Raw genomic sequence first — 115,343 nt, 5'->3', positions numbered from 1 at the left:
CCTGCGGTTCACCAACTGGAAGTAGGCGCCGTCCGAGTGGCCGAGGTCGACCTCGGCGTAGGCGATCGTGGAGGTGCCCTGGTTGTTGAGGATCACGACGCGTCCGGTGCCCTCGACGTACTGGAGATCGCGGCTGTAGGCGGCCGGGGAGGTCGTCTGGTACTCCTTCCACGTGCTGTCGCTGCGCCCGCTGTCGTTCACCCAGACGTTGCCGCTGCCCGCGGCGTTGTAGACCAGGCGGCCGCCGGGCAGCCTGACGAGCACCGGACTGCCGCCCGTCGCGAGGGCGTGCGAGCCGGCGTCGAGCGGCAGGGTGGTGACGCCGGTGCCCGTGGCGGGGCCGGCGTAGAACCTCAGGGGGTCGTCGGCGAGCACGTACTTGGTGTTGACGCCCCCGCCCCAGTACTCGAAGGTCAGCAGCCACTTGCCGTCGGTCGTCCGGACGACGTTCGCCATGCCCGGGCGCCCGCCGCCGATCTCGGTCTTGCCGCCGCCCATGTCCTGGGCGAGTCCCGCGACGTCCACGACGGGATCGCTCCACCGCGCCGCGCGCCCGTCCCAGGTCCGGTGGGCGAGGATCTGGCCGTGCGAGTCCGTGGCGGTGTCGTTGGCGGGGTCGAGTGTCGGCACACCGGTGGCCGCGTCGAACCCGGTGTAGTCGTTCTCGTCGGAGTAGTAGCAGACGAGTCTGCCCTTGTGGACCATCAGGTAAGGCTCCCAGACGGGGTCCACCTGCCGGCTCGTGTTGGCCGCGGCGACGTTCTGGCCCACCGCACCCGCGCTGCCTCCCTGCCAGCCGCCGGTGGCGACGACGTTCTCGACCTTCCACGTCGCGCCGTCGTCGGTGCTGGAGTACAGGGCGATGGCCAGGTCCTTGCGGTCGCCGTCGTTGGTCGGCGTCCAGTTCGGGTCGGCCGCCTTGCGCTCCTTGTAGTAGGCGTCGTCGCCCGACACGACGCTCGCGAGCAGCAGCGTGCCCTGCTTCAGGTTCCCGACGTCCTGCGGAAGGACGTACAGGTACGGGTTCGTCCAGTTGCTCGTGTACTTCGCGTACGTGACGTCGCCGGACAGATACGCCGGAGCCCTGACCTCCGAGAGCGGCTGCCAGGTCGTCCCGTGGTCGTCGCTCTTGTAGACCGGGAGGGTCTGCCGGTCGGCGCTGCCCGTCGCCGTCACGACCGTCGACTTCTCGAAGGACGCCACCAGACGCCCGCCCGGCAGCTCCGCCGACTTCGGGTAGACGGCGCAGTTGCCCCGCCCCTTCAGGCACGGCTCGCTGCCGAGCTGGTAGAGGATCCCGCCCGTCGGGTTGTACGCCTGCGCGCCCGTCATGGGGATCGCCAGCATCGCGGACGCCGCGACGACGGTTCCGAGCACTCGGGTCGTTCTTCTTCTCTGCACAGCCCCTCCTAGGGGGACGTCCGCGGTGAGGTCCGCGGGGGTCGGGTCAGGCGACGAGGACGCGTACGTCCCAGGGGCCGAGGTCCAGGTCGGCGCCCTCGGGGACCGCAGTGCCGGTCAGGACGTCGCAGAGGGCCAGCGGGGCGCGGACGCCCGTGGGCTCCCAGCTCCAGTTGTGGACGATGTGCACGCGGCGTCCGTCGGGTGCGGTGGCGGTCGTCGCGGTGACGGAGGCCGGCAGGTCCCGCCAGGCGTGACGCGGCGCAGGCGTCAGCCACTCGGCCAGCGCCCGACCGAGGTCGCGCCCGGGCGCGGTGCCGACGTACGTGACCCGGCCGGCGCCGTGCCGACGGCTGGTGACCGCGGGCCAGCGCCCGAAGTGCGGATGGTCGTAGGTGACGAGCACCTCGGCGGTCGGTGACGGTCAGGGCGTCCGCCCAGCGGGTCGCCGTCGCGCCCTCGGGCACGGCGAGCGGGCTCCCGGCTGCCGATCGCACGGGTATCTCCCCGACGAGATTGCTGAACTCGTCGTATCGGACGCCCGCGACGTCGGTCAGCCGGCCGGGGGCCGCTTCGTGCCGGGCCCGGGCCTCGTGGTCGGCGTAGCCGGTGCGCGGGCCGAGGACGAGATGGCCGCCGGCCTCGGCGTACGCCGCGAACCAGTCGAGCGTCGAGTCGGCCGCCAGGTACAACGCCGGTACCACGAGCACCGGATGCCGACGGACGGCCTGTCCGGGCGTCAGCCCCTCCCGCTCGCCGCGCGGGTCGTGCAACTGGCGGGCATGCACGATGCGTACCTGACGGCCCGCCTCGAACGCGCCGCGGTAGAAGGGGTCGAAGAAGCGGTGGTAGGCGGCCGGGTCCGGTTCGCCGTCCGGCTTGGCCAGCGGCGGGTACTTCTGCATCAGCCACTTGCTCGGCGTCGAGTACACCATGGTGATGTCCGCGTCCGGTTCGAGCCCGGCGACCAGCGGACCCGCCGCCTCGAACTCCGCGCCCAGAACGGCGAGTTCACCATAGGTGCGGCCGGGCTGCCCGGTGTGGGGGAGAACGCCGCCCCAGTAGGTCTCGGCGCCGAAGTGCAAGGTGTTCCAGTGCCAGTACTCGATCATGCGGGCGCCGCGGGCGACGAGCGCCCAGGCCGCCTGCCGCCACTGGCCGTCGTAGGCGGGCCGGTTGTCCCAGGGGAACCCGATGGAACCGGCGTCGGTCTCGGTCACCAGGAACGGCTCCTGGCGGGAGGAGAACATCCAGTCGGCGGTCTGGTACAGGGCCCACACCCCGGTGGTCTTCCACTTCTGTTCGTGGTCGTCCGGGGCCGGGTCCGGAAGCAGAAGGCCGTCCTGCATGTCGTAGTACGGATTGCCGGTGGCGATGTCGAGGCGATCGGTCAGTTCGTCGTCCTCCACCGCCGGGCGGGTGTAGGAGATGCAGGTGGTGACGAACTGCCCGGGGTGGGCGTACTCGCGGACGAGGTCGGCCTGCCAGCCGATGAACTCGGTGACCTGGCGCGCCTGGAACGCCCGCCAGGCGACGTCGTACTGGGGCTGGGCGTTGCCGTCCGGCGTCCACAGGTCGGCCCATGTCGACAGCCGGTGCGACCAGTAGACCAGCCCCCATTCGCGGTTGAGGGTCTCGACGTCGCCGTACGTCTCGCGCAGGTGGTCCACGAAGCGCTGGAAGACGCCGTGGTTGTGGAAGAGCTCCAGGCCCGGCTCGTTGTCGACCTGGAAGCCGATGACCGCGGGGTGGCCGGCGTACCGGGCGACGATCTTGCGGATCACCCGCTCGGCGTGGAACCGGAAGCCGGGGTGGGTGAAGTCGACCTCCTGACGTGCCCCCCAGCCGATACGCTCACCGGTGCGCCGCTCGCCCGTGATCTCCGGGTACTGCCGGACCAGCCACGGCGGCACCGCGTACGTCGGAGTGCCGAGGACGACGGAGATGCCGCGCTCGTGGGCGCCGTCCAGCACCGGCTGGAGCCAGTCGAGGTCGAACCGCCCGTTCTCCGGCTCCCAGGTCGACCACACCGACTCGCCGACCCTGATCACGGTGACCCGCGCGTCCGCCATCAGATCGAGGTCGGTCTTGAGGCGTTCGCCGGGGCGTTCGTCGCCGTAGGGGGGCCGGTACTCGTGGTAGTACGCGGCGCCGAAGAGGACGCGGGCAGGCAGAGCCGCCATGAAGGAAACCTCCGGAGGGAAACCAGGGAAGAGGAAGCAAGGAGCAGGGGATGCAGGGAGCAGGACAGGCGCGGCACACAAGGGGCAAGGAGGAAGCGGTTACTGCTTGACGCCACCGGCGGCCAGGCCGCTCTGCCAGTACCGCTGGAGGAGCAGGAAGGCGACGACGAGCGGGACGATCGAGAGCAGCGAGCCGGTCACCACCAGCGCCAGCATGTCGCTGCTGGCGCCGGCCCCGCCGTTCTGCGCCTGCGCGGCCCAGGAGGAGAGACCGACCGTGATCGGGTACAGATCCGGGTCGTTGAGCATGATCAGCGGCAGGAAGTAGTTGTTCCAGGTCGCCACCAGGGTGAACAGCAGCACCGTCACCAGGCCGGGGCCCAGCAGCCGCAGGGCGATCCGGAAGAAGATCCGGGCCTCGCCCGCCCCGTCGATGCGGGCGGCCTCCAGGACGCTGTCCGGGACGGCGTCCTGCGCGTAGATCCGCATGAGGTAGAGGCCGAAGGGGTTGACCAGGGAGGGCAGGACGACCGCCCAGGGGGTGTTGACCAGACCCGCCCTGGCGAAGAGCAGATAGGTCGGGATCGCCAGTGCGGTGGTCGGGACCATGACGGCGCCGAGCACCAGGTTGAAGGCGGTCCGGTCGCCGCGGAAACGGAACTTCGCGAAACCGTACCCGCCGGCGGCCGCGAGCAGCGCGGCGCCGACCGCGCTGACGCCCGCGTACAGCACCGTGTTGACCAGCCAGCGCACGAAGACCCCGTCGTCCTGGGCGAAGGTCGCCTTGACGTTCGTCAGCAGTTGCGGGGTGTGCGAGAACCACAGGCCGAAACTGTTGAAGAGGTCCTGGGTGCTCTTGGTCGAGGCGATCAGCAGCCAGAGGAGGGGGAGAAGGAAGTAGGCCAGGGCGGCCAGCATGGCGATCGTCAACGGGGTGCTGTGCCGGGCCGCGCGCCGACGCCGTCCCGGGGGAGTGGCGGGGGCCGGCCGCGTCGGCTCGGCGACCGTGGCCGTGGGGGTCGTGGTCGTGGTCGTCACGAGGTCCTCCTGCGGTTCGCGGTGAGCAGGACGGCGTAGGAGGCGATCACGATGACGAGGCCGAGCAGGAAGGACACCGTCGCCGCGTAGTTGACCTGCTGGCCCGTGAAGGCGAGCGTGTAGGCGTAGAGGTTGGCGGTGTAGGAGCTGCTGATCACGTCCGGGGCGATGTTCATCAGCAGCTTCGGCTCGTTGAACAGCTGGAAGCTTCCGATCACCGAGAACAGCAGGGTGAGCATCAGCGCCGGGCGCAGGGCCGGCAGCTTGATCGACCAGGCGATGCGCCAGGCCCCGGCCCCGTCCACCGCGGCCGCCTCGTACAGCTCCTCGGGGACGGTGCGCAGCGCGGCGTACAGGATGATCATGTTGTACCCGACGAACTCCCAGGTCACGATGTTCGCCAGGCTGCCGAGCATCCACCCGTCGCTGAGGAAGTCCGGTACGGGCAGGCTCAGTTCGCGGCCGAGCTGCGCGAAGGGGCCGAAGTCCGGCCCGTAGAGATAGCCCCACATGAGCGCGGCGACCACGCTCGGGACGGCGTACGGGACGAAGACGCCCAGCCGGATGACGCGGGCCAGCCGGAGCAGCCCGCTGTCGAGGGCCAGGGCGAACGCCAGCGCCAGCAACAGCATCACGGGGACCTGGACCACGAAGAACAGCGCGACGCGTCCGACGCCGTGCAGGAACTGCGGATCGCTCAGGGCCTGGGCGTAGTTGTCGAGCCCGACGAAAGCCGTGCCGCCGATGAGGCGTTCCCGGAACAGGCTGAGATAGGCGGCGTAGCCGAGCGGGGCGAGGAAGAGCAGCAGGAACAGCACCATGAACGGGGCGACGAACAGCGGCCCGGCCGCCCGTTGACGGCGCACCTCAACTCCCCTTGACGGTGAAGCCCTGGTTCTTGGCGTACGAGGTGAGCCGCGACTGCCAGCTGCCCAGCGCGCGGACGGTGTCGGTCCGGTCGGCCAGGGACTTGCCGACGGTCTCGGTCCAGTCGGTCGCCGCCTGGTCGAGGAACGGGGGCCACTGGAAAGAGGAGTTGACCGTGGAGCTGATGTCGGCGAAGACCTGGTTGACCTTCTGGCCGCCGTAGAAGGACGGGGCGTCCGACACGAACTCGGTGTCCTTCAACAGGGCGTCGGTCGCCGGGAAGAAGAACTGCTCGGTGGCGAACATCTTCGCACTGGCGGGGTCGGTGTTGAGGAACTGCGCGAACACCGCTGCCGCGACGGGGTTCTTCGTCGAGCGGATCACCGCGGTCGTCGAGCCGCCCCAGTTGCCCGAGCTGGGCTCGGCCGCGTCCCACTGCGGCAGCGGGGCCGCCCGCCACTTGCCCGCCGTGGCCTTCGCGGAGCCGGAGAGGAAGACCGGACCCCAGGCGGCGGTGATCCAGGTGGCGTACTTGCCCTTGTTGAGCGCCGCGTACCAGGAGTCGGTGAAGTCGGGCTCGACGCCGATGACGCCTTCCTTCGCGAGCCCGCCCCAGTACGCGCCGAGCTTCCGTGAGACGGCGTCGTCGACGCTGATGGCGATGTCGCTCTTGCCGGACGTCACATACGGCTTGGCGCCCGCCTGCCACAGCAGGCCGTGCCAGGCGGCGACCTGGTTGGCCGCGAGGTTCGTGAGAAGGACGTCGGGGTCGGCCTTGTGCAGCTTGCGGGCCGCGGCGGCGAACTCGTCCCAGGTTCCCGGCACGTCGATACCGTGCCGGTCGAAGATGTCCTGCCGGTACAGCATGCCCATCGGTCCGGTGTCCTGGGGTATCGCCCATATCTCACCGTCACTGCCGCTGATTTGGCTCCAGGTCCAGTCCACGAAGGTGGACTTGAGCGCGGTGGCGCCGTAAGGCCGCAGGTCCAGCAGGCTGTTGGTGATGGTGAACGTCGGAATCGCCTGGTACTCGATCTGCACCAGGTCCGGCGCGCCGCTGCCGGCCTTCAGCGCCGTGCGCAGCTTGGTGTACTGCGGTGTGCCCTGGCCGGCGTTGACCACCTTGACCTTGACGGCCGGGTACCGCTTCTCGAAGAGGGCGACCTCCTTGTCGATGTTCGGGACCCAGGTCCAGAACGTCAGCTCGGTCGGCGTCTTCATCGCCTTGTCGATGTCGGCCCGGGCGACCGGCTTGCCGGAGCCGGCGGAGTCGGCGGAGTCACTCCCGCCGCAGGCGGTGAGGGCGGCGCCGAGCGACAGGGCGCCCGTCGTGCCGAGGAAGAGCCGGCGGCTCATCGGAGAGGGGCCGGACATGGAGGTGGACGTGTTCTGGGGCATGGTGAACTCCCGCCGGAGGCGATGGTCACGGCACGCCTGGCGAGGGCGTGCGCAGGCATGGCGGAGGAAGACGTGCTGAGGAAAGGCGTGGCCGCGACGACCGGGGCTGACACAGCGAGGCGGTCGAGGCTCAGGAGGGGAGGGGAGGGGAGACGGTGGCTGCCGAGCCCGGAGACCCGGCTCGGGGTCCGCCGCGATCGGCGGCGGCCCGGTGCGGCTCCGGCAGGGGGCCGGTGGCGAAGGGCGCGGACCGTACGGCGGCTCGGCTTCGGGTCACGCGCGGGGCCATGAGGGTGGTCGGCCTTGGGTCGGGTCGTGCTCGGTCGGGTCGTGCTGCTCAGCGCGGTGTCGGGTGGCCTCCGTTCGCCGGCGGCGGAGCGGGTGCGGCTGCGCGCGAAGGAGCGGTCGCGCGCCGTCCGCGACCCGGGGTCGTCCGGTGCGGCGGGGGCGCGGTCGAGGAACGGACGACGAGGTCGACCGGTGGGTCGCTCGCCGGCAACGGGTCCGCTTCCGGGTTCTCGATGGTGTGCACCAGGCGCTTGAGCCCTTCCTGCGCCACGGCGTCGAAGGGCTGCGGCACGGTGGTCAGCGGAGGGGTCACATAGGCGGCGACCGGAACGTCGTCGAAGCCGACGACGCTGACGTCCCGGGGCACCCGTCGCCCCGCCTCCGTCAGCGCGCGGATCAGACCGATCGCCATGTCGTCGTTGGCGGCGAACACGGCGGTGACGGCGGTGTCCGCGGCCAGCTCCCGTCCGGCGGCGTATCCGGACGCTGCCGACCAGTCGCCCTCGACGACCGGCGGCACGTCCCTGCCGTGGGCGGCCAGCGTGGTCCGCCAGCCCTCCAGCCGGTCCCGTGCGGCGTACCAGCGCTGCGGTCCGGCGAGGTGATGGACCGTCAGGTGACCGAGTTCCAGCAGGTGTTCGGTGGCCGCGCGGGCCATCAGGTCGGCGCCGTCGCCCGCGGTCAGCACCGTGGGCGCGGCGACCGGGGAGGGTGCGCCGAGGACGAGGACCGGCACGCCGACGCGGAGGGCGTCCGCGCCGTCGGCTCCCCGTTCGTCGATCGGCTCGGAGATGACGATGCCGTCCACGCCCTGGTCGAGGAGCGAGTCCACGGCGCCGGTGATGCCCGCCGGGTCACCCTCCATCGTGTTGACCACCCGGAGCGCGTATCCCGTGTCCCGCAGGGCCCGTTCGACTCCCATGAGCAGGGAGGCGGGGCCGTACAGGGCGGTGCCCAGGGTCACCACGCCGATCGAGCGGGTCCGCCCGGAGGCCAGTGCCCGGGCGGCGTTGTTGCGCCGGTAACCGAGCTCTTCGGCGGCTTCGAGGACGCGTCGGCGCACTTCGGCGGAGACATACTGCTCGTCGTTGAAAACCCGGGAAACCGTCTTCTGCGAGACGCCGGCCAGGCGGGCCACGTCCACGCTGCGCGGCGCCGCGGAACTGCCGCCCCGCCCTGATCCTCGCGTCATGGTCTCTCCCGAGTGGCCGCACGTACGAACGATGATGCCAGACATCGTCCGCCTGACTGCGCAGTCATGTCTGCGCTGTCATGTCTACGCAGTCATAAGACGGCCGTCAAGGGTCGGGAACGCATCTGTCACACACGACGGGGCGTCGGCGCGTTCACGATCAGCCCGCGGGCAGCCACTTCTCCAGGGCGCCGATCAGGCGGTCGAGGGAGGGCGCGTCGGTGGAGCGGTCCGTCATGACCGTCCGCCCGTCGAACTGAAGCGTGTACTGGAACTTGTCGGCCGACCCCATGTCGATCGCGAACGCGGGGACCTCCGCGAGCGCCGGATCTCCGAGCAGCGTCCGCAGCGTCGTGAACTGAGCCGCCGTCGTGCGGCGCACCGCGGTCTCGCCGCCGTCGGTGGTCCGGACGGTGCCGTCGCCCCGCAGGACCACCTGCCGGTTCACCCCGGCGAAGCCACCGCTGACCGTCATGGTCACCAGCTTCTGGTCCGGGCCGGTCACGGGCACCGGCGACGGGCTCGCCTGCCCGGGAACCGACCCGGAGGGAGAGGCGGAGGCACCGGAGGTGGAGGCGCCGGAGGCGGCGGGGGTGGGCGAAGAAGGCGAGGGGGTGTCGGAGACGGTCACGGAGACGACGGTCTCGCCCGTGGGCTCCGCCGCCTTCCCGTCGTCCCCGGAAGAGCAGCCGGCCAGCGCCAGCGCCACGGCCGTGCACATGATCGCCGAACTCCGAGTGAGCACCGTTCCCTCCTTGTGTGCCTTGTGTGCCTCGTGCGGCTTGCGCCCGCGCGTCAGGGCCGCGTGTGTCATGTTCCTGAGCATGGCGTCCTGAGTACCCGTCATGTCAGAGTGCCATGCCGCTCGTCACCGCGCGCCGGAAGCACGCCCGGCGTGGGCGCGCAGTCGGCCTTCGGCGGGCGATGGCCCACGGCGCCCCCCGCCCCCTCCCGCCGGAGAGTGAGGCTCGTGCGGCGGCCCGCCGCACCCCCGTTTCCTGCCCGACCGCGCGGTCTCGCTTGCGGCCGGGCGGGGGAGCGGGCAGGGTTCCGTGGCGTGGCCACCCTGCTGATCGTCCATCACACTCCCTCGCCCAACTGCCAGGCGCTGTTCGAAGCGGTCGTCTCCGGCGCGACGGCGCCGGAGATCGAGGGCGTCCGCGTCGAACGCCGGGCCGCCCTCGCCGCGACGGCCTCCGACGTCCTGGCCGCGGACGCCTACCTGCTGGGCACGCCGGCCAACCTCGGCTACATGTCCGGCGCGCTGAAGCACTTTTTCGACCAGGTGTACTACCCGTGCCTCGACACCACGCGGGGCCGGCCCTTCGGCTACTACGTGCACGGCGGCAACGACGTCACCGGCGCGGTGCGCGGCATCGAAACCGTCACCACCGGCCTGGGCTGGCGGCGCGCGGCCGAGCCGGTGACCGTCACCGGGGAGCCCGACAAGGCGGACGTGGCGGCCTGCTGGGAACTGGGCGCCACGGTCGCGGCCGGCCTGATGGACTGACGGACCGGGGCGCCGTACGTCAGTGTCCGCCCCGCCCGGGCAGGCAGGACCCGTCGACCGTACGCCCGACCACCTCCGCGGTCGCGTGACCGCTGCTGTCGACGCTCCCGTTGACGCAGACCCTGCCCTCGCCGCCCCCTACGCGCATGTCGTGCAGGGGGACCAGGAAGTCGCCCTGCACCTCGATCTGCCGCGCCTCCAGGCCGAGCGCCTCGGCGGCGGCCGCCCGCAGAGCGTCCGGGGTGGTTCCCTCGGCCGCCGCGAGTTCCTGGAGCGCCGCCGCCAGTGCCGCCGCCCGGGGCTGGGCCTGCTGCCGTTGTGCGGCGGTGAGGGGCTGGGCCTGACGGTAGGCGTGGTTCTCGGCGACCCGCTGGTCCCAGCCGTAGGTGATGCACGGGGACGGCGACGCCAGGGTGTCCTCGGGTGGTGGGCAGAAGCCCTTCGCCTCTCCGGAGGCGGAGGGCGGGGAGGTCACCGGACCGGACGCCCCGGGGTCGCTGGACGGGTCGGCGCATCCGGCCGTGAGGACAAGGGCGAGCAGGGCGAGCAGGGCGGGGACGCCGAGCCGCCGCCGTGGCCGTATCCGTGTCATGTCTCGATCATGGCAGGCGGGTAGGACGCGCGGAGAACGGCGCGAGGCGGCCGGGCACGGGTGTCCGCGAGCGGCTCGGTTCCAGCGCTCAGTTCCAGAGCGGGTACGTCACCACCCGGCCGAACTGCTCCGGCCTGTCCCCGAGGTAGGTGAGGGTGATCCGGCTGTAGTGCTGTACCTGCGGGTTCTTCTTCCACGGCTGCGGCCGGTCCAGCTTCACGACTACGGCGTACGGGTGGAAGGCGCCCGCCGCGCAGTACGGATCGCAGTCGTTGACGACGTTGACCCCGGTGGCCCGTGCGGAGTTCGCACCCCAGCTGTCCCAGTGCAGCGAGACCAGTCGGCTGTTGCCGTCGCCGCACGCGAGGATGAAGTCGCCGGGCCGCACCTTGGCGTGCCAGAGGCAGTCGACCAGGACCGGCGTGGTGGCCTGCCGTACGGCTGCCGCGCGCGCCGAGGGCGGCGACGCGGCGGGTACGGCCGAGGCCGATCCGACGGCCGCCGTGAGGCCCAGCGCCGCACAGAGCATGACCGCTGTTCTCGTCGTGTGTCGCATGTCCGCTCCCGACCGACCGGACCGGGAGCCGTCTGTGTCCGCGCCCGGATGAACTTCTCTACCGACGCTACGACGGCGAGCGGAAGGGGACCACTCGAACGGCGCAGAGCCCCGCCGCCGGGCGACGATCGGGCACGCCGAGCCGCGCATCCGCCGGCGACCGAGCGCCCCGGGTCCCGCCGCCCGCCGGCGACGACCGAACGGCGCGGATTCGCGCCGCCGGGCGACCACCGAGCGCGCCGACCCGCGCCGCCCGGGAACGACCGAGCGCCCAGAGCCCTGCCCCTGCCGGCGACGACCGAGCGCGCCGAGCCCGCCGCCCGGCGACGATCGAACGGTGCAGGTCCGCACCATCCGTCGGCGACCGAGCGCGCCGGGTCCCGCCGCCCGCCGGCGACGACCGAACGGCGCGGATTCGCGTCGCCGGGCGACGGTCGGGCCGGACGCCCCAGGCCGTGTCCAGAGCCCCGCCCGGCTCACGACGCCCGGCACCCCTCCGGGAAGGGACTCGAGCCGCGTCGTCGGGGCCCCGCGCATCGGTACGAGTACGAGGGCGACCCTTCGCCTTCCCATCGCTACACACCGGTGGCCGTGAGCCCCGGCCACCGGCAGACGGTGCTCCCTTGCGACACGGCCCGGCGGAGGTCCCGAGGAGCTGCGAACAGGCCCCGAAGAAGCTGCGAGGGGCCGGAAGAGAGCCGCGCGTGGGATCAGGGGAGGCCTGGGAAAGCCTAGGAGACGTCGGCCCGCGCCACCTGGCTCCCCTCCGCCCCGCCGACCTCGGCCTCGGCCGGGCCGTCCGTCACGACCACGACGATCTCGTCCGTGCGGCTCCAGACCCGTCTGTCGGCCTTGGCGGGATTGAGTACGACCTCGTGATCCTCGGGTGTCGCGGCGGGGTCGTGACAGCGGTAGCCGATCGCGCATTCGCCCCGGTCGCGCGCCGCCGCCACGACGGTGGCGAAGGACGCGGGACGGTCGGCGGGCACATAGTGAGGCGCCGGACGCAGTCGCAGCGCGCTGCCGCCGGCGGCGAACAGTTCCTCGAACACCGCGGCCAGGTGTCCGTTCTGCGAGACCTGGGCCATGAGCAGGCCCGTCAGCTGCCCGCCGACGATCGCCTCGGAGCCCGGTCCGAGCGGAGCCAGAGCGCGGTTGCGCTCGTCGGCGAGTTCCGCGACCACCGGCACGGTGCGCCCTGTCTCGTGCGCCAGGGACCGCAGGATCAGCAGGACGACGAGGGTGCGGTGGTCCGGTCGGCCGGCGTGGTCCCCGGTGTCCGGCCCGAGCACCATGATCCGGTCGTAGGAGCCCGGGTCGAGACCGCGCAGCGACGAGGGGTCGGTCGGATCGGCGGTCGAGAAGGTCACGACGAGCCCTTCGGCCGACGCGGGGCCTCTGCGCGGTTCCGGCACCGGCGGCGTCGGTGGCGCCTGCTCCGCCGGATCGGTGACGACGTGCAGGACCGAGCCCGGCCGCGCGCGGCGGCGCAACTGGTCGACCAGGTGCGGCGCGCGACGGTTCCAGCCCAGCAGCAGGAAACGCGACGGGTCGCCCGCGCCCTTCCCGCGCTCATCGGCGGGCGCCGACGGTTCCACGAGGTCGCGGCAGTCCTTCCACCGTGGGGTGTCCTCGTCCGGTGCCACGACCAGGACGCGGTCCCCCGGCGCGACGACGGTCTCCGGGGGCGGGTTGAGCAGCGCGGTGCCGTCGGCGCGCACCAGCCCGGCGACGGCGGCCGTCGCGCAGTCGAGCAGGGTGTCGCCGAACCGGCGTCCCGCGAGCTCGGGAGCGGCGGTGAGGTAGAACTCGTCGCCCGCGAAATCGAGGAGCTCCCGCAGCACGGCCGTCAGGCCGGGGTGGAGCGCGGAGTGGGCGATCAGTCCCGCCGCCGTCCGGTCGGACTCGAGCACGATGCCCCGCGGACCCGCGGCCAGTGCGGCCGCGGTCCGGTACCGCTCGTCCCGTACGCAGGCGACGACGGGCGGGCCCGCGTGCTCGCCGAGGACGGCGCGCAGGGCCAGCAGGGTCCGTACCGTCTCGGCCTCCCCGGCGGCCTCCGCGGCGGGCAGGACCAGCACCGCCCTGGCCGACACCGGGCTGACCGACCGGAGTGCCTCGGGGTCGGCCGTCGAGCCGCTGCGGCAGATCAGCCGCGTGGTGCCGGTCGGTCCGAGCGCGGCCGCCAGCGCCTCCTCCATCTCCGTCTTGTCCCGGTCGGCGAGAACCACCACCGCACCCCAGCGCTGATCGGTGCGCGCCGCGACCAGCTCGCCGACCACCGTGAACACCTGCTCCGACCAGCCGAGCACCACCGAGTGGCCCGCCTCCACCACGGTGGAACGGCCTCGGCGCAGTTCGGTGAGGCGGTCGGTGAGGCCGCTGGTGATCACGCCGATCAGGGTCGACACGTACAGGAGGGCCATCAGGCCCAGCAGCACGCCCAGCAGCATCCGCAGCGGGGCGCCGGTCACCGCGCCCAGCCGCAGGGTCTCCGCGCTCACCCGCCACACCGCGGTCAGCCGGCCCGACAGCGAACGGGGCGAGGAGGGGTCCGTCCACACCAGCAGCGCACTCGCCGGAACGACGATGCCGAGGCAGGTCACCGCCAGCCATGCGACCAGCCTGCCGGTACTGCGGGCCAGTGTGTTGTCGAACCGGTAGCGCATCCGCACCCGTAACGAAACCGGCCCTCGCCGCTGCCCTTCCACCACGCCCCCTGTCTGCTGCCGCCGATGTCCCGTCGCCCCCTGAACTCGCAGGGTGGTGCCCGGCGTGCCGCGACACGCCGTGAGGGCCCTCGTGTTCACCCTTTCGGGAAAGCGGACCGCTCCTGCGGCTGAAAACGTGCGTCGAGCAGCGCGGATCCCCAGACGGACATGGTCATTTCCAGCCGTTGTTTTGGCATTCCCATGACAAACCTGTGCACCCAGTGCCACGCTGCTGCCGAAGTTCACCATTCCTTCACACCCGCATCATGCGGGGCATCCCCCACCCCCCACCCCCCCCCACCTCCTTGCACCCGCCTGCCGTGCAGCGCTCCGGACCGGCCTCATCCCGTCGGTCCGCCTCACCCCGGTCCCCACCACGGGCCGACCGTCGCACCGAAGGAGAACCCGTTGCCCCGGCGACACCACCCCACCCCCCGGCGCAGACGCGCCACCGCCCTCGCGCTGACGACCATCGGGACCCTGCTCGTCCTGGGAGCCCCGGCCGGTACCGCAGGCGCGGCGCCCGCCGGCCCCGGCCCCGGCCCCGGCACCGCCAGGATCACCGCCACGCCTCGCGCCGGTGCGGCGGCGACACCCCTGTCTCCCGCCCGTCGCGCCTCGCTGATCAAGAGCGCGCAGTCCGCCGCCGGGGCCACGGCCCGGCGACTGGCTCTCGGCGCGCAGGAGAAGCTCGTCGTCAGGGACGTCGTCCAGGACGCCGACGGCACCACGCACACACGCTACGAGCGCACCTACGCCGGACTGCCCGTCCTCGGCGGCGACCTGGTCGTCCACCTCGGGAAGGGCCGGACCACCGTGTCCAAGGCGAGCGGCGCGGCGCTGAAGCTGCCGTCCCTCGACCCGAAGCTCTCCGCGGCCGACGCCACCGGCAAGGCCCTCGCGGCCGCGAAGAGCGCGGACACCACCGGCACCGAGACCGGGAGCGCGCCCCGTCTCGTCGTCTGGTCCGGCGCCGGCAAGCCCGTCCTGGCCTGGGAGACGGTCGTCGAAGGCGTCCAGCAGGACGGCACTCCCAGCGAACTCCAGGTGGTCACCGACGCGACCACGGGCAAGCAGATCCTCGCCGCCGAGAAGGTGCACACCGGAACCGGCACCGGTCAGTACGTCGGCACGGTCCCCGTCGGCAGCACGCCGTCGGGATCGACGTACCAGCTCACCGACGGCGACCGCGCCGGGCACAAGACCTACGACCTGAACCAGGGCACCTCCGGAACCGGCACGCTCTTCACGGACGACAACGATGTCTGGGGCAGCGGCCTGCCCTCCGACCGCCAGACCGCCGGTGTCGACGTGGCCTACGGCGCCGCCGCGACCTGGGACTACTACAAGGACGTCCACGGCCGCAACGGCATACGCGACGACGGCGCCGCCGCCTACAGCCGGGCCCACTACGGCAACAGTTACGTCAACGCCTTCTGGCAGGACAGCTGCTTCTGCATGACCTACGGCGACGGCTCGGGCAACACGCACCCCCTGACCTCCCTCGACGTGGCCGCCCACGAGATGAGCCACGGTGTCACCGCCGCCACCGCCAACCTCACCTACTCGGGGGAGTCCGGCGGTCTGAACGAGGCGACCTCCGACATCTTCGCCGCCGCTGTCGAGTTCCACTCGAACCTCGCCGCCGACCCCGGCGACTACCTCGTCGGCGAGAAGATCGACATCAACGGCAACGGCACCCCGCTGCGGTACATGGACAAGCCCTCCAGGGACGGCTCCTCCCGCGACAGCTGGAGCTCCGGCCTGGGCAGCATCGACGTCCACTACTCCTCGGGCCCGGCGAACCACTTCTTCTACCTGCTCTCCGAGGGCAGCGGCGCCAGGACCGTCAACGGCGTCGCCTACGACAGCCCGACCTCCGACGGTCGGGCCGTCACCGGCATCGGCATCGAGAACGCCGCCGCGATCTGGTACCGCGCGCTGACGACGTACATGACCTCGTCGACGAACTACGCGGGCGCCCGCACCGCCACCCTCCAGGCGTCGGCCGACCTGTTCGGCGCGTACAGCCCCACCTACCTCGCCGTCGCCGACGCCTGGGCCGGCATCAACGTCGGCAGCCGGATAGCCCTCGGCGTCAACGTCGCCCCGATCGCCGACCAGACCAGCGGCGTCGGCCAGGCCGTCAGTCTTCAGGTGGACGCCTACACCACCAACTCCGGTGCGGGCCTGACGTACCAGGCCACCGGCCTGCCCGACGGTCTGACCCTCAGCGAGAGCGGCCTGATCTCCGGGACGCCGACCACCCCCGGCACCAGCGAAGTCGCCGTCGAGGTCACCGACGGCACGGGAGCGTCCGTCACGGACACGTTCACCTGGCGGATCGCGTACATCTACGCCACCGCCACCCGCGTCGACATCCCCGACAACGGCGTCGCGGTGGAGTCCCCGATCAGCATCGCGGGCCGCGACGGCAACGCGTCCGCCACCACCTCCGTCCACGTCGACATCGTCCACACCTACCGCGGTGACCTGACGGTCGACCTCGTCGGTCCCGACGGCACCGTCTACTCGCTCCTCAACCGCACCGGCGGCTCCGCCGACAACGTCGACCAGACCTTCACCGTCGACGCGTCGGCCCAGCCCCTCACCGGCACCTGGAAGCTGCGCGTCCAGGACCGGGCGTCGATCGACGTGGGCTACATCCAGAGCTGGCGGCTCACCCCCTGACGGGGTTCGCTCGCTGACCGGTCGGCTCGCTGAACGGGTCACTTCCTGACCGCGGACCGCTCGACACCGCCGCCCGGGTCTCCCACTCCCGGGCGGCGGTGTCCTTCCCGCAGGTGCTGTCAGCGCGGCCGGTCGGCACCCGCCATGCCCCCGGCGGAACCCTCAGGCGGTGCGGCAGAGCACGTTCGGGCCGATGGGCGCCGCGGCGTGGACCACGGGCGCGGGCACGGGCACGGGACGGGCGGTCCGGCCGATGACCGTGGTCCGCGAGCGGTTGCGTGCGAAGACGACGAGGCGCAGCACCGCGAACCGCGCCGCACCGGCGAGTGCGGAGGCGGACAGGTAGACGACCTGCTCGAGCACCGCGCCGGGCGCCGCCACCAACTGCTGCAGGACGAGCATCGCGACGCAGGTCACCGCATACGCGGCCGCCGCGGACCCGGCCGACTGCGCATGCTGGCGCCAGGTCGCGCTCCCGCCCGTGCCGAAGGTGAAGCGGGCGTGCAGCTCGGTGGCGAGGAGCGTGGAGGCCACCGTGATCAGGGCGTTGGCCAGGACCCAGGGGATCGTGGAGGCGAGGGCCGCCACGGCGAAACTGGAGGCGAGCCCTACTCCGCCGCCACAGAGTGCGAAGCGGGCGAAAGCAGCGCAGGCGCCGGGTGTCGCCTGCCGCAGACTCCGCGTTTTCCCCATGATCCGCCCCCTGAGATCGCCCCGTCGCGAAACGCGCACCTCTCGACCCGGCCTGTGAGGCCTCGGCTCGTCGTTTCCTGTTGTGGAAACGCTACGTTGCCTTCACCGACCGGGCAACGAGTTTTTTAATTAAAAGTTGCGTTATCCCAGTTGGTTGCGGTGAAATCGTTGCAATGGCGCGAGTGGTTAACGCAACAACGGTCCTCTGTTCGTTGCAATGGATGAAAAGTGAACGCTTCACGGCAACGTCTGTACGGGCCCAGACCCAAGCGGCCCGTGCGGAAGACCCCGTCGAGGACGGCGTCCGGCGGCTGCGGGCGGTGGTAGCGGTGGTGGTGGCCCGTACTGTCGTCCGATGTGATCACTCGATCGTGAGTTCCTCTGCTCTCGCGGACGGCCTGACCGATGCTCGGAAGAACGGCGCGTGATCGGCGCGCCCGGAAGTCCTGGGTGGGAAGAACGTGACGCGAGAAGCAGGACGGCGTGACGGCCTGGACGAGCAGGCGGTGCTCCTGGTGGCCGGGCTGGCCGATCTGGCGCTGAGCACGCTGGGTTCGGCCGTGGGGACGCTGCGGGGGCTGCTACGCCGCTCGGATGCCGCGGAGCTGGCGACGGAGGCTGAGAACGAGCTGGTGGCGCGTGGACGCCTGGTGCTGGACCGGTACGCCACCGCGCCACCGGCCCACCTGGAGATCCTGGCCCGGCGTGCCCGGGCCCGGAAGGGCGCCGATGACGTGTGACGGGTGGGAGCCGGCCGCGTTCAAGACCCGTATCGACGAGGTGCTGCACCGCTTCGTGGCCGAGGAGGCCGATCGGTTCGCCGCGATCGATCCGCTCCTGACCACGGTGTCCGAGCAGTTGGAGGCGGCGGTCGCGGACGCAAACGGCTGCGAGCGGCGTTCTGTTACTGGGGCTGGCGCGCGGCGGGACAACCCGACAGCGACGCTCTGGTGCGGGCCGCGGCGTCCATGGAGCTGGTGCATGCCGCCGCGGTCGTGCACGACGATCTCATCGACGACAGTCCGCTGCGGCACGGACGCCCCACCGCGCACATCGCCCTGCGGGGTGCCGTGCGGGGCCGTCCGCGCCCGGACGCCGCCGCGAGGTCGCTGGCGATGCTGGTCGGCGATCTGCTCATGACGCTGGCCGGGCAGCTGTTCGCCACCAGCGGTCTGCCCACCGCCTACCTCGCCCGGGCCCGCCCCCTGTGGTCGGTCATGGCGCGCGAGCTGATCGCGGGCGAGTGCCTGGAGATCCTGGCCACGGGAGCCGGGCCGGACATGGCCGCGTCGCTGAAGGTGATCCGTTACAAGACGGCCAAGTACACCGTCGAGCAACCCCTGCTGATCGGCGGCGCCCTGGCCGGGGCAGGCGCACGGCTGCGTGACGGGTACTGCGCGTACGGGCTGCCGCTGGGCGAGGCGTTCCAGCTGCGGGACGACCTGCTCGGCCTGTTCGGGGACCCGGAACGCACCGGCAAGGCCAACGCCGACGACGTGTGCGGCCACCGGCCCACAGCCCTGCTGGCGGAGACCTGGCGCCTGGCCGACGACGACGACCGTGACCGGCTGCGCGCCCTGCTGGGCCGGAGCCGCGCGGAAGCGGACGCCCTGGACGCGGTGCGCGAGGTGATGCGCCGGCTGAGGGCGACCGACCGCATCGAGGACATGATCAGCGCACGCGTCCGGGAAGCCCTCGCCGCTCTCCACGAACTGGACGTCCCCCCGCGCGCCGCGAGCGCGTTGACCGCGCTGGCACAGGGCACGGCGGACCGCCTGTCCTGAACGCCTTCGATCCCGCTCGGCACACAGCCCACGCCTGCCCGGCCGCACCCTCCGCCGGCCGCCGAAAGCCCGAAGAAACGAGGAGCCCGCCATGACCTGCACCGAGGCATCCATGGACGCCCTACGGCACGCCGGCGACGAACTCGCCGACGCCACCGTCGCCGCGCTCTTCGAACGCGGTCAGGTGGGTGCGTTCAACAGCCTGATGCGGTACGTCTCCACCGCCGGGGCCCCCCTCCCGGACGGGCTCCCCGACGTCGCCCGGGACTACCTGGAAGCCACTCGTGTGCCGCCGGCCTGGGTCGACTGGGCGGAGATGGAGAAAGCCCGGCTGTTCTTCATCGACAACAACGTGCACATCTCCACGGCGCTGTCCTTCGCCTCCATGCCCGCCTGCTACGTCGTCCCGCACGTGGCGAAGCTGCTGTCGGCGACCCACGGACTGCAATACCCCTCCAAACGGATGGCGGAGACGGGCCAGTTCACCGTCTACCTGATGCAGCCGGACGCCTTCGAGAGCGGCAGCCGCTTCATTCCCGCCGCCCAGAAGGTGCGTCTGCTGCACGCTTCCATCCGCCACCACCTCCAGCGCGAGAACCGCTGGGACACCGCCGCGCTGGGGACGCCGATCTGCCAGGAGGACATGATCGGCGGGCAGATGTTCTTCTCCCTGCTCGTCCTGGACAGCCTGCACCGCCTCGGCATCCACATGTCGCAGGAGGGCGCCGAAGCCTACTACTACGCCTGGCGCGTGGTCGGCGCCATGCTCGGCGTCGGGCAGGACGACGTCCCCCGGACCCTGGAGGAGGCCCGCGCCTTCCTCGACCTGTACATGATCCGGCACATGGGGCCTTCCCCGGAGGGAGCGCACCTGACCCGGCAGCTCATCGATCTCTACGAGGAGGTCGTGCCCGGCACCTTCTTCGACCCGATCGTCTCCGCCCTCGTCCGCCATCTCATCGGCGACACCTGCGCCGACTGGCTCCACGTGCCGCAGACGCGATGGGACGCCGTCGTCAAGGCGGTGCCCCGTCTTCTCGGCATCCTCGAAACCGTCGAAGACCGTTCCCCGCTCGGCGCCTGGGTCCTGGACCGTCTAGGCCACCTGACCACCGTCCTCGAGCTGTCCTCGCTCACCCGCGGCCGTGTCATGCACTACGCCATCCCCGAACAGCTCAAGAAGGACTACGGCGTCTCCGGCACGGTGACCCGCACCCACCGCTGGATCCCGCCGGCCGCGACGGCTTACTGAGCGACCAACGCTCGAGCGTCCGCGACACGTGCTCAGCGGCCCTGACACGGGACTCGGCGCACGCGGTCCTGATCCGTCGGAACCACGACGCCGGCTCAGGTACCCCGGCCCGGAGTCGCACCCGGCCGAACCGCTCGACGTGGTGATGCCGCGCATCCTGCCCTGGCGGAACCGGACGGGTTCCGCCAAGGCGTGGTCGGAGCGTTACGGCCGTGTGTGCGTCCCGCGTCTCACCTGGTGCGGTGGGCGGGTCAGCGGGTGTAGGTGGTCCGCTGTTCCTTGAGGGAGGCGCAGTTGGAGCCGATCACCTGTACGTAGGTGTTGGCGATGCCGCCGCCCCAGTCGACGCAGTGCCCCTTGCCGATGACGTAGGAGGGTCCTGCGTACGAGGTGTAGCGCCCGTAGTCGTCGTCGCCCTCGTTGGTGTCGGGGACGTAGATCCAGGCGGACATGTCCACGGTGGCGCCGGGGTTGTTGCGGATGGTGACGACGCAGTTGTTGCCGTTGGTGGAGTTGTAGGCGAGGTAGACGGTGCCCAGCGAGCCGACGGCAGCGGAGTTCACGGTCTTGTAGCCGCTCCCGCAGACCTTCTGCGGGGTGGTGTTGGGCGCTGCGGAGGCGGGTGCCGCCAGGGCGGTGGTGGCCCCCACCGCCAGAGCGGCCAGTGCGGCGGCGCCCAGCATGGAGTGAGTGAAGCGCATATTTCCCCCTTGTGTACTTAGGAGTTGGTTGCTCCTGCCTTATGTGACGGGCGGGGCCTTCGGATGGTTGTGCCGGAGTTACTGGTGTTTTCAGTCATAACTGGCGGCACGATTGGCCGAGTTGGGGCGCAACCGAAGGGGCGTGAGCGGCGAGGCCCCTGGTCGCGTCCCGCCGGACTGCTTCCGGGTCCCCGCGTCGGCCCGGCCGGCTCGCGTTGTCCGTTACGGCGTGGCGGTGAAGGAGCGACGACAGGAGCGGGGCCGCACGCATCGGCGGCGTACGAACCGGGCGGAGCGGCGCGTACGAGAAGAGTGACCGCCCGGCGCGGCCCGGCGACGAAGAGGGATCACGCCCGCCGCGGGGAGGGGACGATCCCGCCCGCGAGCTGGGCCAAGGGCGTTCCGCGTGCCCACAGCCGAAGGCGGGGGCCGTCGATCAGGAACGTGTGGGGCTCGCGCGCGGCCCACGCCTCGTCCCGGTGGGTGAAGGTGCCCCGGTGCACGACGAGCCGCAGCGGGGGCCCGGCCCGACCCCGCGACAGAAGCCGCGCCCGGCAGGAACAGGCCGACTCCTCGTCGGGCAGCGGCTCGGCCACGGGCCGGAACGCCACGTCGAGCAGCCGCCCGTGGCCGTCGCGAGCGGCGAGATGGTGGGTGTCGTGGCGAGGAGGCGGCAGCACCCGCCAGCCGTCCCGACGGAGGATCCTGGCCACGGCGAGCACCAGCTCGGGCATGTCCAGCTCCGCCAGTTCCTGGGCGGTGTAGTACCCGCCCCGCCGCCGGGCGGGCCGCCGGGACCGGCGGCGAAGGACGGCGGCGATCGCCAGGAGCGGGGCGAGCGACAGCGCGCAGGCCGGACCGCCGAAGGCGCGGTAGGCCAGCGCGAGCCCCCCGAGCGCGGCGCCCACGACGACGACCGACGCGGCGAGAGCGGGCAGCACCTCGCGCAGCCTCGGTCCGTAGCGGCCCGACGCACGCAGCTCGCGCACGGCTCGTCGGCGCCGGTCCCGCGCCGACTCGCCGGTCCGCCCCCGCTCCCGCTCCCGCCTTCGTGCCATCAGGGCCGGCCCCCCACCCCATACACAACGATGCGTAGGAGGTGGATACCCGGCCGGGTCGGGGATCGCGCCCGGATGCCACTTTTCCGCCACGGCCTTGGCCGAAGAGTGCTCAACGGGCCGTTGTCAGTGGTGGGTGACAAGCTGCTGGTCATGGACGAGGTTGAGTTCTTGCGGGGCCGGGTCTACGGCGCCGATCACGACGACGCGGGACCCCGCCCGGAGCGCGTGTACGTGCAACTCGTGGGCGGCCCGCTGGACGGGCTGCTCCTGGACGTCACGGACCGGTCCCCCCACGAGCTGCGCGAGGTGGCGCTCATCACCGAGATAGGCCGTTACGGACTCGGCGGCCGCGCCCTGTACGGACGACGTGTCGGCGACGACCGCCGTTTCGACTGGCGGGGCGACGCGCCGGGCGCCCCCTGAACCAGCACTGCTCCCGTAGCGGCGCTACTTCAGGTGGGGTCCGTCAGTACTGGCCGGTCCGGAGAGCCGGAACCGCCCGGCGGATCTGGTTCAGCCGCTGGAGGTGCTTGATTCCGCAGGGCGGGAGGGCGGCGGATCGCGCCGGGCGGGGGTGAACGGAACGATGGCTTCCAGGCGGGGAGGGTGATCAAATGTGCGAATGTCCACAAGATCCACACTCTCCGCCCGGATGCCGACCGCCGCGCCCGTGCTCCGACATGGCTGGCACAGGCTGCTGATCGGCCTCTTCCTGCTGGGGCGCGTCGCCCGTGTCCCGGCCGCCATGGACGCCACGACCGGGGCGACTCCTTCGGGCTGGTGGAACGTGGTGTGGGAGGTGCTCGCCCTGGTGCTGGCCGCCTTCGCGGTGAGCGAGTGGGAGATCCTCCAGGCCGCGTCCTGGCGCATGTCCGTGGGGCAGTGGATCTGCATGGTCGTCTTCCATGTAGGTCTGCTCGCGTTCCTGGTCTCCCAGGTGCTCCAACTGCTGTAGGCACCCGCTTTCTTGACGGTGGGTCAGCGGTGATGGGTCCGTTTGTTCGATCGTACGAACATGGCTCCGATGGGGTTACTTCTGTCGCCGCGACTTGATAGGAAACTTTCCTGTCAGTCGCAGTGCAGAGTCACCCCACCCCCCACTCCTCACCTGGAGCCACTGTGGTGCACATATCCCGGCCGGTCGACGGCCCCACTCCCACCTCCCGCCGCCTCTTCCTCGCCCTCACCGGCGCCCTGGCGGCCGCGCCGCTCCTCGACGCCCACCGGGCGAGCGCGGCCACCGCCGCCAAGGGCCTCGACGACCCGGCGAAGAAGGAGATCGCCATGAAGCTGGTGTCGAGCGCCGAGAACTCCTCGCTCGACTGGAAGGCGCAGTACCAGTACATCGAGGACATCGGCGACGGCCGGGGCTACACCGCCGGCATCATCGGCTTCTGCTCCGGAACCGGCGACATGCTCGACCTCGTGGAGCTCTACAGCGACCGCAGGCCCGGCAACGTCCTCGCCAGGTACCTGCCGGCCCTGCGCGAGGTCGACGGCAGCGACTCGCACTCCGGGCTCGACCCGAACTACCCGAAGGACTGGCGCAGGGCCGCCCAGGACACGGCCTTCCAGCAGGCCCAGAACGACGAGCGGGACCGCGTCTACTTCAACCCCGCCGTGCGGCAGGGCAAGACCGACGGGCTGCGCGTCCTCGGCCAGTTCGCCTACTACGACGCCATCGTGATGCACGGCGACGGAACCGACCCCACGAGCTTCCGCAACATCCGCAAGCGGGCGCTGGCGAAGGCGAAGCCGCCGGCCCAGGGCGGCGACGAGACGACGTATCTGAACGCCTTCCTCGACGCCCGGGTCTGGGCCATGAAGCAGGAGGAGGCGCACAGCGACACCAGCCGGGTCGACACCGCCCAGCGCGTCTTCCTGCGCAACGGCAACCTCGACCTCGACCCGCCCCTGGACTGGAAGGTGTACGGCGACAGCTTCCACATCGGCTGACCGCCTCGGCGTGATCCCGGTCGGAGGCGGCGTGCCGGTCCGCGGCCCCACGCCTGACCCGGTACCTCGACATACCGGTGGGTCAGGACGCACAGGGGGAACAGGACGGCGAGGAACCGCCGCTTCCGGCGCGGGAACGCCGTGGTCCAGCGGCCGATCGGCGGCTGGGCTCGGTAGCCCTTGCGGTATCGGCCCAGCCGGCGGCGGGCCGGCCGCCGGGCCCGGCCCGAGCGGTGCACGGAGCGGCCGGCAGGCCGGGCGGCCCGCGGATGACATGGCCGCCGATCGGGGCACGACGGCCCGGTGTGTGGTGCGGCTGGGGCGTAGGAGGTGGGTTCGGGGGTAGTCGGGCCGATATGAACGGGGTAGTGAAGGCGGTCCGGATGGAACCTGTCCCGCCCGACCAGGGTGCTTCCGTCCCTGACGGAGACCCTGCCGAGACCACGGTGGCGCTGGACGGCAAGGACGGTTCCATCGCCCGGGCGCGTCGGCTCACGGGCGAGTTCCTCCGTCGCGTGCAGGGACGGCACGGCCTGGTCGTGTCGGCCCGGGCCCTGGATCTGTCCCAGCTCGTGGTGAGCGAGCTGGTCACGAACGCGCTCAGATACGCGCCCGGACCGGTCCTGCTCCAGCTGCGTATCGCCGGGGCCGCGGTGGAGATCGTCGTCTGGGACAGCGATCCGGTGCTGCCGGAGCCACGGCCGCCGGACCCGACGCGGGTGGGACAGCACGGTCTGGAGATCGTGAGGGCGGTGACCGAGGAATTCGACGTCGCACGGGAGCCGGTCGGCAAACGGGTCGTCGCCCGCCTCGGCCTCTCCGACTGACGCGGACGACGGACACGGGCGACTGGCGCGGACACGCTCCGATCGACGGGGAAGCATCCTGCTCGTGCCCGTGACCCGGCGGCGGCCGGTACGTCGCGGGTGCGCGCACCGGCCGCCACCGGCTGACTCGTGTCAGGGCTGGAGAGGAAGAGTGGCGCAGTTGGACGTGACGGGCCTGCCGTTGAGCCGGTCGGTCAGCCACGAGATCGCGTCGCCCTGGTCGACGAGCAGCGGTGCGAAGTGGTTGATCAGGGAACGGCCGAGACCGGGCAGGACCACCGGCTTGTAGGTGACGTCGGCGCCCTTGGCGCACCACGCGACGGCGAGGGCCCGCGCCTGGGCGTGCGGTACCAGGTCGTCGGCGGTGCCGGTCGCCACCCGCACCGGGGACGCCGGCTCGAGGGCGCCGATGCGCTGGTCGGCCAGGAACGCCTTCAGGGCGGGCTCGGACTGGACGATGTCGCTGAGTGAGCGCCCGTCCGTGGTCCAGGCGGTGCTGTCGGCCGAGTTGTACGAGAGCAGGGCGTCGCCCACGCACATCGTCGACAGGTCCTTGAGCGCGGCGCGGCCGGCCGCGTTCAGGTGCGCTTCGGCGATCGGTACCAGAGCGGGATCGGACTCCAGGAACCCGTTCACCGACCAGCCCAGCGCGCCGGCCAGGTCGCCGCCGTCGATGGCCTTGGTGACGGCGACCAGGTCGGCGGGCGGCGCGCCGGTGTAGGTCCCGGCGAGGGTGACGTCGGGGGCGTACGACGGCTGGAGTTCGGCGGCGGCGGCCGTGGCACCGCCGCCCTGGCTGTAGCCGAACAGCGCCACCCGTGAACCGGCCGTCAGCGACGTGCCGTCGAGGGAACGGGCGGCGCGGACGGCGTCCAGGACGGCGTGGGCCTCGTCGACCCGGTTGACGTAGGTGTGCAGCCGGTCGGTCGCGCCCAGTCCGGTGTAGTCCGTGACCACGACGGCGATGCCCCGGGCGAGGAGACGGTAGATGGCCAGGTCCTCGTAACCGACGGACAGCGTCTGGCCGTTGACGAGGAGGGGGTGTTCGAGGCCGAGGGAGGCGGCGCACTGGTCGCCCTGGCCCATCGTGCCGGGGGCCACGACGACCAGCGGCCGTGGTCCGCTGCCCGTCCATCGGGCCGCCGGTTCGATGTACGCGCCGGTGACCGCCATGGGACGGCCGGCGGAGTCCGTGGACTTGTACATCAGGCGGGTCGCCGTACCGGGCAGCGGTCCGTCGACGCCCGGCAGGCTCAACGCCAGCGGGAGCGGTTCGGAGCGGATCAGGGCACCGTCGGCCGCCGGAAGGGCGGCTGGCGGGTTGTAGAACGTGGGGATGGTGACGCCGCGCGAGACCACGGCGTCCGACTGCGGGGTCGCGTCGGCGGGTACGGCGGTGACGCCGAGGCAGGCGGCAGCGGTGACGGCTGCGGCCAGCAGGCGGGTGGGGGCGGGCATGGCGGACCTCCGGGGAGGGGGGAGGCCGAGCCTTCGTCTGCGGCTCGGGTGGCGGACGGCCCGGTGGGGTGCGGACCGTGACGACCGAGCGGTACGGGATCCCGGTCGTCCACCGTTGTCCCGCACCGCTCTTAGACGAACTGTCAGGACCGTAGCGAGGCCGGGGTTACCTCGGGTAGCGGTCGGCAGGTTACGGTTCAGTAATATGACCGCCCGGTAGCAAGTCCGAAGCCTTCGCCGAGTCGATCAGATGCGGCACATCGAACGCCTGGAATCGGCCCCTTGGCGGCAATGTCCGACAAAACAAGACCCCGGGGTTGCCTGTCGCTAGCGTCCCGAGCCATGAACACCGACCGCACGCGCGGCGCGCACCTCGGCGACCACGACTCCCGCGACGACGCCTTCGTGCCGCCCCAGCCCGGCACCCACCACTCCTCGACGCAGACGGCGACCGCGAGCGGCAGCGCCAGGATCACGCAGAAGAACACCCAGTTGAAGTTCTCGATCCCGGTGATCGGGCCGCTGCTCAGCCTGGCGTACGGCCATCCGCTGATCGCCGGACTCACCGCCGTGGCGGTCGTCGGGGGAGGAGGCGCGGTGGTCGCGGGCGCCCTGCCCGACTCGACGTCCTCGCCCTCGACCGCGCTGGTGCGCGGCTTCGTCATGGAACTGTCGGACAACGAGAAAGCGCCCACCGGCTACGACTTCACCTCCACGCCGCCCGTGGTCGCGGACGCCGGCACGGACGCCCTCTACGTCCAGGGCGGCTTCCTGATGTCCACCAGCGGCAGACTGGCCTCCTGGGGCTCGTCCGAGCCGCCCACGGCGGAGGGCTGCCGGAAGGCCGTCACCGAGAACCCGGAACGGAGGACGGCCGTCTCCGTCGGGTACGCGATGTGCTACCTCGACCGCAACGGCGACCCCGGCTACATCACCGTCACCGCGTCCGGCGCCGACTCCGTCACCGTGGACACCGCCCACCTGGCCTGACCCGAGCGCTGCCAACAGGCCCGTGAAGCCGGTGTGGTTGACTGGGCTCGTGTTGCACGAGTCGGTCTTCCGCACCACGGACCTGCCGGTGAACGACCGGTTCGAGGCGTGGGCGGAGCGCATGGGCCGGACCCACGCGCCCATGCGGCTCAGCAGCGACCGCGTCGCGGACTACCGGGGCAGCCAACGCGTGATCGCGCTGGGCGACGTCGTGCTGTGGCCGGCCACCTTCGACCACCTGGTCTTCCGTCGCACGCCGCAACTCATCCGCCAGTCCGACCCGGAGACGTACCACCTCTCCCTCCTGCTGAAGGGGGAGGGCGCGGCCGACTGGGGCAGACAGCAGGCCGCCTACCGGATGAACGACTTCCACATCAACTCCTCCTCGCGGTCGTGGGAGGTCTTCACCGGCTCCGAGCCCGTCACCGTCCTCGGCGTCGAGGTGCCGCGTGCCCTGGTGGCCGTACCCGGGCGCCGGGCGGACCAGGTGCTCGGCAGCCTCCTGTCCGGCCGGGAGGGGATCGGCGCGCTGCTCTCGCAGTTTCTCCGCCAACTGGTCGCGGACACCTCCTCGTACCAGCCCTCCGACGCGCCCCGGCTGGGCACGGTCGTCGCGGACCTGGTCACGGCCCTCTTCGCGCACACCGTGGACGCCGACCTCCGGCTCCCGCCGGAGACGCGCGAGCGCACCCTCACGCTGCACGTCAAGACCTTCATCCACCGGCACCTGGACGACCCGGACCTGACCCCCGCCGCGATCGCCGCCGCACACCACGTCTCCCGCAGCTACCTCTACCGGCTCTTCCAGGCCGAAGGTCTCACCGTGGCCTCCTACATCCGCGACCAGCGGCTGGAGAACGCCCGCCGTGACCTCGTCGACCCCCGACTGCGCGATCTGCCCATCCGCGCTGTCGCCGCCCGCTGGGGATACCCCCGGGCCGCCGAGTTCACCCGGGCGTTCCGCACCGCCTACGGCCTCCCGCCCAGCGAACTGCGCGAACAGGCGCTGACCGAGGCGTAGGACGTCCGTCGCCGGCAGCGCCGGTGGACGCTCCGCCAAGCAGGTGTGGACCCTGCGCCAACGACACACCACCCGCCCCTCCCGCATCCTGGTGACCACCGCGGCGCACCGCCGCGACACCCGGGGCCGTGCCAGGACGACGGGGGAGTCCTGGCACGGCACGGACACGTCCGGCCGCGCACACCGCTCACGGACGGCCCACGGATGATCGAGTGGTGACGGCCGGGCCACGGGCGTACGGTCTAACGGTGGACCCGACGGCGGACGCCTCCGTCCGCCGAACTCTCCCCAGGGCCCGCTTCCGAGCGGGCGACACGCCATGAGCAGCCTTCCGCAGCCGACCTCAGCGCCCCGGACCACCACCCGACAGGACGGTGGGGGCAACCTGATGGCCCTGCTGGTCATCGCGTCGTGTCAGCTGATGGTGGTCCTGGACATCACCATCGTGAACATCGCGCTGCCGGACATCCAGCGCTCCCTGGACTTCTCCACCACCAGCCTGGCGTGGGTGGTCAACGCCTACACCCTCACCTTCGGCGGCCTGTTGCTGCTCGGCGGCCGGGTCGGCGACATCCTCGGCAGACGGCGGGTGTTCATCTTCGGGGTGCTGCTGTTCGTCCTGGCCTCCCTGCTCGGCGGACTCGCCCAGAACGAGGCCCAACTCCTCGCCGCGCGCGCCCTCCAGGGCGTCGGCGGCGCCATCGCGTCCCCGACCGCCCTCTCCCTGGTCAGCACGACGTTCCCGGAAGGGCCCGAGCGCAACCGGGCGTTCGGGGTCTTCGCCGCGGTCTCGGCGGGCGGCGGCGCCATCGGCCTGCTCGCGGGCGGCATCCTCGTCGAGTACCTGAACTGGCGCTGGGTGCTGTTCGTCAACGTCCCCATCGGACTGCTCATCGCCCTCGCCACGCCCCGCTTCATCAAGGAGTCCGAACGCCACCCCGGCCACTTCGACATCGCCGGCGCGTTGACCTCGACCGTGGGCATGGTGCTGCTGGTGTACGGGTTCATCAGAGCGGCGCAGGAAGGATGGCGGGACACGCTCACGGTGGCCTCGTTCGTCGCGGCCGTCGTCGTCCTCGCGGTGTTCATCCTGGTCGAACGGCGATCGCGGCAGCCGATCACACCGCTGCACATGTTCGCCGACCGCAACAGGGCGGGCACGTACGGCATCATGCTGTGCCTGGCAGCCGCGATCTTCGGCATGTTCTTCTTCCTCACCCTGTTCGTGCAGAACGTGCTCGGCTTCAGCCCGCTCGCGGCCGGGTTCGCCTTCCTGCCGGTCAGCGCGGTCATCGCGGTCGGCGCCGGCCTCGCCTCGCGGTTCCTGCCCACGTACGGCCCCAAGCCCTTCATGGTGGTGGGCGCGCTCCTCGCGGCCGGCGGCCTGTCCTGGCTCACCTTCACCGACGTCGACTCCACGTACGCGGGCAGCGTCCTCGGCCCGATGCTCGTCTTCAGCCTGGGCATGGGCATGGAGTTCGTGTCCCTCACGCTGATGGCGCTCTCCCACGTGTCCCCGCTGGAGACCGGCGCGGCCTCCGGGCTGCTCAACGCCACCCAGCAGGTGGGAGGTTCGCTCGGCCTGTCCATCCTGGTCACGATGTACGGCACGGCCAGCCGCAACGAGGCGGAGAACCAGGTCCCGGCCTTCCTGGCCCAGGCGACCCCCGCCGAACGTCTGCGCTTCCGGCAGACCGGGCAACTCCCCGACCCCTGGGCCGACGAGGTGCTCACCGCCGGCGTCTCGGCCTCCTTCGTGATGGCGGCGATCTTCACGATCCTGGCCGCTCTGATCGCGATCGTGGTGATCCAGGTCCGGCCCTCCGACCTGGAACGCCTCAAGGGCGACACGGCCTCCGGCGGCGGCTGAGCCGCGACCCGCCGTCAGCAGCGGTGCGACTGCGGGGTCTTGGCGACGGCTCCCGCACGACGTCACCGGGTCGGCATGCTCGGCCCCATGGTGCTTCCGCGGCGCCGGTGACTTTCATGGCTCGCGCGGCTCTCATGGCGAGAGGGAAGCGGTCGGCCTCCAGACGGATCCGGACGTCGTCGTCCGGGGCCGTGACGAGGACGAGGGGGCCGTGGCTCGCAGGACAGCCGTCCGGTTAGGGTCCGGACATGGGGCATCGAGACGTGGGAATTCTGCATCCGGGAGCCATGGGTGCACGCGTGGCGGCGCAGGCGGTGGCGGCGGGAGCCGTGGTCCGGTGGCTGCCGCAAGGGCGGTCGGCGGCGAGTAGGGAGCGGGCCGCCGAGTACGGGCTTCTATCCGCCGCGAACATCCGGGAACTGGCCGCGACCTGCGAGATCGTGCTGAGCGTCTGTCCTCCCGCCGCCGCGCTCGACGTCGCCGGTCAGGTGGCGGCGGCGGGTTTTCACGGCGTCTACGTGGACGCGAACGCGGTGAGTCCCGAGCGGATGGCCGACATCAGCGGTGTGTTCGAGGGCGGCGCGGTGACCGTGGTGGACGGGGGGATCACGGGACCGCCCCCGCGCGAGGCGGGGCGGACCCGGCTCTATCTCTCGGGCGACGACACGGCCGTGGCCCAGGTCTTCGCCCTGTTCGACGGCACGGCGCTCACCCCGGTCACCCTGGCGGGGCCCATCGGCCGGGCGTCGGCGCTCAAGCTGGCCTTCGCCGCGTACAACAAGATCTCGTATGCCCTCGCGGCCCAGGCCTGCGCGCTGGCCGACGGGCACGGCGTGCTGGACGACCTGCTCGACCTGGCGCGAAGTCTGCTGCCGGAGACCCCGCTGGCCGGGACGGAACACCTGGCCGGCGCCGGGCCGCGGGCGTGGCGCTGGGAGCCGGAGATGCGCGAGATCGCCCGGGCCTGCCGGGCGGTCGGCGCACCGTCCGGCTTCGCCGAGGCGGCCGCGGAGACGTTCGCCCGGTGGGAAGCGCACAAGGACGATCCGGCCGTGACCGGGGAGCAGTTGATCGCCGATCTCGTCCAGGGGACCCCGTCGTCCACCTCGGGCGACGGGACGGGTTTGCCGTCGCGGTGAGCGGCAACGCGATGTCCATGAGTGAACCGAACAGGAAGACGAATGAACAGTCCGCAGCCGAGCGGGTGACCGCGTCCAAGGCCCGGCGCACCGCTGACAAGGCGACCGCTCCGGCGGCCCGCGCCGCGAAGAGCGCCGCGACGAAGACGGACGACGCCGCATCGGCCACCAAGGCCGGAGTCCAGCGCTCGGCCGAGGTGACGACCGGTGCCGTGCAGAGCGCGGCGCAGAGTGCGTCGCGAGGTGTCGAGGCGGGCCGTCAGGCCATCGTCGCGACGTCGGGCCAGGTCGCCGCGACCGCCAAGACGGCCTGGACGGTCATCGCACACCGGAAGCTGATCGCCGCCGGTGTCGGCGCCGGCCTGTCCGTGCTGACCGCCACGTCGTACGCCGTGGGGCGTCGTTCCGGCCGTGGGCCGCAGGGCCCGCTCACCCGGCTCACCGGCGGTCGGATCTGACCCTTTCCGGTCGCGGTCAGGAGATCGGCCCCCGGCGGGAACCCGTCGGGGGCCGGGTCGTGTCCGGCTCGATCTTCGCTTCCGGGAACGTCTTCGGAGCGGCGAGCGCCGTCCCGTCGTCCACCGCGCCTCCGCTCCCGCGCACGCAGGCGGCGCGCGCTGTCTCCTCCCCGCGTCGGCGGGGCGAGCGCGGCGACGGGGCCGTCCGGCATCGGCCGAGCCGGTCCCATGCCCGTGGTCTCCGGCGCTACTTGATCCGTCCGACATCTTGACCTTGCTCCGAGCCCAGGCTTAGCGTTCCCGCGTCACGTGTGATTGAAACGATTCAAAACGCGAACGATCATCTGGGAGCACTCATGCCGGTACCGGTCGGGCAGGGCGACGGAATGTCACGGCGAGCGGTGCTCGCCGCCGGGGCGACGGCGGGCATCGCGGCCGGGATCGTGGCCGCCCTGGGATCCGGGACAGCCGCCGCGGCGGCGCCGTCCGTCAGCGGGGCGACCGGACCGGCAGCCGACTGGTTCGCCGCTCCCGCCCGTTCGGTGCGGCCCAAGTTCCGCTGGTGGTGGCCGGACGGCCTGGTGAACCCCGACGAGATCGCCCGCGAGGTCGACCAGATCGCGGACGCGGGATTCGGCGGCGCGGAGATCGCCGCCGTCCATCACAGCGTCAAGGACAAGTCGGTACTGGACACCGCGCACCACGGGTGGGGCAGCCGGCCCTGGCGCGACGGTGTCGAGGCCGCGCTGCGCCGGGCCGCGAGACGGGGCCTCACCATCGACCTCACCCTGGGCCCGAGCTGGCCCGTCGCGGTCCCCGGCGTCACCCCGGACGACGAAGCGGCCGCCAAGGAACTCGTCCACGGCCGGGCCTCGTTGAGCGCCGGAGCCACCTTCCAGGGACCGGTGCCGCCGCCCGTGCACGCGCCCGCCGCCGGTGTGACCCGGCAGCGGCTGTTCGCCGTACAGGCTGCCCGCGTCGAACCCGCGTACTCCACCCGCAAGGAGACCGGACTCGACCTCGCCAGCGTCCGCGACCTCACCTCCACCGTCGCCGAGGACGGCACCCTGACCTGGACGGCCCCCGACGCCGGGGAGTGGACGCTGATCTCGTACTGGACGCGCGGCAGCGGTCAGCAGCCCGAGTCCGGACCGCACTCCGCGCCCGCCGCCTACGTCGTCGACCACCTCGACCCGGCGGGCACCGCGGCCGTCACCCGCTACTGGGAGCAGGACCTGCTGACCCCCGGCCTGCGGAGCCTGCTGAAGGCGGCGGGCGGCGCCTTCTTCGAGGACTCCGTGGAACTGGAGACGGACGGCCTGGTCTGGACTCCGTCGTTGCCGGACGCCTTCGCGAAGCACACCGGCCGGCCCCTGCTGCCCCACCTGCCCGCCCTCGTCCTGAGCAACAGCAACCAGGTGTTCGCGTTCGAGGCACAACTGACCCGGCAGATCAGACACGACTTCTGGGAGACCTTCTCGGAACTGTTCAACCGGCACCACGTGCGCGCGCTGCGGGACTGGGCCCACTCCCTCGGCATGACCCTGCGCGCCCAGCCCTACGGACTCCAGACCGACGCCATCGAGTCCGCGGCGATCCTCGACATCCCCGAGGGCGAATCCCTCGGCTTCAAGAACCTCGACGACTTCCGCTGTCTCGCGGGCGGCCGGGACATGGCGGGTCACACGGTGCTGTCCTGCGAGTCGGGCGCCTACAACGGCTCTGCCTACAGCACCACCTGGGACCGATTCCTGCGCACCATGGGCGGCGCCTATGCGGCGGGCGTCAACCAGACCGTCGTCCACGGGTTCTCCTACGCCACCGTGCCCGGCGCGAGCTGGCCCGGCTTCGCGGCCTTCAGCCCCTACAACGGCGGCCCCGGATACGGCGAGTCGTGGGGGCCCCGGCAGCCCAGCTGGCATCACGTGGCGGACATCGCCGCCTACCTCGGCCGGGTGCACGGCGTACTCCAGTCCGGTACCGCCCGCGCCGACGTCGCCGTCTTCCGGCAGACCGGCTACGCCGCCACCGGCATCGGCGCGTCCTGGTTCACCGCGACCGGTGTACCGCTCGGCTGGACCCACCAGTTCCTCAGCGGTCCGCTGCTCGACCTGCCGAACGCCACCGTCTCGGGCGGCCGGCTCGCCCCGGACGGACCGGCCTACAAGGCCCTGTTCGTCGAGGGCGACTTCTTCTACTCCTCCACCCCCACCCTCGCCACGGCCGATGCCCGCCGCCTGCTGACACTGGCCGGGGCGGGGTTGCCGATCGTCCTGCTGGGCGCCTTCGACCAGCCGCTCACCCCCGGCGTCCCCGACGACGGCGAGAACGACCGGCTGCGGGACCTCCTGACCCGGCTGCTCGCTCTGCCCAACGTCACCCGGGTCACCGACAAGGCCGCCGTGGGCGACGCACTCACCGGACTCGGTGTCGTCCCCGACGTACGCCACGCCACAGCCTCCACGCTCCTCAACGCACACCGCGTCACCCGGGACGCCGACTTCTACTACCTCTGCAACGGCAAGCACGCCGAGACGGTCAAACCGCCCGTGGCCGCGATCGACCACCAGGTGACCCTGCGCCACACGCGCCGGACACGCGGCGGGACGACGATCCCCTACCTGCTCGACCCCTGGACGGGCGAGGCCACGCGGATCGCCCGGTACACCGAGGACGACGGCGACGTCACCGTGCGGGTCGCCCTCCAGCCCGGCCAGGTGATGATCGTCGCCCTGGGGCGTCCGGGACTCTTCGGCGACCGGAACGGGGCCAGGCCGCACGTCGTCGACACGGACGCCTCCGAAGCCCTCTTCGACAGGGGTTCGCTGACGATCCGTTCGACCGAGGCGGGCACCCGCACGACACGGCTGTCCTCGGGCCGCACGGTCACCACGGCCATCCCGTCCGTACCCGCCCCGATCACCGCGGGCCGCTGGCAGCTGGACGTCGACGACTGGTACCCCGGTTCCGCCCCCACCCGTACCGACCACGTCCACCGCACGCTGACCCTCGACACGCTGCTGCCCTGGTCGGCGATCCCGGAACTGGCGGACTCGGCGGGTATCGGACGCTACCGGACGACGATCGACCTGCCGTCCGGGTGGACCTCCGCGCACGGCGCCCACCTGGAACTCGGCCAGGTCTCCGACACAGCCCGGGTCACCGTCAACGGCACCGGCGCCCCGGTCGTCGACCGTCTCCACCCGGTCGTCGACGTCGGCCCCCTGCTCCGGCGCGGCCGTAACGTGATCGAGGTGGAGGTGGCCGTCCCGCTCGTCAACCGGCTGCGGGTCGCCCAGCCCGCGGTCTTCGGAGCCGTCGCCCGACAGGACTTCGGTCTCGTGGGCCCGGTACGACTCGTGCCGTACGGGCAGGCCACGGTCGGCTGAGGAGAGGGGGGCCGGAACCCGGCACACCCCGGCGACGCCTTTCGGACGCGTCCGGGTCGCCGATACGACGGCCGGCCCGGCCCCCTCACCGACCTTCGTCGCGACGTTCCGGACCATCGGCCGACTGCGTCCCCCGCGCGCGTCCACCACCGTAAGGACATGGAGCGAACCAAGGGGATCAGCCGGGCCGGGTTCCTGGCCGGGACGGCGGCGGCCGGCGCGGCGGCCGTGCTCGCACCTGCGGGCCGGGCACACGCCACGGAACGAGAGCGCGGACTGCGGCGTCGGGGCGTCGTCTACACGGTGGGGGAGGGCGAGACCCCCGCCACGGGGTGGACGGCCGAGCGGATGCGCGCGGACCTGCGCGCCATCCGCCAGGACCTGCACGCCGACACGGTCGACGTCACCGGCGACGGCGTGGAACGTCTCGCGGCGACCGCGACCGAGGCGGCCGAACGCGGCCTGCACGTATGGCTTCAGCCCACGCTGGGAGACGTCCCGGCGCGGGACATCCTCGAACACCTCGCGGAGACCGGCCGGGTCGCGCAGCGCCTGCGCCGACAGGGCGCGAGCGTGGACCTCAGCGTGGGCTGCGAGTTCTGGCTCTTCGTGCCCGGCATCGTGCCGGGCGGGACGGTGCTGGAACGCGTACGCAACCTCATGAACGGGACCTACGACCCCGTCGTCATGCAACGCCGTCTGGACGCCTTCACGGCCCGTGCCGCAAGCACCGGCCGCTCGGTCTTCGACGGCCGGCTGTCCTACGCCGCCGCACAGGACGACCAGGTCGACTGGTCGCTGTTCGACATCGTCGGCATCGACTACTACTCCTCCTTCCCGCGACCCGCCGACCATGTGAGGGAACTGCGCCGCCACACCCGCCGGGGGAAGCCGCTGGCCATCACCGAGTTCGGCGCCTGCGCCTATGCGGGCGCCCCGGACGCCGGCGGCATGGGCTGGGACGTCGTCGACCACGACAAGGACCCGGAGGAGATCAAGGGCCACCTGGTCCGCAGCGAACGCACCCAGGCGGAGCACCTCACCACACTCCTCGGCGTCTTCGAGGCGATGGGACTGTACGCGGCGATGGCCTTCGAGTTCGTCACCCCGGACGCCCCGCACCGCGCCGACGACCCCCGCTACGACCTGGACATGGCGTCCTACGCCGTCACCAGAACCGTCCGGAACCGCCCCGGTCACCCGGAAGCCGGCTGGCACTGGGAACCGAAACAGGCCTTCCACGCCCTGGCCCGCCACTACGGCCCCCGCGCCGCGCCGCGTTGAGAGGCATGGAACGGCCGGTCGCGGTTACTCCGTCGTCATGGCACGCACATCGACATCCGACCATGACGACGCCGAGCCCGGGACGACCGGTCGGGAGCGGACGGCGGGGCCGGACGAACTGGTGGAACGGCGGGCGCCGGACGGGCCGGGGCAGTTGCCGAAGCACTCCTGGTCGGCCGTGGTCAAAGGCGTACTGCGGGAGTTCCAGGACGACGAACTCACGGACCGGGCCGCGGCACTGACGTACTACGGGGTGCTGTCGCTGTTCCCGGCTCTGCTGGTGCTGGTGTCGCTCCTGGGTGTGGCGGGGCAGTCGGCGACCGACGAGGTCCTCGACAACCTCCGCAAGGTGGCGCCGGGTTCGGCCCGGGACATCATCAGTGACGCGGTGCAGCAACTTCAGGGCCGAGGCGGCGTCGGCTCGGTCATGGCGGTCGTCGGTCTCGTGCTGGCGGTGTGGTCGGCCTCCGGCTACACGGCCGCCTTCATCCGCAGCGCCAACGCGGTGTACGACATGCCCGAGGGGCGGCCGGTGTGGAAGGTGCTGCCGCTGCGCGTGGGGGTGACGGTGGTGCTTCTGGTGCTCGCGGTCGCCAGCGCGCTGATCGTGGTGTTCACCGGAGGTCTGGCCCGGCAGGCCGGCGCCGCGCTGGGCATCGGCGACACGGCGCTGACCGTGTGGTCCATCGCGAAGTGGCCCGTGCTGGTGGTTCTGGTCACGATCATGATCGCTCTGCTGTACTGGGCGACGCCGAACGTCCGGGGCCGCGGACTGCGGTGGATCACGCCCGGGAGCGTGGTGGCCCTGGTGATCTGGCTGGTCGCCTCCGCCGGCTTCGCCTTCTACGTGGCCAGCTTCGGCTCGTACAACAAGACCTACGGGACGCTGGCCGCGGTGATCGTCTTCCTGGTGTGGCTGTGGATCAGCAACATCGCGATCCTGCTCGGCCTGGAGTTCGACGCCGAGCTGGCCCGGCAGCGGGCCGTGGCCGGCGGACTGCCCGAGGACGAGGAGCCCTACGTCCAGCCCCGGGACACCCGGGCCTGGAGCGAGGACGACCGGCGCGGCGTGGAGTGAGCTCGCGTTCAGATCACCGGGAAACCGAAGGAGTACCCCTGCTGCCGCAGCCACGGCAGGACCTCGCGCAGGGCCGCCACGGTCTGTGAGCGGTCCCCGCCCGCGTCGTGGAAGAGGATCGTCGGGCCGTTGGACACCTCGTTCTCGACGGTGGCGACGATGGCGGCGGTGCCCGGCCGCTCGAAGTCCTTGGTGTCGACGTTCCAGCCCAGCGGCCGCATCCCGCGGGACGCGGCGAGATCGCGGCTGTAGGGAGTGAAGGCGCCACCCGGAGCCCGGTAGTACACCGGGCGGACGCCCCCGGAGGCCTCGGTGATCATCCGTTCGGCGTCCAGGATCTGCTGCGACTGGTAGGAGTCCGGCTTGGTGTCCATGGTGGTGTCGTGCGACACCGTGTGGTCGCACAGCCGGTGTCCGTCCGCCACCACGGCCTTGACCAGGTCGGGGTGGGCCTGGGCCTGCGAGCCCACCATGCAGAAGGTCGCCTTCACACCGTTCTCCCGCAGCACCTGCAGGACCTGCGGCGTCCAGTCGGGGTCCGGACCGTCGTCGATGGTGATGTTGACGCCTCGGGCACCGTGGTCCGACGCGTGGGCGATGTCCACCGACACCCGGGCCGGCAGGGAGCCCGCGGCGGAGGGGCTCGCAGAGGCGCCCGCTCCCGCCTTGCCTCCGTCCACCGGGCCGGCCTGCGCGGTCCACACCGAGGTGACGGCGGCCATCGCCGTCACACCCACCGCAGCCGCGATAACCCGGCCGTACCATCCCCGCCCGCCATGCCGCGCCATGTCTGCCCTGTCCGTGTCGTGTCGGAGGATCCCGCCCCTCGGTGGATCCCGTGCAGATGTCAGGACGGGGAAAAGGCACGACAGGATCCGCCTGTTACCGACCACGGACAATTTCGCGGAGGTTCCGGGACGCGAGGGGGGCCGCGCCCGCGCCGCAGGGTGGTCCGGCGACCGTCAACGCGAGGGCCACGCGCCGCCCGTTGCGGTAGCGGTGTGCACGGTCCCGGCCCGACGGCGATGCCCACGGCGTACGCCACGAGCCCTGGGAGCCGTCCCGTCCGGCGGACCTGAGCCGCAAGCGGCGCCCCCGCGCGTCGACGATGTGGCGGCCCCGGTGGTGGACAAGAGGCGGCCGCCAATCCTCCGTCGCCGGGACGGCGGACCCGGCGGCCGACGCCGAGGCGGTGGCGCCCCTGGCCGAGACGGGCGGAGACCGGCGCGGTCCGTGCCGGGAGCAGCAGCGGGAGAACCACGGCTGTAAATGTAAGGGGCATGACAAGGCGGGCTCCGCATCCCACCCGGTTGCGGGCCGGGTCGCATGGCGAACGGCGACCGTGGGCCTGCGCGTTCGCGGCCGGGATGTCCCGGAGGCCGAGGGTGGCGCACGCTCGCGACGTGCCTACCCGCGGCGCCCGGCGGCGGCTCCGGGGAGCCGGGCGCCGGGGCCTGTTCGTGCGGCAGGCGTCACCAGGCGTGCGCGACGTCCACCACGAGGTGGTCGGCCAGATGCTGCACCCGGAACGGCAGGCGCGCGCGTACGCCGAGCCCGAACTGCGTCACCCCCTCGAAGCTCCCGGCGAACCGGGTGTCCCGGAAGGTGCTGTACCCGGCGAGGTTCACGCCCGGCAGCGGCTGCGCCACCCGTCCGGGATAGGTCGAGGCGCCGGTCTCGGGGTCGTAGGAGGGCGCGTTGACCCGCACCTCCAGGATGGCGCCGCCGCCGACGGCGATGGCGCGGCCCGAGCCGTCCTGGTAGAGCCGGTCGACGTACGCGACCGAGAAGCCGAGTTCTGCGGCGCCCGCGCCCGGGACGTCGACGACGAACCGGTCGTAGCAGTCGTGGCGTCCGGTTCTGACGTTCGTCAGCGGCGTCGACGTACCGGCGGAGTACGTCTTGGCCAGGCTGCCCCAGCCGGTGGGACAGGCGACCGCGGCCCGGGTGGCGGTGGCCGGGGAGGCGGTCGCCGGGACCGCGGCCACGCCGAGGGTGGCGGTCAGGAGGGCGGCGGTGGCCCAGACGGTTCTGCTTCGCACCATGATGTCCCCCGAAGGTTGAGTGTCGGACATGAAAGGAGACAGCCCGATTGCCCCGAAGGTTGCGCTGTTTTCCGTATCGATCCGGCGCGATGTGACTCGCGGTCGTGGACGGGAGAGCGCCCCGCCGGGGCGGGGCGGGCGGTCGGCTCGCGGACGGACCGGCCCGGGTGGGGCCGTCAGCTGTTCAGCGCCTGTTCGACGGTGGGGTGGCAGTCGATGAGGGCGTCGAGCCCCACCACGTGCAGCACCCGCTCGACGGGCTTCCGGGCGCCGGCGATGCGCAACCACCCCTGGGCGGCGCTCACCTGTCGGTGGGCGGTGACGAGGACGTTGATGCCGCTGGAGTCCATGAAGGTCACGCTGCTGAGGTCCGCCACGATCCGAGGCGGTGCCGCGCCGTCGGGGGATGTCAGCGCCTGGCTGAGGACGTCCCTGCCGTCGTGGTCGATCTCGCCGCGCACGGTCACGACGAGCACGCCGTCGACCACCGCGGGATGCACGGAAAGCCGGTCCGGCCGGTCTTCCTTCTGGATGTCGGTCACCGTCTCCTCGACTCAGCCTCTGCTTGCCCGGTCGGGCCGGGCGCGGACGATCCATCCCGGTGCTCCGACGGTCTCCGGCCGGCGCGCCCAGCCTTCCCCTGTCGGCCGACGACTTCGTCGGGTGCTGCCCTCCGTCCGCCGCCCGAGACAATACCTCACTACCCCGTGCACGAAAATCTATTGTGACTGAAGTAGACATTGGCCGGTGATGTGGTTATGGTTTCTCTCGTAGCCCAGAGAGACCGAAGGCCCGGCAGACACGAACTGCCGGGGAGCGACAGTGCAGTTGCAGTGCGCAGGACGGTGCGGCGGTGGAGTTCCGAAGCCAGAGCGGTTGCAGGACGGCGACGGGACTGACGGCCGGACCGGGTGGCCCGCAGATCAGGGGGCCGCAAAGAAGGCCGGCGCCGTAGCAGGGCCGGCAGATGGTGAAGCAGTTCCCTGGGGCCCTGGCACCGTACGGTGCCAGGGCCCCACTGCGCTCTCCACACAAAGGGCACAGGCGACAGCAGACGACTTCCGGTGTTGCACAGCCGTCTCGACGACGACTGTCCGCGCGGCGGCCTCGAGACGTCACCGCAGCAGCCCTTTCAGGCTGCCGAGGCGACGCCGACGCCGAGGGCGATGAACAACCAGCCGGTCGTCAGTTCCCAGCGGTGGCGGATCTCAGGGCGGGCGAGGAACGCCCGCAGCCGCGCGGCTACGGCCACCAGAACGAACCAGTAGGCGACACCGATGACGATGTCCAGGGTGCCGAGGAAGAAGATCTGCCGCGATGCCGAGCCGCCGCCGTCCGCGAACTGCGGAATGACGCTGAGGAAGAACAGCGCCGCCTTGGGGTTGAGCACATTGGTGAGAAGGCCCTGGGTGAAGCCGGACCGCCACCGGCCGCGGGCCGGATCGTCCTTCTCCGGCTCGTGCGGACCGGTGCCCTCCTCCGGGTCGACGGCCACGTCCTGCCCGGCCGCCTTCCGTGTGGCGGTCCGCTCACGGGCGGCCCGCCGCGCGCCCAGCACGGCACGGACTCCCAGATGGACGAGGTAGGCCGCGCCCAGCAGCTTGACGGCGTCGTAGACCGCCGGGGAGCGGGCGGCGATCAGCGACAGTCCGACCGCGGCGGCCAGCATGTGCACGCACAGTCCGGTCTGGGCGCCCAGCGCCGCGGCCCGCCCTTTGGCGGGATGCTCGGTGGCCGATCTCACCACCACGAGGAAGTCCGGGCCGGGGACCACATACGCCACCAGCACTACGCCGAGGAAGCCGACGAGATCGACCGACATCCGTTCTCCCTTTCGTAGGCCCCGCGGCCGGGTCGCGGCGCGAGGATCGCTCGTCCAAGAGGCCGGGTGCCCCGGTCCGGCAGGCCACGAGGGCCCGTCTGCTGCCTGCCCACCGCCGGACGACACCCTTTCCGGGAGCGGACCGCCGGATACGGGGCGTCACACCCTGCGGGCCGCGCCCGGACGGCCGAGATCCGGTGAGAGCCATGGGCATCCGGTACCCGCTGACGGACCGGGACAGGCGGACGATGTCGCGGGCGATTCCGGCCGGTCCGGAGGAGCGGGACGATTCGGTGCGCCCGCGGCCAGGCGCCGGAGGGGCCCCGGTCGACCCCGGCCTCGGCCCGCGCGGTCTCCGCCGCCTGCGGTTCGGACCGTCCCGGCCCGCGCCGTCACCAGCCCGTCAGCAACAGGTGGTTGAGCAGCAGGGCCAGGACGGCCTGGGCGGCGAGCCAGGCGCGTGGGCGGGTGAGGGACGCGCAGGCCGGGAGGAGCCACAGGGCGAAGGGGAGCCAGATGCGTTCCGTCTCGGCCTTGCTCATGCCGGACAGGTCCGCGACGAGCAGGGCGAGCAGGGCGGCGGCCACGAGGAGGGCGAGGCGGGCGTCCGCGCCGGAGCGGTACGGGCCGTCCGGTCCGGCGAGCCTCTTCGCCCGGTGCCCCAGGAGCGTCGCGCCGGTCCGCCGCAGGCCCGCCGCCGTCGCCAGGCCCGTCATCAGCACCGTGCAGGCCAGGTTGGCCCACACCCAGTACCCGTAGGGGCGGACACCGCCCGCTCCCTGGTGGTAGCGCGTGACCAGCAGCCGGTACGCCTCCCACCAGTCGAATCCGGCGAGAGTGAACGCCGTCGGCACCACGGCCGCCCCGGCGGCCACCAGGACGAGCAGCTCGGGCCGCTCCCGGACACGCTCGCGGCCGAGCAGCAGCACCGCCGCGCCGATGACGCAGAGGAGGGTGAGGCCGTAGGAGAGGTAGCAGGCCAGGCCGAAGAGCAGGCCCGAGCCCAGCGCCCCGCTCCGGACCCGCCGTCCCGTGACCGCCAGGGCGAGCAGCGCCACGGCCCACGCGGCGACCGCGGCGAAGTACGCGTCGGCGGACGTGCCCATCCACACCGCGGCCGGCGCCAGCACCAGGAAGGGCGCCGCACGCCGTGCGAGCCCCTCGTCGGCCAGCGCCCGCACCGCCACCAGCACCGCCACACAGGCCGTCGCGCCGACGACGACGCACCAGGTCCCGGCCCAGCCCCCGCCGCGCAGCCCGATCCGGTCGAGCAGGACGAAGGTCAGGGTGGCCGCCGGGGGATGACCGGCGACATGCGCGGGCCAGTTGTCGGGGGATTCCAGAAGGATGTGGTGGGTGAAGTCGCGCAGTGTCGCCGGGACATCGTGGAAACGGCCGATGACCTGGAGATACTCATGGCGGGAGGTGAGCCGGCCGGCAACGCCCCGCTGCCAGCCGTCGATCAGGGCGAGCGAGAGGATCCAGGCCGTGGCGGTACCCCAGGCCGCCGCGAGCAGCGCGCGCCAGGGCAGCCGGGCGGCCAGGGCGGGACCGTACCCCACGGTCGCGACCGCCACCACGACGGCCACCGGCGTCCCCGGCCCTCCATGCGGTCCCCAACTGCCGAGGACCGGAGGCCAGTCGACCCGCAGTGTGTGACGGGTGTGCTCGATGTGGTGGCCGACCAGCACGGCCGCCGTCACGAGCAGGACGGCGGCCCCCACCGCGTACAGGTCATGGCGGAGGTCACGACTGATGCGGCCGGAGCGCCGGGCGCGTGGCTCGGCGGGGCGCAGGGTGCTGTTCACACCGGCACGCTAGGCCGGGCGGCGGGCCCGCGAGCCGCGTCCCGGCCGGGACGTCAGCGTTTCGTCATGGGTTGCGCGGCCGGTTCCGGGGGCGCCGCGGCCTACGGTCGGATCATGCGAGACGACTCACGGCTCCCCACCTCTCCGGGCTTCTGGCGCAGTCCGCTGCGCGGCCCCTGGTTCACCTCGGTGCTCGGCCTGGTGCTGCTCGTCGGCATCACGCTGCTGTTCGTGACGGGCCTGGTCTCGTACGCCGCCTACAACCCGGACCTCTCGCCGGTGAACGACAAGACGCCGGACAAGGGGATCCTCGGCTTCTACCTGTTCTCCTGGCCGACCGATCCGCACTGGCTGTACCGGCTGAACCAGGGTGTCCACGTCACCCTCGGCGTCACCCTGATCCCCGTCCTGCTGGCCAAGCTGTGGTCGGTCGTGCCGAAGCTGTTCACGCTGCCGCCGGCCCGCTCGCTCGCCCACGCGCTCGAACGGATCTCCCTGCTGCTGCTGGTCGGCGGTGCGCTGTTCGAGTTCACGACCGGCGTCCTCAACGTCCAGCTCGACTACGTCTTCCCCGGCTCCTTCTACCCCCTGCACTTCTACGGCGCGTGGGTCTTCTTCGCCGCGTTCGTCGCCCACGCCGTACTGAAGGTTCCGGCGGCCGTCCGCAATCTGCGTCGGCTGCGCGAGGAGGGCGAGCCGGGCCCGACGCCCCGGTCCGCGCCGGCGCCCGCGTCCGCGCAGGAACTGGTCTCCCCGCGCCCGGATCCCGCGACCGTCTCCCGGCGCGGCGCGCTGTGGTTCGTCGGGGGCGGCTCGTTGCTGCTGTTCGCCACGACGGCCGGCCAGAGCTTCGACGGGCTGCGCCGCACGGCCCTGCTCGCTCCGCACGGCGGAGCCGACCCGGGCAGCGGCCCGAACGGCTTCCAGATCAACAAGACGGCCGCCTACGCCGGGATCACCGCGGCCCGGACGGACCAGGACGCCTGGCGCCTCGTCGTCACGGGACCCACCGGAACCGTCCGCCTCAGCCGCTCCCGACTCGCTGAACTCCCGCTGCACAGTTCGGCGTTGCCCATCGCCTGCGTCGAGGGCTGGTCGACCTCGGACCAGTGGTGGCGGGGCGTGCGGCTGCGGGACCTGGCCGCGCTCGTCGGCTACGAGGACGACCCGCCGGACGTGTTCGTCGAGTCCCTCCAGCAGCGCGGCGCCTTCCGCCACGCCGCCCTGCGCGCCAACCAGGTCGCCGACCCGCGGTCCCTGCTCGCCCTGTACGTCAACGGCGAGCCCCTGACCCCCGATCACGGCTACCCGGCGCGCGTCATCGTGCCCGCCGCGCCCGGCGTGCTCAACACCAAGTGGGTGGCCCGGATGACGTTCGGAGAGACGCGATGAGGCCACTGCGACGGCCGTTGACCGGCAGTCCCTTCCAGATCCTTCTGCTCGCCTGCTCGTTCGCGCTCGCCGCCTACGCGGGCGTACGTCTCCTCGCCGACGACTGGTTCGGCGTCGCGCTGTGGTGGGTGGGGGCGGCGCTGCTGCACGACCTGGTGCTGCTGCCCCTGTACGCCGTGGCCGACCGGGCTGTCGTACGGGGGCTCGGGGCGAGCGGTCACCGGCGGTGGGCGATGTACGTCCGGGTACCGGCCGCACTCTCCGGGCTGCTGCTGCTCGTGTGGTTCCCGCTGATCAGCGGGATGGTGGAGCTCCGTTACCGGTCGGCCACCGGCCGTTCGGCGGACGGGTTCCTCGCCCACTGGCTGCTGATCACCGCGGTGCTCTTCGGGGCTTCGGCGCTGCTGCTGGCGCTGCGGCTGCGCAGGGCGACGAAGCAGCGGCCGCCCGCCGCCCACTGACCGGCAGTCCGCCAGCCGTCGTGGCCCGCGTACCGCAGCAGGGCCGGGGTGCCGAGCCGGGCCCAGCGGAACGCCCGGCCGGTGCCGCGCGCCTCGGGCAGGCCGACGACCTCGACCTCGGCCCGTTCGTCCACGTCCACCGGCGCGGTCTCGGCGATCAGCAGGCCGCCCGGGACGAGCAGGGCGGCCGCCCGGCGCAACAGGGCGAGCGGGTCACCGCCGATGCCGACATTGCCGTCGATGAGCAGCACGGTCGCCCAGCGCCCCTCGCCCGGCAACGGGTCGAAGACGGACCGCCGCAGCGCCTGTCCGCCCAGTTCCAGGGTGTGGGCGACGGCGGCCTCGCTGACGTCGACGCCCAGCACGGTGCGGCCCCGGGCGGCGAGTTCGGCCACCAGTCGGCCGGGGCCGCATCCCACGTCCAGCACGGCTCCCTCGCACCGGTCCAGGATCGCCAGGTCGGCGGGGTCGGCGCGGGCGCACCACCGCTCCACCTCCAGCGGCAGCAGCCAGCCGTCGGCACGGCGCAGGAACAGCGGGCCCCGGCCGGTGCGCAGGGCGGCGCTGTACGGGTCGGCGGCGGCCCAGTCGCCGGCGACGCCCGCGACCTTCGCGCCCACCGCCGCACGGCCGTCGGCGGGGCCGGCCCCGGTGAGGCCGTACGCGGTGCTCACCGGCTCACCGCCGCCGTGCACCCGGCGAGACGGGCGGCGAAGCGGCTGCGCGGAGCCAGCGCGGCGACGGCCACCGCGTCCGGGGCGGTGTCCACGTCCCGCAGACACGGCAGGTCGCGCACCCGCAGCCCCGCGCCGACGAGCCGCGCCCGCTGCACGGCCCCCGTCGAGGGCGTCGACATGGGCACGCCCCGCAGCAGACCGGGATCGGGGTCGGCGAGCCCGAGGGCCCAGAAGCCGCCGTCCCGCGCCGGTCCGAAGTACGCGTCGCAGCCGTCGAAGTCGACGGTCAGCAGATCCGGCGTCACCTGCGGAGTGTCCATCCCGATGAGGAGGGCCGGGCCGTCGCACCGGGCGAAGGCGGCCGCCAGCCGCTCGTCGAGTCCGCCCGCGCACTGCGGTACGACCTCGAAGCCGGGCGGCAGCCAGGGCCCGGGGGCGCCGTCCAGTACCAGGACGCGGCGGGAGGCGGGCGTGGCGGCCACGGCCCGCAGGGTGTCGGACAGGGCCGCCTCCGCCAGCGCGGCCGCCTCGTACGGGGTGAACGGCGGGGTGAGCCGCGTCTTCACCCGCCCCGGCAGCGGTTCCTTGGCGATGACGAGCAGTGTGGTCACCGTGCGAGCCCTTCGCGCGCCGGAACACTGTCGAGGACGCGGCTCATGTCCCGGACCGCCTGCCAGGTGCCACGCCAGGTGCCCGTCACCTTCGAAGCGCCCGTGCGGGGCAGGTAGGGCACGTCGTGCTCGGTGACGCGCCAGCCCGCGTCGGCCGCGCGCACCACCATCTCCAGCGGATAGCCGCTGCGCCGGTCGGTGAGACCGAGGGCGAGCAGCGGCTCGCGGCGCGCGGCCCGCAGCGGGCCGAGGTCGTGCAGGCGCAGCCCGGTGCGGCGGCGTGTCAGCCGGGCGAGCGCGAGATTGCCGGCCCTGGCGTGCGCGGGCCACGCGCCCCGGCCGCTGGGTCGCCTGCGGCCGAGCACCAGGTCGGCCATGCCGGCGCGGACCTCGTGGACGAACGGCACGAGCAGCGCCGGGTCGAGGGAGGCGTCGCAGTCGCAGAAGCAGACGACGTCGGCGGTGGCCGCGGTCAGTCCGGCGTGGCAGGCGGCGCCGAAGCCCCGGCGGGGCTCGTGGACGACTCTCGCGCCGAGCGCGCGGGCGATCTCCGCCGAGCCGTCGGTGGAGCCGTTGTCGACGACGAGGGCCCGCCAGCCCTGCGGAATTCGGGCGAGTACCCAGGGGAGCGCCCCGGCCTCGTTCAGACAGGGGAGCACGACATCTACTTCTGCTTCCGTGGTCACGGTCTCACCCTACGAACGCGAATCGGGCAAAACGGGCCTTGGCTCCTTACGAAACGCGGACGTCGAGCCGCCCGGGCGCCCGTGGACGCCGCGCGGAGCCGGGCGCGGTGCGAGGCTGGGCGCATGCAGCAGCCGCACGAGTCCCCGCCCCCTCCACCGGCATCGGCCCGGGTCCTCGTCGTGGACGACGACCCGACGGTCTCGGAGGTCGTCGCCGGATACCTGGACCGGGCGGGCTATGTCGTCGACCGGGCCGACGACGGCCCCACCGCGCTGACCCGGGCCGCCGCGCACTGGCCCGACCTGGTGGTGCTGGATCTGATGCTGCCCGGCATGGACGGTCTCGAGGTGTGCCGCCGGATGCGCGGCCAGGGGCCCGTGCCGGTCATCATGCTGACCGCGCGGGGCGACGAGGACGACCGCATCCTCGGCCTCGAGGTCGGCGCCGACGACTATGTCACCAAACCCTTCAGTCCCCGCGAACTCGTACTGCGGGTGGAGTCGGTGCTGCGCCGCAGCCGGCCCGCCACCAGCGCCCGGGTGCTGAGCGCGGCCGGCCTGACGCTCGACCCCGGCGCCCGCCGCGCGACCAAGGACGGCGCCGAACTGGCCCTCACCCTCCGCGAGTTCGACCTGCTCGCGTTCTTCCTGCGGCATCCCGGGCGGGCGTTCGGCCGGGAGGACCTGATGCACGAGGTGTGGGGCTGGGAGTTCGGCGATCTGTCCACCGTGACCGTCCATGTGCGCCGGCTGCGCGGCAAGGTCGAGGACGACCCGGCCCGGCCGCACCTGATCCGGACGGTGTGGGGCGTGGGCTACCGCTTCGAACCCGGCCCTGACCGAGCGGGGGAGTGACCGTGCGCGACACGCTGCTCATCGCCCTGTTCGCCTTTCTCGGCGCCCTGCTCGCCGGACTGCTCGGCGCGGCCGCGCTGTGGCTGCTGCGCCGCCGCTCGCTGACCGCGTCGCTGACTGTGGTGGCCGCCGTCGCCGTGACCGCGATGCTGGCGGGCACGCTGGCCGTGGCGCAGGCGATGTTCCTGTCCGGGCACGACCTGAGCGTGGTGACGACGGTCGTGGCGATGGCCGCGGTGGTCTCGCTGGCCACGGCCCTGGTCCTCGGCCGCTGGGTGGTCGCCCGCAGCCGCGAACTCACCCGCGCCGCCCGTTCCTTCGGTGACGGCGGCGCCTTCACCGCGCCCGTCGGCCCGACCACCGCCGAACTCGACGCGCTGAGCCGTGAGCTGGCGGCGACCAGCGGGAAGCTCGCCGAGTCCCGGGACCGCGAACGCGCGCTCGAGGCGTCCAGGCGTGAACTCGTCGCCTGGATCTCGCACGACCTGCGCACCCCGCTGGCCGGACTGCGCGCGATGTCGGAGGCGCTGGAGGACGGCGTCGCGGCCGACCCCGCCCGCTATCTGCGCCAGATCCGCACCGAGGTGGAGCGGCTCAACGACATGGTGGGCGACCTGTTCGAGCTCTCCCGGATACACGCCGGAGCGCTCGCGCTCTCCACCTCCCGCATGTCCGTGTACGACCTGGTCGGCGACGCCCTCGCCGGCGCCGACCCGCTCGCCCGCGAACACGGCGTACGACTCGTCGGCGGCCGTGTCGAACCCCTCCCGGTCGAGGTGGACGGCAAGGAGATGAGCCGGGTGCTGGGCAATCTGCTCGTCAACGCCATCCGGCGCACGCCCGCCGACGGCACAGTGGCCGTGGCCGCCGAACGCTCGCCCGCCGGGGTCGTCGTCTCCGTCACCGACGGCTGCGGCGGCATCCCCGAGGAGGATCTGCCGCGCGTCTTCGACACCGGGTGGCGCGGCACGCACGCCCGGACGCCCCCGGCCGGCGCGGGACTCGGCCTCGCCATCGTGCGGGGGATTGTGGAGGCCCACCAGGGATGGACCACCGTACGCAACATCCCGGGCGGCTGCCGCTTCGAGGTGACCCTGCCGGCGGCCCCCTGAGGGCCGGCCGGCTTCCGCGCCGGCCGGTCACTTCCCGCTCATTCCCCGCGCAGCCCGGCCCGTGCGAACTCCCGCATCCCCTCAAGGAAACCGACCCGGGGCTTCCAGCCCAGCTCGGCCCGGAGCCGGGCGGAGTCCGCCGTGATGTGGCGGACGTCGCCCAGCCGGTACTCGCCGGTGACGACCGGCCGGGGCCCGCCGTACGCGGCGGCCAGGGCCTGCGCCATCTCGCCCACCGTGTGCGGCTCGCCGCTGCCGGTGTTGTACGCGGTCAGCGTGCCCTGCGCGGAGCCGGCGTCCAGCGCGGCCACGTTGGCGGCGGCCACGTCGCGTACGTGCACGAAGTCCCGCCGCTGCCGCCCGTCCTCGAAGACGCGCGGCGCCTCTCCCCGGGCCAGCGCGGAGCGGAAGAACGAGGCGACGCCGGCGTACGGGGTGTCCCGGGGCATCCGGGGCCCGTAGACGTTGTGGTAGCGCAGCGACACCGCCGTTCCGCCCGTCGACCTGGCCCAGGCGGCGGCCAGGTGCTCCTGGGCGAGCTTGGTCGTGGCGTACACGTTGCGGGGGTCGGCGGGAGCGTCCTCGGCGACGAGCCCGGGGCCGAGAGCCCTGCCGCACGCCGGGCACGGCGGCTCGAACCGCCCTGCGTCCAGGTCGGCGACGGCGCGTGGCCCCGGCCGCACCACCCCGTGCTCCCGGCATGTGTAACGCCCCTCCCCGTACACGACCATCGACCCGGCGAGCACGAGCCGCCGCACGCCGGCCCCCGCCATGGCGGCGAGCAGGACGGCCGTCCCGAGGTCGTTGCGCGAGACGTACTCCGCCGCGTCGCTGACGCCGTCGCCGAGTCCGACCATCGCGGCCTGGTGACAGACGGCGTCGACGCCGGTGAGGGCACGGGCGACCGCCACGCTGTCGCGCACGTCGGCGCCGGGGTCCTGCCGGACGTCGTACACGAGCGGTTCGTGCCCGCGCTCCCGCAGGGCGTCGACGACATGGGACCCGATGAAGCCGGCGCCGCCGGTGACCAGTACACGCATACGGCCACGCTAGGGCCGCGGCCGGGCCGGACCGCCTGACCCGCCCGGCACGTCATCACTCCGTAAGACGCGGAACGCGCGTCGGACCGGCACGAGGCGGACCCGCCGCGAGAGGCTTCCCTGGCCTTCAGCAAGGGAGACCGTCATGGCAGCCTCGCCCTCCTCCGACGAGACGTACCGCTACCCCGACCTCAGCGCCCTGTTCGTCAACTGCACCCTCAAACCGTCCCCGCAGCTCAGCCACACCCAGGGCCTGGTCGACAAGAGCCGGTCGGTCATGGAGGCGCACGGGGTGACCACCGACGAGTTCCGGGCCGTCGACCACGACATCGCCCCCGGCGTCTATCCGGACATGACCGCACACGGCTTCGCCACCGACGCCTGGCCGGAACTCTACGAGCGGGTGACGGCGGCCGACATCCTGGTACTGGCCGGACCGATCTGGCTCGGCGACAACAGCTCCGTGACGAAGAAGGTCGTCGAGCGCCTCTACAGCTGCTCCAGCCTGCTCAACCCGCAGGGGCAGTACGCCTTCTACGGCCGGGTCGGCGGCTGTCTGATCACCGGCAACGAGGACGGCGTGAAGCACTGCGCGATGAACCTGCTCTACAGCCTCCAGCACCTCGGCTACACGATCCCGCCGCAGGCGGACGCGGGCTGGGTCGGTCCGGCGGGCCCCGGGCCCTCGTACCTGGATCCCGGCTCGGGCGGGCCGGAGAACGACTTCACCAATCGCAACACCGCCTTCATGACGTGGAACCTGATGCACCTCGCGGCCCTGCTCAAGCGCAACGGCGGTGTCCCCGCGCACGGCAACCGGCGTGCGGAGTGGGACGCGGGCTGCCGCTCCGACGCGCTCAACCCCGAACACCGCTGACGTCCGACGGGAGCGGCTCACCGGCATCCAGACCCTGCGCAGCACTGCCGGGACCGGCAGTGCGCGGGCCTGTGCCGGTCGCGCATCATGACGCGCGGGGGAGCGGGGGAGTACCACGGAGGGTTCCGGTGCCCGGCGCCGACGCGAGCCCCGGTGGCGATTGCGCCGCCGGCCGGGGATGCCCCCGGCCGGCAGGCGTTCAGGCCGGTCAGAGCTGGCCGGACTCCGCGATGGTGATCTTCGCCGAGGTGGAACCGCTGCGCGAGCCGTAGGACTCGATCTTCTTGACGAGGGCCATGCTGGCCTCGTCGGCGACCTCGCCGAACACCACGTGCTTGCCGTCGAGCCAGCTGGTGACGACCGTGGTGATGAAGAACTGCGAGCCGTTGCTGTTGGGGCCGGCGTTGGCCATCGAGAGCAGGCCCGGCCGGTCGTGCTTGAGGGTGAAGTTCTCGTCGGCGAACTTCTCGCCGTAGATGCTCTTGCCGCCCGTGCCGTTGCCGCGGGTGAAGTCGCCGCCCTGGAGCATGAAGTCGGGGATGACCCGGTGGAAGGAAGAGCCGGCGAAACCGAAGCCCTTCTCGCCGGTGGCCAGCGCGCGGAAGTTCTCGGCCGTCTTGGGGACGACGTCGTCGAACAGGTTGAAGTTGATCCGCCCGGCGGGCTCGTCGTTGATGGTGATGTCGAAGTAGATCTTGAACGTCATGGTTCTATCCTGCCCGGTCTCGCGAGCGCTGCCGAATCGAGGGGGTGGTGTCGGCCCTCACAGTCTCCTGTCGGGGCGGCCGGCGGGGGCGCCGCTCAGTCGACCGGCCAGGTGTGGGCGGGTGCGTTGAGGTGCATGTAGTCGATGTAGAGCTGCGTCATCCGGCGCAGCGCCTCGTGGCGTCCGGCCTGGCCGGAGGCGGTGATGCGATGGAACATCTCCTTCTGCCAGACGGCTCCGTTGTGGCCGGTGACGCACCGCTGCTCGATGATCCCGAGCAGCGGCTCCCGCCAGGCCGCGTCCATCCCGGACAGCTCCAGCCCCCGGTGGGCGAGCGGCAGCAGGCGCCGCAGCACGAGCTCGGCGACCGGCGCCTCGCCCATGCCGGGCCAGTACAGCCGGGCGTCGATGCCGTCCCGTGCCGCCGTGTGCAGATTGTCCTCGGCTGCCCGGAACGACATCCGTGACCACACCGGCCGCTCGTCCTCCACCAGGGCGCGGGTGAGGCCGTAGTAGAAGGCGCCGTTGGCGAGGGTGTCGGCGACCGTCGGGCCGGCCGGCAGACAGCGGTTCTCCACCCGCACGTGCGGCTGGTCGTTGGCGACGGCGTAGACCGGACGGTTCCAGCGGTAGATCGTGCCGTTGTGCAGCGTCAGCTCGCCCAGTTCCGGAACATCTCCTCCGGCCAGCGTCTCGCGCGGATCCTGCTCGTCGCACAACGGCAGCAGCGCGGGGAAGTAGCGCAGATTCTCCTCGAAGAGGTCGAAGACGCTGTTGATCCACCGTTCCCCGAACCACACCCGGGGCCGTACGCCCTGCACCTTGATCTCCTGCGGGCGGGTGTCGGTGGCCTGTTCGAACAGCGGGATCCGGGTCTCGTGCCACAACTCCTTCCCGAACAGGAACGGCGAGTTGGCCGCCAGCGCCACCTGGACGCCGGCCACCGCCTGCGCCGCGTTCCAGTAGGCGGCGAACTCGTCGGGGGAGACCTGGAGATGGAACTGCGTACTGGTGCACGCGGCCTCCGGAGTGATCGTGTCCGCGTAGGTCCGCAGCCGGTCGACACCGTTCATCTCGATGTGCAGGTCCTCGCCCCGCGCGGCGAACACCTGGTCGTTGAGCAACCGGTAGCGGGCGTTCTCCGACAGTGCCGACTCGCCGACGTCCTCCTGCCGCAGCGTGGGGAGAATGCCGATCATGATCAGGTGCGTGCCGACCGACCTGGCACCCCGCTCGGCGTGATTGAGCGCGGCCCGGATCTCGCCCTCCCAGGCGTCGGGACCGCCCTGCGTCAGACGGCGCGGCGGGACGTTGATCTCCAGGTTGAAGCGGCCGAGCTCGGTGGCCCAGGCGGGATCCGCGATCGCGTCGAGCACGTCGCTGTTGCGCATCGCCGGCTCGGCCTCGTCGTCGACCAGGTTCAGCTCGATCTCGAGACCCACCCGGGGCCGCTCGGACTCGAACCGTGACTCGCGCAGCATCTGCGCGAACACATCGAGACACTCCTGCATCTTGATCCGGTACCGGCGGCGGTCCTCGCGGGTGAAGACCAGCGCCGGGACATCACGTCCCATCGGCCCTCCCGGCCTGTCCTGTGTCGGACGCCCTCGTTCTCCAGCGTCCCATCACCGGGCGCCCCTCACCAGGCGGGACGCCGTCGGCACCGGCGTCGTGCGGCGCCGCGGGCCGCGCGCCGACCGCGGCGCGCGCCGCCCCTCCCGAGGCCCCGACCGGTGGGCCGGCCGGCCGTCCCGAAGGCCGCTCGTCCCGTCGTCCGGCGGCCATCGCCCGCCTCCCTGACGGGAGCCCTACTCGACCGGTCCGGTCAGCCGGGCCACCTCCTGCGAGGCGTCCCGGGCTGCCCGCTCGGCCCCGTCCACCGCCTCGGCGGCGGTCCGCAGCCGCTCCTCGGCCTCCGCGCGCTCCTGCTCCGCGCTCCGCAGCTCCTCGCGCGCCTCGCGCAGCCGCTCCTGCGCCGCGGACTCGTCCTCGGCGGCCCGGTCGTGCCGGTCCCGGGCCCGCCTGAGCGACGCCTCGGCGTCGGCCCGTCCGGCGCTCAGGTCACGGAGCCGGCGATCGGCTGCCTCGGCCGAGCGCCGGGCCCGGCCGAGCTGCTGCTGCCGTCGGCGGCGCCGCTCGGCGAGTTCGTCCTTCGTCCGGGACCGCGCCTCCTGCGGCACGGCTGCCGCTCGGGCCGGCCCGCGCGGGGGGACGGCCGCGGCCGCGTCGCCGGACGGGAAGTCGACCGGCGGCGTGAGGGCGCTCTCCAGACGTCCGGTGGCCCACCGTCTCGCCGCGTCCTCGTCCGCCAGCACGGCGCGCAGGGTGGAGCCGACCTCCTGCTGAGCGGCGTCCGACAGCCGGTGCCCGGCCTCACGAGCCAGCTCGGCGGCCTGCCGGGACAGCGCGGAGACGATGTCACGGCGCTGCTCGGACAGCTCCTTGATCCCGTCGGCGTCCAGGGCCCGGTAGGCCTCGCGCAGGGCCCGTCCCAGCTCCAGGAACCGCTCGCCCTCCCGCGGCTGAGCGCGCAGCAGCAGGTTCGCCGCCCAGGCCGCGAGCGTGGGGCGCCGGGCCGCATGGATCCGACGGGCGTCCTCCGCGCGCCCGTCCCGCTTGGCTTCGGCGGCCAGCCGCTCACGTCGGGAGACGAAGTCGGACGGCGGTGTCACGTAGAGCTCGTCGAGCATCCGCTCCACCTCGTCACCCGCGGCGGGGCGAGCCGGTCGTACACCCTTTCGCGCCATGATCATCAGAGTCCACCCGGCCGGGCCGCCGCGCATCCCGACGGCCGGGGGAGCCGGGACAGGGCCGCGTTCCGGCCAAGGTGATCGTCCCTGAGTACCCGTACTCAGGTCCGGGGACGATCACCCCGGCAGAGTGTGGGGTTCATGACACCTCATGGAGGAGCGAACATGAACCGAGCAGGAAAAGCCCTGGTCATGACGGCGCTGGCCGCCGGTGCGCTGACCGGTGCCGGTACGGCGCCCGCCGCCGCGGCCGGGGACCCCTTGCTGCCGCACCCCGGTCCGGACGGTCTGGTCTGGGTGCCGGAGTGGACGGGCGACGGCGGCGTCGCGTCGGGGGGAGCCTGGGAGGGCCTGCCGACCGTCCTCACGGTGGCCTGCGAGGGCGGTGGCGACGTACGGGTGACGATGCGGTCGCAGGGGGCGGAGGTCGCCGCGTTCCCGGTGGACTGTCCGGCGGGAGGCGCCGGGACGGGCTCGGTGGCCATGGCCGCCGGGGTGGTGCGCGCGGGCTCCTTCACCATCGGAGTGGACGCTTCGGCGGACGACATCCGGTGGTCGCTGACGGTGACCCAGCCGGAGTAGCGCAGCGCCACTGCGGAGTACGCCCAACGGCGAGCACTCCCGGAGCGGCACGAGAGTCCACCAGCCGCTCACGGCGACCGTCGGCTCCTCCCGGCCCCTCGCGACCGACCGCCGGCAGGGGTTCGGATCAGGCGGCCGCGGTCGTCGTAGCCGCCGGCCGACCGGCTCTGCGCAGCGCCGCGGTCGATCGCCCCGTCCGCGGCACCCACCGCGGCCGGCCGTCGGTCATGAGCCCATGGCGGGCGCCTCCCACAGGGGAAGACGTGCCTTTCCCGGCCCGGCCGCGGGGCCGTTCCTTCCCTGGTGTCGCACCGGATGCGTCGTCAACCGGGCGGGTTCAGACTGAACGCGTGACTGGCATGTACACCAAGCAGGGGGCGGGGGGTGCGCGCGAAGGCCCTCGCGGGCCTTCGCAGTCGGTGGCGCTCGCGGCCATGATGTTCGCGGTGTCGATGACGTTCATCGACCAGACCATCGTGTCGATCGCCACGCCGGACATCGTCAGAGAACTCGGCCTGTCGGCCTCGGGCATGCAGTGGGTCGTCAACGCCTATCTGCTGGCGTTGGCCGCGTTCTTCGCCCTCGGCGGACGTCTGGCGGACCTGCTCGGCCCGCGGCGCGTCGTCGTGGCGGGCACCCTGGTGTTCGTGGTCTCGTCGGTCCTGTGCGGTTGCGTACCCGCCGGCGACTTCGCGCTGACGTGGCTCATCGTCTTCCGGGCGACCCAGGGGCTCGGCGCGGCCCTGCTCTTCCCCGCGGCGCTGGCGGTGGTGGTGGCCGTCTTCCCGGTGGAGCGGCGCGGCCGCGCGCTGGCCCTGTTCTTCGGTGTCACCGGCGCCCTGACGGCCATCGGACCGCTCCTCGGCGGCTGGCTCACCGGCTGGACCTGGCGGGCGATCTTCTGGGTCAACGTGCCCGTGGCCGTCGTCGCGTTGATCCTGACCGCGCTCGCCCATGTGTCCGATCGTCGCCGTGACGAGCCCCTGGACGTGCGGGGCGCCGTGCTGATCGCGGTCGGCATGGGCGGGAGCGTGCTCGGTTTCCAGCAGGCGTCGGCGTGGGGCTGGGACAGCGTGCTCACCTGGGTCTGCATCGTGGGCGGTCTGGCCGTGCTGTGGCTGTTCTGCCGCTACGAACTGCGCACGGCCCACCCGCTGGTCCGGCTCGCGGTCTTCCGGGACCGCGCCTTCGTGGCCGACGGACTCGTGCTGTTCTTCTCCATGCTCGCGTTCGTCCCGCTGTTCTTCTTCGCCTCCGTCTACGCGCAGGTGTCCCTGAGCGCCTCACCCAACCAGGCGGCCCTGTACCTGCTGTACGTCTTCGCGGGCTTCGCACTCGCCTCGCAGTGGGGTGGGCGGATCCTGGACAAGCGCGGCGCGCGGCCCACCATGAAGATCGGCTGCGTGGTCGGAGCGGTGGGCTTCGCGCTCTGGGCCGGAAAGCTGACCGACCTGTCGATGCACGACCAGTGGCCCTACGCGGCCCTCGCGGGCGCCGGTATCGGCTTCATCCTCCCCCCTGCCTCCACCGACGCCGTGAACCGGGCGATCGACGCCTCTTACGGTGAGGTCACCGGCATCACCCAGACGATCCGCAACTACGCCGCGAGCGTCGGCCTGGCACTCTTCGGCACCCTGCTGACCCACCGCACGACCGAGAATGTCGACGACACGCTTCGCTCGGGTGGAATGCCGTCCGGGACCGCGGAGAGCGCGGCGAGGAACGTCGCCGAGGCGATCACCGGCAGTGCCGACGACCAGCAGCTCAGCGGCGGCTCGGCGGTCGCGCGGACGGTACGGGAGTCGATGCCGCAGATCCGGATGGATTTCGCCGAGGCCAACCAGTGGGTGTTCTACGGGATGGCGATCGCCCTGGGCGTCGGCTACCTGTGTGCGCTGCGGCATCCCGGCGGAACCAGCGGCGTGGAACGGGCGGACGAGCCGTCCGACGACCGCTCGCACGCCCCTGACCGGTCTTCGTGACGACGGCGACGAGCGCCGTGTGACGGACGAGCCGTGAGACGGAGGAGGACGGCAGGAAGCCGGGAAAGCCGGACGGCTTCCCCGGCTTCCGGGTCTCAGCGGCTGCGAACGGCGCTGGTGGTGAAGAATCCCGTGGCCGCGGCGCTGAGCAGGGCACAGACGGCGAGGAGGGCGGTACGTCGCATCGAGGGGCCTTTCCGGTGATGAAGGACGGGTTCTGCACAACGCCGTCCGGCCCCCGGTCGCTTCGCCCCCGGACCGACCCCAACCCGTACGGGTGCGGCCAAGCGTGTGTGCGCACCGGCTCGCCCCGGACACCCGCGCCGCGAGCCGGTGCGCACCGCGCCGCCTCAGCAGGCTCAGACGCTCATGTCCCCACCCGTACCGGCCGCCGGATCAGATAGACCCCCGCCGTCGAGACGAGGAGGGCCATGCACCCGATGAACACCAGCCCGGCACCCTCCAGGCCGAGCGGACCCACCAGTACGCCCACGCCGATCACCGGTACCGAGATGCCCGCGTAGGCCACCACGAAGAGCGTCGAGATCACCGCCGCGCGCCGGTCCCCGGGAGACGCCTCGGCCACCGCGGCCAGCGCCCCGCGGAATGCCAGTCCCTGCCCGACCCCGCCGACGACCGCGCTCAGCACCACCAACGGAAGTAGCTCCCACCACAGGGCGCCCGCGAGCAGCGCCAGCCCGGCCAGGAGCGCGGCGCAGCCCAGCGGCAGCGACCGCCCGACCCCGACCCGGCCGACGACCGACTGTCCGGCGGTCGAGGCGAAGAAGGCCAGCGCCACGACGAGCCCGCTCACGGCGTGGTTGCTCACATCGAGGGACTCGGCCAGGAACGCCGGGCTGACCGACGTGAACACGCCGAACAGCGCGAACCCCACGAACGAGGCGATCGCCGCCGGCCCGAACACCGTCCGCACCTGAGGGGGCAGGGCGGGCCGCCGGGGCCGTACGGTGCTCAGCGGTCTTCTCTGCCGTACGGTCTCCGGCAGCCACGCCACGACGGCTGCGGAACAGGCCACCAGGACGAGATGCACGGCGAACGGCAGGTACAGCGGCCAGTCGGCGTACTGCGCGAGCACCCCGGCGAGCAGCGGACCGCAGCCGAGCCCGCCCATGTTGGCGGCCGTCGCGACGAACGTGGCCCGGGAGCCGCCGCCGGGCGGCGCCAGGTCCATCACGTACGCCGTGGCGGCCCCGGTGAACAGCCCGGCGGACAGACCCGACAGCAACCGCCCCGCGTACAGCCAGCCCAGTCCGGTGGCGGCCAGGAAACACACGGCGCTCGCCGCCGCGCATCCCAGGCCGGCCATCAGTACCGGACGTCTGCCCACGGTGTCCGAGGCGTTGCCCGCCAGCAGCAGCACACCGATGACCCCGAAGGCGTAGACCGCGTACACGACGGTGACCGTCAGCTCCGAGAAGCCGAACTTCTGCCGGTAGAGGCCATAGAGGGGGGTCGGCAGCGTGGTGCCGGCCATGCACACGGCGAAGACGGCTCCGCCGAGCAGACAGGGGAGCCACCCTCGGTGATCACGGTCCATGGCGGCGACAGTAACCCCGTGCGGCGCGCCGCCGGCGCCCGACGTGCCCGACATCCCACGCGTCGTCGCCGGCTCCCCGTTTCCCCCGGGGCCCGGTCCCGGAGCGGCGGAACGCCCCGGGATCCGACTACGGTCAGGAGACGGTCCACTCCCGCAGCCGGCGGGCGATCCCGGCGACGCCGAGCGTCCCGGCGGCGGCCTCGCGCACCAGGGCGACAGCGGCCTTGGGCGGGTAGTGGAGCCCGCGGGAGCCGAGGGCGAGAAAGGCCTCGGTGGCGTGCCAGGCGAAGGCCTCGTTGGAGTGCTCCAGGCACGGCAGCTTCGCCAGGGTCTGGAGCAGGGCACCGGCCTTGAGGTACGAGGAGCCGTAGACGTCGTGGTCCAGGGCACGGGCGTTCACCCGCGCGACCGCGGCGTACAGCGGCCCGTAGTCGTCGACCTGAGGGTCGCCGTCGAGCAGTTCGGCGGCATGCAGCAGAAATGTGACGTCGAGCGGGGGTTCCGGCTGCGTCACGCGGCGTGTCCCCGCTCCTGGTCCTCGAGGTCCCGCAGCGCTTCCCGCTCGGCGGCCCGCTGCTCGGCGCTGGGGTCCGCGTCGCCGGGTTCGGCCGCGAAGGCCGCGCCACTGCGGGCCATCGACTCCCTGAAGCCCTCCAGGAAGCGCCCTTCGACCGCGGTCGCGCGGGCGTAGGCGGCCGAGAGGATGTACTCCTGGAGGCTGACCCCCTCCTGCTTCGCGGCAGCGGCGATGGCGGCGCGCTGCTCGGGGTCGGGGAAACGCAGATTCATCGCTTTGGGCTCCGACATGGCACCCACGGTACCAGTGATACCAGTCGACGGTTCGGCCTCTGTGAAGGCCCGCGTCGGCGACTTCTCGGTGGGCATGGGCATGAGCATGGGCGCGGCGACGCTCGATTCGGCAGACAGGGGAGACCGGCCGGGGGAGCGGACGGGAGAACAGCGGACGTGAGGTTGCGTCAGGCGGGCAGGGGACGCGCTCGCCCGAACCACTCCCTGGTCGCCGCCTTGTTGGAGAGCGCCACGAGCAGGACGCCCAGGGCGGCCCCGGCGCCCCAGGCGAAATGATGGGCGAGGGCCGCGACCGGACCGCCCAGGGTGATCACCCAGCCGACGGCGACCGCCCCCCTGCGCACCGCGCCACCGCCGTTGGCGAACCTCGCGGAGAGGACCAGTGACGTCACGGCGAGCGCCGCGCACGCCGCCGCCGCGAGCAGCAGCATCCCGACGACCAGCATGCCCAGCGCGCCGGACTCGAAGGCGGCGGCGGCCGCGGTCAGTCGCGCCGAAGCTGCGACGCCCGACAGACCCAGGCCGACGAGCAGGACGCGGGCATATCTGGCGGTAACGGGCATTCGAGTCATGGAAGTTCCTTGCGCGCACGGACATCGGTTGCCGGTCGCGTGGGACACGGCCGCCCGGTCGGGCCACCGTAGTCGTCGAGGTCGTCAGGCCGACACCCCTTGTACGAAGGCGACGAAGGCGACGACGGCCCCTCCGCCCTCGGGAGCGCGCCACCCCGGCCGGACGCCCCGCGCCCGATGTGACGGGTCCCCTTGCACTCACGGCCCCTGAGCGGTGAACCTCACCTCGCACGAATTTCCGAAGAACTGTTATCCGTTGCTTGCGCAGAGATCCCCCATATGACGGACAACATCGTTCGGCTCGAGGACAGGGAAGTCTCCATGAGTACACGGCACACGGTGGAGGCGGTGGCGCTCGTCACCGCCGCCCGAGCGGGCGACCAGGCGGCCCAGGACGCGCTCGTCGGCGCGTACCTTCCGCTCGTCTACAACATCGTGGGCCGGGCGTTGAACGGATCGGTGGACGTCGACGACGTCGTGCAGGACACCATGCTGCGCGCCCTCGACTCGCTGGACTCGCTGCGCGATCCCGCGAGTTTCCGCTCCTGGCTGGTGGCCATCGCGATGAACCAGGTGCGGGCGCACTGGAACCGGCAGCAGCCCGTCCACGGTGCCATGGAGGAGGCCGACGACGTCGCCGATCCGGGGGCCGACTTCGTCGATCTGACCATCGTGCAGCTCCAGTTGTCCGGCCAGCGGCAGGAGACCGCGCGGGCGACCCGCTGGCTGGAACCCGAGGACCGCGGGCTGCTGTCCCTGTGGTGGCTGGAGTGCGCCGGCGAACTGACCCGGGCCGAGATCGCCGCGGCCCTGGACCTGACGCCGGAACACACAGCGGTCCGCGTACAGCGGATGAAGGCACAGCTGGAGGCGGCCCGGGTCGTCGTGCGGGCGCTCGACTCCCGGCCGCAGTGCCCGGAACTGCGCGGCGCGCTCGCGGGCTGGGACGGCCGGCCCTCGGCGTTGTGGCGCAAACGCACCGCGCGGCACGCACGCGGCTGCGCGCACTGCTCGGGCCTGTGGAGCGGGCTGATGCCCGCCGAGGGCCTGCTGGCAGGCCTGGCGCTGGTCGCGGCGTCGTCCGCGCTCCTGGCGAGGTGGCACTCCGCCGCCGACACCGTCGCCCTGGTCGGCTCGGCGTCCCCGCTTGCCGGGGACGAGGAGCTGGGCGGCTCCCTCCCGTCGGTGAACCACCGCGGCGCGAAGGACCGTGCCACCTCCCGCACCGACGCCCGTCGCAGGCGCCGCACCCGCCGACGGGCGGTGGGCGGCGCGGTCGTGGCCGCCTGTGTGGCAGGCGGCGGCCTCTACTACTTCGGCACGCAGCCGGACGGCGGGACGGGGGAGAGCACCGCCGTACAGCCCGTGAAGGACGCAGTCGCCTCCGACCGTCCCACGACGGACGGCGCCGGCAGCAGTTCGCCGTCGGCGTCCCCGTCCCCCTCCCCGACGGCGTCGGCGTCGAAGTCGCCGAGCGCGAGCGCCTCGCCGACTCCCCGCACCAGCAGGACCGCGTCCGCCGTCGTCCCGGCGAAGTCGCCCGTGCCGAAGCGGACCGCAGCCGAGACGGCGACCCTGCGGGCGGGTTCGTCCGATCTGGCGACTCAGGTGATCGCCCTGGTCAACAAGGAGCGGGCGACGGCCGGCTGTGGCCCCCTCACGGAGGACGGCCTGCTGCGCGACGCCGCACAGGGCCACTCGGACGACATGGCCGCCCGTGACTTCTTCGACCACACCAACCCCGACGGCGCCGATCCCGGGAAGCGCATCACGGCCGCCGGGTACCGCTGGTCGACGTACGGCGAGAACATAGCCAAGGGGCAGCAGACGGCCTCATCGGTGATGACGTCCTGGATGAACAGCGAAGGCCACCGGGCCAACATCCTGAACTGTTCCTTCAAGAACATCGGCGTGGGAATCCACGACGGCTCCGGCGGCCCGTGGTGGACACAGAACTTCGGCGCCAAGCTCTGACGCGGGCGGCTCTGACGCGCGCGGCGGCCGTCGCGAGACCTGGCCGACGCGGCGCCGAAGTCCCGCCGGGGGAGCGCGGCCGGTGCGGGGAGGCGTGGGCCGGTGTACCGGGCCACGCCCGCGAGGGCGGCCGACGCCTCTCCACCCGGACGGCGGCCCCACGGCCGGCGGGACGGCGCCATGCCGGCGGCGACTCTCCGCCTCGGCGGACGGCGCTGCACCGCGGTGTCTTCTGCGCGCTCGGTGGGACGGTGCCACACCGGCGGCGCACCCTGAGCCTCGGCGGAACGGCCGTCACACCGGCGGCGCACCCTCCGCCTCGGCGTGACGGCGCTGCACCGCGGCGTCCTCTCCGCTCCGGCATCTTCCCCCGGCGGGAGGGCATCTCCGCGGCGAGGGGCTCCTCCCCGGCGGGGGCAGCTTCCCGGCGGGACGAACCGTCCGGCGGGGCGGTGTCGGCGCGACAGGCGGATCAGGTCAGGTGGCCACCCGGGTCCCGCAGACGCCCGGCGTTCGCCGCGTCGGCCAGCATGCGGCGCACCGCGGGCGCGGGCATCCGGACGACCACCGGATCCGGCAGGGTGACCTCCTGCACGGCAGTCCCGCGGCGACCCGAACGCACCCGGTCGTTCACCTGGGCCACCGCGCGCACGTCCAGCGTGAACTGCACCAGCACCGACTCCGCCTTGGGCTTGTGCAGCGGTATCGACCCGGCGGCGTTGGCGGCGGTCGCGGTGGCGCTGCCGGAGCCGTCCACGGTGCCGAGCAGCTGGTTCATCCGGAACTCGTCCGCGTTCAGCACCCCCGCGCCGAGCAGACCGCGCGCCGACCGGCCGTGCTCGTCGGCCCGCTGGCCGTCGGTGCCCGCCGGGCGCGGCGCGTCGAGCCCGCTCTGCGCGACCGTCTCGAAGGTCATCTTGTCGCCCACGCCCAGCACCCGGCCGGCGCGCAGCCGGGCGTGCAGCGAGGCGCGCAGGTCCTGGCCAGTCGCGCCGGTCGCGTGCACCGGTGGCAGGTCCACGCCCGCGGCGGTCAGCAGCGGCAGCGCCGCGATCAGCCACTCGGTGGAGACGGCCTCGCGCAGCAGGTGGTAGGCCGCCTCGCCGCCGGTGCGGAACCGCTCTCCGCCGCCCGCCCGCCGGACCGCGTCGTCGACCGCCTGCTGCACCCTGGGCGTCCCGCGGAAGCCGTTGACCTGGGCCTCCATCGGCAGCCGGACCCCCGAGTCACGCCAGGGACCCAGCCGGTCGGCCTCCGCGTCCTCGGCGGCCACCGCGTGCACACCGACCTGCGGCAGCGGCACCGGGGCCAGGTGTGACAGTGCCCGCAGATCCGCGGCCAGTACCCGGTGGGTCAGGCTGAGGCCCTTCAACGGGGCGAGGGCGACCCGGCGGTTGCCGGAGAACACCTCCAAGGTCGCCTCGATCGGCACGTTCATCCGGGCCGACGGGGCGGAGGCCGCCTCGGCGACGGTCTTCACACCCAACTGGGCACGTCCGACGCCCACGGAGCGGCGTGAGTCGCTCGTGCCGAGCCCGAGGCCCGCGGCGGCGCCGACACTCTTCAACTGGCCCGCGCCCCCGTCGGGTTTGCCCGAACCGGCCACGACCGCCTCGACGCCCCGGCTGTCGCTCTCGTCGTGGGCGGTGGCCCGTTGCGCGGCGGCGGAGGTGATGTACTCCATGTCCCGGCCGTCCGACGCGGTCTCGACATAGCTGCCCGGCCCGGTCCTGCGGATACGGAACAGCGCCCGGTAGGGCCGCTTGCGGCCGTCCAGCAGCTCGACGCCCACCCCGCCGTCCATCGCGCTCGACAACAGGCCCGCCGAACCGTCCCGGTCGAGCACCCGCAGCAGCCGCTGCACGTTGTCGTTACGGTCCGTCAGACGGGTACGCGGCAGCAGGTCGTCCGCGAGGGAGGCGCCGAGGCGGCCCCGGATCCCCTCCAGCAGCGGCACGAAGTCGGGCAGGTCCTCGATCATGCCGAAGCCGAGCGGCAGCGACTCGGCCAGCGCGGGAACCGGGGCGGGAGGCAGCAGCGGCGCGCTCCTGGCCGCACCGCCCGAGGCCGACGTGGCCGCCGGCGTCTCGGGCGCCTTGCCGGCCCGGGTCGTCCCGGCGGGCCGCGAGGACGTGCCGGGGGTGGCGGACTTCCCGGACGTCCCCGTCTGCGTCGTGCCCGAACCGGAGGCCGCGTCCTTGCGCCCCCGCTCGCCCGGTACCTTCAGCCCCGCCGCCCGCAGCTGAGCCTCGGTCAGCCACACCGCGACCGCCGCCGGCACCGTACGGCCGCCGCGGGCCACATAGGGGCCGCCACCCGTCACCGCGACCTCGGCGACCATGCGCACCACCAGATCGCACTGCACCAGATGGAGGGGGCTCTTGCGGGAGGTGTGCGCGTTGCGTTCGACGGTGCCCAGGAGCGTGGACGCCGTCGTGTCGCCGCTGCCCAGGGTCCGGCCGGCCGCCACGCCCTCGGCGAGACGCCACTCGGCGCCGTTCTCCGCGCCCGTCAGCCCGCCCTGCACCGAGACGCTGTTGCTCGTGCCCTCCTGCCCGGTGACCTGGTGCCCACCCAGCACGAAGGTCTCGGTGCCCGCCCCCGTGCCCTGATGGACGACCCGCCCACCGGTCAGCGCGAACCGTGTGCCCACCGCGCCGGTCAGCCCGGCCAGCCGCCGCGCGTGCCGCAGGTTCTGCACCACCCAGCCGGCCGAGACCGCCTGCCGCAGCGCCGCCGTCACCGCCTGCGGGCTGAACCGGTCCTCGATCGCGATGCGCGGCGCGAGGCCCTCCGTCTCCAGCGCCCGGTCCTCGCGCGCCTCCCTGTTGCGGGCGGCGGCGCGCGCCAGCAGCTCGAAGGCCAGGTCGCGCACCGGCTGTGCGTCACCCACGGTCTCCACGAGCGTCCAGTCCCGCACTCCCCGCCTGCCGCCCAGCTGCCGCGACGCCAGAGCGGCCAGGTCACCGATGCCCGCCGCCGCGAACTCCGTCCGGGTGTCACGGTGGCCCGCCCTGCGCGCGGCGGTCGACTCGTCCAGGTGCCGCTTGGCGTCGTCGTCCAGGGTGAACGCGGTCGGGGTGAGCAGACGGACGTCCTGAGCGTCGAGGGGCAGCGTCCCGACCCGCTCGGCGGCGGGCGCGTCCCGGCCCGGCGCGCCGGGGGTGAGCGCGCGGGCCGCCTTGCGCTGCCGGGACGTCATGGTGACGTCGACGTTCAGGCTCAGCGCCCCGCCGAACACGCTCGCGTCCTCCGCCCCGTTGGTGAGAACGTCGGTGCGCAGGGTCGGCCCGGCCAGACCGCGCCGGGTCGTCGTACGGCCCTTCTCGGCACGCGCCGACAGGGTCAGGGCGCCGGGGACCAGCCGGAACTGGCCGAGCGCCATCCCGCCGACCGAGCGCGAACTGGCCCGTCCGCTCTGGAGGTTGCTCGAGACGCCCGCGTGACTGCGGACGAGCCAGTCCTTGGTCTCGCCGAGGTGACCCGTCTCCCGCAGCGAGCCGGTGACCTTCAGCTGCACGTCGTGCGTGTGGAAGCGGGACTTGCGGCGCAACCGCACCCGGACGCCGGTGGACAGCAACTGGTCCTTGTTCACCCGCAGGTTGGTCTCCGACAGTACGGTCACCAGCTCGCGGTAGTTGCGGCGCTGGACCTCGGCCTCCTCCGGGCCGAGATCACGCGGCTGCTCCTCCTCGCCGAAGGCGGGAAGATACCCGGCGAGCCGGGCGTCGGTGGCGAACAGCCGGGTCACGGCCCGCATCATCGGCGCGGTGTCCAGCCGGCTGATCGCCACGCTGGAGCCCATCGCGCCGAACGGCAGGTGCCGCACATCGCGCTCGGCGGCGGCGTCCTCGGCCGTCCGTTCGTCACCCTCCGCCAGGTCGGGCCCGGTCGCGGTGGCCCTTCCCTTGCCCTTCCCCCCGGCGTCCGGCCCGGCACGTTCCGGACGCTTGACGAACGGGCCGGCCGTCACTCCCTCGGGCAGCGGCAGCCCCAGCTCCCGGGCCTCGTCGGCCCGCAGCGAGACCCAGACCCGCATCGTGTGGTGCGCGGTGCGGCCGCCGCCCCGCGCCCTGGTCAGGGGCGAGCTGGGGCCCGTGCCCTCGACGGTGAACAGCACGGTGCCCAGGTAGAGCACCTTCTCGCCGCGGACCTCCGCGCCCTGCCGGCTGGACACGGTCTGCTCGGCCACGCTGAAGCGTGCCTTGCGCGCCCCGGCGACGGGCATGACGGTGCCGCGGACGGCGGCAGCGTTGCCGAGGACACCGAACCCCGCCGCCGGACCGACGCCGAAGGCACCGCCCCGGCCCTTGCCCGCGGTGTCCGTCACCGCGTGCTGGGACTGCTGATGGGTACGCAACTGCGTCGTGCCGGTACTCCATCCGGGGGCCAGTTCGGTGATGGCGGCCCGCATTCGGTAGGTGCCGGTGGTGCTGCCGTCCCTGCTGGTCAGGTCCTCGCCGACGATTCCGTCCCGCAGCAGCCGGGGCAGGTCCTCCAGCACGGTCGCGGTGGCGGTCGCCTCGTACAACCGGGCCCGGCCGGGAGCGCCGGGCCAGGTCAGGGACGGGTGCAGCGCGGAGGCGACGGCGTCGAAGAGCCCGCCGCCGCCCTGGTGCGGAGCGGCCCGGTCCGAGACGGCGAGCGGGGCCATGGAATCGGCCAGGGACACCGCCCGGGCGGTCCCGGGGGCCACCGGACGCGGACGGGGCACCGGCCCGGCGGTCGTGGGCACCAGGTGCTCGGCCGGCACCCGCATGGTGAGGGAGCCCGCACCGTCGGCGCTACGGGGCGAGCGCTCGCCGTCCTTCATGATCCGCACGTTGTAGCGGACCCGGCGCGGTACCTCGACCGAGCCCTTGTCACTGCGCAGCACCCGCGGCTCCGCCGTGTTCCGCTGGGTGCGGGAGTCGCGCGACGACTGGAAGGGCTGGGCATTGAGGGTGGCGGCCCCGCCGGCCCAGACGCCGGGTGCGACCGGGGCCAGCCCGAACCCGGTGAACGCCACGCCCTTCGACGCGGATCCGCTCGTACTCTGCGCCACGGTGGCCGCCGTGTGGTGCTGCACGTCGACCTTGGTGGCCGCGTTCTCGCCGTCGGGGCCCGCGGCGGAGAAGACGCCGGGACGGTCGTCGTCGGCGGGCGAGACGCTCACCGTGACGTCGTAACGGTCCGTACCCCGCACCCCGGTGACGGCGAAGGCCCGGCCGCGCCCGTAGAAGGACTCGGGCCGCCCGGCGAGCTCCGCGGCGATCTCGGCGACGACCCCGTCGCGCCGTCCGACGACATCGGCCAGCGTGGTGGTGACGAACTCGTGGCCGGTGAGGCCACAGGCCGTGGACAGTCCCGCCGCCTCCATGTCCCGGAGATAGGACGGGAGTTCGAGCGCGTCGTCCCCCACCTCCTCGATCGCGGGCGGAATCTGAGGAGGCCTGCGGCGCGTGGTGGACGGGCCGGCCGCGTGGAGCGCGGCGACGGTCGCCGCGTTGCCCGCGGTCTGCTGAAGTCCCAGCAGGGGGTTCGGGCCACTGCCCCGACCGGCCACCCGGGTCGCCCGCGGGAACCGCTCGGGCGCACTGCCTTGACGGTCGTCGCCCGCCTGCCGCTGATGTCGCACGCGCGTCAGCGTATGGAGGCTCCGACCGCAGGACAGGCTGCACGCGAAGTGTTCAACTGCCGTACGCCGAAAGGTCGTCGGACCCCTCGCCAGGCGGGGGTCCACCGCCCCCGGCGGGGTGTCCCTACGGTGCCCGCGCGGCCCGAGGGGTTCCGTACGCCGGGCGTACGCCGGACGCACGGAACCCCTCGGGCCGTCCCTCGCGGTCAGGAGGTGTGGAGGGTGAGCCCGTAGCGGTTGAGGATCTCGTTCACCGGCTGGAACCACGTCTCGCCGCCGCCGCTGCAGTTGCCCCAGCCGCCGGAGGTGACGCCCTGGGCCTGGTCACCGCTGATGAACGAGCCGCCGGAGTCGCCTCCTTCGGCGCAGACGCTCGTCTTCGTCATCTGGTGCACCGCCCCCTGGCTGTAGTTGACGGTCTCGTTCTTCGCCAGGACCGTGCCGCAGTGCCAGTGTGTGGTCGACCCGGAGCGGCAGACGGAGGCGCCCACCGGCGCCTCGGCCGAGCCGCGCACCAGCTGGTCGGAGACCGTGCCCCAGCCGAGCACGACCGGCACCGTCCACCAGCCGCTGCCCACGTTGACCCAGGCGTAGTCGTTGTCGGGGAACGAGGAGCCCTGGAAGTTGCCGATGTACGAGCCGTCCCAGCCCCGGACACCCGCACCGGCCTGGCCGCAGTGACCGGCGGTGACGAACCCGCCGTGGACCGAGAAGCCGATCGAGCAGCGGACGTTGCCCGTGTAGTAGGGGTCGCCGCCGACCGTGCCCGCCGCGAAGGTGCGCGGGGCCGCAGCGACCGTCTCGACGGTCACGGGTCCGGCGGCACGGGCCTGCGCCAGGAACCGCTGGACATCGTTGTCGGAGGTCTTGTCGCGGACGACGGTGACCACCACGGTGTTCGCGGCCGGGTCGACGTGCCAACCACCCACCGCCGAGGGGGCGGGGAGCCGGTCGATGCGTGACTTCGCCGCGTCCAGCACCCGTGCGCTGTGCTCGACGACCCGGACACCGGCTCCCTCGGCGCGCAGCGCCGCACGCGTGGCCTGCGAACTCCGCGAGGTGACGGCCACCGTCAGGCGGCCGCCGACGGCGTCGAACCAGGACCCGGCGTACGCGGTCCCCGCGGTGCGGCGCGCCCTCGGTTCGAGCGCGGTGGCGTCCCGTTCGGCGTCGAGCCGGGCCACCGCCTGCTCCTCGGTGAGCCCGAACTCCCGCCGCATGGCGTCGAGCAGTGCGGTGGAGGCGGGCGCGGCGTCGGCGGCCGACGGGGAGGAGCCGGCCGGGGCGCCGCCCCCGCTCGCCACCGCGGGAACCGTGCCCGCGCCACCGAGCCCGGCCAGCGTCAGGAGCGCGGCCAGACAGACGTGCTTGAACCTTCTGCGTCTCATGGGAGTTGCCCTTCGTCGTTCCAGGAGGTGGGGGTGGAACAGCCGTTGGGTGAGAGCGCTCTCAGATGTGGCGCGGCAGAGCCTAGCCGGGTCTGGTTGTCAGGTCTAGGCCAATGCGGCCCCCGTTTTCGGACCGCCCCCGGCCGATGAGCGGTCCCCGCGGGCACCGACGGCCCTACCCGTGCCCTGTGCAGGGCCGTTGGGGTGGTGGGAGCCGTGTCCGGCTGCGATGGGTGGGGCGTGCGCCGGGGTGACGCGATTGAATCCCACCGGCCTGAGTGTCAAGAGGAGGACAACCGCTATGACCGGCGAGGACATCCTCCTGGGTATCGCCCTGACCGTCGCCCTCGCCACGGGATCGCAGATCCTGGCGAACAAGCTGCGTGTCCCCGCGCTGATCATCCTTCTGCCGGTCGGCTTCGCGGCGGGCGCCCTGACCGACATCATCCATCCGGAACGGCTCGTCGGCCCCGACTTCCCCGCGCTGGTCTCGTTGTCCGTCGCGGTGATCCTCTACGACGCCGGCCTCGGCCTGAACCTGCGCAACCTCACCGGCCGTACCCGCGGAGTCGTCGTGCGGCTGCTGGTCGTCGGCATCCTGGTCACCTTCTTCGCCGTCGCGGGTATCGGGCCCGCCCTGTTCGGCATCCCGCTACGGGTGGCGGCGATGATCGGTGTGATCCTCGTGGTGTCCGGCCCCACCGTCGTCGGCCCCCTGCTCGAATACGTCAGGCCTACGGACAGGTTGCGGCGCATCCTGATCTGGGAAGGGACGCTGACCGACCCGATCGGCGGCATTCTCGGAGCCATCGTCTTCCACGCCGTCGCGACCAGCCATCAGGTCGACATCGGCCGGGGCTACCAGATCGGGCAGTTCCTCCTCAGCATGGGCGTGGGCCTCGCGGGCGGTGCGGTGGCCACCGTCACCCTGTGGCTGGCCCTGCACAAACTGCGGCTCGGTGAGACGCTCGGCACCCTCGCCCAGCTGGCGACGGTGATCCTCGTCTCCGCGCTCTGCGACATCGTCCGCGACGACACCGGCCTCATCGCCGCCATCGTCACCGGACTGGCCATCACCAACCTGCCCGGGATGGACATGCCGGCCCGCAGGCCGTTCCTCGAGACACTCGTCCAAATGATCATCGGCCTGCTGTTCGTCTCGATCTCCTCCGCCGTCACCCCCGCGTCCGTGGTGCCCGTGCTGGTGCCCTCCCTGATCCTGATCGCCGTACTCGTCCTCCTGATCCGGCCGCTCGTGGCATGGGCGGCGTCCAGGGGTTCGGATCTCACCGTCGGCGAATGGGGCTTCATCGGGTGGATGGCACCGCGTGGCATCGTCGCCGCCTCGACCGCGTCGGCCTTCGCCGCCAGCCTGGTGGAGAAGGGACTGCCCGGGGCGTCCAAGATCCTGCCGATCACCTTCCTCGTGATCGTGGGGACGGTCCTGCTCTACGCCCTGACCGCCGCGCCCGTGGCCCGCAAGCTCGGCGTCGTCCGGTCGGCGCGGACGCGCCCCCTCCTCGTCGGCGGGGCCCCGTGGGTGATCGGCCTGGGACAGGCGCTGAAGAGCGCCGGACTCGACGTGCTGATGTGGGCCGGACTCGACGAGGAACGCGAGCGGATCACCGCCGCCGGGATCGAACTGGCCCAGGGCGAGATGCTGGCGACCGCGACCAATCCCCGAGCGCGTCTGGAGGGCGTGACGGCCGTGTTCCTGCTCACCGACGACGACGACTTCAACGCCCTGGCCTCCGTCGTCATCAAGGACAACGTGCAGGGGCCCGTCTACCGGGTGGGACCGCCGCGGGACAGCCACGGAGTGGTCGCCCCCTACACGGGCGGCGACGTTCTCTTCGGCCGCGCACTCGTCCGGCAGCGCCTCGCGGCCCGCTACGAGCGGGGCGACCGCTTCCGCGTACAGCCGGGATCCCGTCCGGTCCCGCCCGACAGCGACATCCTGTTCGTCGTCCGCGCCGACGGCCGGCTGGCCCCGGTCACCGGGACCGAGACGGTCACGCCGCTGCCGGGCGACACCGCCGTGCTGATGGGTTCCGCATGACGTCCTGGGCCGCCCGCTTCCGGCTACGGCAGTACGTCAAGGCCAGCCTGTGGATCGTCCCGCTGCTCGGGCTCGTGCTCGGCGTCGCCCTGGCCGAGGCGGCAGCCTCCGTGGACGGCGCGTCCTGGCTGCCGACGACCTGGGACTACTCCGCGTCGACCGCGACCAGCGTCCTCAGCTCCGTCGTCGGATCGATGATCGCGCTGCTCGGGTTCGTCGTCACCATCGGCGTCCTCGTCATCCAGCAGGCCACCGGCACCCTGTCGCCGCGGTACATGCGGCTCTGGTACCGCGACCGGTTGCAGAAAGCCGTGCTGGGCACGTTCACCGGCACCTTCGCGTTCGCGTACACGCTGCTGCGGAGCATCGAGACGGACTCCGTGCCCAACCTCGGCGTGACCATGGCCGGCGTCGCCGTCTCCGTAAGCCTGCTGCTCCTGCTGATCTACCTCAACCGTTTCACCCACAACCTGCGGCCGGTGGCGATCGCGGACCTCGTGGGACGCTCGGGCGAAAGGGTCGTCGCTCGCGTGTCGGCACAGGTACGGAGCGCCGCGGCGCCCGGCGGGACGCCACCGGCGGCGACCGGCTCGGTGACCCGTATCCGGACGGAACGCGGCGGTGTCATCCAGGCGCTGAACGCCCCCCGTCTGGTCTCGCTCGCCGCCGGGCACGACTGCGTTTTCGTGCTGGCCGCCTCCGTCGGCGACTTCGTGCCGCCCGGCGGCACCGTCGTCGAGGTCCGCGGCGCCGCTTCGCCGCCCGACCCGCGCCGGGTGACCGACCTGCTCGCCCTGGGGGCGGAGCGGACGATCGAGCAGGACCCGGCCTTCGCGCTGCGCATCCTCGTCGACATCGCCATCCGCGCCCTGTCACCCGCGGTCAACGACCCCACCACCGCCGTCCAGGTGCTGAACCACATCGAGGCGTTCCTGCACGCGGTCGGACACGTCGGGACCCGCGGCCACTACGAACTCGCCGACGACCGCGGCCGGCCGCGCCTGGTGCTGGCCGGCCGGCCCTGGGAGAACTACCTGGAACTCGCCGTCACCGAGATCCGGGAGTACGGCGCGACCTCCGTCCAGGTCTGCCGGCGGCTCCGGGCCCTGCTGGAAGGTCTCCTCGCCGGCCTGCCGGACGAGTGCGCGCCCGCGGTCCATGCCCAACTACGGCTCCTGGACGACGCCGTCGAGAGGGAGTTCGCAGACGACCTCCGCCGCGCCGAGGCACGGACGGCCGACTCCCAGGGCATCGGGGGACGGCTCACCCGGGAGGCGGCCCCGGGCGCTCCACGGCCCGGCGAACCCGGCCTGTAGGACCCGGCCACCGCGGGCGCGACCCCGGCCTGCTCCCCCTCAGCCGAGCTTGCGCTGGCGGTCGATGGCCTCGTCCAGGGTCGATGCCGCCATGATGAGGGACAGGTGGGTGAACGCCTGCGGGAAGTTCCCGAGTTGCTCGCCACTCGGGCCGATCTCCTCGGCGAACAGGCCGACATGGTTGGCGTAGGTATGCATCTTCTCGAAGGTGTAGCGCGCCGGCCGGACCCGCCCGGCCCGGGCCAGGGAGTCGACGTAGAGGTAGGTGCAGAGGCTGAAGGTGCCCTCCGAGCCGCGCAGGCCGTCCGGGGACGCGGCCGGGTCGTACCGGTACACGAGGCTGTCCGAGACCAGTTTGCGTTCCATCGCGTCCAGGGTGGAGAGCCAGCCAGGGCTCTTCGCGGCCAGAAAACCCACGCGGGGGATCAGCAGGAGGGAGGCGTCGAGGACGTCCCCGCCGTAGTGCTGCACCAGCGCCTGCTCCGCCTGGCTCCAGCCCTTCTCCATCACCTGTTCGAGGATGGTGTCGCGGGCGTGGCGCCAGCGCGGGATGTCGGCGGGGCGGCTCATCTCGGCGGCCATGCGCATGCCCCGGTCGAAGGCGACCCAGCACATCACCCGGCTGAACGTGAAGTCGTTGCGGCCCCCGCGGGTCTCCCAGACGCCCTCGTCCGGACGGTCCCAGTTGTCGGACAGCCAGTCCAGGGTCCGGGCGAGCCCCTTCCAGCCGTGGTAGCCCAGCTCCACGCCGATGTCCATGCCCTCGGCCATCGCGTAGAGGGCCTCGCCGTAGATGTCGAGCTGAAGCTGGTCGGCGGCCGCGTTGCCGGCCCGGACCGGTCTCGATCCCCGGTAGCCCTCCCAGTGGTCGAGGATCTCCTCCGTCAGGTGCGGGTCCCCGTCGACCCGGTACATGATCTGGAGGCGTTCGCCGGGCAGCTCCGCCCGGTCGTGCATCCGGTCGCCCAGCCACTTGGTGAACGCCGACGCCTCCTCGGTGAACCCGAGGTCGAGCAGCGCCCGCACCGAGAGCGAACCGTCCCTCACCCACGAGTACCGGTAGTCCCAGTTGCGCTCACCGCCGACCTGTTCCGGCAGACCCATGGTGGCGGCGGCGACCGGGGCACCGGTCGGGTGGTAGGTGAGGAGTTTGATCGTGATGGCGGAGCGGTTCACCATCTCGCCCCAGCGCCCGCGGTAGTGGGAGGTGTAGAGCCACTTCTGCCAGAAGTCCACCTCGCGCCACAGCCCCTCGGTCACACCCTCCACCGAGAGCGGCGGCGGCGCCTCACCGTCGGCGTCGCACGTGGTGAAGACGGCGGCAGCCGACTCGCCGCTCGTGAGGGTGACCGCACCCCGCACGTCCTGCCCGTCCCGCGTGAGCGGGAAACTGGCCTGCAGGTGACCGGCGATCCCGGGGGCCCGGAAGACAGCCTCCTGGGGCCGCAGATCGAGCTCGTGGTCCGCCCGGCCGTAGTCGAAGCGCGGCCTGCACTCCAGGACGAACCGCAGCGTGCCGCGCACCACGCGGATCACCCGCGTCAGACTGTGCCGGTCGGTGGGGACACGCCTGGTGTTCGCCGGCATCCAGTCGATGACCTCGCCGACGCCCTCCAGCGACATGAACCTCGTGACCAGCACGCCGGTGTCCGGATAGTAGAGCTGCTTGCACGTCACGTCGGCATGCTCGGGCGTCAGCAGGAAGTGTCCGCCGCGGTCGTGGTCCAGCAGCGCGGCGAAGACACTGGGCGAGTCGAACCTCGGTGAGCAGAACCAGTCCACCACGCCCTGGGAGGACACCAGGGCGGCGGTCTGGAGGTCGCCCACCAGACCGTGGTTGGCGATGGGAGGGTAGCGGTCCATGAGCGTCCAATCCCCAGGATTCCGACGCGTTCCACTATCCGGCAGCCCGTGTCGCGCCGCCTCCGGAGTGGGGCCCGGCGGCCGTGGCAGACACCCGTGGCACCACGAGCCGGCCGCACGGGGGCGCCGGCGGCCGCGCCACCCCGACCCGGGTCGTCACCGGTCGCGACCCGGCGTGGTGCCGCTGCGTCTCGCGGCTCCCGTGCGGCGGCAAGCCGCACGCGCAGACGACGCCGACGCCCCAAGCGGCCGGGGGCGTGAGCGCGAGGAACCCGGATCACCACGCTGTACCGGGGGTACGCCCGACCACCGGTGACGGGCGGTGGCGCCGATACCGTGGTCCGTACCCCCGTACCCTGTTGCGCGTGTCGTCCTCCCGCCTGCAACGTGTCGCCGTCCTTGTGCTCGAGGGTGCCAAGCCGCTCGACGTCGGCATTCCCGCGCAGGTTTTCACGACCCGCGCGAGCATGCCGTACGAGGTGCGGGTGTGCGGCGCGGCGCCCGGTCTGGTGACCGGCGGGGACGGACTGTCGTACCACGTGGCCCATGGCCTGGACGCGCTCGAGTGGGCCGACGTCGTGTTCCTGCCCGGCTACCGCTTCCCTGATCTCGACGACCCGCCGCGGGCGGTCCTCGGCGCTCTGCTGGCCGCCCACGCCCGGGGCGCTCGGCTGGCCGCCATCTCGACGGGGGCCTTCGCGCTCGCGGCGACCGGTCTGCTCGACGGCAGGCGCGCCACGACGCACTGGCACTACACCCGGGCGCTGGCGGCGAAGCACCCGCTCGTCCAGGTCGACGAGAACGTCCTGTTCGTCGACGAGGGCAGCGTACTGACGTCGGCCGGCGCAGCCTCCGGAATCGACCTGTGCCTGCACATCCTGCGCCGCGACCTGGGTGTGGCCGCCTCCAACCACGCGGCCCGGCGCCTGGTCGCGGCCCCGTACCGCAGCGGAGGCCAGGCGCAGTACGTGCCGCGCAGTGTGCCGGAGCCGCTGGGCGAGCGGTTCGCCGCCACCCGCGAGTGGGCGCTGCACCGGCTCCACGAGCCCCTCACCCTCGAGACACTCGCCCGGCACGCCGCCGTCTCGGAACGCACCTTCTCGCGGCGCTTCGTCGAGGACACCGGGTACACACCCATGCAGTGGGTCATGCGTGCCCGTATCGACATGGCCCGCGAGCTGCTCGAACGGTCCGAGCGCGGCGTCGAGCAGATCGCCGGCGACGTCGGACTCGGTACGGGCGCCAATCTGCGGACGCACTTCCAGCAGATCCTCGGCACGACACCCAGCGAATACCGGCGCACCTTCGCGAAGGGCGAGTAGCCGGGACGCCGGGCAGCCGGGGCACGCCCGGACAGGCCGGGCGCGCCGCGTGGCGAGATCCTTTCGAACCATGGCGCGCACGCCCGGGTCACGGAATGGCGCCGCTGCGCGAGGCTGGTGGGCGAACCGAAGGGACATCACTCATGACTCGCATCGCCGTCAACGGATTCGGCCGCATCGGACGCAATGTGCTGCGCGCGCTCCTCCAGCGCGACAGCGACCTCGAGATCGTCGCCGTCAACGACCTCACGGAACCCGCCGCGCTCGCGCGGCTGCTCGCCTTCGACTCGACGGCCGGCCGGCTGGGCCGCCCGGTCGCCGTCGACGGCGACGTCCTCGTCGTCGACGGCCGCCGCATCAAGGTGCTCGCCGAGCGCGAACCGGCGCGGCTGCCGTGGGCCGAGCTCGAGGTCGACATCGTGCTGGAGGCGACCGGCCGGTTCACCTCTGCCAAGGCGGCCCGCGCCCACCTCGACGCGGGCGCGAAGAAGGTACTGGTCAGCGCCCCCTCGGACGGCGCCGACGTCACGCTCGCGTACGGCGTCAACACCGACGCCTACGACCCGGAGCTGCACACGATCGTCTCGAACGCCTCGTGCACGACCAACGCGCTCGCCCCGCTGGCCGCCGTACTCGACGACCTCGCCGGCATCGAGCACGGCTTCATGACGACGGTGCACGCCTACACCCAGGAGCAGAACCTCCAGGACGGTCCGCACCGCGACCCGCGCCGCGCCCGCGCCGCCGGCGTGAACATCGTGCCGACCACCACCGGCGCCGCCAAGGCGATCGGCCTCGTGCTGCCGAACCTCGAGGGCAAGCTGTCCGGCGACTCGATCCGGGTGCCGGTCCCGGTGGGCTCGATCGTCGAGCTCAACACGACCGTCGGCCGCGACGTGACGCGCGAGGACGTGCTGGCGGCGTACCGCACCGCGGCCGAGGGCCCGCTCGCCGGCGTCCTCGAGTACTCGGAGGACGCCCTCGTCTCGTCCGACATCGTCGGCAACCCGGCCTCGTCGATCTTCGACTCGGCTCTCACCCGTGTCGACGGCCGCCACGTCAAGGTGGTCGCCTGGTACGACAACGAGTGGGGCTTCTCCCACCGAGTGATCGACACCCTCGAACTCCTCGCCGCGCGCTGACCGCAGGCACCGTCGCCCGTCGCCCGTCGCCCGTCGCCCGTCGCCCGTCGCGAAGCGTTCCGCGACGGGCGACGGGCGAGCTGCCGGGCGGCTTCCGACGTCATCGGACGTGGTCCGGCTCGGGTGAGGACGTCCGGAGGTCAGAGAGTGCGCGTGGGCGCGCTGCCGATGTTGAGGCCGATACCGCTGTCGAGGCCGGCGGCCAGGGCGAGCCGCATCCTGGCCTCGTGCGCGCTGCCGGGCACGGCGCTCAAGATCACGATCTTGAGGTCGGAATCGCCGTCGGTCAGGACATCGCAGTCCACTTCGACGGGACCGACCTCGGGATGCTCGATCGTCTTGCGGTCCTCCCGGTGGGCGCCCACCGCGCCGCTCGCCCACAGCCGGGCGAACGTCGGACTGCCGGCGGTGAGGTCACGGATCAGCTCGGCCAGCCGGGCGTCCTCGGGGAAGCGACCGGTGGCGCGGCGCAGGTCGGACACGATGGCGAGGTCGGACCGGGCGCTGTTCCGCACGACCACCGGCCAGGAGGCGATGCCCGTGTCGTCGGAGCCGACGGGGAACCTCTCCCGGGCGAAGTTGCGCCGCTCCGGCGGCGTGGTCGACGGATCGCCGACCAGTCCCGCCCACCCGCGGTTCCACCAGATCATCTGCCAGTCCGCGGCGAACACGGCGACCGCGACGTCTCCGAGCCGGTCCAGCACGCGGCGCACGCCCGGCGGGACGTCGTCGGGGATCAGCTCGTCGCGCGGAGGGACCAGCCCGGCCATGCGGTACAGGTGGTCGCGCTCCGGGACGGTCAGTCGCAGGGCGCGCGAAAGGGACGCGACGACCTGGGCCGAAGGAGCCGTGGCCCGCCCCTGCTCCAGACGCACCACGTAGTCGACCGAAACACCGGCGCGTTCGGCGAGTTCCTCGCGACGCAGCCCGACCGCGCGACGGGTCCGGCCCGACGGGAGCCCCACGTTCGACGGGGACAAGCGCTCCCGCCAGGCGCGGATCGTCGCCCCCAGACCAGTTCCCGCGTTCGTCGCCATGGCATCCAGTTTGCCCCACTCCCTCGCCGACCGTGATCGTGGTACTGCCGTTCCTACGGTCGAAGCGTCCCTGGCCCGGCCTCTCCGAGGCGGGGACGATCACCGCATGACCATCACCTTCATCACCGGAGCCAACAAGGGCCTCGGCCACGAGACCGCCCGCCGCCTCGTCGAGCTCGGTCACACCGTGATCGTGGGAGCCCGTGACCCGGAACGGGGCGCGGCGGCCGCGGCCGCCCTGGGCGCGCGATTCGTCCGTATCGACGTCACCGACGACGCCTCCGTCGCCTCCGCGGCAGCTGACATCGCCGCACACGAAGGTGTGCTCGATGTCCTGGTCAACAACGCCGGCGTGCACGGTCCGCACGGCGACCCCGGCGACCTGACCGGCGCGGACGCGCTGAGCGTCTTCGATGTCAACCTCTTCGGCGTGGTCCGGACGACCCATGCCTTCCTTCCGCTGCTGCGCCGGTCGACCGACCCGGTCGTCATCAACGTCAGCAGCGGCATGGGATCGCTCGCCCTCACCCACGACCCCGCACGGCCGGAGTCCTCCGTCGTCGCACCTCTGTACACCGCCTCGAAGGCGGCCCTCACCATGTTGACCACCCAGTACGCCAAGGGGCTCGAGGACATCCGCGTCAACGCCGCCGATCCCGGCTACACCGCCACCGATCTCAACGGCCACAGCGGCCCGCAGTCCGTCACCGAGGGCACCGACGCGATCGTCCGTCTGGCGACCGAGGGACCCGGCGCCGGCTCCGGACGTTTCATCGACCGCAGCGGCCCGATCGACTGGTCCTGAGACCGACGTGGACGGCCGTGCGCAACGGCGCACGGCCACCAGGCGGCGGCCATGGGGTCGTCCCGGACGACAGGACAGGAGTGGCCCGTCGGCGGTGCGGGCCATGCCCTGAGCGAACGACACGCCGGGGCGCAGTGCGCTCCGGCTGTGGCGTCGGCGCTCGCCGCCGACGACGACGCGGAGCTGTGACCGCTCACGTGTAGGCCGCCGCGCGCGGGCGTAGGAGTCGGGGGGCAAGGAGCCGGGGTCAAGCAGTCGCGGGCCGGGGAGGGTTGCGGGGCGCCCTCGGCGTGCTGTCACCCAAGGTGTCCGATCCCGTACAGTCCGCACGGCGTCCGTGCTCCGTCGCGGCCCGGCATCGCCATCGACCAGGAGAAGAATCATGGAACCCGAAGCCGGTCACGGCTCGCTCCCGCTCGGTCCCGGAACAGGGCGGCCGGTCCCCGAGGTCGAGCCCGCGCTCGTGGAGCGATGGCGCGCCGAGGGCGGCGAGCTGGTCGAGTTGCTGTCCCGGGTGCGTGAACGGAGGGGCGGCGTCGCCGCGTTCCGCCTCGGGCCGTCGCCCACCGTGCTCGTCACCGACCCGTCGGCGGTCCAGCACGTACTCGCCCGGTACCCCGAGCGGTACGTCAAGCGCTCCCACCGCGCCCGCCTGCTGATCGGCGACGGGGTCCTGGCCGCCACCGGTACGGCGTGGAAGAGCCAACGCCGGCTGCTGCAGTCCCAGTTCACCGGTACCGGGATGCGCCGCTACGAGCAGCGGATCACCGCGGCCGCCCGCACCACCGCCGAGCGCTGGGCCGGATACGCCCGCACGGGGCAGAGCCTCGACGTCGGGCGGGAGATGCGCCGCTTCGCCCTGGACGCCATCTGGCGCTCCCTCACCGGGCACCCCCTCGACGACGGGACGGAGCGCGAACTGAACTCCGTGGCAGTCGTGGCGACCGCCCTTCCGACGCTGCCCGCCGATGCCTCCGACGCCAGGGGCGCCGTGGCCGCCGATCTCGCCCGGATCGACGCGGTCGCCGGGCACGCCATCGAGGCCGCCCGGAACGGCAGGGCGGGTCCGGACGGCCCGGGCCTGCTGCAAGTCCTCACCGACGCCGGCAGCGAGCATCCCGCCTACACCGACCAGTTGATCCGCGATGAGCTGGTCACGTTGCTCGCCGCCGGGCACGAGACCACCGCTACCACTCTCACCTGGCTCTATCTGCTCCTCGACCGGTACCCCGCCGCCCGCGGACAAGCTCTCGCCGCCGGTGACGAAGGCTCGCCGCAACGCCGCCAGGCCATCCAGGCCCTGGTCCACGAGACGCTCCGGCTCTATCCGTCCGCGTGGATCCTGCCCCGCCACGCCGCCGAGGACGACATCCTCGGCGGCTACGCCATCGAGGCCGGCACCGACCTCCTCGTCTGCCCGTACCTCACGCACCGTGATCCCGAACTGTGGCCGGATCCGGAGCACTTCGACCCGCTGAGGTTCGTCACCCCGGGCGGTCGGCCCACGGATCCGGGTGCCTATTACCCGTTCGGTATCGGGCCCCGGGCCTGCCTCGGCGTGCAGTTCGCGCTCCGCGAGTCGACCGTCCTGCTCGAACAGTTGCTGCCGGTACATACCTTGGCCTTCTCCGCCACCCCGGCCAGGACGACGTACGGCTTCACCGTCCGCCCCGACGGCCCCACGGTCGCGACCTTGGTGGCTCAGGGCCCGCCGGCTCACGATGCGGCCGTCGAGGAGCCGGTGACCGGGTAGTCCGAGGGCCGGGGCCGGGGCTCGTGCTGGTTCTGAGGTCGGCCGCGAGCGCGTTGAGCCATACCTCGATGTCGGTCAGGAGGGACAGCACCCGTGGCGGGACTCCGGGCGGCAGGGTGGGCGGTGGTGTCAGCCGGACACGGATGCCGCCCGGAGGGAAGTCGGCCGCCCGGACGACGGCTGTCGCCGCCTCCTCGCTGACGCGCCGGGCCCACTGCAGCGCGGCGGGAGGCAGACCGGGCGGACGGTCCGTCCGGGGGAGCCAGTAGGCGCCTACCAGGACGCGGGAGCCGAAGTTGAGGGCGGCGAGATAGTCGGGTTCGGGCTCACGGGCGGCGGCGGAGGGCTCCGTTCGGTACTGCGCGTACGAGCCCTCCGCGATGCGAAGCCGGTGCAGGGTCAGCCGGACGGCCTGCCGGGCGGCGTCGCCGCGGCCCGCCGGACCGTCACCGGTCGCCGCGGCGGCGGTGGCCCGCACCACGGGCGCGGCGGATTCGAGCAGCGCCGTCATGCTGCGCCGCGTCTCGGCCCGGGCCCCGAACGGCCAGGCGAGCACACCGCACAGCAGCCCGACCGCGCTCCCGGTCAGCACGTCGAGGACACGCATCTCCGCGAGCCGCCAGGTCACGGGTGCGATCTGCGCGAACGCCGTGGAGACGACCAGGGTGAACAGTCCCTGAGCCCAGGCAGGACCCTCCAACGGCCCTACCGCGAAGGCGATCAGCATCATCGGCACGAGCAGGTACGCGTACACCTCGGTGGACTGGCCCGCCCCGATGAGGAGCACACCGGCGGCCAGCGCACCGGCCATCGTGCCCACGACGGCGGCGCGGACGGCGGACCAGGCGGCGCCGGCCGTGGTCCGCCCCAGGGTCAGCACGGTCAGCAGGACCCAGAATCCGTGCGACAGGTCGAGCGATCCCGCCACCAGGCGGGCGAGTGCGAGGCCGAGGGCGCTGCGCAGCGCGTTCTGGAAGACGACCGAGCGCCGCGTCAGATTGCCGGTGAGACGGATGGTGAACAGGCGGACCGTCGGCGTCCGCGCGTACCAGAACTGTTCCCGGGGCAGGCCGTGGACCGGTCGGCGGCCGTCGAGGGCCAGGGCGACGGCCGTGCGGACGGTCACCGCGGAGACCGCGATCGTCAGCACCGTCGACTGCCGCCGCAGCACCTGGTGCGGGCGGGGGGCCCGATCGGTGGGGTCCCCGTCGCGGGAGCCGAGGAACTGTTCGATCAACTCCTCGATCAGTTCGGGCCCCGCCGCGGGCCGCGACCGGCGCAGCGCGCCGGCCGTTTCGGCGCAGGCCGCCGCGGTGCCGTGCAGCAGATTCTGCGAGGCGGTGTCGGAGGGCGCGGAGTGCGTCTCGGTGAGGGCGGCCAACTGGTCGACGAGCCGCCGGGTCGCGGAACCCGCCTGGGCGAGCGCGCGGTCCGCCCTTCCCGCTCCGGTCGGGCGGGCGCCGACAGGCTGCTGCGAGAAGCGCAGGCCCCGGCCCGCCGCTCTCAGCCGTCCGGCCTGACCGGGCTCCGGGCCGTCGGTGCGGGTCAGCGCGCGGGTGGCCCGGGCCGCGAGGTCCAAGGTGTCGGCGATCCGCTCGCCGTACGACGGATCCGGCGGATCGGGAAGCACCGCCACCTCGCACAGGACGAGCGCCGCCCCGCCGATGGCGACCCCGGTCAGCCGCTCGGGCAGGGTCTGCGGGGCGAAGGGCGGGAAACACGCGAGGATGTAGAACAGCTGAAGCCCGGGGACGGTGCCGGCCAGACGCGGGCCGCACACCGAGCCGAACATCAGCACGAACCCGACGACCAGCATGCCCGCCACGGCCGACCAGGTCTGCACGGCGAGGGCCGTGCCCGCGGCGGTGAGGACGGCGGCGGCCGGCAAGGCGCGCAGTACGGTCAGCGCACGCCGGCGACCGGACCCCGGTACCGGCGAGAGCAGGCCGAACGCGATGGGTGTGAACAGGGCGTATACGGCGGTCACGGGCTGGTCGAGGACGTACGCCGCCGGATAGAACCCGGCCGCCGCGGAGGCCGTGACACGCGTCGCGCGCCGGCCGGCCCGGACGGATTCGGCGAGCGACGGCCGCTTGGGCATCAGCGCTCCTCTCCGCGCACCACCCGAGGACGATCCGCGGCTTTCAGTGTCGCGCGGGTCGGGGGGTCGCGCAGGCGGGCGCCGCCGTGCTGCCGGCACGGGTGCGGATGCCGTCCTCCGTGGGCTGCGGGCACGGGTGCGCGGCCGCGGGGCTCCGGCCGTGCGCGGACCGCCCGAGAAGGGGAAACAGGGTGACGGCGGGCCGGCTGACGGGGCCTGCCCGAAGAGAGCGGAGATCGACCGCCCGCTCCGGGGGTATGCGGGAGGGAACCCGAGGACAACGGACCGAGAAACAACGGACCAGAGGATCTGAGGAAAGGAACACCATGACCACCTACGTGATCACCGTGCCCGGCACCTTCACCGCCGACGTCGAGGACGAGACGCGAACGCGGCTGAGTCAGGCCCTGCGCCCTGCCGATCCGCACCGCACGCGGATGGGCAGCGCGCAGGACCTCGACCCGCTCACCGTGAACGAGGACGACACGTTCACCATCCGGCTCGCCGTCGAGGCGGACAGCGGTCCGCACGCCGAGGAGGACGCCCGCAGGCTCGCGGACTCCGCGCTGCATGCCGCCGGGCTCGACGACAGCAGCGCGCCGCTGGGACCGGCGGTGGTCACCGGCATCGACTCCGACATGTGAGCCGGCCGGGAGGGGCGGGGCCGGGGCGTGGCCCCGGCCGGGCGGACCGGCGCGGACCAGCACGGCGCGCGGCCGAACGGCGCCGGTCATCCGCTGTCTGCCCCCGCCGCTGTCTCGGCGTCTGCCGCCCCGCCGTCCACCGTCCGTCCGTCGGTCAGCGGCCGCCCCGGCCGTGCGTCAGGCGCTGCCACACCGCCCCCGCCATGGCTTCCTCACCCTTGGCGTTGGGGTGTGCGGGAGCCGCGGGGGAGGAGGGCTGCAAGGGTTCGATCCACCGCTCCGACGGGGGCTTGCACATGTCGTGGCCGATGGTCGGGCCGTAGGTGTCCACGTACTCGGCGTGGTTCCAGCGCGCCACCAGACGGAGCATGAGGTTGAGCCGTTTGCCGGTGTCCCGGAGGTAGGGGAAGTCCTGCGTCGCGAACGGCACCGAGGGCGCACAGCCGCTGCCGTCGTCGGGCAGCAGGTCCGGGTAGCCGACGACGAGTATGCGGGCGTGCGGGGCCCGGTCGTGCACGGCCTGGAGCACCCGGGCGACCTTGGGGACGGTCTTGGCTATCGCGACGGTGAGCTGGTCGACGCCCGAGGAGCCGTAGTGGCGTTGGCACGGGTTGCCCGTCGGGTCCTGCGCGGCCAGTTGGGCGCAGGTCCCGATGATGGTGCCGAAGCCGATGTCGTTGCCGCCGATCTGGACGGTCACGAGGTCGCTGTTCCGTCCCACCGCGTCGAGTTGGGGGCCGTTGGTCCCCTGCGCCTTCCACATGTGTTCGGTGGTCGCCCCGCCGCAGCTGACGTCCTTGAACGTGGCCGTCCGGAGCCGCCCGGCCACTATCGACGGGTAATTGTGGTCCGAGCGGGCGCAGTTGGCGTCCACCTGCCGGGGAATGAGAGGGCCGGAGGTGTAGGAGTCGCCGAGCGCCACGTACCGAGCGGCGCTTCCGCCTCCGCCGTGCGCCGCGGCCGGTGCCGCGGAAGCGGCGACCAGGGCACAACTCCCCAGTGCGGCAAGAAGAGTGACGCCCCTTCGCCGATGGCCGGCCGGTCCTCCCGTGCGAACGTCGCGCTGCATCGAGTTCCTCCCCCTTGAAGCCCACGCCCCGTCGACGACGCCGTCCCGTACGGTCGGCATACCGTTCGACTGGGCTTGTATACCGCCCGGTAGGTCACCGGGGCCAGAGTCCGGAGCGAACGCGTTGCCGGAAGAGGCGGAGGCCCGCGGCCGGAGCGGAGAGGCGCGCCGGTGGCCTTCCGCTCCTCGTCAGGCGCGTACGCCGCGCAGCAGGTTGGCGACCAGGCTCGTCGCGAACTCCTCGACGAGCGGCAGGCTGGGCATCAGCAAGCGGTGATAGCAGGCACCCCACAGCTGGTCCACCAGGACCTCGGGATCGACGTCGGGACGTAGCTGTCCCTCCGTCTGCGCCCGCCTCATCCGCCGGACCGCGAGTTCGCGGCGCGGGTCGGAGTAACGTTCCAGCAGAGCGGCGGACAGCTCCGGATCGGTCTGGGCCTGGCCGATGAGCTCGGCGATCACCCGCCCGGCGGGTGTCCCGGTGAGTATCCGGACGAACGCGCGGAGCTGCGCCGTGAGGTCGGCCTCCACGTCGTCGCTGTCGGGGAAGGCCAGCACGGACTCCACGGCGTGGAAGTAGCCGTCGAGGGCGAGCGCTCCCTTGGACGGCCACCACTTGTAGATCGTCGTCTTGCTGACTCCTGCCCGCTCGGCGACCGCCTCGATGGTGAACCCGCCCATGCCGCGCTCGAGCAGCAGGGCGCCGGCGGCGTCGAGGACGTCCGCGCGCACCTCGGCGGTGGGGCGTCGGCCCCGGCCGCGCCGTGGTCCGCGTGCGGCTTCCGGTTCCGACCGTTCCTGCATGGCGCCGACCTCCAGGCATCGTCCGAGGGATCCACAGCCTGGCATATGGACGCAGCGTTCACAACGTGATTATATGGACTCAGCGTTCATAAATGAACTGGAGGCAGCATCATGTCCAAGACCACACGCGTCGCACTCGTCACCGGCGCTTCCGGAGGGATCGGTAGGGCCGTGGCCCGTCGGCTCGCGACGGAGGGCATGGCCGTCGGTGTGCACTACGCGGGCAACAGGAAGGCCGCGGAGGAGACCGTCGCCGCGGTCGAGGCGGCAGGCGGCAGGGCGCTCGCGGTCAGCGGTGACGTCGCCGACGAAGGCGCCATGGCCGACGTGTTCTCCGCCGTGGAGGAGGCGTTCGGCGGGATCGACGTCGTGGTGCACACCGCCGGCGTGATGACTCTCGCGCCGGTCGCCGAGTTCGATCTCGACGCGTTCGACCGGCTGATGCGGACGAACGTCCGTGGCGCCTTCGTCGTGGCCCGGGAAGCGGCGCGCCGCGTGCGCGAGGGCGGGGCGGTGGTCACCTTCTCCACCTCGGTGACCCGGCTGGCCTTCCCCGGATACGCGCCCTACGCGGCGAGCAAGGGGGCCGTCGAGGCCATGACGCTGGTGCTGGCCCGTGAGATGCGCGGTCGGGACGTCACCGTCAACGCGGTCGCGCCCGGCCCGACCGCCACCCCGCTCTTCCTCGAGGGCAAGGACCAGGAGACGATCGACCGCCTCGCCGCGCAGCCCCCGCTGGAGCGGCTCGGCACGCCCGAGGACATCGCCGAGACCGTGGCCTTCCTGGCCGGCCCGGGACGTTGGGTGAACGGACAGGTCCTCTTCGTGAACGGCGGCATCGCCTGAGCCGGCGGCGCGCCCCGCTCCTCTCGTTTCGAGGCCCGGTGACGGGTTCGGGGAGATAGGTCGTTCCAGGTAAAAATACCAAACATGCGGTTTACTTATGCCTCACCGGTGGGATGCTCTCCTTGATCCGGACGGAGCGGCCCGGTCCCGCGTCGTCCCTGTACCGGTGGGGGAGGGAGGCCTGGTGGTCATGGGGGCGCGAGCGCTGCGCACACGTCAGTCTCTTGTCGAAGCGGCCGCCGAGTTGTTCGCCGCCGAGGGGTACGCGCGGACCTCTCTTCCCGTCATCAGCGAGCGGGCCGGTGTGAGCACCGGAGCACTGCACTTCCATTTCGCCAGCAAGAGCGATCTCGCTGGAGAGGTGGAGCGGGCGGCGGCCGACTCCGCGGAGGAACTCGCGAAACGATGTCGCGGCGCGGCGGACACGCTCCTGCAGTCCTTGGTGCACACGGCCTGCAACCTGCTCCTGGCCGTGGTCGCCGACCCCGTGATCAGGGCGGGGTTCCGGCTGAGCGGTGATCCGGCCCGTAGGAACGAGGCGCGGATGCTGCGGTGGTGGCGGACGTGGGTGCACGATGTCATCGTCCAGGCGCAGCACGAGGGGGAGCTCGCCCAGGACGTCTCGATCGACTCCGCGACGACCGTGATCGTGGCGGCGACGACGGGGTTCGAGGTGCTGGGCGCGGCCGACGACGACTGGCTCTCGGTGGACCGCGTGACGCAGTTGTGGACCTTGCTCCTGCCCTGGCTGGCGAGCTCACCGGACCACGCTCCGCTGCTGTCGGGGATCGGTGAGGCGTTGGACGACGTGACCGACCAGCCGACGGTCCGCGCCACGGGGGAGCGCCTCGACGGGAACGTCCCCGAGGACGGCACCGGTTGCGACTGACGCCTCGTCTCCGGCAGCCGGTGCCCACGACCGCGCCGCAACCCCCTTGCACGGCCGGCGCCGACCGCCCCGGACGGGCCGCGTCGCCGACCGCCCTGGACGGGCCGCGGCGGGAGGTCGCCCCGGGCGGGGTGCGCGGACGTCGGCGCCGCTCAGTCCTCGTCACTCGTGGGCGTACCGCGCCCGATATTGCGGCTGTCCGTGGTCACCGCTTGCGTCGCTTCACGTCGGCCACGCGTTCCACGTCGGCCGCGGATTCCGCCGTCGAGTCCGCGGGGGAGGACGCTTCCGCGACGGTACGCAGGGTGCGCACCTGTGGTGAGAGGAGGGCTGCCGCCGTGGCCAGGACGACCATGACCGAGCAGCCGGCGAGCGCCCTTCCGGTGCCCACGGCGGCGGCGACGGGTCCGGCGGCGAGCAGACCGAGCGGGGCGAAGGCCAGGGAGCCGAACCAGTCGTAGGAACTGACGCGCGACAGCACCTCCTCCGGGACCTCCCGCTGGATCGTGGTCGCCCACAGCACGCCGAAGACGTCCGACGCGATACCGGCGCCGAACATGGCCGCGGCGATCAGCCAGACCGGGGCTTCGGCGCCGAGCAGGGCGATCGGCACGGCGGCCGGAAACGTGCAGAGCACAGCCACGAGAAGGGGACGGCCGACCCGCACCCGGGTGGCGAGTCCCGCTCCGGCGATGGTGCCCAGGGCCTGCGCGCCGACGATGACCGACCAGGCCCGCGCCCCGCCGAAGTGCTGTTCGGCCGTCAGCGGCCCGAGCACTCCGACGTTGGCGTTGAGCGCGGCCACCACCACCGAGTACTGCGCGACCACGACCCAGAGCCACTGCCGGGAGGCGAACTCCCGCCATCCCTCCCGAAGATCGGCCCACCCCGACGATCGGCCGCGCGGCCGCACGGACACCCGCAGCCGGGTGGTCAGCGCCGCGCTGAGGACGAACGAGGCCGCGTTGAGCGCGAGCGCCCAGCCGGCGCCCACCAGTGCCACCGTCACCCCGGACAGCGCCAGGCCCAGCAGCAGCGAACTGTTGGTTCCCACCCGAAGCAGCGCGTTGGCCTGTTGCAGGCGGCCCGCAGGCACGACCGACGGCACGACGCCGTCCATCGCCGGTGCGAACAGTGCCGTGGCCGTTCCGGCGACCACCGCCAGCAGACACATCGCCACCAACGGCGCGTGCCTGGTCAGCACCATCGCGGCCAGCCCGGCGTAGGCGGCAGCCCCCAGCGCGTCGGCCAGGACCATCAGCCTCGGTCGCGACATACGATCCGCGATCACCCCTCCCACCAGGATGAACACCAACTGCGGCAACGCCTGGCAGGCCAGCACCAGTGACAGCCGAGCCGCACTCGCCCCGGGCAGCGCGAGCACGGCGAACGCCAGGGCCACCCGTGCGAAGCCATTGCCCAACACGGAGACGACCCGAGCGGATACGAGCAGGGCGAACTGTCGGTCGCGCCACAACGGCGAACCGTCCGAGGAGAGTGTCACGACCGAGCACCCTAGACGCGCCCCGGCGCGACCGGCACCCTGAACCGGCCACTCACCGGCGCCGACGCGCACGACGGGGTCCGCCTCCCGCCCGGACGAACCGGATCGGGACCTGGAGGCAACGTCCAGGCGTACAGGTCTCCCGATCCGCTGTCCCTTCGCGTCGCCCGGGAGTGCATCGACCGGGGCTTCTGACGGTCCGGCGGACAGCGGGCGACGCGCCGGTTCCCTCGCCCGTGACGGGGCGAGGAGGCGGGCCGCCTTCCTGTTCCCGCCGGGCCGGGGCACCCAGAGGATTGTTGCTTAGCGCGCACTGAATTGCGTCAGCAGCAACTCCGCGAAGCCGAGTTGTGCGGCTCGTGAACGCCTTGACAAGGGTTCGTGGCCGACTCCAGACTGATGTTGCGCTTACCGCAATCCGTTTCGTCATACGCACCGAGGTGTCATGAAGATTCCCGCGTGCCGTCTCGCGGACCTCCCGCGAGGCGAGGCCTTCCGGCTCGACATCGATCCGCCGGTCTCGGTGTTCCATACCGACGACGGCGAGTTCTTCGCCATCGACGACACCTGCACCCACCAGGACGCCTCGCTCGCCGACGGCTGGCTGGAGGGCTGCGAGGTGGAATGCCCGCTGCATGCCTCGAAGTTCGACCTGCGCACCGGCGCAGTCGACGCCCCGCCGGCCAAGCGCCCGGTGCGCACGCACGAGGTCGTCGTCGAGGACGGCGTGATCCACGTCCGGCTGTCGACGGACGCCCCCGACCTGCCGCCCTGTGTCGCGTCCCGGCTCGCCGGGGGTTCCGCGTGAGAACCGTGGCCGTGGTGGGCGCCTCGCTCGCCGGGCTGTCGGCGGCGCGCTCCCTGCGCAAGCGGGGCTACGACGGACGGCTGGTCGTCGTCGGCGAGGAGTTCCATCGCCCGTACGACCGGCCGCCGCTGTCCAAGGAGTTCCTGGCCGGCGCCCTCGGTGAGGCCGACCTCGCGCTGGAGGCGCACGACGAGGACCTCGGTGCGCAGTGGCTGCTCGGCGTTCGCGCCACCGGCCTCGACCGCACCCGCCGTGCCCTGCGGCTGGCCGACGGACGGGAGGTCCGCGTCGACGGCCTCGTCATCGCGACCGGTGCCGCCGCACGCAGGCTCCCCGGCGCCGACGGCCTGGCCGGCGTGCACGTCCTGCGCACTCTGGACGACGCCCGCGCCCTGCGCGACGAACTGGCCCGAGGGGGGCGGCTGGTGGTGATCGGCGGTGGGTTCGTCGGCGCCGAGGTGGCCTCCACCGCCCGCGCCCTGGGGCTCGACGTGACGGTCGTCGAAGCGGCCCCGACGCCGTTGTCCGGGCCGCTCGGAGCGGCCATGGGCGGCGTCGTCTCCGGCCTGCACGCGGACCACGGCGTACGGCTGCTGTGCGGCGTGGGCGTCAAGGGGCTGAGCGGGGAGCGGCACGTGGATGCCGTGGTGCTCGAGGACGGCCGCGGCATCCCGGCGGACACCGTCGTCGTCGGGGTGGGCGCCCGCCCGTGCGTGGAGTGGCTGGAGGGGTCCGGCATCGAACTCGACAACGGCGTGAAGTGCGGTGCCGACGGGCGCACCGGCCTGGCCGGGGTGGTCGCGGTCGGCGACTGCGCCAACTGGTACGACCCCCGCGCCAGAGCCCACCGCCGCGTCGAGCACTGGACCGGCGCGCGGGAGCGCCCCGACGCCGCCGTCGCCACCCTGCTGGCGGGAGGTGCGGTCACGCCGGGCGTGCCCCGGCCGCCGTATTTCTGGTCCGACCAGTACGGGGTCAGGATCCAGTTCGCCGGACACGCGGCCGGCGCCGACAGCGTGACCGTCGAGGAGGGCGCCGTGGACGACCGTGACGTCCTGGCCGTCTACCGGCGTGCCGGAGATCCCGTCGCGGTGCTCGGCATGAACCAGGCGCGGTCGTTCACGCGCTGGCGCAAGCAGCTCGCCGCCGCGACGTCTTGACACCGTTCCTGTGGCATCCCATGCTGCCGTTGCGTATGGCACGCAGCGTTGCTTGATGCACAACGCCGTCCGGAGTCGCTCCTCCCGGCGCGTGCATGTCCCCTCCACGACGTTTCCCGAGGAGTGCCCTGTGACCTCGACCGGACTTCCGGACAGCCTGATCGCCACCCTCCCCGGTTCCTCCTATACGGATCCGACGGTCTTCGCCCAGGAGCAGGAGCGCATATTCGAGACCGTGTGGTTCTGCGCCGCGCGCGCCTCGGAGCTGGCGAAGCCGGGTGCCTTCCGCACCGTCGACGTGGGCCGCGAGAGCATCCTGCTCACCCGCGCGCGGGACAACGCCGTCCGTGCCTACTTCAATGTGTGCCGGCATCGCGGGGCCAGGCTCCGCACCGAGGAGAGCGGCGAGGTCAAGCGGGCCTTCCAATGCCCGTACCACGCCTGGACGTACGACCTGAACGGGAAGCTCGTCGCGGCGCCCAACCTCACCAAGATGCCCGATGTCGGGCGTACCGAGTACGGTCTGGTCGCCGTGGCGGTGCGCGAATGGCTCGGCTACGTCTGGGTGTGCCTCGCCGAGGACCCGCCCTCGTTCGAGGAGGCCGTCGTCGGCGACGTCGTCGCCCGCCTCGGCGACGTGGAGTCGATCGAGCGCTACGACATCGACCACCTCTCGGTGGGCAGGCGGATCGTCTATGACGTGCGGGCGAACTGGAAACTCATCGTCGAGAACTTCATGGAGTGCTACCACTGCGCCACCATCCACCCCGAACTCACCGAGGTGCTACCCGAGTTCGCCGACGGATACGCCGCGCAGTACTACGTCGGGCACGGCGCCGAGTTCGGCCAGGAGGTGCAGGGCTTCACCGTGGACGGTTCCGAGGGTCTCGACCGCATCCCCGGGGTGGCCAAGGACCAGGACCGCCGCTACTACGCGATCACCGTCAGGCCGCAGGTCTTCGTCAACCTCGTCCCCGACCATGTGATCTTCCACCGGATGTACCCGGTGGCCGTCGACCGCACGATCGTCGAGTGCGACTGGCTCTACCTCCCGCACGTCGTCGAGAGCGGCAAGGACGTCAGCCGGTCGGTGGAACTCTTCGACCGGGTCAACCGGCAGGACTTCGACGCGTGCGAGCGCACACAGCCCGGGATGAGCTCCCGCCTGTACGCCAAGGGCGGGGTGCTGGTGCCCAGCGAGCACCACATCGGCGCGTTCCACGACTGGGTCAACGAGCGTCTGGGCGGCGGCCCGCAGTAGCCGGGCCGGCCGGTCAGCCCAGGTAGCCCATCCGGTGACTGATCTCGTCGGCGCCCTTGAGCAGCACCGGGGAGAGTGCGTGCAGACGCTCCTCGGTGAAGCGGTACGCGGGCCCCGAGGCGCTCAGTGCCGCGATGACCTCTCCGTCGCGGTCGCGGACCGGCGCGGCCATGGCGTGCAGGCCGATCTCCAGCTCCTCCAGCGTCCAGGCGTAGCCGCGCTCACGGGCCTCGGCGAGGTTCTTCTCGATCTTGGTCTTGGCGGTGATGGTGTGCGGCGTGACCTTCTTCATCCCGGTCTCGGCCAGCAGGGCGGCGCGCTCCTTGGCGGGGAGGTGGGCCAGCAGGATCTTGCCGCTGGAGGTGGCGTGCAACGGGGTCAGCTGGCCGACCCAGTTGTGCGCGGTGATGGCCCCGGGGCCGCGCACCTGGTAGAGGTTGATCGCGTAGTGCTCCTGCAGGACGGCGATGTTCACCGTCTCGCCGATCTCCTCGGCGAGGCGCTCACAGACCGGGCGGCCCTGCTGGGTGATGTCGATGCGTCCGGTCACCGCACCGGCCAGGCGCACGATGCCGAAGCCGAGGCGGTACTTGCCGCGTTCGCCCGCCTGCTCCACCAGACCGCGCGCCTCCAGGGCGCCGAGCAGACGAAACGCGGTGGACTTGTGCACGTCGATTTCGGCGGCCACCTCGCTGACGCCCGCCTCGCCGCGTTGGGCGAGAATTTCGAGGACGCTGATGGCGCGGTCCACCGACTGCACTCCGCCGGCCTGCGAACCTGTCGTTTCGGTGTCTTGGCTGTGGTTGCTCACAACACAACTATACGCGCAGTAAACAACACGGCGGCAAGCAATCCAGCGGAAACAAAGGCCCTTCAAGTTGCGTTGTTCGCAACCTGGTGCGCATGACGCTACCTCCATTACCATGCCTCGCGTATCTACGGCGCGAGCGAGACGAGGCACCATGGCTCCCCTGCAATACGACTTCGTCATCGTCGGCGGCGGATCGGCCGGCAGCGCACTGGCGAACAGACTCTCCGCGGACCCGGCGAACCGGGTGCTGGTGCTGGAGGCCGGTCGCTCCGACTACCCGTGGGACGTCTTCATCCATATGCCCGCGGCCCTGACCTACCCGATCGGCAGCCGGTTCTACGACTGGAAGTACGAGTCCGAGCCCGAGCCCCACATGGGGGGCCGGCGCGTCTACCACGCCCGCGGCAAGGTGCTGGGCGGCTCCAGCAGCATCAACGGCATGATCTTCCAGCGCGGCAACCCGATGGACTACGAGCGCTGGGCGGCCGACCCCGGGATGGAGACCTGGGACTACGCGCACTGTCTGCCCTACTTCCGGCGCATGGAGAACTGTCTGGCCGCCGACCCGGACGACGAGTTCCGCGGCCACGACGGACCCCTCGTCCTCGAACGCGGCCCCGCGACGAACCCGCTCTTCGGCGCCTTCCTCGAGGCCACCCGGGAAGCGGGCTACCCGCCCACCGACGACGTCAACGGCTTCCGGCAGGAGGGGTTCGCCAAGTTCGACCGCAACGTCCACCGCGGACGTCGCCTGTCGGCCTCGAAGGCGTATCTCAAGCCCGTCAGAAAGCGGCCCAACCTCACGGTCAGGACCCGCGCCCTCGTCACGCGGGTGCTCTTCGAGGGCAAGCGGGCCGTCGGCGTCGAGTACCGGCGCGGCAAGGGTGCGCCCCGGCAGGTCCGCGCCGCGGAAGTCATCCTGTGCGGCGGCGCGATCAACTCCCCGCAACTGCTCCAGCTCTCCGGGGTCGGCAACGCGGAGGAACTGGGCGCCCTCGGCGTCGACGTCGTCCACGACCTTCCCGGCGTCGGCGAGAACATGCAGGACCATCTGGAGGTCTACGTCCAGTACGCCTGTAGGCAACCGGTCTCCATGCAGCCGTACATGGCCAAGTGGCGGGCCCCCTTCATCGGGCTCCAGTGGCTCTTCCGCAAGGGGCCCGCCGCGACCAACCACTTCGAGGCCGGCGGCTTCGCCCGCAGCAACGAGGACGTGGACTACCCCAACCTGATGTTCCACTTCCTGCCGATCGCGGTCCGCTACGACGGCTCCTCGCCGGCCGGTGGCCACGGCTACCAGGTACACGTGGGCCCCATGTACTCCGACGCCGTCGGCTCGGTGAAGATCAAGAGCACGGATCCGCGCGAACACCCGGCGCTCCGCTTCAACTACCTCTCCACCGAACAGGACCGTCGTGAGTGGGTCGAGGCGATCCGCGTGGCCCGCAAGCTCCTCGACCAGCCCGCGCTCGCCCCCTACAACGACGGGGAGATCTCGCCCGGCCGGGAGGTGGCGACGGACGAGGAGATCCTCGCCTGGGTCGCGAAGGAGGGCGAGACCGCCCTGCACCCGTCCTGCACCTGCAAGATGGGCACCGACGAGATGTCCGTCGTCGACCCCACCAGCATGCGCGTGCACGGCCTGGAGGGGCTGCGCGTGGTGGACGCCTCGGTGATGCCGTACGTCACCAACGGCAACATCTACGCGCCGGTGATGATGATCGCGGAGAAGGCCGCCGACCTGATCCTCGGCAAGGAGCCGCAGCCGCCGTCGAAGGCCGTGTACTACCGGCACCGTGACGACCGGCGCCGTGACGGCCGGCAGCAGGTCCGGTAGACGTTGGCCGGCTCAGGACCGAGGGCGCTGCCGGACGGCGTCCGCTAAGAGGTGCTGCCCACGAAGGAGGCCGAGGACAAGGTGCTCGCCCATGTCCCGCGCGAGGTCGTCGTCACCGTGACGGCGTCGCCGGTCAAGGGCCTGGAACCGACCCTCGTACTCGCCACCCGCCTCGCTGCGCGGGGATACCGCGTCGTCCCGCACGTGTCCGCGCGGCTGCTGCGGGCGAGGGGCACGCCGAGACGGAACGGTGGCGCCGCGCCGTGCCGGAGCGGCTGGACGGCTGACGAGGTTCGTATACGGAAAGGGGGGCGGGGCCGGAGCTCCGGCCCCGCCCCCCTCGTGCGAGGACCGCTCAGCGGAAGACCACCGTGCGGTTGCCGTACACCATGACGCGGCTCTCGCTGTGCCACTTGACGGCATGCGCGAGCACCTGCGCCTCCACGTCCCGGCCGACCGTGACCAGGTCGCCGGGGTCGAGCGAGTGATCCACCCTGACCACGTCCTGCTCGATGATCTGCCCCTCGTCCAGGTCCGGGGTCACATAGTGCGCCGTCGCGCCGACGAGCTTCACGCCACGGTCGTAGGCCTGGCCGTAGGGTCGTGCGCCCTTGAAGCTGGGGAGGAAGGAGTGGTGGATGTTGATGGCGCGACCCTCGAGCTGCTTGCAGAGGTCGTCGGAGAGGACCTGCATGTAGCGGGCCAGCACCACCAGGTCGACGTCCAGTTCCCGCACCAGCTCCAGCAGGCGCGCCTCGGCCGCGGCCTTGGTGTCCGTGGTGACGGGTATGTGGTGGAAGGGGATGCCGTACGTCTGCGCCAGGCCCTCGAAGTCCCGGTGGTTGGAGACGATCGCCGGTATCTCGATGGCGAGCGCGCCGGTGCGTTGGCGGAAGAGCAGATCGTTGAGGCAGTGGCCGAACCTGGACACCATGATCAGCGTCCGGGTCGGCGTCGACGCCTCGCTCAGGGACCACGTGATGCGGTACGCCTCGGCGACGGGCCCGAATCGGCTACGCAGTGTTCTCACCGTGGCGTCCGGGTCGGAAACGTCGAAGTGAACCCTCATGAAGAAGCGGCCCTGAAGCCGGTCGTCGAACTGCTGGCTTTCCAGGATGTTGCCGGAGTTCCTGACGAGGAAGCCGCTCACGGCGTGGACCAGACCGGCGCTGTCGGGACAGGAGAGGGTGAGGACGAACTCACGACCGGGCTGCGGACGAGGGTACTCAGGGGACACAGCGACCTCCGGCGGTGCGTAATACACAACAAGGTGAGCGATACGCAACATGGTCGATCCGGCGCCGCTTTCGGTCAAGGGTGGCCGCACAAGTGCCCGCCCGGCGAAATCGTCATCGGCCAAACCCTTGACGCAGGTTGGTGGCGTTCGTCAAGGTGTTCCATCACGAGCAATTGAATGCATGATGCGCAACGTATTTCGGCTGAAGGGCATGGGCGCGTGGCAGACCTGTATGTGGCTGGGGAATGGCGGGACCCGTCGGCCGGCGGGCGCCGCGAGATCCGCTGCCCCGCCGACGGGTCCCTCACCGCGATCGTCTCGGAAGGGACGCGCCCCGACACCGAGGCGGCGATCGCCGCCGCCCGCCGCGCGTTCGACGAGGGACCCTGGCCGCGCACCGCCGAGCGGGAGCGCGGCGCGCTGCTGCTGCGCACCGCCGAAATCATCGAGCGCGATGCCAAGGAGTTCGCCCGCGCGGAGTCGCTGGACACCGGAAAACGGCTGGTGGAGAGCGAGTACGACATCGCCGACGTCGTCTCCTGCTTCCGCTACTACGGCGGGATCGGCGGCACCGACGGCGGCCGGGTGATCGACACCGGCCGCGACGACGCCGTCAGCCGCGTCGTCTACGAGCCGATCGGCGTGTGCGGGCTGATCACACCCTGGAACTATCCGCTGCTGCAAGCGAGTTGGAAGGTCGCCCCGGCCCTGCTGGCCGGCAACACGATCATCCTCAAGCCCAGTGAACTCACTCCCTCCACCTCGATCCTGCTGATGAAGGCGCTGGCGGAGGCCGGACTTCCGGCCGGCGCCGCCAACCTCGTCCTGGGCGCCGGGCCCGAGGCCGGCGCCCCGCTCTCCGAGCATCCCGCCGTCGACATGGTCTCCTTCACCGGCGGCCTGGAGACCGGCAGACGGATCATGGCCACCGCGGCGGCGACCGTGAAAAAGGTGGCGCTGGAACTCGGCGGCAAGAACCCCGATGTGATCTTCGCCGACGCCGACTTCGAGACGGCCGTGGACTTCGCTCTCACGGCCGTCTTTCTGCATTCCGGACAGGTCTGCTCGGCCGGCGCCCGGCTGATCGTGGAGGACTCGCTGCACGACCGGCTCGTCGACGAGATCGTCCGCCGCGCCCGGCGGATCCGTCTCGGCGGGCCCTTCGACCCCGAGGCCGAGACCGGAGCGCTGATCTCCGCGCGGCACCGGGAGAAGGTCGAGGCGTACGTCGCGGCGGGCCTCGCCGAGGGCGCGGTGCTGCGCTGCGGCGGGGAACGGCCCGGCGACCCGGCCCTGGCCGACGGCTTCTACTACCCGCCGACCGTCCTCGACGAGTGCCGGCAGGACATGCGCGTCGTGCACGAGGAGTCCTTCGGGCCCGTGCTCACCGTCGAGCGCTTCACCGACGAGGACGACGCCGTGCGGATCGCCAACGACACCGAGTACGGCCTGGCCGGTGCCGTGTGGACGCAGGACGCCGGCAAGGCCCAGCGGGTGGCCCGGCGGCTGCGCCACGGAACGGTGTGGATCAACGACTACCACCCCTACGTGCCGCAGGCGGAATGGGGTGGCTTCGGGCATTCGGGCGTGGGCCGGGAGCTGGGACCGACCGGCCTGAACGAGTACCGGGAGCCCAAACACATCTGGCAGAACATCCAACCCCGGCCGCAGCACTGGTTCCGCGGCTGAATGCCGAAGAGAGGTCGATCATGACCCCAACGCAGACCGAGGTGCCGCAGCGGCGCGGCGCGCCCGAGGATTCGGACGGTACTCCGGTCATATCCGTGCGCCGGCTGTGGAAGGTGTTCGGGCCGAAGGCCGACCAGGTACCCGACTCGGAGGAGCTGTGCGGCCTCACCCGCCGTGAGCTGATGGACCGTACCGGCTGCACCGCCGCCGTGCGTGACGTGAACTTCGACGTCCGCAAGGGCGAGGTGTTCGTCGTGATGGGGCTGTCCGGTTCGGGCAAGTCCACGCTGGTGCGATGTCTGACCCGGCTGATCGAACCCTCCACCGGCGAGCTCGTCTTCGAGGGCGAGGACATCCGCGCCGCGGACGCCAAACGCCTGCGCGAGCTGCGGCGCCGCAAATTCTCCATGGTCTTCCAGCACTTCGGGCTGCTGCCCCACCGCCGCGTCGTCGACAACGTGGCCTTCGGCCTGGAGATCCGCGGCATGAGCAGGGCCGAACGCGGCAAGCGGGCCCTGGAGGTCGTCGAACTGGTCGGGCTCGCCGGGTACGAGAACTCCTACCCCGACCAGCTCTCGGGCGGTATGCAGCAGCGCGTCGGCCTCGCCCGGGCGCTGGCCGGGAACCCGGACGTGCTCTTCTTTCGACGAGCCCTTCTCGGCGCTCGACCCGATGATCCGCCGGGACATGCAGAACGAGGTCGTCCGGCTGCACCACGAGGTCGGCAAGACCATGGTGTTCATCACCCACGACCTCTCCGAGGCGCTCAAGCTGGGCGACCGCATCCTCATCATGCGCGACGGCAAGACGGTCCAGTGCGGCACCGGCGACGAGCTGGTGGGCGCCCCGGCCGACGACTACGTACGCGAGTTCGTCAAGGACGTGCCGCGCGCCGATGTGCTCACCCTGCGGTGGATCATGCGCCCGGCGGAGCCCGACGACGCTCTGGACGGTCCCGAGCTGGGCCCGGACGTCGTGGTGAAGGAGGCCACCCGGGCCGTGCTGGCGGCGGACCGGCCGGTCAAGGTCGTGGAAGACGGCAAGCTGCTCGGCATCGTCGGCGACGAGGAGATCCTCGCGGTGGTCGCCGGGCACGAGGGCGGGGCGTGATGGCCGTCGCCCTGGAGAAGTCCGCCCCCCTGGCCGGCGTGCGCAAGGTCCGCCGGCGCACGGTGGCGGCCGCGATCCTGGTGGCCTGGCTGCTCCTCTTCGTCGTCCTGCGCGGACAGCAGACGCTGACCCTGGCGGCGGCGGACCTCACCGGCCTGCACCGGTGGTTCAACGACGTCAACGACTCCATCGGCGCGGACCGCAACTCCAACCCGCTGTTCCTCTACTTCTTCAACGAGATCCGCCTGGTCATCGACAACCTGGTGACCTTCATCCAGCACCTGATCTCACAGCCGTCCGCAGGCCGTCCCCTTCCGCAGATCGGCTGGCTCGGCGTCGTCGCCGTCGTGGGCTACGTCTCCTGGGCCGTCGGCAACTGGCGGGTCGCCCTGCTGGCCGTGGCGGGCTTCACCTTCCTCGGCCTGCAGGGTCTGTGGCAGGAAAGCATGGACACCCTGTCGCTCACCCTCTCCGCGGTCTTCGTGGCGCTGCTGTTCGCGATCCCGCTGGGCGTGTGGGCGGGGCTGTCGGACCGGGTCGACCGGATCGTGACGCCCTTTCTGGACTTCATGCAGACGATGCCGACCTTCGTCTACCTCGCCCCGCTGACCCTGTTCTTCCTGATCGGCGGGGCCTCCGCCACGATCGCCACCGTGATCTACGCGGCGCCGCCCGCGATCCGCATCACCGCGCACGCCATCCGTTCCGTGCCGCAGGCCACCGTAGAGGCCGCCGAATCGCTGGGCGCGACCCGGCGGCAGGCACTGCTGAAGGTCCTGCTGCCCATGTCCAAGCGGACCGTGGTGATGGGCGTCAACCAGTCGATCATGGCAGCCCTGGCCATGGTGACCATCGCCGCCCTGATCGACGCGCCCGGCCTCGGCAAGACCGTCGTCCAGGCACTCCAGTCGCTCGACGTGGGGACGGCCTTCAACGCGGGGCTCGCCATCGTCGTCATGGCGATCGTCCTCGACCGGGTCACCACCGCGGCCAGTGCCCGCGCGGAAACGGCACGGCGTTCGAACCATCGCCTCCTCGGATGGCGCAGACCGCTGCTGGGCGCGGGCGCGGTGGTCACGGTCGTCCTCGTCTACCTGTCGCACACCTATCTGTGGGCGGCGGAGTTCCCCGGTGACGGCGGCGTCGGCAGCTCCGTCGCGAGCGCGGCGGACTCGGCGACCGGCTGGGCGCAGGACGACCTGTCGGGCCTGACCAACGCCTTCCGGGACGGCGTCACCAACGGCCTGCTCAACCCGTTCCAGTCGCTGCTCACCGACTCCCCGTGGTGGCTCGTGAGCGTGGTGCTGATCGCGCTGGGCGCCGTGCTCGGTGGCCTGCGGGCAGGCGTCACCACGGCCGTCTGCCTGGGTCTGCTGGTCGGCACCGGCCTGTGGTCGGACGCCATGACGACGCTGGCGTCGACCCTCGTGGCGACGGTGCTGGTCATGCTGCTCGGCGTGGTCCTCGGGGTGTGGATGGGGCGCAGTCCGCTCGTGGACCGGCTGCTGCGGCCCACCCTGGACGCTGCGCAGGTCATGCCGCCGTTCGTCTATCTCGTGCCGTTCCTGGCGCTGTTCGGCGCGACCCGCTTCACGGCCATCGTCGCCGCGATCGTCTACGCGGCGCCGGTCGCCATCAAGATCGTCGCCGACGGGGTGCGGGCCGTGCCCGAGACCACCGTCGAGGCGGCCACGTCCGCCGGGTGCAACACCTGGCAGATCATCACCAAGGTCCAACTGCCGATGTCACGCGGTGCCCTGACGCTCGCGACCAACCAGGGCCTGATCTACGTGCTGTCGATGGTTGTGGTGGGCGGCCTCGTGGGAGCGGGCGCCCTCGGCTACGACGTCGTGGCCGGTTTCTCGCAGGGGCAGCTGTACGGGAAGGGGCTCGCGGCGGGACTCGCCATCGTCCTTCTCGGAGTCATGTTCGACCGGATCACCCAGGCAGCGGCGCGACGCGCGAGCGCATAAGGAGCACCAGCATGGCCACACGAGTACGACAGCGGAGAACCGGCATGGCCGGCGCAGCCGTCGCGACCGTCATCGGGCTGACCCTGACCGCCTGCGGCGGCGCGAAGGTCGGTGACGACTCCGCGGATCCGGGCGGCTCCGGCAGCTCGGGCAAGTGCGGCACCTTCAACCTCGCGGTCAACCCGTGGGTGGGTTACGAGGCGGACGCCGCGGTCGTCGCCTATGTCGCGCAGCACGACCTCGGCTGCACGGTCGACAAGAAGGACCTGAAGGAGGAGATCGCCTGGCAGGGCTTCGGGACCGGCGAGGTCGACGCCGTCCTGGAGAACTGGGGCCACGACGATCTGAAGAAGAAGTACATCACCCAGCAGAAGACCGCCGTGGCGGCCGGCTCCACCGGCAACGAGGGCATCATCGGCTGGTACGTGCCGCCGTGGCTGGCCAAGGCGCACCCGGACATCACCGACTGGAAGAACCTCGACAAGTACGCGGCGAACTTCAAGACCTCCGAGTCCGGCGGCAAGGGTCAACTCCTGGACGGGGACCCGTCGTACGTCACCAACGACGAGGCGCTGGTGAAGAACCTGAAGCTGGACTTCAAGGTGGTGTACGCGGGCAGCGAGACCGCGCTCATCCAGTCCTTCCGCAAGGCGGAGAAGAACAAGGAATGGGTGATCGGCTACTTCTACGAGCCGCAGTGGTTCCTGTCCGAGGTGCCGTTGGTGAAGGTCGAACTGCCCGCCTACATGACGGGATGCGACGCCGACGCGGCGAAGATCGCCTGTGACTATCCGGTCTACGACCTGGACAAGATCGTCAGCGCCCGGTTCGCGAAGTCCGGCAGCCCGGCCTACGACCTGGTGAAGAAGTTCCACTGGACGAACGACGACCAGAACACCGTGGCCAAGTACATCGCGGTGGACAAGCTGTCGCCGGACGCGGCGGCCAAGAAGTGGGTGGAGGCCAACCGCGACAAGGTCGACGCCTGGATCAAGTAGCCGACGTCGCAAGGCGGTCCGAGATGCCCGGCGGGCGGTGTGCACCTGTGTGCGCCGCCCGCCGGGCATCGCCGCGTTCCGGGCTGTTTCCCGACGTCACCGGACCCCTTGACACCCTCTGTCCGCGACGGGCACATTGAGTTGCGCAACCTGAACCATGTTGCGCACAAAGCAACTCGACTGGTTTTCGATCCGGAGGTGCGGCGATGGCGGGACCCCGAGTGGTGATCATCGGAGCGGGCGTCGTGGGAGCGGCACTCGCGGACGAGATCTCCGCGCGCGGCTGGACCGAAGTGACCGTGGTCGACCAGGGCCCGCTCCCCGCGACCGGCGGCTCCACGTCGCACGCCCCGGGCCTGGTCTTCCAGACGAACTCCTCCAAGACCATGACCGAACTCGCCCGCTACACCGTCGAGAAGTTCTGCTCCCTCGACGTCGACGGCAAGCCCTGCTTCCTCCAGGTCGGCGGCCTCGAAGTGGCCACCACCCCCGAGCGCCTCACGGAACTGCACCGCCGCCACGGCTGGATCACCGCCTGGGGCGTCGAGGCGCGCCTGCTGAGCGCCGACGAGTGCGTCGAGCGGCACCCGCTGGTCGACCCGGACCGGGTCCTCGGCGGCCTCCTCGTCCCGACCGACGGGATCGCCAAGGCCGTCCTCGCCGTCGAGGCGCAGATCCGCCGGGCCACCGAGCGCGGCGTCACCTTCCTGGCCCGCCACGAAGTGCTCGACGTGCAGCGGAGCGAGGGCCGGGTGACCGGAGTCCTCACCGACCGCGGCGAGATCGCGGCCGACATCGTGGTGTGCTGCGCCGGCATCTGGGGCCCGAGGATCGCCCGCATGGCCGGCATGAACCTCCCGCTCACCCCGCTCGCCCACCAGCTCGCCTGGACCGGCCCGGTCCCGGCGCTCGCGGGCCAGACGGAGGAGGCGGTGCGGCCGATCCTGCGCCACCAGGACGCCGACCTCTACTACCGCGACCGCTTCGACGGCATCGGCATCGGCTCCTACGGTCACCGCCCGATGCCCGTCGCGGCCGACGACATCCTCTCCGTCGACGAGGCGGACGGCATGCCGTCCGTCCTGAAGTTCACCGAGGACGACTTCGCCGACGCCTGGACCGAGACCCGGTCCCTGCTCCCCGCGACGAAGGAGGCCAGGATCGAGGAGGGCGTCAACGGCCTGTTCTCCTTCACCACCGACAACTTCCCGCTGCTGGGCGAGTCCCCGGACGTCAAGGGCTTCTGGGTGGCCGAGGCGGTCTGGGTCACCCACTCGGCGGGCGTCGGCCGGGCCATGGCCGAATGGCTCGTGGACGGGTTCTGCTCCTCCTTCGACCTGCACGAGTGCGACGTCAACCGCTTCGAGCCGCACCAGCTGTCCCCGGAGTACGTCCTGGCCCGCGACTGCCGCAACTTCGCCGAGGTGTACGACATCCTCCACCCCCTCCAGCCCTCCGGAGACCCGCGTCCGATCCGTACGAGCCCCTTCTTCGTCCGCCAGCAGGAGCACGGCGCGTTCTTCCTGGAGGCGAACGGCTGGGAGCGCCCGCAGTGGTACGAGGCCAACGCCGGGCTCGTCCAGGGCCGCAACATCCCCACCCCCGACGACTGGGCGGCGCGGTACTGGTCGCCCGTCGTCGGCGCCGAGGCACAGGCCACCCGCGAGACCGTCGCGATGTACGACATGACGGCCCTCAAGCGGCTCGAGGTCGGCGGCCGGGGCGCCGCGGACTTCCTGGAGGCGCTGACCACCGGCAAGGTCGCCAAATCGGTCGGCTCGGTGACGTACACCCTGCTCCTGGACCACGACGGCGGCATCCGCAGCGACATCACCGTCGCCCGCCTGGCCCGTGACCTCTTCCAGGTCGGCGCCAACGGCAACCTGGACCTCGACTGGTTCACCCGCCGGCTCCCCGCCGACGGCACCGTCCAGGTGCGCGACATCACCCCCGGAACCTGCTGCATCGGCCTGTGGGGCCCACTGGCCCGCAAGGTCCTCCAGCCGCTGACGGACGAGGACTTCTCGAACGACGGCCTGAAGTACTTCCGCGCCAAGCGTGCCCACATCGGCTCGGTGCCGGTCACCGCGATGCGGCTGTCGTACGTCGGCGAACTCGGCTGGGAGCTCTACACCACCGCCGACCAGGGCCTGAAGCTGTGGGACACCCTCTGGCACGCGGCCGAGCCGCTCGGCGGCGTCATCGCCGGCCGCGGCGCCTTCAACAGCCTCCGCCTGGAGAAGGGTTACCGCTCCTTCGGTACCGACATGACCTTCGAGCACGACCCCTACGAGGCCGGCGTCGGCTTCGCCGTCAAGCTCGACCAGGGCGACTTCGTCGGCAAGGCCGCCCTGGAGCGCCGCAGGGAAGACGTCCGGCGCAGGCTCACCTGTCTCACCATCGACGACCCGGGTTCGGTCGTCCTGGGCAAGGAGCCGGTCTACGACGGCGACCGCCCGGTCGGCCATGTCACCAGCGCGGCCTACGGCTACACGATCGGCAAGGGCATCGCCTACGCCTGGCTCCCCGCCGAACTCGCCGTCCCCGGGACAGCGCTCCACATCGGTTACTTCGACCAGCGGGTGGCGGCGGTCGTGGCCGAGGAGCCGCTGTTCGACCCGACGATGTCCCGCCTCCGTGGCTGAGCGGGCAGCCGACGTGCTCGCGCCCGTCCTGCCGCCCGAGCCGCATCTCGCCGCGTGCGCCCGCACCGGCGCCCGCGGGGCCGAGCACCCGTATCCGCACCTCTCGTATGACGGAGCCGTCCGATGAGCCCCAGCACCCCCGGCGCCGACCTCCCCGACCACCCCGACCGGCTCTGGCGCAACCCCGAGCCCAAGCGGTCGTACGACGTGATCGTCGTCGGTGGCGGCGGTCACGGCCTGGCCACCGCCCACTACCTGGCGAGGAACCACGGCATCACCGACGTCGCGGTGTTGGAGAAGGGCTGGCTGGGCGGCGGCAACATGGCCCGCAACACCACGATCATCCGCTCCAACTACCTGTGGGACGCGAGCGCCGGCATCTACGAGCACGCCCTCAAACTCTGGGAAGGGCTGGCCGAAGAGCTCGACTACCCGATCCTCTTCTCACAGCGTGGCGTGCTCAACCTCGCCCACAGCCTCCAGGACGTCCGGGACAGCGTGCGCCGCGTCGAGGCCAACCGGCTCAACGGCGTCGACGCCGAGTGGCTCGACGCCGAGCAGGTCAAAGAGGTCTGCCCCATCGTCAACATCTCCCCGGACGTGCGCTACCCGGTTCTCGGCGGCACCTACCAGCCGCGCGCCGGCATCGCCAAGCACGACTACGTCGCCTGGGGCTTCGCCCGCTCCGCGGACGCCGCCGGCATCGACATCATCCAGAACTGCGAGGTCACGGGCCTTGACGTGGTCGGCGGCCGGGTGGTCGGCGTACAGACCACCCGGGGACCCATCGCCGCGGGCAAGGTGGCCCTGTGCTCCGCAGGCCACACCTCGGTCCTCGCGGCCATGGCCGGCATCGAACTCCCCCTCCAGAGCCACCCCTTGCAGGCCCTGGTCTCCGAACTCCTGGAGCCGGTCCACCCCACCGTGGTCATGTCCAACGCCGTCCACGTGTACGTCAGCCAGGCGCACAAGGGCGAGCTGGTGATGGGCGCCGGCATCGACGCGTACAACTCCTACACCCAGCGCGGCGCCTTCCACATCATCGAAGAGCAGATGTCCGCCGCCCTGGAACTCTTCCCGGTCTTCGCCCGTGCCCATGTGCTGCGCACCTGGGGCGGCATCGTCGACGTCAGCCCGGACGCCTCGCCGATCGTCGGCCTCGGCCCGGTCGGCAACCTCTACCTCAACTGCGGTTGGGGCACGGGAGGTTTCAAGGCCACTCCGGGCGTCGGGTGGGTCTACGCCCACACCATCGCCCACGACACACCCCATCCCCTCAACGCCCCCTTCTCGCTCGACCGTTTCACCACCGGCGCGCTCGTCGACGAGCACGGCGCGGCCGCGGTGGCCCACTAGGGAGCCGAACGATGCTGCTCATTTCCTGCCCGTGGTGCGGGCCCCGCGACGAGGCCGAGTTCCACTACGGCGGCCAGGCGCACGTCCCTCACCCCGAGGACCCCGCCGCCCTCACCGACGAGGAGTGGGCGCGCTACCTCTTCTTCCGGGACAACCCCAAGGGCCCCTTCGCCGAACGCTGGAGCCACGCGGCGGGCTGCCGCAAGTGGTTCAACGCGGTACGGGACACGTCGACGAACCAGATCCTGGCGGTGTACAGAGCGGGGGAGACACGCCCGACCATCACGGAGCCCGGACCGCCCGCTCCCGATCCCCGTCCGGTCACGACGGTCACCGGCCCGGCCGTTCCAGCCCGTCCGGTCACGGTGGATTCCGGTCCGGCCCTTCCCGCCCGTCCGGCGCCCGAGGATGAGAACGAGGCCCCTTCAGGGACCGACGGGGGCCTGGGGGCCGAGCCCGCTGCGCGGCTCAGGAGCCGTCCGCACCGCCTCGCCGACGGTGGCCGAATCGACCGCGACACCCCCCTCACGTTCACCTTCGACGGCACCGACCACCAGGGCTACCGAGGCGACACCCTCGCCTCCGCGCTCCTCGCCGACGGCGTCATCGCGACGGCGACCAGCATCAGACTGGGCCGACCCCGCGGGATCTTCTCCGCCGGCGTGGAGGAACCCAACGCCGTCGTCCAGATCGAGGAGCCCTTCCCCGAGCCGATGCTCCCCGCGACGACGGTCGAGCTGTACGACGGTCTCGTCGCGACGAGCCTCTCCGGTCAGGGCCGGCTGGCCACCGCACCGGACCCCGCCCGCTACGACGCCGTACACGCCCACTGCGACCTGCTGGTCGTCGGCGCGGGCCCGGCCGGCCTCGCGGCCGCCGCGGCGGCCGCGAGGAGCGGCGCCCGCGTCATCCTCGCCGACGACCAGCCGGAACCCGGCGGCAGTCTGCTCGGCACCGGCGACCACCTCGACTGGGTGGAGGCGACGCGCGCACGGCTCGAAGCCGCCCCCGAGGTCCGCGTCCTGCCGCGCACCACCGTCTTCGGCCACTACGACGACAACCACCTCCTCGCCGTCGAGCGCCGCACCGGCCACCTCGGCGCCGAGGCCCCCCAGCAGGTCTCCCGCGAGCGGGGCTGGCGGATCCGCGCCCGGCGCGTCGTCCTCGCGACCGGCGCCCACGAACGCTCGCTGGCCTTCGGCGACAACGACCGCCCCGGCGTGATGCTGGCCGCCTCGGCCCGGACGTACCTGCACCGGTACGCGGTGCTGCCCGGCCGGCACGCGGTCGTGTTCACCACCAACGACAGTGCCTACGCCGCCGCACTCGACCTGGCGGCGGCGGGCGTGGCCATCGCGGCGATCGTCGACACCCGGGCCGAGCCGGGGGAGTGGGCCGAGCGCGCCCGGTCCGCCGGGATCGAGGTGCTGGCCGGGCATGCGGTCACGGACACGGCGGGCGGGACTCGCCTCACCGCCGTGACGGTCGCCCCGTACGGTGAGCCCGAGGCGCGACAAGCGGCCCTGCCGCGCCGGGAGTTCGCCGTGGATCTGCTCCTGGTCTCCGGCGGCTGGAACCCCGTGGCGCATCTGTTCAGCCAGGCGGGCGGCAAGCTCCGCCACGACGAGGTGCTCGGCACGTTCGTTCCCGACAGCTGCCGGCAGGCGGTGGAGGCCGTGGGCGGCGCCTGCGGGGTCTTCGATCTCGCCGCGGCCCTCGCACAGGGCGCCGCGGCCGGCGCCCGCGCGGTCGAGGCGGAGGGGTACCCCGCCGAGACGCCGCCCCTTCCGGCCGTCGTCACCCCGCCGCACACCCCGCCCATGCAGGTGTTCGCCGTCCCCACGTCCACCGGAGCCCCCCGGTTCGTCGACCTCCAGCGCGATGTCACGGTCGACGACCTGACGCGGGCGACCGGGGCGGGCCTGCGCTCGGTCGAGCACACCAAGCGCTACACCACGGCCGGCACCGCCAACGACCAGGGCAAGACGGGCGGCGTGCTGGCGAGCGGGATCGTCGCCGAACTCCTCGGGGTGGACGTCTCGGCGCTCGGTCTGCCCACGTTCCGGCCGCCGTACGTCCCCGTCTCCTTCGCCGCCCTCGCCGGCCGCGACCGAGGCGTGCTGTCCGACCCGGTCCGCACGACCGCCGTCCACGCGTGGCATGTCGAGCACGGCGCCCTGTTCGAGAACGTCGGCCAGTGGAAACGGCCCTGGTACTACCCGCGGGACGGCGAGGACATGCGGGCGGCCGTCCTGAGGGAATGCGCCGCCGCCCGCGAGGGCGTCGCCCTCATGGACGCCTCCACCCTCGGCAAGATCGACGTACAGGGTCCGGACGCCGCCGTCTTCCTCGACCGGCTCTACACCAACATGATCGGTACGCTGAAGGTCGGCATGATCCGCTACGGCGTCATGTGCCGCCTGGACGGCATGATCTTCGACGACGGAACGGTCATCCGTCTCGCCCGGGACCGCTTCCTGGTCACCACCACCACGGGCAACGCGGCCGCGGTACTGGACTGGATGGAGGAGTGGCTCCAGACCGAGTGGCCCGAACTCCGCGTCCACTGCACCTCGGTCACCGAGCAGTGGGCGACCGTCGCCCTCGTCGGTCCGCGTTCCCGCGAGGTCCTCGGCTCGCTCGCGCCCGGGCTGGCCGTCTCCAACGACGACTTCCCGTTCATGGCGTGGCGGGACACGACGGTCGCGGGCATCGGGGCCAGGGTGTGCCGGATCAGCTTCTCCGGCGAACTCGCCTACGAGATCAACGTGTCCCCGTGGGAGGCCCTCGCCCTGTGGGAGGCGCTGTACGAGGCGGGCGCGCCGTACGGCATCACGCCCTACGGCACGGAGGCCATGCACGTCCTGCGGGCCGAGAAGGGCTACCCGATCATCGGCCAGGACAGCGACGGCACGGTCACCCCGCAGGACCTCGGGATGGGCTGGGCGGTGTCGAAGAAGAAGCCCGACTTCATCGGCAAGCGCTCGTACGCCCGAGCCGACACCGTCCGCGCCGACCGCAAGCACCTGGTGGGCCTGCTGCCGCAGGACCCGGAGACGTTGCTGCCCGAGGGAACCCACCTGGTCGCCGACAGCGTGCTGCCCGCGCCGCCCGTCCCGATGCTCGGCCATGTCACCTCCAGCTACCGCAGTGCCGCCCTCGGCCGGACCTTCGCGCTCGCCCTGGTCAAGGGCGGCCGGGACCGTATCGGTGAACGTCTGTACGCCCCCGTGGGCGACCGGCTGGTTCCGGTGACGGTGGCGAGCCCCGTCCTCTACGACCCCGAGGGAGCCCGTCGCGATGGCTGACACCGCTTCGACCGCACGGCGGCGCAGCCCTCTGGCGCATGCCGCCGACCGCCTCGCCGCCGCGACACGCTCTTCCGGGGGCGCCATCCGCCTGGCCGAACTCCCCTTCCTGACCCAGCTCAACGTCCGCCTCGACGCCAAGAGCCCGGCGGCGGACGCCGTCGGACTCGCCCTGGGGCTCCAACTGCCCCTGGAACCCGACACCGTCGTGCGCGGCGGGGAGTTGCGCGCGGCGTGGCTCGGCCCCGACGAGTGGCTGGTGGCGGGCCTTCCCGGCTCTCAGCGGGAGCTGGAGAGCCGGATCCGCTCGGCGGCCGGGGGCGTCCCGCTGTCCGTCACGGACGTCTCCGCCCAGCGCACCACCGTCCTGGTCGGCGGACCGCGCGCCCGGGACCTGCTGGCCCACGGCTGCCGGCTGGATCTCCACCCGCGCGCCTTCGGCCCCGGCCGGTGCGCCCAGACGACGCTGGCCCGCACCCAGGTCGTCCTGGTGGCCCGTGACGAGCCCAGGGCGGGGTTCTGGGTGCTGGTTCGCTCCTCCTTCGCCGACCACCTGACCAACTGGCTGCTGGACGCGGCCGTGGAGTACGGGTGACCGGGCAAGGGCGACCCCGCCCGGGTGCACGGGCTCGGGCAGGCGGGCATGGAGCGACGGCCGACTGAGCGACCGCATCTGCGGCCGGCTGTGCGGTGCAGCGGCTTTCGAGCCAAAACCATGCGAGGCCGTAGGACTCCTTGACCCCACGAACCGCACCTAATAGACATGAGCATGACCAGGCCGACATTGCCGGAGTCGTTGTACCAAGGGGGACAAAGGCGCTGTCGGCCAGCAGCACCAAGCTAGGGGGAAAAGTGAAGAAAGTCAGCTCGGTCTTACTGGCCACCGCGCTCGCGGCGACCGGTGTACTGCTCGCGGGCCCGGCGTCGGCGGCTGTCACCGCGGACTCCACTGCGGGCGGTGCCGTCGCGGCCTACGGGCAGCAGAAGATCAACCTGAAGCAGGACGGCTGGGGCGCCGCGCAGAGCTGCGTGGTGTACTCCAAGTCGTCGGTGCGCTGCTTCAAGACCCACGCGGAGGCGGACAAGGCGCTCGGCTACTCCCGCGCCTCCGACCCCTTGATGATCGGCAGGACCGAAGCCCAGATCCAGGCCACACCGGCCTGCGCGAGCGGCTGGCTGTGCCTGTACCAGGACATCAACGGCGGCGGACGCCGGCTGATCTTCAGCGACTACTACTGGCACAACCTCAACGAGTACGGCTTCAGCGACCAGGCGTCGTCGTGGCGCAACAACCAGGGGTCCAGCCAGTGGGGTTGGCTGGCCCGGGACGAGGGTGGCAACGGCGGGCAGATCTCCATCAGCCCCAACACCTACAGCTCCAACCTGGGCGTGTACAACGACTGGGCGAGTTCCGTCGCCGCCTGACGTCCGACGGCACGGGTTCCACACGTGTCCGAGGGGCGGCGCCTTCCGAAGGTGCCGCCCCGCGCTCGTCTCAGAACGCGTAGCGCACCCGCAGCCAGGGGGCTCGGGCGGCGATCAGCGTACGCAGCCGGTCCACCGCCCGCGCCTTGACGGGGCTCGCGTAGCGCACGTTCAGAGCGCCGTTCTCGGAGCGCTTGGTCTCCTGCACGTCCGGTCGCCACAGGGCGTCCTCGGCGCGGGGGTGCCAGCCGAGGTTGACCTCGTGCAGCTCCCGGTTGTGCGTCAGCATGATCACCTCCGCCGCGGCCTGCCGCTTCACCCGGTCGGGCAGGACGTCGTCGAGATGCCCGAGGAGTTCGGTCCAGGCCTCCTCCCAGCCGGGGCGGACGACGACGGGGGAGAGGTTGAAGTGCACCTCGTAACCCGCGTCCAGGAAGTCCGTGGCAGCGGCGATCCGCTCGGCGACCGGTGAGGTCCGCACGTCCAGCAGCCGGGAGTCCTCCGGGGGCATCACCGAGAAACGGATGCGGGTGCGGCCACGCGGGTCCAGCGCCAGCAGGTCCGGGTTGACGAATTTGGTCGCGAAGGACGCCTTGGCGGTCGGCCACTGCCGGAAGGCGTGTACGAGATCCGCGGTGTTGTCGCAGATCAGAGCGTCCACCGAGCAGTCGCCGTTCTCGCCGATGTCGTACACCCAGGCCTCGGGGTCGCACTGGTTGGGCTCGGGTTTGGGGCCCTGCCGGGCGATGTGCCGGCCGATGTGGGCGACGATCCGGTCGATGTTGGTGAAGACGGTGATCGGGTTGGCGTACCCCTTGCGCCGCGGCACGTAGCAGTAGGCGCACGCCATCGCGCAGCCGTTCGAGGCGCCGGGCGCGATCCAGTCGGCGGAGCGCCCGTTGGGGCGCGTCTTCGGCGCCTTGCGCTCCCCGAGGACGAGCGTCTCTCCCTTGACACGCACCCAGCGCGCGACGTTCCCCTCGTTGCCGTGCAGCCCCGGGATGCCCCAGTGGGACTCGACCTCCACCAGCCGAGCCTCGGGAAACCGGGCGATGATCTGCCGTCCGCGCGGCGAGGCGGCGGCCGCGGGTTCGGCGTGGATCTCCCGTACGGGCAGCAGGCGCCGTGCGGTGTCGGAGTCGCGGAAGGACGGTCGGCCGCCGCGGGGAGGGGCGGGCTCGGGGCCGAGGGCGTCGAGCCCGAACAGGGCGTCGGAGCCGTCGTCCGAGGCGGCGGACGGGGAGTGCATGAATGTTCCGGTTCGGCTGGGGTGGGACTGAAGGGATCAAACGGATGAATCCGCACCTCCCACCTTACGGCGCAGGCCGACGGGACGCGGCGCCCCGGGCGCCGTCGGCCCGCGGCGCACTATTCGGCCGTGACGAACCGCAGACGGCGGCGGACACTCGGCGGGGCGTTCCTGCGGGCGCGGATCTCCTGGACGACGGCGGCGACGACGACCACACCCCAGGCCACCGCGAACACCCCGGTCTGCTCGTCTTGCCCGAGGGCCAGCCAGCCGACCCCCACGCCCCCCAGGGTCAGACCGGCGGCCGCCGCCAGGGGCGACAGGCGCCGGCGGCTCAGGGCGCGGAAGAGGCAGAGCGTGGCCAGGACGAGCGCGGGAGCGGCGAGGATCTCGATGGGGTCGTGGGCGGTGTAGTCGCGACCGACGTCGGCCTGCGCGGGGTCGTAACCGCCGCTGTAGTCGTCCTCGAAGAGCCGGTGGCCGGAGGAGTCGGCCGGCAGTTCGTAGTAGGCGCCGTAGGAGGAGTCGTAATAGTAGAGGGTGCTGAAGTCGCTCTCCGTGACCGAGGTGTAGCCGTAGTCGTCGACCCCGCCGCCGATCGCGACGCCGGCCGTGACCAGGGCTCCGGCCCCCCACCACAGCAGGGTCGAGGTGAAGGGAAGCCAGCGGAAGAGGACGAGCCCGAGCACCGCGGCGGCCACCCACACGTCGACCAGCTCGTCGGACGAGTCCGCGTACATGTCCTGACAGCCGAGGGCCACGACGCCGGAGACGACGAGGCCCAGCAGGGCGATGGTCCTGCCGCCGGTGAGGGCGAAACGGCGCTCGCCCGGTGCGGGCGACGGGCCGTCGCCGGTAGGCGCCGGGTACGGCGTCCGGGAACCGTCGGCGGTGCCGGGGAGGCTCCCGTCGACCGGTCCGCCGGGAGGCGGGACGGCGGGCCTGGGCGGGGCCGGCGCGGTACGGGTCTCCTGCTGTGCCAGCGCCGTGTGCCCGGGGCCCGCCGTGGTGTCGGCCTTCGTGCGCGCGGGCGGCACGGCGGGCGCGGGCGGCGCGCCGGGCGCCGGGGCGGGGGTCCTCGAGGCCGCGTCCGCCGGGGCGCTCAGCGCGGTGAGGGTCGCCGCCAGCGCCTCCCGCAGCTCCGCCGCGCTGCCGTGCCGCTGCTCACGGTCCTTCGCCAGGGTCCGGAGCACGAGGTCGTCCACCACGCCCGGGATCTGCGGGCGCAGCCGGGAGGGGGCGACCGGTTCCTGGCTGATGTGCTGGTGCATCACCGCGAAGGGCGAATCGCCGAGGAACGGCGGGCGGCCGGTGAGCAGTTCGTAGAGCAGGCAGCCCGAGGAGTACTGGTCGGAGCGGCCGTCCACCGGCCGGCCCGTGAGCTGCTCGGGTGAGAGGTAGGCGGGGGTGCCCACCGTCATACCGGTCGCGGTGAGGCGGGTGGTCGTCTCCGCGACGACCTTCGCGATCCCGAAGTCGAGTACCTTGACGCCGCCTTCGGACGTCAGCATGACGTTGGACGGCTTGATGTCGCGGTGGATCAGGCCCTGGGCGTGGCTGTGGGCGAGGGCGTCGGCGATGTCCCTGGCGACCGCCAGCGCCCGGAAGACCGAGAACGCGCCGTCGGCCAGGGCGGCGGTCAGCGTCCGCCCCTCGATGAACTCCATGACGAGGAACGGAGTCGTCTCGCCGTGGGTGGTGTCCTCGCCGACGTCGTGGAGCACGGCGACGTTCCGGTGGTTGAGCGAGGCCACGACGCGCGCCTCCCGGCGGAACCGGACGCGGAACTCCTCGTGCCGGGTGAGTTCGGGCGGCAACACCTTCACCGCGACGGTGCGGCCGAGTTCCCGGTCGGTGGCGCGCCAGACTTCGCCCATTCCCCCGCGTCCGACCGCCTCGACCAGTTCGTACCTGTTCGCGAGCACCCGCATGGCTCTGCCCCTCTAATGGCACAGGGCAGCACGACAACAGCTCGGCCGCCCGAAGGTCCGGAACAGCGGCAGACGAAAGGGCGGCACATCCTCAACTCCCCGGTGGCGGTGTGTCTTTCGCTCGACCGCCCGCTCACCCTACTGGCGGAAATCCACTCATGGGATGATCGGTGCCTTTCAGTACACATGTGCGGATGCCGCTGGTGGCCCCCGGTGCGACGAGATGGTCCACGGACTGCCGGCTCCCTTGTCGTCGGCGGTCCGTGCTCCCTTCACGCCTGCCACGGACAGCCGCCGCCGACGCGCCACCGAGACGACGTCCCGCGGCGGGCGGTCCGCGCGGTGACCGCTCTCATTCGGCCACGCGCAGCAGCAGCTTCCCCGTCGACGTACGCCCGCCCATCAGCCGGTGCGCCTCGGCCGCGTCCGCCAGCGGGAACTCGGCGGTGACCGGGAGGCTCACGGTGCCGTCGGAGACGGTGCGGAAGGCGCGGTCGGCGAGGGCGCGCAACGCCTCGGGCGCCGACTGTGCGAGCCCCAGGATGGAGAAGCCGCCGACCGAACGGCCCCGCGCGTACAGTTCGGGCTGTCCGACGTGCCACGGCTCGGCGCCACTCGCGTTGCCGAAGGACACCAGGCGTCCGAAGACGGCCAGGGCGTCGAGGCCGCGGCGCAGGGTGTCGCCGCCCACCGGGTCGAGCACCAGGTCGACCCCCTTGCCGCCGGTGGCGCGGCGGACGTCGGCGGCGAAGGAGTCGCCGGTGAACACCTCGTCGTAGCCGTGTCGGAGCGCGTGCTCGGCCTTGGCCGAGGACGACACCACGCCGTACACCGCGCCGGCGCCCGCCGCCCGGGCCAGCTGACCGGCCACGGTGCCGATGCCGCCGGCAGCGCCCTGCACCAGAACGGTCTCCCCGGCCCGCAGCCGCCCGACCTCGTGGAGCAGGGCGTAGGCGGTCGGCACCACGGTGGGCAGGGTGGCGGCGGTGCGCAGGTCCAGGCCCTCGGGGAGCGGGAAGACGGTGACGGCATCGGCGACGACGACCTCCGCGTAGGCTCCGCCGTCGACCAGCGCGGCGACCTCCTGTCCCGGCCGCAGCCCCTGGACGCCGTCGCCGACGGCCCGGATCCGTCCGGACACCTCCAGGCCGGGCCGGAACGGCAGCGAGGGCACCCGGTACCCCTCGGTGCGCGCCTTGAGATCGGCGAAGTTCACGCCCACGTAGGCGGCGTCGACGGTGACCTGGCCCGGCCCGGGCTCGGGGATGTCGGCCCGGACGACCTTCAGCACCTCGGGGGCGCCGTACTCCTGGAACTCGATCGCGCGCATGACGGATCACCGCACCCTTCGATGAGTGTTCAATGGGAAGCGAACACTGGGACTGTAAGATATCCATCGAACACTCGGCAACCGGCCGGGACGCTCCGCGAGATGTCCGTCGGGGCGGAGGTTGAGACGGGAGGGGTATGCCGAACCAGGTTGCGGGCGCCGGCCACCGGGCGGCGCCGGTGCACACGGATCCCGAGGACGTGTCCGTGCTCACCGCGCTGTCCGCGGTCTCCGACCCCGTGCGCCTCACGCTGATCCGTGAGTTGGCGGGCTCCGCCGACTGGACGCGCAGCTGCGGCAGCTTCGATGTGCCCGTCGGCAAGGCCGCGCTCAGCCACCACTTCTCGGTCCTGCGCGGCGCCGGCCTGGTCGAACAGCGTGACGAGGGCCCGAAGCGCGTCAACCGACTGCGCCGCGAGGAGTTCGAGAAGCGCTTTCCGGGGCTGCTCGCCCTGCTGCTGCGTGACGAGGGCGCCGTCGACGCCGAGTGATCGGCGGGACTCGAACGCCGCCGCCTGCCGACGGTCGCCTCCCGCAGGCGGAGCCGTGCCCTGTGCCCCGCGAAGCGCCGAAGTGCGTACCGGACGACGTCCTCGGGCGGCAGGTCGCCGAGGGGCTCCTCGCGGACGGCTTACGCCTTCCCCAGTGACCGCCGGGAGCCGGGTGCGGGTCCGCTTCGTCACCTCCTTCGCCGCCGCGCCGGAGGGCGTCGACCACCTTCTCCGGGACGTCGGCCGACGCGCCGTCTGGCCCCCCCGGAGCCGCGGAAGGAGCGCCGGGGCGCGGATCCGGGGCCCGTTGACTCCCGAGATTCGATAAGGTGTTCCATTTAAGGGGGATGACAGGTTAGGGTCATTCCGAACGATCTTGCACGGAGGTGCCCCGGATGGAGAACACCGCGTCCGCCCGCCGGGGCCGTCCCCCCGGTCCCCGGACCGCCGAAGGAGAGCTGACGAGCCGTCAGTCGGCCATCGTCCGCTACATCACGGAGTCGGTCGAGCGGCAGGGCTACCCGCCGTCGATGCGGGAGATCGGCCAGGCCGTGGAGCTGGCCAGCACGTCCTCGGTCGCCCATCAGCTGATGGCCCTCGAGCGCAAGGGCGTGCTCTACCGGGATCCGCAACGCCCCCGCGCCTACCGGGTCCGCCCCTCGTGGGCGCCCGACCTGGGCAGCAGGAACGAGACGCGGGTGGACGTGCCGCTCGTCGGGCGGATCGCGGCCGGTGCCCCGCTGCTCGCCGAGGAGATGGTCGAGGACGTCTACGCCATGCCCCGCCAAGTCGTGGGCGACGGCGATCTGTTCGCCCTGACGGTCTCCGGCGACTCCATGATCGGCGCGGCGATCTGC

General features: G+C 72.3%; 89 protein-coding genes and 4 pseudogenes (2 of these 93 cut by a window edge). 50 read left to right on the top strand and 43 right to left on the bottom strand.

What is annotated here, in order from left to right; all coding sequences use genetic code 11:
• From QF030_RS05380 to QF030_RS05350, 7 genes and pseudogenes are all read right to left on the bottom strand, one after another.
• Positions 1 to 1,347, bottom strand: partial view of an RICIN domain-containing protein gene (locus QF030_RS05380; protein WP_307167475.1) — the 5' portion only. 405 nt of this gene lie to the left of the window's left edge; only the first 1,347 of its 1,752 coding nucleotides appear in the window; it begins with the start codon at positions 1,345 to 1,347; its stop codon lies beyond the left edge, outside the window.
• 100 nt (positions 1,348 to 1,447) lie between these two features.
• Positions 1,448 to 3,584 (bottom strand): annotated as a pseudogene (locus QF030_RS05375) (beta-galactosidase).
• A 99-nt stretch (positions 3,585 to 3,683) separates the two neighbouring features.
• Positions 3,684 to 4,622: a carbohydrate ABC transporter permease gene (locus QF030_RS05370; protein ID WP_307161489.1), complete on the bottom strand. Its 939-nt coding sequence runs from the start codon at positions 4,620 to 4,622 to the stop codon at positions 3,684 to 3,686.
• Complete coding sequence (locus tag QF030_RS05365) at positions 4,619 to 5,443, bottom strand: carbohydrate ABC transporter permease (RefSeq protein ID WP_307167474.1); 825 nt, start codon at positions 5,441 to 5,443, stop codon at positions 4,619 to 4,621. Before QF030_RS05365 ends, QF030_RS05370 begins: the two co-directional genes overlap by 4 nt.
• Positions 5,444 to 5,489: 46 nt before the next feature.
• Complete coding sequence (locus tag QF030_RS05360; RefSeq protein WP_307161488.1) at positions 5,490 to 6,887, bottom strand: ABC transporter substrate-binding protein; 1,398 nt, start codon at positions 6,885 to 6,887, stop codon at positions 5,490 to 5,492.
• Between the two features lie 337 nt (positions 6,888 to 7,224).
• Entirely contained in the window at positions 7,225 to 8,367 is a 1,143-nt protein-coding gene (locus QF030_RS05355; protein WP_307161487.1) for a LacI family DNA-binding transcriptional regulator, read from the bottom strand.
• A gap of 160 nt (positions 8,368 to 8,527) precedes the next feature.
• Positions 8,528 to 9,181: a hypothetical protein gene (locus tag QF030_RS05350; protein WP_307161486.1), complete on the bottom strand. Its 654-nt coding sequence runs from the start codon at positions 9,179 to 9,181 to the stop codon at positions 8,528 to 8,530.
• A gap of 243 nt (positions 9,182 to 9,424) precedes the next feature.
• Between QF030_RS05350 and QF030_RS05345 the strand changes: the two genes are divergently transcribed.
• Positions 9,425 to 9,877, top strand: a complete 453-nt coding sequence (locus QF030_RS05345) for a flavodoxin family protein (RefSeq protein WP_054245172.1) — start codon at positions 9,425 to 9,427, stop codon at positions 9,875 to 9,877.
• Positions 9,878 to 9,896: 19 nt separating this feature from the next.
• Here the strand turns inward: QF030_RS05345 and QF030_RS05340 are convergent, their stop codons facing one another.
• The 3 genes from QF030_RS05340 to QF030_RS05330 form a co-directional block, all read right to left on the bottom strand.
• Positions 9,897 to 10,469: a precorrin-3B C(17)-methyltransferase gene (locus tag QF030_RS05340; protein WP_307161485.1), complete on the bottom strand. Its 573-nt coding sequence runs from the start codon at positions 10,467 to 10,469 to the stop codon at positions 9,897 to 9,899.
• 88 nt (positions 10,470 to 10,557) lie between these two features.
• Entirely contained in the window at positions 10,558 to 11,025 is a 468-nt protein-coding gene (locus QF030_RS05335) for a hypothetical protein (protein WP_307161484.1), read from the bottom strand.
• Positions 11,026 to 11,756: 731 nt separating this feature from the next.
• Positions 11,757 to 13,694 (bottom strand): CASTOR/POLLUX-related putative ion channel, encoded by a 1,938-nt coding sequence (locus QF030_RS05330; RefSeq protein WP_307161483.1) that lies wholly within the window; start codon positions 13,692 to 13,694, stop codon positions 11,757 to 11,759.
• A gap of 450 nt (positions 13,695 to 14,144) precedes the next feature.
• Between QF030_RS05330 and QF030_RS05325 the strand changes: the two genes are divergently transcribed.
• Positions 14,145 to 16,427 (top strand): M4 family metallopeptidase, encoded by a 2,283-nt coding sequence (locus QF030_RS05325; RefSeq protein ID WP_307161482.1) that lies wholly within the window; start codon positions 14,145 to 14,147, stop codon positions 16,425 to 16,427.
• Between the two features lie 162 nt (positions 16,428 to 16,589).
• Here the strand turns inward: QF030_RS05325 and QF030_RS05320 are convergent, their stop codons facing one another.
• Positions 16,590 to 17,120: a hypothetical protein gene (locus tag QF030_RS05320; RefSeq protein WP_307161481.1), complete on the bottom strand. Its 531-nt coding sequence runs from the start codon at positions 17,118 to 17,120 to the stop codon at positions 16,590 to 16,592.
• 461 nt (positions 17,121 to 17,581) lie between these two features.
• Here QF030_RS05320 and QF030_RS05315 point away from each other — a divergent pair, with 461 nt between their 5' ends.
• The 3 genes and pseudogenes from QF030_RS05315 to QF030_RS05305 all read left to right on the top strand — a co-directional run bounded on the left by QF030_RS05315 (position 17,582) and on the right by QF030_RS05305 (position 20,156).
• A complete protein-coding gene (locus QF030_RS05315; protein WP_307161480.1) occupies positions 17,582 to 17,860 on the top strand; it encodes a polyprenyl synthetase in 279 nt (92 codons plus the stop codon).
• Positions 17,850 to 18,904, top strand: a pseudogene (locus QF030_RS05310) (polyprenyl synthetase family protein). The gene QF030_RS05315 and the pseudogene QF030_RS05310 overlap by 11 nt, the downstream one beginning before the upstream one ends.
• Before the next feature lie 91 nt (positions 18,905 to 18,995).
• A complete protein-coding gene (locus QF030_RS05305; RefSeq protein ID WP_307161479.1) occupies positions 18,996 to 20,156 on the top strand; it encodes an oxygenase MpaB family protein in 1,161 nt (386 codons plus the stop codon).
• Between the two features lie 251 nt (positions 20,157 to 20,407).
• Here QF030_RS05305 and QF030_RS05300 read toward each other — a convergent pair whose 3' ends face one another.
• Positions 20,408 to 20,857 carry a spore-associated protein gene (locus tag QF030_RS05300; protein WP_307161478.1) on the bottom strand — a complete coding sequence of 150 codons (450 nt, stop codon included), beginning with the start codon at positions 20,855 to 20,857 and terminating at the stop codon, positions 20,408 to 20,410.
• Positions 20,858 to 21,204: 347 nt separating this feature from the next.
• Positions 21,205 to 21,915, bottom strand: coding sequence for a hypothetical protein (locus tag QF030_RS05295; protein ID WP_307161477.1), 711 nt, complete (start codon positions 21,913 to 21,915; stop codon positions 21,205 to 21,207).
• 153 nt (positions 21,916 to 22,068) lie between these two features.
• Here QF030_RS05295 and QF030_RS05290 point away from each other — a divergent pair, with 153 nt between their 5' ends.
• The 4 genes from QF030_RS05290 to QF030_RS05275 all read left to right on the top strand — a co-directional run bounded on the left by QF030_RS05290 (position 22,069) and on the right by QF030_RS05275 (position 24,701).
• Entirely contained in the window at positions 22,069 to 22,341 is a 273-nt protein-coding gene (locus QF030_RS05290) for a hypothetical protein (RefSeq protein ID WP_307161476.1), read from the top strand.
• Between the two features lie 199 nt (positions 22,342 to 22,540).
• On the top strand, positions 22,541 to 22,873 hold the full coding sequence (locus tag QF030_RS05285; RefSeq protein ID WP_307161475.1) for a hypothetical protein: 333 nt from the start codon (positions 22,541 to 22,543) through the stop codon (positions 22,871 to 22,873).
• A gap of 164 nt (positions 22,874 to 23,037) precedes the next feature.
• Positions 23,038 to 23,874, top strand: coding sequence for a chitosanase (locus QF030_RS05280; protein WP_307161474.1), 837 nt, complete (start codon positions 23,038 to 23,040; stop codon positions 23,872 to 23,874).
• A 383-nt stretch (positions 23,875 to 24,257) separates the two neighbouring features.
• A complete protein-coding gene (locus QF030_RS05275) occupies positions 24,258 to 24,701 on the top strand; it encodes an ATP-binding protein (protein WP_307161473.1) in 444 nt (147 codons plus the stop codon).
• Positions 24,702 to 24,833: 132 nt separating this feature from the next.
• Here QF030_RS05275 and QF030_RS05270 read toward each other — a convergent pair whose 3' ends face one another.
• Positions 24,834 to 26,159 (bottom strand): alpha/beta fold hydrolase, encoded by a 1,326-nt coding sequence (locus QF030_RS05270; protein ID WP_307161472.1) that lies wholly within the window; start codon positions 26,157 to 26,159, stop codon positions 24,834 to 24,836.
• Positions 26,160 to 26,501: 342 nt separating this feature from the next.
• On the opposite strand from QF030_RS05270, the gene QF030_RS05265 reads away from it, so the two are divergent.
• The 8 genes from QF030_RS05265 (at position 26,502) to QF030_RS05230 (ending at position 37,388) form a co-directional block, all read left to right on the top strand.
• Positions 26,502 to 27,149, top strand: coding sequence for a hypothetical protein (locus tag QF030_RS05265; RefSeq protein ID WP_307161471.1), 648 nt, complete (start codon positions 26,502 to 26,504; stop codon positions 27,147 to 27,149).
• Positions 27,150 to 27,198: 49 nt separating this feature from the next.
• On the top strand, positions 27,199 to 28,170 hold the full coding sequence (locus tag QF030_RS05260) for a helix-turn-helix domain-containing protein (RefSeq protein ID WP_307161470.1): 972 nt from the start codon (positions 27,199 to 27,201) through the stop codon (positions 28,168 to 28,170).
• A 388-nt stretch (positions 28,171 to 28,558) separates the two neighbouring features.
• Complete coding sequence (locus QF030_RS05255; RefSeq protein WP_307167473.1) at positions 28,559 to 30,040, top strand: MFS transporter; 1,482 nt, start codon at positions 28,559 to 28,561, stop codon at positions 30,038 to 30,040.
• A 248-nt stretch (positions 30,041 to 30,288) separates the two neighbouring features.
• On the top strand, positions 30,289 to 31,179 hold the full coding sequence (locus QF030_RS05250; protein WP_307161469.1) for an NAD(P)-dependent oxidoreductase: 891 nt from the start codon (positions 30,289 to 30,291) through the stop codon (positions 31,177 to 31,179).
• An 11-nt stretch (positions 31,180 to 31,190) separates the two neighbouring features.
• Complete coding sequence (locus QF030_RS05245; RefSeq protein WP_307161468.1) at positions 31,191 to 31,637, top strand: hypothetical protein; 447 nt, start codon at positions 31,191 to 31,193, stop codon at positions 31,635 to 31,637.
• Positions 31,638 to 31,993: 356 nt separating this feature from the next.
• Positions 31,994 to 35,026 carry a glycosyl hydrolase gene (locus tag QF030_RS05240; RefSeq protein ID WP_307161467.1) on the top strand — a complete coding sequence of 1,011 codons (3,033 nt, stop codon included), beginning with the start codon at positions 31,994 to 31,996 and terminating at the stop codon, positions 35,024 to 35,026.
• 159 nt (positions 35,027 to 35,185) lie between these two features.
• Entirely contained in the window at positions 35,186 to 36,310 is a 1,125-nt protein-coding gene (locus QF030_RS05235) for an abortive phage infection protein (RefSeq protein ID WP_307161466.1), read from the top strand.
• Positions 36,311 to 36,347: 37 nt separating this feature from the next.
• Complete coding sequence (locus QF030_RS05230) at positions 36,348 to 37,388, top strand: YihY/virulence factor BrkB family protein (RefSeq protein ID WP_307161465.1); 1,041 nt, start codon at positions 36,348 to 36,350, stop codon at positions 37,386 to 37,388.
• Between the two features lie 8 nt (positions 37,389 to 37,396).
• Here QF030_RS05230 and QF030_RS05225 read toward each other — a convergent pair whose 3' ends face one another.
• The 5 genes from QF030_RS05225 to QF030_RS05205 all read right to left on the bottom strand — a co-directional run bounded on the left by QF030_RS05225 (position 37,397) and on the right by QF030_RS05205 (position 43,012).
• Positions 37,397 to 38,176, bottom strand: coding sequence for a polysaccharide deacetylase family protein (locus QF030_RS05225; protein WP_307161464.1), 780 nt, complete (start codon positions 38,174 to 38,176; stop codon positions 37,397 to 37,399).
• 684 nt (positions 38,177 to 38,860) lie between these two features.
• Positions 38,861 to 39,433, bottom strand: a complete 573-nt coding sequence (locus QF030_RS05220) for an AMIN-like domain-containing (lipo)protein (protein ID WP_307161463.1) — start codon at positions 39,431 to 39,433, stop codon at positions 38,861 to 38,863.
• Between the two features lie 176 nt (positions 39,434 to 39,609).
• Positions 39,610 to 39,975 carry an STAS domain-containing protein gene (locus tag QF030_RS05215; protein WP_307161462.1) on the bottom strand — a complete coding sequence of 122 codons (366 nt, stop codon included), beginning with the start codon at positions 39,973 to 39,975 and terminating at the stop codon, positions 39,610 to 39,612.
• A gap of 590 nt (positions 39,976 to 40,565) precedes the next feature.
• Positions 40,566 to 41,255 (bottom strand): LysE family translocator, encoded by a 690-nt coding sequence (locus QF030_RS05210; protein WP_307161461.1) that lies wholly within the window; start codon positions 41,253 to 41,255, stop codon positions 40,566 to 40,568.
• A gap of 392 nt (positions 41,256 to 41,647) precedes the next feature.
• Complete coding sequence (locus tag QF030_RS05205; protein ID WP_307167472.1) at positions 41,648 to 43,012, bottom strand: hypothetical protein; 1,365 nt, start codon at positions 43,010 to 43,012, stop codon at positions 41,648 to 41,650.
• A 165-nt stretch (positions 43,013 to 43,177) separates the two neighbouring features.
• Between QF030_RS05205 and QF030_RS05200 the strand changes: the two genes are divergently transcribed.
• Positions 43,178 to 44,455 (top strand): molybdopterin-dependent oxidoreductase, encoded by a 1,278-nt coding sequence (locus QF030_RS05200; protein ID WP_307161460.1) that lies wholly within the window; start codon positions 43,178 to 43,180, stop codon positions 44,453 to 44,455.
• A 316-nt stretch (positions 44,456 to 44,771) separates the two neighbouring features.
• On the opposite strand, the gene QF030_RS05195 is transcribed toward QF030_RS05200, so the two are convergent.
• From QF030_RS05195 to QF030_RS05185, 3 genes are read right to left on the bottom strand one after another with little or no spacing between them, the layout of a single operon-like run.
• Entirely contained in the window at positions 44,772 to 45,536 is a 765-nt protein-coding gene (locus QF030_RS05195) for a class I SAM-dependent methyltransferase (protein ID WP_307167471.1), read from the bottom strand.
• Positions 45,537 to 45,586: 50 nt separating this feature from the next.
• The gene (locus QF030_RS05190) at positions 45,587 to 46,204 is read right to left on the bottom strand and encodes a TIGR04282 family arsenosugar biosynthesis glycosyltransferase (RefSeq protein ID WP_307161459.1); all 618 of its coding nucleotides are present in this window, start codon (positions 46,202 to 46,204) and stop codon (positions 45,587 to 45,589) included.
• A complete protein-coding gene (locus QF030_RS05185) occupies positions 46,201 to 46,890 on the bottom strand; it encodes a glycosyltransferase family 2 protein (RefSeq protein ID WP_307161458.1) in 690 nt (229 codons plus the stop codon). Before QF030_RS05185 ends, QF030_RS05190 begins: the two co-directional genes overlap by 4 nt.
• A 123-nt stretch (positions 46,891 to 47,013) precedes the next feature.
• Here QF030_RS05185 and QF030_RS05180 point away from each other — a divergent pair, with 123 nt between their 5' ends.
• Complete coding sequence (locus QF030_RS05180) at positions 47,014 to 47,745, top strand: response regulator transcription factor (RefSeq protein ID WP_307161457.1); 732 nt, start codon at positions 47,014 to 47,016, stop codon at positions 47,743 to 47,745.
• 2 nt (positions 47,746 to 47,747) lie between these two features.
• Entirely contained in the window at positions 47,748 to 48,857 is a 1,110-nt protein-coding gene (locus QF030_RS05175) for a sensor histidine kinase (protein ID WP_307161456.1), read from the top strand.
• A gap of 38 nt (positions 48,858 to 48,895) precedes the next feature.
• Here the strand turns inward: QF030_RS05175 and QF030_RS05170 are convergent, their stop codons facing one another.
• Positions 48,896 to 49,897 (bottom strand): NAD-dependent epimerase/dehydratase family protein, encoded by a 1,002-nt coding sequence (locus QF030_RS05170; protein WP_307161455.1) that lies wholly within the window; start codon positions 49,895 to 49,897, stop codon positions 48,896 to 48,898.
• A 145-nt stretch (positions 49,898 to 50,042) separates the two neighbouring features.
• On the opposite strand from QF030_RS05170, the gene QF030_RS05165 reads away from it, so the two are divergent.
• Positions 50,043 to 50,774, top strand: coding sequence for a flavodoxin family protein (locus tag QF030_RS05165; protein WP_307161454.1), 732 nt, complete (start codon positions 50,043 to 50,045; stop codon positions 50,772 to 50,774).
• A 208-nt stretch (positions 50,775 to 50,982) separates the two neighbouring features.
• Here the strand turns inward: QF030_RS05165 and QF030_RS05160 are convergent, their stop codons facing one another.
• The 3 genes from QF030_RS05160 to QF030_RS05150 all read right to left on the bottom strand — a co-directional run bounded on the left by QF030_RS05160 (position 50,983) and on the right by QF030_RS05150 (position 54,227).
• Positions 50,983 to 51,480: a peptidylprolyl isomerase gene (locus tag QF030_RS05160; RefSeq protein ID WP_307161453.1), complete on the bottom strand. Its 498-nt coding sequence runs from the start codon at positions 51,478 to 51,480 to the stop codon at positions 50,983 to 50,985.
• A 95-nt stretch (positions 51,481 to 51,575) separates the two neighbouring features.
• Complete coding sequence (locus QF030_RS05155) at positions 51,576 to 53,054, bottom strand: glutamate-cysteine ligase family protein (protein WP_307161452.1); 1,479 nt, start codon at positions 53,052 to 53,054, stop codon at positions 51,576 to 51,578.
• 234 nt (positions 53,055 to 53,288) lie between these two features.
• Complete coding sequence (locus QF030_RS05150) at positions 53,289 to 54,227, bottom strand: hypothetical protein (protein WP_307161451.1); 939 nt, start codon at positions 54,225 to 54,227, stop codon at positions 53,289 to 53,291.
• A 168-nt stretch (positions 54,228 to 54,395) separates the two neighbouring features.
• Here QF030_RS05150 and QF030_RS05145 point away from each other — a divergent pair, with 168 nt between their 5' ends.
• Both QF030_RS05145 and QF030_RS05140 read left to right on the top strand, forming a co-directional pair.
• Positions 54,396 to 54,812 (top strand): hypothetical protein, encoded by a 417-nt coding sequence (locus tag QF030_RS05145; RefSeq protein ID WP_307161450.1) that lies wholly within the window; start codon positions 54,396 to 54,398, stop codon positions 54,810 to 54,812.
• A gap of 359 nt (positions 54,813 to 55,171) precedes the next feature.
• Positions 55,172 to 56,794, top strand: coding sequence for an MFS transporter (locus tag QF030_RS05140; RefSeq protein ID WP_307167470.1), 1,623 nt, complete (start codon positions 55,172 to 55,174; stop codon positions 56,792 to 56,794).
• A 367-nt stretch (positions 56,795 to 57,161) separates the two neighbouring features.
• On the opposite strand, the gene QF030_RS05135 is transcribed toward QF030_RS05140, so the two are convergent.
• The 4 genes from QF030_RS05135 to QF030_RS05120 all read right to left on the bottom strand — a co-directional run bounded on the left by QF030_RS05135 (position 57,162) and on the right by QF030_RS05120 (position 59,734).
• Entirely contained in the window at positions 57,162 to 58,352 is a 1,191-nt protein-coding gene (locus QF030_RS05135) for an MFS transporter (protein ID WP_307161449.1), read from the bottom strand.
• Between the two features lie 133 nt (positions 58,353 to 58,485).
• Positions 58,486 to 58,866: a fic family toxin-antitoxin system, toxin component gene (locus QF030_RS05130; protein WP_307161448.1), complete on the bottom strand. Its 381-nt coding sequence runs from the start codon at positions 58,864 to 58,866 to the stop codon at positions 58,486 to 58,488.
• Positions 58,863 to 59,159: a type II toxin -antitoxin system TacA 1-like antitoxin gene (locus QF030_RS05125; protein WP_307161447.1), complete on the bottom strand. Its 297-nt coding sequence runs from the start codon at positions 59,157 to 59,159 to the stop codon at positions 58,863 to 58,865. Before QF030_RS05125 ends, QF030_RS05130 begins: the two co-directional genes overlap by 4 nt.
• 170 nt (positions 59,160 to 59,329) lie before the next feature.
• Entirely contained in the window at positions 59,330 to 59,734 is a 405-nt protein-coding gene (locus tag QF030_RS05120) for a hypothetical protein (protein WP_307161446.1), read from the bottom strand.
• A 321-nt stretch (positions 59,735 to 60,055) separates the two neighbouring features.
• Between QF030_RS05120 and QF030_RS05115 the strand changes: the two genes are divergently transcribed.
• Entirely contained in the window at positions 60,056 to 61,708 is a 1,653-nt protein-coding gene (locus tag QF030_RS05115; RefSeq protein ID WP_307161445.1) for a sigma-70 family RNA polymerase sigma factor, read from the top strand.
• Between the two features lie 472 nt (positions 61,709 to 62,180).
• Here the strand turns inward: QF030_RS05115 and QF030_RS05110 are convergent, their stop codons facing one another.
• Together QF030_RS05110 and QF030_RS05105 are read right to left on the bottom strand one after the other, a co-directional pair.
• On the bottom strand, positions 62,181 to 67,325 hold the full coding sequence (locus QF030_RS05110; RefSeq protein WP_307161444.1) for a hypothetical protein: 5,145 nt from the start codon (positions 67,323 to 67,325) through the stop codon (positions 62,181 to 62,183).
• A 206-nt stretch (positions 67,326 to 67,531) separates the two neighbouring features.
• Entirely contained in the window at positions 67,532 to 68,713 is a 1,182-nt protein-coding gene (locus QF030_RS05105; protein ID WP_307161443.1) for a S1 family peptidase, read from the bottom strand.
• A 301-nt stretch (positions 68,714 to 69,014) separates the two neighbouring features.
• Between QF030_RS05105 and QF030_RS05100 the strand changes: the two genes are divergently transcribed.
• Both QF030_RS05100 and QF030_RS05095 read left to right on the top strand, forming a co-directional pair.
• A complete protein-coding gene (locus tag QF030_RS05100) occupies positions 69,015 to 70,772 on the top strand; it encodes a cation:proton antiporter (protein WP_307161442.1) in 1,758 nt (585 codons plus the stop codon).
• The gene (locus QF030_RS05095; protein ID WP_307161441.1) at positions 70,769 to 72,088 is read left to right on the top strand and encodes a DUF2254 domain-containing protein; all 1,320 of its coding nucleotides are present in this window, start codon (positions 70,769 to 70,771) and stop codon (positions 72,086 to 72,088) included. Before QF030_RS05100 ends, QF030_RS05095 begins: the two co-directional genes overlap by 4 nt.
• 39 nt (positions 72,089 to 72,127) lie before the next feature.
• On the opposite strand, the gene QF030_RS05090 is transcribed toward QF030_RS05095, so the two are convergent.
• A complete protein-coding gene (locus QF030_RS05090) occupies positions 72,128 to 73,951 on the bottom strand; it encodes a glycoside hydrolase family 15 protein (RefSeq protein ID WP_307161440.1) in 1,824 nt (607 codons plus the stop codon).
• 365 nt (positions 73,952 to 74,316) lie between these two features.
• Here QF030_RS05090 and QF030_RS05085 point away from each other — a divergent pair, with 365 nt between their 5' ends.
• Positions 74,317 to 75,273, top strand: a complete 957-nt coding sequence (locus QF030_RS05085) for a GlxA family transcriptional regulator (protein WP_307161439.1) — start codon at positions 74,317 to 74,319, stop codon at positions 75,271 to 75,273.
• A 143-nt stretch (positions 75,274 to 75,416) separates the two neighbouring features.
• On the top strand, positions 75,417 to 76,415 hold the full coding sequence (gap, locus tag QF030_RS05080; protein WP_307161438.1) for a type I glyceraldehyde-3-phosphate dehydrogenase: 999 nt from the start codon (positions 75,417 to 75,419) through the stop codon (positions 76,413 to 76,415).
• 140 nt (positions 76,416 to 76,555) lie between these two features.
• Here gap and QF030_RS05075 read toward each other — a convergent pair whose 3' ends face one another.
• Positions 76,556 to 77,452 (bottom strand): helix-turn-helix transcriptional regulator, encoded by an 897-nt coding sequence (locus QF030_RS05075; RefSeq protein ID WP_373428736.1) that lies wholly within the window; start codon positions 77,450 to 77,452, stop codon positions 76,556 to 76,558.
• Positions 77,453 to 77,558: 106 nt separating this feature from the next.
• Here QF030_RS05075 and QF030_RS05070 point away from each other — a divergent pair, with 106 nt between their 5' ends.
• Both QF030_RS05070 and QF030_RS05065 read left to right on the top strand, forming a co-directional pair.
• Positions 77,559 to 78,257 carry an SDR family NAD(P)-dependent oxidoreductase gene (locus QF030_RS05070; RefSeq protein ID WP_307161437.1) on the top strand — a complete coding sequence of 233 codons (699 nt, stop codon included), beginning with the start codon at positions 77,559 to 77,561 and terminating at the stop codon, positions 78,255 to 78,257.
• Between the two features lie 382 nt (positions 78,258 to 78,639).
• Positions 78,640 to 80,010 (top strand): cytochrome P450, encoded by a 1,371-nt coding sequence (locus QF030_RS05065; RefSeq protein WP_307161436.1) that lies wholly within the window; start codon positions 78,640 to 78,642, stop codon positions 80,008 to 80,010.
• Here the strand turns inward: QF030_RS05065 and QF030_RS05060 are convergent.
• A complete protein-coding gene (locus QF030_RS05060) occupies positions 79,916 to 82,111 on the bottom strand; it encodes an FUSC family protein (RefSeq protein ID WP_307161435.1) in 2,196 nt (731 codons plus the stop codon). The two genes, QF030_RS05065 and QF030_RS05060, sit on opposite strands and share 95 nt — an antisense overlap.
• A 326-nt stretch (positions 82,112 to 82,437) precedes the next feature.
• Here QF030_RS05060 and QF030_RS05055 point away from each other — a divergent pair, with 326 nt between their 5' ends.
• A complete protein-coding gene (locus QF030_RS05055; protein WP_307161434.1) occupies positions 82,438 to 82,755 on the top strand; it encodes a hypothetical protein in 318 nt (105 codons plus the stop codon).
• Between the two features lie 154 nt (positions 82,756 to 82,909).
• Here QF030_RS05055 and QF030_RS05050 read toward each other — a convergent pair whose 3' ends face one another.
• A complete protein-coding gene (locus QF030_RS05050) occupies positions 82,910 to 83,824 on the bottom strand; it encodes an SGNH/GDSL hydrolase family protein (RefSeq protein ID WP_307161433.1) in 915 nt (304 codons plus the stop codon).
• A 189-nt stretch (positions 83,825 to 84,013) separates the two neighbouring features.
• On the bottom strand, positions 84,014 to 84,628 hold the full coding sequence (locus QF030_RS05045) for a TetR/AcrR family transcriptional regulator (RefSeq protein WP_307161432.1): 615 nt from the start codon (positions 84,626 to 84,628) through the stop codon (positions 84,014 to 84,016).
• A gap of 111 nt (positions 84,629 to 84,739) precedes the next feature.
• On the opposite strand from QF030_RS05045, the gene QF030_RS05040 reads away from it, so the two are divergent.
• Positions 84,740 to 85,474 carry an SDR family oxidoreductase gene (locus tag QF030_RS05040; protein ID WP_307161431.1) on the top strand — a complete coding sequence of 245 codons (735 nt, stop codon included), beginning with the start codon at positions 84,740 to 84,742 and terminating at the stop codon, positions 85,472 to 85,474.
• 190 nt (positions 85,475 to 85,664) lie between these two features.
• Positions 85,665 to 86,363: a ScbR family autoregulator-binding transcription factor gene (locus QF030_RS05035; RefSeq protein WP_307161430.1), complete on the top strand. Its 699-nt coding sequence runs from the start codon at positions 85,665 to 85,667 to the stop codon at positions 86,361 to 86,363.
• Between the two features lie 205 nt (positions 86,364 to 86,568).
• Here the strand turns inward: QF030_RS05035 and QF030_RS05030 are convergent, their stop codons facing one another.
• Complete coding sequence (locus QF030_RS05030; protein ID WP_307161429.1) at positions 86,569 to 87,867, bottom strand: MFS transporter; 1,299 nt, start codon at positions 87,865 to 87,867, stop codon at positions 86,569 to 86,571.
• 445 nt (positions 87,868 to 88,312) lie between these two features.
• Here QF030_RS05030 and QF030_RS05025 point away from each other — a divergent pair, with 445 nt between their 5' ends.
• The 3 genes from QF030_RS05025 to QF030_RS05015 all read left to right on the top strand — a co-directional run bounded on the left by QF030_RS05025 (position 88,313) and on the right by QF030_RS05015 (position 91,096).
• Entirely contained in the window at positions 88,313 to 88,675 is a 363-nt protein-coding gene (locus QF030_RS05025; RefSeq protein WP_307161428.1) for a bifunctional 3-phenylpropionate/cinnamic acid dioxygenase ferredoxin subunit, read from the top strand.
• Positions 88,672 to 89,835, top strand: a complete 1,164-nt coding sequence (locus QF030_RS05020; RefSeq protein ID WP_307161427.1) for an NAD(P)/FAD-dependent oxidoreductase — start codon at positions 88,672 to 88,674, stop codon at positions 89,833 to 89,835. The genes QF030_RS05025 and QF030_RS05020 overlap by 4 nt, the downstream gene beginning before the upstream one ends.
• Positions 89,836 to 89,965: 130 nt before the next feature.
• Positions 89,966 to 91,096, top strand: a complete 1,131-nt coding sequence (locus tag QF030_RS05015) for an aromatic ring-hydroxylating oxygenase subunit alpha (protein ID WP_307161426.1) — start codon at positions 89,966 to 89,968, stop codon at positions 91,094 to 91,096.
• A 13-nt stretch (positions 91,097 to 91,109) separates the two neighbouring features.
• On the opposite strand, the gene QF030_RS05010 is transcribed toward QF030_RS05015, so the two are convergent.
• Complete coding sequence (locus tag QF030_RS05010; RefSeq protein ID WP_307167468.1) at positions 91,110 to 91,856, bottom strand: IclR family transcriptional regulator; 747 nt, start codon at positions 91,854 to 91,856, stop codon at positions 91,110 to 91,112.
• A gap of 202 nt (positions 91,857 to 92,058) precedes the next feature.
• Here QF030_RS05010 and betA point away from each other — a divergent pair, with 202 nt between their 5' ends.
• Both betA and QF030_RS05000 read left to right on the top strand, forming a co-directional pair.
• On the top strand, positions 92,059 to 93,744 hold the full coding sequence (gene betA / locus QF030_RS05005) for a choline dehydrogenase (protein ID WP_307161425.1): 1,686 nt from the start codon (positions 92,059 to 92,061) through the stop codon (positions 93,742 to 93,744).
• A gap of 51 nt (positions 93,745 to 93,795) precedes the next feature.
• Positions 93,796 to 93,969, top strand: a pseudogene (locus QF030_RS05000) (5,10-methylenetetrahydrofolate reductase); the annotation flags it as partial.
• A 130-nt stretch (positions 93,970 to 94,099) separates the two neighbouring features.
• Here QF030_RS05000 and purU read toward each other — a convergent pair.
• Positions 94,100 to 94,981 carry a formyltetrahydrofolate deformylase gene (gene purU / locus QF030_RS04995; protein WP_307161424.1) on the bottom strand — a complete coding sequence of 294 codons (882 nt, stop codon included), beginning with the start codon at positions 94,979 to 94,981 and terminating at the stop codon, positions 94,100 to 94,102.
• A gap of 219 nt (positions 94,982 to 95,200) precedes the next feature.
• Here purU and QF030_RS04990 point away from each other — a divergent pair, with 219 nt between their 5' ends.
• The 10 genes and pseudogenes from QF030_RS04990 to QF030_RS04945 all read left to right on the top strand — a co-directional run bounded on the left by QF030_RS04990 (position 95,201) and on the right by QF030_RS04945 (position 109,485).
• On the top strand, positions 95,201 to 96,670 hold the full coding sequence (locus QF030_RS04990; RefSeq protein WP_307161423.1) for an aldehyde dehydrogenase family protein: 1,470 nt from the start codon (positions 95,201 to 95,203) through the stop codon (positions 96,668 to 96,670).
• Between the two features lie 20 nt (positions 96,671 to 96,690).
• A pseudogene (locus tag QF030_RS04985) lies at positions 96,691 to 97,780 on the top strand (quaternary amine ABC transporter ATP-binding protein).
• Positions 97,780 to 99,753, top strand: a complete 1,974-nt coding sequence (locus QF030_RS04980) for an ABC transporter permease (protein WP_307161422.1) — start codon at positions 97,780 to 97,782, stop codon at positions 99,751 to 99,753. The pseudogene QF030_RS04985 and the gene QF030_RS04980 overlap by 1 nt, the downstream one beginning before the upstream one ends.
• Positions 99,754 to 99,764: 11 nt before the next feature.
• Positions 99,765 to 100,751: an ABC transporter substrate-binding protein gene (locus QF030_RS04975; RefSeq protein ID WP_307161421.1), complete on the top strand. Its 987-nt coding sequence runs from the start codon at positions 99,765 to 99,767 to the stop codon at positions 100,749 to 100,751.
• Positions 100,752 to 100,957: 206 nt separating this feature from the next.
• Entirely contained in the window at positions 100,958 to 103,396 is a 2,439-nt protein-coding gene (locus QF030_RS04970; RefSeq protein WP_307161420.1) for a GcvT family protein, read from the top strand.
• Positions 103,389 to 103,523, top strand: coding sequence for a hypothetical protein (locus QF030_RS04965; protein ID WP_307161419.1), 135 nt, complete (start codon positions 103,389 to 103,391; stop codon positions 103,521 to 103,523). Before QF030_RS04970 ends, QF030_RS04965 begins: the two co-directional genes overlap by 8 nt.
• Entirely contained in the window at positions 103,520 to 104,752 is a 1,233-nt protein-coding gene (locus QF030_RS04960) for a sarcosine oxidase subunit beta family protein (RefSeq protein WP_307161418.1), read from the top strand. Before QF030_RS04965 ends, QF030_RS04960 begins: the two co-directional genes overlap by 4 nt.
• 11 nt (positions 104,753 to 104,763) lie before the next feature.
• Positions 104,764 to 108,060 (top strand): sarcosine oxidase subunit delta family protein, encoded by a 3,297-nt coding sequence (locus QF030_RS04955; RefSeq protein ID WP_307161417.1) that lies wholly within the window; start codon positions 104,764 to 104,766, stop codon positions 108,058 to 108,060.
• Positions 108,053 to 108,655 carry a sarcosine oxidase subunit gamma gene (locus QF030_RS04950; protein WP_307161416.1) on the top strand — a complete coding sequence of 201 codons (603 nt, stop codon included), beginning with the start codon at positions 108,053 to 108,055 and terminating at the stop codon, positions 108,653 to 108,655. Before QF030_RS04955 ends, QF030_RS04950 begins: the two co-directional genes overlap by 8 nt.
• 257 nt (positions 108,656 to 108,912) lie before the next feature.
• Complete coding sequence (locus QF030_RS04945; protein WP_307161415.1) at positions 108,913 to 109,485, top strand: peptidase inhibitor family I36 protein; 573 nt, start codon at positions 108,913 to 108,915, stop codon at positions 109,483 to 109,485.
• A gap of 70 nt (positions 109,486 to 109,555) precedes the next feature.
• Here the strand turns inward: QF030_RS04945 and QF030_RS04940 are convergent, their stop codons facing one another.
• From QF030_RS04940 to QF030_RS04930, 3 genes are all read right to left on the bottom strand, one after another.
• Complete coding sequence (locus QF030_RS04940) at positions 109,556 to 110,734, bottom strand: spore photoproduct lyase family protein (RefSeq protein ID WP_307161414.1); 1,179 nt, start codon at positions 110,732 to 110,734, stop codon at positions 109,556 to 109,558.
• Positions 110,735 to 110,853: 119 nt separating this feature from the next.
• On the bottom strand, positions 110,854 to 112,665 hold the full coding sequence (locus QF030_RS04935; RefSeq protein ID WP_307161413.1) for a serine/threonine-protein kinase: 1,812 nt from the start codon (positions 112,663 to 112,665) through the stop codon (positions 110,854 to 110,856).
• A 352-nt stretch (positions 112,666 to 113,017) separates the two neighbouring features.
• Complete coding sequence (locus QF030_RS04930; RefSeq protein WP_307161412.1) at positions 113,018 to 113,995, bottom strand: quinone oxidoreductase family protein; 978 nt, start codon at positions 113,993 to 113,995, stop codon at positions 113,018 to 113,020.
• Between the two features lie 137 nt (positions 113,996 to 114,132).
• Between QF030_RS04930 and QF030_RS04925 the strand changes: the two genes are divergently transcribed.
• Both QF030_RS04925 and lexA read left to right on the top strand, forming a co-directional pair.
• The gene (locus QF030_RS04925) at positions 114,133 to 114,486 is read left to right on the top strand and encodes an ArsR/SmtB family transcription factor (RefSeq protein WP_307161411.1); all 354 of its coding nucleotides are present in this window, start codon (positions 114,133 to 114,135) and stop codon (positions 114,484 to 114,486) included.
• Between the two features lie 395 nt (positions 114,487 to 114,881).
• Positions 114,882 to 115,343, top strand: the 5' portion of a protein-coding gene (gene lexA, locus QF030_RS04920; protein WP_307161410.1) for a transcriptional repressor LexA. The gene runs 210 nt beyond the window's last position; only the first 462 of its 672 coding nucleotides appear in the window; its start codon is at positions 114,882 to 114,884; its stop codon lies off the right edge, out of view.

Origin of the sequence: Streptomyces rishiriensis, from assembly GCF_030815485.1 — a bacterium.
In the GTDB taxonomy this organism is placed as follows: Bacteria; Actinomycetota; Actinomycetes; order Streptomycetales; family Streptomycetaceae; genus Streptomyces; species Streptomyces rishiriensis_A.
Note: the sequence above shows the minus strand (reverse complement) of the source record. Positions and strands in the feature narration are given on the sequence as shown.

Excerpts from the sequence above, each read along its gene's own strand:
- QF030_RS04950 (WP_307161416.1), top strand. The coding sequence starts at position 108,053 with ATGGCTGACACCGCTTCGACCGCACGGCGGCGCAGCCCTCTGGCGCAT.
- QF030_RS05360 (WP_307161488.1), bottom strand. The coding sequence starts at position 6,887 with ATGCCCCAGAACACGTCCACCTCCATGTCCGGCCCCTCTCCGATGAGC.
- QF030_RS05105 (WP_307161443.1), bottom strand. The coding sequence starts at position 68,713 with ATGAGACGCAGAAGGTTCAAGCACGTCTGTCTGGCCGCGCTCCTGACG.
- QF030_RS05060 (WP_307161435.1), bottom strand. The coding sequence starts at position 82,111 with ATGCCCAAGCGGCCGTCGCTCGCCGAATCCGTCCGGGCCGGCCGGCGC.
- QF030_RS05070 (WP_307161437.1), top strand. The coding sequence starts at position 77,559 with ATGACCATCACCTTCATCACCGGAGCCAACAAGGGCCTCGGCCACGAG.
- QF030_RS05350 (WP_307161486.1), bottom strand. The coding sequence starts at position 9,181 with ATGACACACGCGGCCCTGACGCGCGGGCGCAAGCCGCACGAGGCACAC.
- QF030_RS05125 (WP_307161447.1), bottom strand. The coding sequence starts at position 59,159 with ATGTCGGAGCCCAAAGCGATGAATCTGCGTTTCCCCGACCCCGAGCAG.
- QF030_RS05285 (WP_307161475.1), top strand. The coding sequence starts at position 22,541 with ATGTCCACAAGATCCACACTCTCCGCCCGGATGCCGACCGCCGCGCCC.
- QF030_RS05225 (WP_307161464.1), bottom strand. The coding sequence starts at position 38,176 with ATGGCGCGGCATGGCGGGCGGGGATGGTACGGCCGGGTTATCGCGGCT.
- QF030_RS05355 (WP_307161487.1), bottom strand. The coding sequence starts at position 8,367 with ATGACGCGAGGATCAGGGCGGGGCGGCAGTTCCGCGGCGCCGCGCAGC.
- QF030_RS04975 (WP_307161421.1), top strand. The coding sequence starts at position 99,765 with ATGGCCACACGAGTACGACAGCGGAGAACCGGCATGGCCGGCGCAGCC.
- QF030_RS05255 (WP_307167473.1), top strand. The coding sequence starts at position 28,559 with ATGGCCCTGCTGGTCATCGCGTCGTGTCAGCTGATGGTGGTCCTGGAC.
- QF030_RS05115 (WP_307161445.1), top strand. The coding sequence starts at position 60,056 with ATGAGTACACGGCACACGGTGGAGGCGGTGGCGCTCGTCACCGCCGCC.
- QF030_RS05145 (WP_307161450.1), top strand. The coding sequence starts at position 54,396 with ATGAACCGAGCAGGAAAAGCCCTGGTCATGACGGCGCTGGCCGCCGGT.
- QF030_RS05230 (WP_307161465.1), top strand. The coding sequence starts at position 36,348 with ATGGCACGCACATCGACATCCGACCATGACGACGCCGAGCCCGGGACG.
- QF030_RS05055 (WP_307161434.1), top strand. The coding sequence starts at position 82,438 with ATGACCACCTACGTGATCACCGTGCCCGGCACCTTCACCGCCGACGTC.
- QF030_RS05065 (WP_307161436.1), top strand. The coding sequence starts at position 78,640 with ATGGAACCCGAAGCCGGTCACGGCTCGCTCCCGCTCGGTCCCGGAACA.
- QF030_RS05250 (WP_307161469.1), top strand. The coding sequence starts at position 30,289 with ATGGGGCATCGAGACGTGGGAATTCTGCATCCGGGAGCCATGGGTGCA.
- QF030_RS05245 (WP_307161468.1), top strand. The coding sequence starts at position 31,191 with ATGTCCATGAGTGAACCGAACAGGAAGACGAATGAACAGTCCGCAGCC.
- QF030_RS04935 (WP_307161413.1), bottom strand. The coding sequence starts at position 112,665 with ATGCGGGTGCTCGCGAACAGGTACGAACTGGTCGAGGCGGTCGGACGC.
- betA (WP_307161425.1), top strand. The coding sequence starts at position 92,059 with ATGGCTCCCCTGCAATACGACTTCGTCATCGTCGGCGGCGGATCGGCC.
- QF030_RS04980 (WP_307161422.1), top strand. The coding sequence starts at position 97,780 with ATGGCCGTCGCCCTGGAGAAGTCCGCCCCCCTGGCCGGCGTGCGCAAG.
- QF030_RS05090 (WP_307161440.1), bottom strand. The coding sequence starts at position 73,951 with ATGGACCGCTACCCTCCCATCGCCAACCACGGTCTGGTGGGCGACCTC.
- QF030_RS05305 (WP_307161479.1), top strand. The coding sequence starts at position 18,996 with ATGACCTGCACCGAGGCATCCATGGACGCCCTACGGCACGCCGGCGAC.
- QF030_RS05365 (WP_307167474.1), bottom strand. The coding sequence starts at position 5,443 with ATGGTGCTGTTCCTGCTGCTCTTCCTCGCCCCGCTCGGCTACGCCGCC.
- gap (WP_307161438.1), top strand. The coding sequence starts at position 75,417 with ATGACTCGCATCGCCGTCAACGGATTCGGCCGCATCGGACGCAATGTG.
- QF030_RS05295 (WP_307161477.1), bottom strand. The coding sequence starts at position 21,915 with ATGGCACGAAGGCGGGAGCGGGAGCGGGGGCGGACCGGCGAGTCGGCG.
- QF030_RS05275 (WP_307161473.1), top strand. The coding sequence starts at position 24,258 with ATGGAACCTGTCCCGCCCGACCAGGGTGCTTCCGTCCCTGACGGAGAC.
- QF030_RS05035 (WP_307161430.1), top strand. The coding sequence starts at position 85,665 with ATGGGGGCGCGAGCGCTGCGCACACGTCAGTCTCTTGTCGAAGCGGCC.
- QF030_RS04930 (WP_307161412.1), bottom strand. The coding sequence starts at position 113,995 with ATGCGCGCGATCGAGTTCCAGGAGTACGGCGCCCCCGAGGTGCTGAAG.
- QF030_RS05300 (WP_307161478.1), bottom strand. The coding sequence starts at position 20,857 with ATGCGCTTCACTCACTCCATGCTGGGCGCCGCCGCACTGGCCGCTCTG.
- QF030_RS04960 (WP_307161418.1), top strand. The coding sequence starts at position 103,520 with ATGAGCCCCAGCACCCCCGGCGCCGACCTCCCCGACCACCCCGACCGG.
- QF030_RS05150 (WP_307161451.1), bottom strand. The coding sequence starts at position 54,227 with ATGGCGCGAAAGGGTGTACGACCGGCTCGCCCCGCCGCGGGTGACGAG.
- QF030_RS05040 (WP_307161431.1), top strand. The coding sequence starts at position 84,740 with ATGTCCAAGACCACACGCGTCGCACTCGTCACCGGCGCTTCCGGAGGG.
- QF030_RS05330 (WP_307161483.1), bottom strand. The coding sequence starts at position 13,694 with ATGCGCTACCGGTTCGACAACACACTGGCCCGCAGTACCGGCAGGCTG.
- QF030_RS05180 (WP_307161457.1), top strand. The coding sequence starts at position 47,014 with ATGCAGCAGCCGCACGAGTCCCCGCCCCCTCCACCGGCATCGGCCCGG.
- QF030_RS04955 (WP_307161417.1), top strand. The coding sequence starts at position 104,764 with ATGCTGCTCATTTCCTGCCCGTGGTGCGGGCCCCGCGACGAGGCCGAG.
- QF030_RS05290 (WP_307161476.1), top strand. The coding sequence starts at position 22,069 with ATGGACGAGGTTGAGTTCTTGCGGGGCCGGGTCTACGGCGCCGATCAC.
- QF030_RS05240 (WP_307161467.1), top strand. The coding sequence starts at position 31,994 with ATGCCGGTACCGGTCGGGCAGGGCGACGGAATGTCACGGCGAGCGGTG.
- QF030_RS05135 (WP_307161449.1), bottom strand. The coding sequence starts at position 58,352 with ATGGACCGTGATCACCGAGGGTGGCTCCCCTGTCTGCTCGGCGGAGCC.
- QF030_RS05265 (WP_307161471.1), top strand. The coding sequence starts at position 26,502 with ATGAACACCGACCGCACGCGCGGCGCGCACCTCGGCGACCACGACTCC.
- QF030_RS05100 (WP_307161442.1), top strand. The coding sequence starts at position 69,015 with ATGACCGGCGAGGACATCCTCCTGGGTATCGCCCTGACCGTCGCCCTC.
- QF030_RS05270 (WP_307161472.1), bottom strand. The coding sequence starts at position 26,159 with ATGCCCGCCCCCACCCGCCTGCTGGCCGCAGCCGTCACCGCTGCCGCC.
- QF030_RS05170 (WP_307161455.1), bottom strand. The coding sequence starts at position 49,897 with ATGCGTGTACTGGTCACCGGCGGCGCCGGCTTCATCGGGTCCCATGTC.
- QF030_RS05095 (WP_307161441.1), top strand. The coding sequence starts at position 70,769 with ATGACGTCCTGGGCCGCCCGCTTCCGGCTACGGCAGTACGTCAAGGCC.
- QF030_RS05075 (WP_373428736.1), bottom strand. The coding sequence starts at position 77,452 with ATGGCGACGAACGCGGGAACTGGTCTGGGGGCGACGATCCGCGCCTGG.
- QF030_RS05335 (WP_307161484.1), bottom strand. The coding sequence starts at position 11,025 with ATGCGACACACGACGAGAACAGCGGTCATGCTCTGTGCGGCGCTGGGC.
- QF030_RS04970 (WP_307161420.1), top strand. The coding sequence starts at position 100,958 with ATGGCGGGACCCCGAGTGGTGATCATCGGAGCGGGCGTCGTGGGAGCG.
- QF030_RS05120 (WP_307161446.1), bottom strand. The coding sequence starts at position 59,734 with ATGACTCGAATGCCCGTTACCGCCAGATATGCCCGCGTCCTGCTCGTC.
- QF030_RS05200 (WP_307161460.1), top strand. The coding sequence starts at position 43,178 with ATGCGAGACGACTCACGGCTCCCCACCTCTCCGGGCTTCTGGCGCAGT.
- QF030_RS05155 (WP_307161452.1), bottom strand. The coding sequence starts at position 53,054 with ATGGGACGTGATGTCCCGGCGCTGGTCTTCACCCGCGAGGACCGCCGC.
- QF030_RS05045 (WP_307161432.1), bottom strand. The coding sequence starts at position 84,628 with ATGCAGGAACGGTCGGAACCGGAAGCCGCACGCGGACCACGGCGCGGC.
- QF030_RS05140 (WP_307167470.1), top strand. The coding sequence starts at position 55,172 with ATGTACACCAAGCAGGGGGCGGGGGGTGCGCGCGAAGGCCCTCGCGGG.
- QF030_RS05050 (WP_307161433.1), bottom strand. The coding sequence starts at position 83,824 with ATGCAGCGCGACGTTCGCACGGGAGGACCGGCCGGCCATCGGCGAAGG.
- QF030_RS05160 (WP_307161453.1), bottom strand. The coding sequence starts at position 51,480 with ATGACGTTCAAGATCTACTTCGACATCACCATCAACGACGAGCCCGCC.
- QF030_RS04925 (WP_307161411.1), top strand. The coding sequence starts at position 114,133 with ATGCCGAACCAGGTTGCGGGCGCCGGCCACCGGGCGGCGCCGGTGCAC.
- QF030_RS05220 (WP_307161463.1), bottom strand. The coding sequence starts at position 39,433 with ATGGTGCGAAGCAGAACCGTCTGGGCCACCGCCGCCCTCCTGACCGCC.
- QF030_RS05025 (WP_307161428.1), top strand. The coding sequence starts at position 88,313 with ATGAAGATTCCCGCGTGCCGTCTCGCGGACCTCCCGCGAGGCGAGGCC.
- QF030_RS04940 (WP_307161414.1), bottom strand. The coding sequence starts at position 110,734 with ATGCACTCCCCGTCCGCCGCCTCGGACGACGGCTCCGACGCCCTGTTC.
- QF030_RS05165 (WP_307161454.1), top strand. The coding sequence starts at position 50,043 with ATGGCAGCCTCGCCCTCCTCCGACGAGACGTACCGCTACCCCGACCTC.
- QF030_RS05235 (WP_307161466.1), top strand. The coding sequence starts at position 35,186 with ATGGAGCGAACCAAGGGGATCAGCCGGGCCGGGTTCCTGGCCGGGACG.
- QF030_RS05340 (WP_307161485.1), bottom strand. The coding sequence starts at position 10,469 with ATGACACGGATACGGCCACGGCGGCGGCTCGGCGTCCCCGCCCTGCTC.
- QF030_RS05210 (WP_307161461.1), bottom strand. The coding sequence starts at position 41,255 with ATGTCGGTCGATCTCGTCGGCTTCCTCGGCGTAGTGCTGGTGGCGTAT.
- QF030_RS05320 (WP_307161481.1), bottom strand. The coding sequence starts at position 17,120 with ATGGGGAAAACGCGGAGTCTGCGGCAGGCGACACCCGGCGCCTGCGCT.